We start from the raw sequence: 115,343 nt of genomic DNA, 5'->3' as shown, positions 1-115,343 counted from the left end.
TGTTTAATCCCTAAATCTGCTAAATCTTTTCTATTTAAATCAAGCATTTTTTCTACGGCAAAATTTTTGACTATTTTGAACTTTTCAGCATCGTTCATAGTTAATAATTTATTGCCGTATTCTTTCGCTAAAATTTGCCCGAGCGGAATTAAATACTCTCCCGGATATAACCCGGCAGGGATAGTAATTTGCTTACCTAAAGCCTCTTTATAACGTAATAATACCGTACTAACTAAATCATTTATTTGTGAGCCTGCATCATTAACATAATATTCTTTTGTAACGGAGTAACCTACCTTTTGCAAAATCCTTGCTAGCACATCACCATATACCGCACCCCTAGCATGCCCTATATGCATTGGACCGGTGGGATTTGCCGAAACATACTCGATGTTAATATTTCTGCTTTTATCTATATCAATTTCAAAAAATTTTTCTTCGTGCTGTAAAATATCTTTTATTGATGCCTGCCAACTATCAGCTTTTATAGTGAAATTAATAAAGCCCGGTCCTGCTATTTCTATACTTGCAATATAAGGTAATGTTATAAGGACTTCTTTAAACTTTAAAGCCACTTCCCGAGGAGAAATACTTTCTTTAGCTGCAATAATCATTGCAATATTACTTGATAAATCACCGTTAAAACTATCTTTCGGTGTTTCAATAGTAGCAGTATTTGCTATTTCTTGATTATTATATAATTGCTGACTTGCCGCAATTATATCTTGTTTCAATTGATTAAATATATTCATAATTATTAAATGTTATTAAAATTCAGCGAATAGACTTCTTGCAAACGTCTGCTAATAAGGAGGAATTTGAAGAAAACACGGAACGCAGCACTCACTTTAGTACGTGAGGATGCGAGTACCGGATTGACGTACAAATTACCCTTAGAAGCAAGTTATGTAGGAAGTCGAACAAAGCTGATTATATTCCTGAATGGCAAAACGGTCAGTCATCCCTGCTATATAATCAGCAACAACTCTAGCTTTACTATATGTTTCATTAGAGTCTATTAGCATTTTCCAATTAACCGGCAATAAATTAATATCATCCATATAAACTTTAAACAGACCTTGTACGATTTTAGTACATTTAAGGCTGATGGCCGTAATTTTATTACTTTTATAAACTCGCTTATTGAGAAACTTTTTAGTTTCCTTAATATTTTCATTAGTTTTTTCTGTAAAATCCACTATCTGATAATTCAAGTTACGTATTTTGTCTATATTAGTAATTTTTTCTTTATTTAAATTTTCTTTTGTTTGCCATAATAAATCGGTAATTAACTCATGTATTAGCTTACGTACTACCTCATAAATCAGACATGAGGAACTAATATTTTTAAATTTTGATTTGAGTTCAAAAACATGCTGATCAATATATTTAAGTTCAGCGAGACTATTAAAATCGATAATTTTAGCACCGATACTATCTTCCAAATCATGCGAAATATAGCTAATATCATCGGCAAGAGCTGCTATTTGAGCCTCTGCTGATGCATGAGTACTAAGTTCTAAATCATTTTGCTTATTATACTCTGCTATATATTCATTTATCTCACCTAGTATAGGACCGTTATGTTTTACGATTCCTTCTAAAACTTCCCATGTTAAATTTACTCCATTATAAGCCACATATCTTTTTTCAAGTAATGTTAGTATCTTTAAAGATTGAGCATTATGAGAAAAACCGTTATACTCTTTCATACATTCATTTAAAGCTCTCTCTCCCGCATGACCGAAAGGCGTATGACCAAGATCGTGAGCAAGTGCTATTGTCTCAGCTAAATCACTTGATAAATTTAAAGTATTAGCAACCGAACGTGCAACAGTCGAAACCTCTAGAGAATGAGTTAGCCTATTTCTGTAATGATCTCCCTCGTGATTAATAAAAACTTGAGTTTTATATTGCAAACGCCTAAATGCATTAGTATGTATAATGCGATCACGATCACGTTCAAACTCGTTTCTATAAGAGGTCGGGATTTCCTTATATAATCTTCCCCTACTTTTAAGAGGATCAGAAGCGTATGAAGCAAGCATCGTTATCCTTTATTTTGAAAGACGTTGTTGTGTGAATTTGGTTTTCCGGTTGTCATACCGTGGCTTGACCACGGTATCTAGTTAAAAAATACAAATACAGCAAGTTTTTAAAACTAAAAGCTCGATTTATCTCGCTTTACGCTGGATACCGTGGTCAAGCCACGGTATGACAAATTTGACAATTTCTAAACCACACAACAACGCCGACTTGAAAAATATCAAGATATACTATATAATTTATGAGACTTTTACAAGGTAATTTTAAGTGACGATAACAATTACGGATAGAGCTTTTGAACGGGTTTGCGAGTTAGTAGAGCTAGAAAAAGATAAGAATTTAGTATTGCGAGTTTCGGTTGATAGCGGCGGTTGCTCAGGACTTATGTATAATTACGAACTAGTCTCAAAAGATAATATAGAGCAAGATGATTATGTCATTACTAAACATAATGCTACAATTATTATTGATCCTATCTCTCAAAAATTTATACTGGATTGTACTCTTGATTTTATAGAAGAGCTAGGCAGTTCATATTTCAACGTTAATAATCCGCAAGCTAAAGCAAAATGCGGCTGCGGTAATTCTTTCTCGGTATAAATCCAAGTATTGCGAGTGGCATTGTTATTAGAGTGCCGAGGTCATTCTCGCGAAAGCAGGAATGACCTCTTACGACTTAATCTGACAGAGTTGAGTAATCAGGCAGCTTGATGGGCAATCATCAAATTGTCTGATATTCTCTCTATATTACCAATATTTTTATCTATATTACCAATATTACCAATATTTTTATCTTTAGCAATATAAAGTGAATCTGTAAAAGATTGCATTGGTGTTTTACCAAAGCAATGTTTACCGGAATGAGGTCTTGCATTATTGTAACTCACAAGCCAGTTATCTATATCTGTTTGCAATTCATCAAGTGAATTATAAAATTTTTTGCGGAATAGAATGTGATAGCACTCTTCCTGCATAGTTTTATGGAAACGCTCACAGATACCGTTGGTTTGAGGACTATATGCTTTAGTTTTGGAATGATCGATATTCTCAATGCCAAGATATAGTTGGTAAGCATGGTTTTCTGGTTTTCCACAATATTCCGTACCTCTATCAGTTAATATTCTAAGCAGAGGGATATCATGGTTTGCAAAGAATGGAATAACCTTATCATTTAAGTGGTCTGCAGCTGTAATAGCCGTCTTTTCGGTATAGAGTTTACAAATAGCTACTCCTCAATAGGTATCGACAAAAGTTTGCTGATAAATACGGCCTATGCCTTTAATATTACCAACATAGTAAGTATCTTGTGAACCAAGGTAGCCAGGGTGCATAGTTTCTATTTCACCACTAGCTTCACGTTGGTTTTTAACTTTTTCAAGAACAGCAAGTTGATTATCACTTAAAACAATACCATCATTTGCTACTTTAGTCTCTAGAGCTTTTAGACGTTTTTTGAAACTTTCTAAATCATGACGTAACCACACAGATCTAACTCCGCCACCAGAAATGATTATCCCACTTTTGCGTAATTCATTAGCAGCACGTTCCTGACCAAATGCTGGAAATTCAACAGCTATATTAACTACAGCATCCTCTATATTTGCGGGCACACGATTCTTAATGCAAGCTTTACGTCTAGTCATCTCATATAGAGCTTCCCCCCTCCCCACCTTGATCATGGAGCTCTTTGTAACGATAAAATGTATCCCTGCTATAACCCATTGCTTTGCAAGCTTGTGATACATTCCCTAATTGTTCAGCGAGTTTTAATAAACCGATTCTTGGCTTTATGATTTTTTCTTGATATGTTGTCATCTGACAGTCTCCTTTTTAGTAGGTTGTTAAAACTTGCCAGGTACTATCTTATCTTTTTTCTTCGTACCCAACAATCCTTAACTGTCAGATCAATTCTTTACTTTTACAATTAGGACGTCATTACGAGCGGACTTTGTACGTGGGGATCCCGATCGTAATTGCGAGCAGTCGTAGACTGCGTGGCAATCTCGTCAAGTATCCTGATATTGCTTCGTCAATTACTTCGTAATTTCCTCGCAATGACGAGGTGGTATCCACGTAATAATGCCTATGCAGGGAAGCATTGTAATGACGAAATTTATGATTGTTAATACTCTGCTTTCACAAAATAAAGACCGGAGGCGGGAGCAGTAGGACCGGCGGCTTTTCTATCTTTGGCTTCTAGAACATCTTTAATTTGCTCTGCCTGCCAAACATTCTTACCGACAAGCACTAAACTACCGACAATATTACGTACCATATGATGCAAAAATGACGGGGCTGAAAGATATAATTTTATTTCTTCGTCTTCTTTAATAATATTAAGTTCAGTTAAAGTTTTAATCGGTGATTTTGATTGACATGAGCTAGCTCTAAATGAAGTAAAATCATGTTTGCCTAATAGATAAGCGGCAGCTTTTTGCATAACTAGAATATCTAAAGGTGAACTAATCCACCATGCTCTATTTAAATCAATTACGGATGGATAAGGTCTATTAATAATTCTATATATATAATGACGAGAGGTAGCTGAAAACCTAGCATGAAAATTATTGGGGGCTAATTTACAATTCCATACTCCTACAGTATACGGTCTTGCAAAATAGTTGATAGCCGTAATAATTTTGTGAGGTTCTAAATATTTTGAAAGATCAAAATGTGCTACTTGACCTATAGCATGAACACCGGCATCCGTTCTTCCTGACCCAAACAATATTACCTGTTCACCGGAAAATTTATAAATCGCTTCTTCTAATATCTGCTGTACCGACATTACTCCTGCTTGCCTTTGCCAACCTGCAAGATTCGTACCTAAATATTCAATGGTGATCTTATATCGATACATAAGGGGATTGGATTTTACAATTGTCATCCCGTGGCTTGACCACAGGATCTTGTATAACAGACCGTATCCTGAGATACCGCGATCAAGTCGCGGTATGACAATATAAGTGTTATCACGCTTCTAGTAAATCCGATGGATTACCGTCACCACGCTTTCCTCCGCTTCTAAAGCTATTAAGCTTTTTGGATCTAATAGGATGTTGTAACTTTCTTAAAGCTTTTGACTCGATTTGTCTTATACGTTCTCTAGTTACTTTAAATTGCTGCCCTACTTCTTCTAATGTATGGTCAGTATTCATACCTATACCGAAACGCATTCTAAGCACTCTTTCTTCACGAGGTGTAAGGGTTGCAAGTACTCTAGTGGTAACTTCTCGTAAATTTGACTGAATTGCCGCATCAATCGGTGCTACTGCATTCTTATCTTCGATAAAATCGCCTAATTGACCTCCATCACTATCATCACCTACGGGATTCTCAAGACTTATAGGTTCTTTAGCTATTTTCATGACTTTACGCACTTTATCAAGCGGCATTGAAAGACGGTTAGCAATTTCCGTTGCCGTTGGTTCGTATCCGAGTTCATTAAGCATTTGTCTTGAAATACGCAGTATCTTATTAATTGTTTCAATCATATGCACAGGAATACGTATAGTCCTTGCTTGATCTGCAATAGCTCTTGTTATAGCTTGTCTAATCCACCAAGTAGCATAGGTAGAGAATTTATAACCACGACGATATTCAAATTTATCCACCGCTTTCATAAGTCCTATATTACCTTCTTGAATTAAATCTAAAAACTGCAATCCCCTATTAGCGTATTTTTTAGCGATAGATATAACTAAACGTAAATTCGCCTCTATCATATCTTTTTTTGCTTGTAGCGTTTGTCTCTCACTTTTTTGTATAGTATTCACTAGTTTTTTAAAATCATTAACTAAAAGACCAGTATTAGATTCTATAACCGATAATTCGGCAATCATTTGATCTATATAATCTGATTCTTTAGTAATTAACTCTTTCCAAACGACTTTTTTATTTTTCAGCATTTTTTCTTTCCATGCTGCATTGATAACCGATCCTATATATTCATCGAGGAAATTTTGGCGAGTTACTCCGTATTTTTCAGCAAGTTTTAAAAAGGTTGTTTCTTTATTAATTAAATCACGATTTATTCCATACATCTTACCTAAAATTTCTTCTGTTCTTTTAGAATTAAAATGTATTTCCGAAACTTCATTTATTAATAATTCCAAATTATTATTATATTTTTTGCTATTTTGTAAAACTTTCGGCTCAAAAGATTTCTCATAACATTTTTTAGCTTCAATGAGTAGTTCTTCGCAGATAAAAGAAATCTTCTTCATACGCTCTATGATATTAGGTAATATCTGCGTTTCTACTCTAGACATAGATAAGTGATTATCCTCATGCTCTTCTCCTTCGGTATCACTACTATGTTCTTCATCATTTTCGGGTGTTTCGTCATGTAACATGTTAGCTTCTAAATCTATCAAATCACGTAGTAACATTTTTTCATTAACTAAATCTTCATACCATACTATAAAACAACGCATAGCAATAGGGCTTCTACATAAGGAAGCAGTCATTGTTTTACGTCCTTCCTCAATCCTTTTTGCTATTTCTACTTCATTTTCACGAGTTAAAAGATCGACTCCCCCCATATCCTTAAGATATAATCTTACAGGATCATCGGTAGTACCTATATTTTCTTCTTCTACCTCATCCTCAGGTTCATTATCAACATTGATAGATAGCTTAAATTCTTCATCCATTCCGATATCAAGCTTAATTTCATCATCTTCGTTAGATTCTAAAATATCTACTCCCGCATCGGAAAATTTTAATATAGCTTCCTCTAATTGTCTTATTGAAGGATTTTTATTAAGAGGAAGAGCTTTGTTTATATCATCATAAGTGACCGGTATCTTTTTAGATTTAGCTTTTTTAAGTAAACTATCTATTTTATCTAGATCATTGTCTATATTGCTATTGCTCATTAAATACCTATATGCTTTTTTCTTTTAAAAGAAGTTTGAAATAATTAAGTTATCGTGTGATTAATAAAAGATTCGTTTAAAACTTGAAGTTCATTTGCAATCTTCAGAATTTCTTTTTTATATAATAAAACTTTTTCAAAGTCGTGATTGTCTGTACTGTTTATGGTAATAGCGTATTCTTGTTGTAAATTTATTAGATAATATTTCTTATGTAGCCACTGCCATAATAAATCCAGTCTGATATTATTTTTATTAAATGAGATATCTAAAAACAAATTATCCGTTTTTGATAATAATAAAAAAATATCAAAAAAGCTAGTTTTTTCCACAATTGCAGTAATTTCACTTGCTTCTACGTTATTATCTATAATCTCGTTTAAATACCAATTACGGAATTCTTCAAGCGATTTATTATTAAAATTTAAATTTAAGATGAAATCTTTAATATCTTTTTCTTCAAGTATTATAGGAAATTTAACCAACAAAGCACAAAAAGCATGTTCTAACATCTCAAGCTCTGAATAGCTGTGACTTGAAACTATAGGAGCCAAATTTGAGCTTTTAGTTATAACCTTCTTCTGTTTTGTGACTAAATTTTGCCATATTTGATCTTTAAAAAACCTGTAATAACTCGCTCTTAAATTACTATCCGATATTTTATTGCAGTAATCTTTTAAATTTTTCTCTAAATTAGCTTTTTCTTCCGCAGTTTTAAAACTCTTACCGCTATACTCAATATGCCAAATCATTTCTGATAGACTTATTCTTTTATCTATAAGCTTTGCAAAAAAATCAGCACCGTTTTTATTTACTGCATCATCGGGATCAAGCCCGCTTAGTAACCTAATGAAAGAAATTTTCTTTTCACTATTAATAAGCGGTAATGCTAGGTTAATAGTTCTTATGCTAGCTTTTATGCCTGCATTATCTCCGTCAAGACATAATATAATTTCATCGCCGGCACGCCATAATTTATGTAAGTGATTCTCGGTAACGCTAGTACCGAGACTCGCAACTGCTTCGCTAAAACCTGCTTGATGTAGTGCTATAACATCAAAATAACCTTCTACTAAAATCGAGTGATTTTTTTTATAGCTACTGCTTATCGCTTTATGCTCACCGTATAGAGTTTCACTTTTTTGAAATACTGTAGTTTCAGGTGAATTTAAGTATTTAGGCAGCCCCTCCCCTAGCACTCTACCGCCAAAGCCTACGATTTTATTGTAAATATTTCTAATTGGAATGGTAATACGGTTAGAAAATAAATTATATATTTCACCGTTTTCTCGCTTGCCGATTAGCCCTGCTTTACCAAGCTTTATAATATCTATATTTTTATCGTGAAAAAACTTTTCAAATTTATTATTCTTCGGTGCAAAGCCTATGGAAAATTCTTTTATTGTTGTCTCGGTAATATTTCTTCGGTGTAAATAATTTAATATTTCAGGTGTTAACTGCGTTCTAAAAAATTTATTGGCGAGTTCTAAAATATTTAGAATTTCATCGGATTCTTCATAAAATTCTTTCTGTTTCGCAGTTAATTTCGGTATCTCTATACCGTAATCGGTTGCAAGCTTTATAGCAGACTCATTATAAGATAAACCGCTAATATTAGAAGTAAATTTTATAACGTCACCGGCTGCTTTACAACCAAAACAATAGAAAAATCTCTTACTATCACTAACTGTAAAAGATGGGGTCTTTTCTTGATGGAAAGGACATAAACCTACATAGTTACCGGATTTTCTAGTTAAAGCTACTTTTTGCCGCACTACATCAGATATGTTAATACGGTTTCTTAAGAACTCATAAAATTCCGGTGTAACTCTCATATTTTATAGTATATAAGAAAGAATAGCTGTAGAAAGACAATAAGAAAGCGGTATAGATAAATTATCGTTAATTCTTAAATCTTTTGAATAAAATTCAGCTGCTGTAGCCCCTATACAACTTATAATGATAATAATAAAACTCGTATTGTACCCTAAATAGAAATACCCTAATATACTTATAAAAATTGCAGAAGCTAAGAAAGTAACAGAACCTGATACCGATTTACCGTTACTTAAGCTATTTCCTATTTTAACGCCGACAAGAGCCGCTAAACAATCTGAAATAATTAAAATCAACCACGAACAAATCACTAAATTTTTAGGGAAAAGAAGAGCAGTTAAGAAAAAACCGAGCATCATAAAGCTAATGCCACTTAAAGCAAAAGAACTGTTATTTTCTTCGAGCCTTATAACTTTTGAAAAAAATCTAGTTACAAATTCGCTAATTTTTGCATTATTATGACGTGACACATCTAAATATAATGTAATAACCGTTATTATAAATAATAATAACGTAATAGCGGTTCTTGGAATAAATAAATAAAGCAGCGGAAATATTATAGCCGATAGGTGGAAAATTTTACGCTTTTTCTCAAAGTCAAAATCTTTAATTTCCATAGAATCATTAATATGTTTTTAGATATGTGAAAAACAATGCCTACGTCATTGCGAGAAAGTATTGTTGCGTGGACCTAGTTCTCGTTGTCATCCCGCGACTTGATCGCGGGATCCAGTAAAAAATACTAAAATTATTTAGTTTTAAATTATATTTCTGGACCCCGTGATTAAGTCACGGGGTGACACAGTGGGTTTCACCAATCCACACAACAATGCCCACTCGCAATGACGATATTTAGGCAATGCCAAATAATTAAAAAGGCTTATTTGACAAATTTAACTATTACAAATATACTTACTGAAATCTATATTATTGAAAATAGTATACTAAAATTACTAAATCTATACAATATAATTATGAATACAAAATTTCCTATCACAGCTAAAGGTTTTGAAAAATTAGAACACGAGCTTAAACATTTAAAACATGTAGAGCGTAAAAAAATTAGTGAAGATATAGCCGAAGCACGAGAACACGGCGATTTATCCGAGAATGCGGAATATGAAGCAGCACGTGAGAAACAAGCATTTATAGAAGGGCGTATTAAAGAGCTTGAAGATATGACGGCAAGAGCGGAAATTATTGATATTGGCAAATTATCGGGAGATAACATAAAATTCGGGGCTACGGTTACTTTGATCGACGACGATACTGAAGAAGAAGTAACATATATTATTGTAGGAGAATATGAAGCCGATATAACTAGAAAAAGAGTTTCAATCGCTTCTCCTATAGCAAAAGCTTTGATTGGAAAATCGGTAGGTGATTTTGTAGAAGTTACAACACCGAAAGGGTCGAAATCATACGAAGTAGTTACAGTTGAATATAAAGAAGTAGAACTTTAATTTGATTTTTTTGCCTAATAACTATAGATATTGAAAATTTTGACGAAGCAATCTCGGGAGGCTTGACAAGGTTGACACGTCGCTTCGCTCCTCGCAAAGCATTGTTGCGTGGATCAATTTCACCTCTGTCACCCCCGTGACTTGACCACGGGGGTGACAGAGGTGAAATTGATCCACGCAACAATGCCCACTTGCAATGACGACGTGAGTATAACAATAGTTATTTCTTTTTAAACATCTCGAGCATTCTTTTTGTTACTATAAATCCGCCAAAGATATTTATAGAAGCCAGCAGCGTTGCAAAATACCCCAGTAGACCGGAAAACCCAAAAGCAGAGCTACTTGCGGCAATCATAGAACTAAGAACTATAATACCTGAAATAGCGTTAGTAATAGACATAAGCGGAGTATGGAGTGCAGGCGTTACTTTCCACACAACATAATAGCCCACAAAAGAAGCTAATACAAAAATAGTTATAGCAAATACTAGCGGGTCTATAGTACTTGTGTTTGTTTGCCAACTAGTATCTATTACCAAATCTTTTAATTTGTCTGATAATTCTTGGGTATTATGGGCAATTTCAGCTGCCTGTTTAGCCATTATTGGTAATTGATTCATATTTCTCTCTTATTATGTCATTCCTGCTTTCGCACATGGGTGTCAACTTAAGGATCGATGTCATTCCCGCATAGGTATTGTTGCGTGGATATTGAAGGTCGTAATAGACTGCGTGGCAATCCAGTAAAAAATTCTGTAAATCAGAATTTTTTACTGGATTGCTTCGTCAATTGCTATGCAATTTCCTCGCAATGACGACCTTCAATATCCACGCAACAATACCTATGCGGGAATGACATTAATTTTCTCACTCACAATTTTTCCGTCTTTAGTAATCAACATATCACGTACTAACTCATCATCCATATTAAACTTACCGTCTTGCAATGCATAGGTTAGAAAATTATACAAATTCTTAGCATATAATTTTGAGCTGTCGGTAGCAATTTTAGTAGCAAGATTTGAGAAGCCTATTATGGTAACTCCATGCTTAGTAACGATCTTATCCGGTTCTGACCCTTCCACATTTCCTCCTGTAGAGGTTGCTATATCAACAATCACTGAGCCATGCTTCATAAATTCTAGCATTTTTTCCGTAACAAGCAGAGGTGCTTTTTTTCTGGGAATTTGTGCAGTAGTAATAACTATATCATATCCTTTAATAATTTTTGCTAAAAACTCTTCTTGTTTAGCTTTGTAATCTTCTGAACTCTCGTGAGCATAGCCTGATTTATCTTGTAAATCTTCCTGTAGTTCCGGTGATACAAATTTAGCTCCTAAGCTTTCCACCTGGTCTTTGGTAGCAGCTCTTACATCATATCCTGCAACAATGCTACCAAGTCTTTTTGCCGTTGCAATAGCTTGAAGACCGGCAACACCGATACCAAGTACCAAAGTTTTACATGGTGAAATCGTCCCTGCTGCCGTCATCATCATAGGAAAAGCCCTTGTGTAATGATAGCTTGCTTCAATTACCGCTCTATAACCAACTAAATTACTTTGAGAAGATAAAGCGTCCATATTTTGAGCTTTAGTAATTCTCGGCACAAACTCCATAGCAAAAGTCGTAAGATTTTTTTTAGCTGCCGCTTTTATATATTCATGATTTAAATAAGGCGACAATAATCCTACAATAATTGCTCCTTTTTTTGCAAATTCAAGCTCGCTATATTTATCCGTAACGGATGAAGGTTGCACCTTTAATATAATATCTGCATCAGAAATAATTTCGAGTGGTACCGAAGATATTTTAGCACCTAGAGCGACATATTCTTCATCAAGAAAACCGGCATGAAGCCCTATATCTTTTTCTACCGTAACCGCATAGCCTTTTTTGACTAGCAATCCTGCTACTTCAGGCGTTATAGCGGCTCGTGTCTCATGCTTGGCTTTTTCTTTTAAAGCAACGATTTTCATAAATACTAATTATATTTTGCATTAACTGAATACATAAGGTATTTTAAACATAATTTAAAATATAAAACAACGAAAATGAAAAAAATATTTTTTCTAATCATTACTTATCTTTTTGTGAATTCAAACTTAGCATTTGGGGCAGGTGATAAAACAGCTATTTCGGAGCTAAAAACCTATCTACGTACTATAAAGTCGGTTGTGATAGATTTTACTCAAGAAGATTCGTACGGTAAAATAGTTAAAGGAAAATTACTAATCCACAAACCTTATAATTTTAGATGTAATTATTATCCACCTTTCCCTTTAGTCATAATAGGTACTAAAAATTTCGTATCGATGTATGATTATGATATGGAACAAGTAAGCCGTATTAATAGAAGCAAAAATACATTTAATTTTTTATTAGAAGATAATGAGCATTTTGACAAGGATTTTGTTTTTGAATCGGTAGTTAATGAAGGGAATATTTCTAAAATTACTATCTATCATACTCTAACAGAAAAACGTAGTGAAATTACTTTTAATACAGCTACTAAACAAATTGAAGCATTAAAAATATTTGAAGATAACAATATAGTTACTATTACTTTTGATAAAGTAGCTAAAGTACAAAAATTTTCCGATGATTTGTTTAAATTAAAAAACCCTGAAATATTCGGTCCGCCTGAAAGATTAACAAAATCGGAAATAGAAAAAAAATATATTGTTTCTTGAAAATAAACAGGTTATGTTAATTACGCTAGTAGTGGGCATTGTACCTGTTTAGTCGGTCAGGTCTGAAAGGAAGCAGCCGGAGTGGGATTCGGTGGGTCATTACTAGCATTTACTTCGATTCACTGTCATACCGTGGCTTGACCACGGTATCCAGTAAAAATACTAAAATTACTACTATTATAAGTTATTTTTTTGGATCCCGCGATCAAGTCGCGGGATGACAACGGTGAAATTGATCCACGCAACGATGCCTGAAGAGGTATGACATAAAAAGTCTTATAACAATCGTGACCGATATAAATTCATCTAATCAGTATATTCCTTTTGCAAGGAAATATCGTCCTAGTAACTTTGCCGAGCTTCAGGGCCAAGAGGTATTAGTCAAAGTTTTAAGCTATACTATTTTAAACGATAGGCTCGCCGGAGGCTATCTTTTAACAGGTATTAGAGGAGTCGGTAAAACTACCTCCGCCCGAATTATTGCCAAAGCCGTAAATTGTTCTGCTTTAATTACTGAAAATACGACTATTAAAACATGTGAAGAATGTACAAATTGTATCAGCTTTAATAATCATAATCACCCTGATATAATCGAAATTGATGCGGCAAGTAAAACTAGCGTAGATGACATACGTAGAATTATAGAATCCGCCGAGTATAAACCTCTACAAGGTAAACATAAAATCTTCATCATTGATGAGGTGCATATGCTCTCTAAAGGGGCATTTAATGCACTTCTTAAGACTTTGGAAGAACCGCCGCCTCATATAATATTTATTTTTGCAACGACGGAAGTACAAAAGATACCTGCAACTATTATCTCAAGATGTCAACGTTATGATTTAAGGCGGTTGAGTTTTGAAGAGATTTTTAAGCTACTTGAATATATAACTAAGAAAGAAAATTTAAAAACCGATATAGAAGCACTAAGAATTATAGCTTACAAATCGGAAGGGTCAGCACGTGATGCAGTATCTATTTTAGATCAAGCAGCTAGTATGTCGGCGAAATCTGACAATATAATTAGTCCTCAAGTAATTAATCAAATACTTGGGCTTGTCGATAGTTCGGTTATAATAGAATTTGTCGAATGTATTATCCACAGAGAGACGGAAAAAGCTATAAATTTAATAAATAAACTTTATGGTTCCTCGGTTAATCTTGAGATTTTTATAGAATCGGTAGCAGATTTTATTGCTTATCTTAATAAAGTAAAAATGTTACCTAATTATAGTTTGCCTATATATGAATCATTTAATGATAAAACTAAAAGCATATTAGATAAAACCAGCTTGCCGCACTTATCAATCTTATGGCAAATATATAATAAGGGAGTAGGGGAAATAAAAATTTCCTATAACCAACTAACAGAAACGGAAATGTTAGTTATAAAATCTATATATTCGACGTCGCTACCCTTACTTGCAGATTTCAACGGTAATAATCAAAATTTAAATCAATCAATTAATCCGGAAATAAAAAAAAAATTTGAAATTGTAGATTTTCTTGAATATCTATATAAAAATAATGAGATAGATATATATTATTTCCTGCTCAATCATACGGAACTTAAAAATCTCAGTAATAATAGATTAGAGTTCGTAAGTCTTGAAGTTACAAGCAAAATAAAAAAACAAATAGAAGATTTGTTAGCTGCTTTTACTAGTGAAAAGTTTGAGACAGTAATAATAAAAGAGCAGAACAAGCAAACCTTAAAGAATCAGTTAATCGGTAAGATTGAAGAAAGTAACGATTTTGGTTTAATTAAAAAACATTTCCCAAATATAACAATTTCGGATATTTTACTTAAAAGCTAAAAAATATATAGGATAGAATTATGGTAAATTTTAATCAGTTTTTAAAGCAAGCCCAATCAATGCAAAAGAAAATGCAAGAAGCTCAAGAGCAAATGGCAAATGCAAGATATACCGGTAAAGCCGGCGGTGGACTTGTTGAGGTTATTGCAACCGGTAAAGGCGAAGTTGAAAAGATTTCAATTGATGAATCTTTATTAAAAGCAGAAGAAAAAGAAATGCTTGAGGACTTAATTAAAGTTGCCTTTAACGATATTAAACAAAAATGTGATGAAGATTCTCAAAATTCTTTATCAGGAGCTTTAAACGGTATGAGCTTACCACCAGGCTTTAAAATGCCGTTTTAACACGGCTCTTATGTCATTCCCGCATGGTATTGTTGCATAGATCGGGAAAATCCACTGTGTCATCCCGTGGTCAAGCCACGGGGTGACAGAGGTGAAACTGCTCCACGCAACAACATCTTTAGTTGCTTAGCTCATGACGATTTGGTATCCATAAGTAAAGAATTGATCTGACAGTTAAGGATTGTTGGGTACGAAGAAAAAAGATAAGATAGTACCTGGCAAGTTTTAACAACCTACTAAAAAGGAGACTGTCAGATGACAACATATCAAGAAAAAATCATAAAGCCAAGAATCGGTTTATTAAAACTCGCTGAACAATTAGGGAATGTATCACAAGCTTGCAAAGTAATGGGTTATAGCAGGGATACATTTTATCGTTACAAAGAGCTCCATGATCAAGGTGGGGAGGGGGGAAGCTCTATATGAGATGACTAGACGTAAAGCTTGCATTAAGAATCGTGTGCCCGCAAATATAGAGGATGCTGTAGTTAATATAGCTGTTGAATTTCCAGCATTTGGTCAGGAACGTGCTGCTAATGAATTACGCAAGAGTGGGATAATCATTTCTGGTGGCGGAGTTAGATCTGTGTGGTTACGTCATGATTTAGAAAGTTTCAAAAAACGTCTAAAAGCTCTAGAGACTAAAGTAGCAAATGATGGTATTGTTTTAAGTGATAATCAACTTGCTGTTCTTGAAAAAGTTAAAAACCAACGTGAAGCTAGTGGTGAAATAGAAACTATGCACCCTGGCTACCTTGGTTCACAAGATACTTACTATGTTGGTAATATTAAAGGCATAGGCCGTATTTATCAGCAAACTTTTGTCGATACCTATTGAGGAGTAGCTATTTGTAAACTCTATACCGAAAAGACGGCTATTACAGCTGCAGACCACTTAAATGATAAGGTTATTCCATTCTTTGCAAACCATGATATCCCTCTGCTTAGAATATTAACTGATAGAGGTACGGAATATTGTGGAAAACCAGAAAACCATGCTTACCAACTATATCTTGGCATTGAGAATATCGATCATTCCAAAACTAAAGCATATAGTCCTCAAACCAACGGTATCTGTGAGCGTTTCCATAAAACTATGCAGGAAGAGTGCTATCACATTCTATTCCGCAAAAAATTTTATAATTCACTTGATGAATTGCAAACAGATATAGATAACTGGCTTGTGAGTTACAATAATGCAAGACCTCATTCCGGTAAACATTGCTTTGGTAAAACACCAATGCAATCTTTTACAGATTCACTTTATATTGCTAAAGATAAAAATATTGGTAATATTGGTAATATAGATAAAAATATTGGTAATATAGAGAGAATATCAGACAATTTGATGATTGCCCATCAAGCTGCCTGATTACTCAACTCTGTCAGATTAAGTCGTAACTTGTACACCTAAATTAGTACACTACGACACTGTTAATAAACTATATAATTTTTCATGGATGTTAGTTAGCTTACCTATATCATTCCCACCGGCTTGAGCAAGGCTTGCTTGTCCACCTCCGCCGCTGCCGCCTAAGAATAAAGAAAGTTCTTTTGCAATTATACCTGCATTGTATTTGTCTGTTATAGCTTTACTCACCGCAACCGTAATAGATAATTTACCAATCCCCTCAGCAATATATACCACTATTAAATCTTCTAATTTTTTTGTTAAATTTTCGGCAGCCTGGCGTAATATTTTATTTTCTATATTTCCTACTTTTTTGTGTAATAGTTTTATTCCTGTTATTTGTTTAGCTTGTTTTTCAATTTGTTCTATACTTAAATCTAAACTAGCTAAATGAGTTTTTTCTAACTCTTTCTCAAGTTCTCTGTTACGCTCTAAAATATTATTAACTTTGGTAATAAGCTCATTTTTATTAGTCTTTAAACTGCTTTCTACCGATTTAAGTAAATTATCTTTTTCTCTCATTAATTTAATTACGAATTCACCGCAAACTGCTTCAATTCTGCGAACCCCTGCCGCTATAGCACTTTCGCTTGTGATTTTAAAGCAACCGATGTCACCGGTACGTCTGACATGTGTACCGCCACATAATTCTAAAGAAGTCTCACCCATCTTAACTACTCTTACTTCAGAGTCGTATTTCTCGCCAAACAGTGCCATAGCTCCTTGTTTGACTGCATCTTCAGTTGCCATTAATGTAGTATTTACTTCATGATTATCTCTAATAATCTCATTTACTTTATCTTCGATTAAAGTGATTTCTTCATTAGTCACAGCTTTAGAATGGCTAATATCAAAGCGTAAATAAGTCGGAGCGACTAACGAACCTTTTTGTGTAACATGTTTACCAAGTACCTCGTGCAGTACTGCATGTAATATATGCGTTGCTGAGTGATGAATTCTTAAATTCTGCCTATATCTTATGTCTATACTAAAATTAGCATTCTCGCCTACGTTAATCTGCCCCTTTTTCAAAATACATTTGTGGACTATAATAGAGCCTAAATATTTTAAAGTATCTATTACTTCTACTTCAGAATCTTTTGCAAATATTGTCCCAATGTCACCCATCTGACCGCCGGACTCACCGTAAAAAGGTGTTTGGTTGCTGATTAGCAGAAATTGCGTATCTATCTCTTTTATATCATTAACTAAATTATTATCTTTAATTAATGCAATTATTTTACATTCTGCTTCATTAAGCGTATATCCTAAAAACTCCGTACTACCATGCTGCTCTTTGATATCAAACCATAGTTGATCGGTTTTGGACTCACCGGAGCCAAGCCAAGATTTTCTAGCAAGTTCTTTTTGCATAAGCATTTGCTCTTCAAACCCTTTGTGATCAACGGAAATATCACGGTTTTTTAGAATATCTTCGGTTAAATCAAGCGGAAATCCGTAAGTATCGTATAGTTTAAACGCTACTTCTCCTGATAATTCATTACCTTTTGTTAGCGTTTCTGTTTCTTCGGTAAGAAGCTTTAGACCACGTTCTAATGTGGCTTTAAATCTAATTTCTTCTTGTTCTAAGATACTGCTTATAAAGCTTTCTGCTCTTTTAAGTTCAGGATAAACATTCCCCATTAAATCAACAAGTTTTGGCAGTAATTTATACATTAACGGCTCTTTGCTACCTAGCATATGAGCATGCCTCATGGATCTTCGCATAATGCGGCGAAGTACGTAACTACGCCCCTCATTTGAAGGGATAACGCCGTCAGCTATTAAAAAGCTACTTGCTCGTAAGTGGTCGGCAATAACTCGGTAAGAAAATTTAGCTTCTCCCTCTACTTTCACTTTTACTATATTTTCGGTAAAATTAATTATTTCCTGAAATAAATCTATGTCATAATTATTGTTAACATGCTGTAATACTGCCGTCATACGCTCAAGACCCATACCGGTATCGATAGATTTTTGCGGTAACTCTATTCTAGTATCTTTATCGATTTGTTCATATTGCATAAATACCATATTCCAAATCTCGATAAATCTGTCACCGTCTTCATCCTTAGTGCCAGGTAGCCCGCCGTATATTTGTTCTCCGTGGTCATAAAAAATTTCAGAGCAAGGACCGCAAGGACCAGTATCGCCCATAGACCAAAAATTATTGTTTGTTTTAATCCTTATTATGCGATCATCCCCAAATCCTGCTATTTTTTTCCAGTAAGAAGCTGCTTCGTCATCGGTATGATAAATTGTTGCATAAAGCTTGTCTTTTGGGAGTTCAAATTCTTTAGTCAATAAATTCCAAGCGTAATATATGGCTCGTTCTTTAAAATAGTCACCGAATGAAAAATTACCTAGCATTTCAAAAAATGTGTGATGTCTTGCAGTATAACCGACATTCTCAAGGTCGTTATGTTTACCGCCGGCTCTAAGAGATTTCTGACTAGTTACCGCTTTGTTATAAGGTCTTTTTTCTTGTCCGGTAAAAACATTTTTAAATTGTACCATTCCGGAATTAACAAACATTAAGCTAGGGTCATTGTGTGGAATTAACGAGCTAGCCGGTACATGTGTATGATTATTTGCTTTAAAGTAAGTTATAAATTTACTTCTAACTTCTTCGGTGGTAAATTTAGTCATGGTAAAATATATTATTTAATGTTATGTCATTCCGGGGTGGATCATTTTTCGTCATTGCGAGGAAAATTACGCAGTAATTAACGAAGTAATCTCGTGCCAAAGTCCTGAGATTGCCACGCTCCTTATCAGTCGCTCGCAATGACGGTTCGGTATCCATGCAGAAATGACGTCCAGTATAGTAAAAAATACACTGAATTATGATTAAAATAAATTTATTTATGAAAAATATTTTTGATTCGATCAAATTATATTTTGTTCAATTTGCTACAAAATTAAAAATATTTTCTTTCAAAAGAAAAAAGATTGTGGTGTTACTAGGTAATAAAGGTGTATTTCTTAGTACTTTTCTCGATAATAAATTATTAGATAAATTATTTATCCCTACTCAGGAACAGATAGACTTAAATCCTTATAAAAACTTTTTTAGTAAATTTCCAAAAAGCGATATTTATTTTTTACTTGACGGCAGCGAATGTAAAACACGGCACGATCAAATACCTATATTACAGTCAATAGTTAAACTTGATCCTATTGAACAATTTATTGAGGGTTATTTTGATAAAGAAGACATTATAGCACATTGTGTTTACGAAATTACTACTATCCCAAGTGAAATTTGGTCGACTTTAATTATGTCGTGTCCATTTGAAACACCTTTAAGTGATATAATTTCATGCATTATAGATAAAAGATCGCTTGATTTAAAAGGAATTTACTTTTTAACGTTAGAGCTAAAAGTTATTATAAATAAAATAGTGCAGAATATAGAAAATGATAAATATAACGATTATTTTCAAATTTGTGTATATGCATCACAAGCTAGCGGTATAAAATTTATTATCAAACATAAAAATAATATAATAACAATTAGAAATCTTGAGTATCCATTTGATAAAACAACCGGCTATGTTCAAGGTATTATAGAACAAGAAATTAATGATTGTTTGATATTATTTAAAAACTATATAAGTAATCTTGACCAAAGAGCCTGTATAATTCTTATAGTAGATGAAGAGTTAAAATCTTTATTAGAATCAACAAATTTTGAAGATCGCCCTGTAATCTTTATACCGGTTGATAATATACTAAATAAGCAAACTCTAGAAAAAGAAAGATTTATAGATACGAATATTAGTAGGCTGTTTCTAGAATATAAGAGTTTTCCCGCTTATAATAATAATTTAAAATCAATAAAAAAACTAGTTACTATAAAGGATCTGACATTTAAATTATATAGTGCATTACTTATAATATTAATATTAGTGGTCGGTATTATCAAATATAATACAAAACAGAATTGCAAAGACATAAACTCTATTAATGAAAAATATTATGCAACAAATCAAGAATATGATAGTATAAAATATAAATATCCTTATATTAAAAATACTACTAGCCTAGCTGATTTATATGTAATAGAAAAATTACTAGAAGCACCGGTGCCACTGCCGTTTGATTTACTTAAAAGGCTAATAATTACTTTAAATCCGGCTTTTAAATTAGAAGAAATTAAATGGGAATTAACAAATATAGATGATATTTTGTTAGTTTCTAAGAGGCAATTAATAATCAAATTAATACTTAAATATCATACTAATAATCTATCGGTAGATGAATCTCTAAAGATGCTAGATGATCATATGCAAAACGTAAAAAATAAATTATCTAATTTGCAGATAGATTATGTTATATATAAGGATAAAATACTTGATATATTCGGTAAGGTAGTAATTCCTTTATCGGTTAATATAGTTGATGATAAGACATAACAACTGTGTCATTACTGCAAGGATACCAAGTCGTCATTGCGAGGAAATTACGTAAGTAATTGACGAAGCAATCTCAGGATATTTGATGAGATTGCCACGCTCCTTGCAGTCGCTCGCAATGACGAAAAAACTGCTCTACACTAATAAAATAAGGTAAGCACAAAATGTTTGAAAAATATATTATGTATTTAAAGAATCTTATATTCTTTCAATTTATTATATATTTCTTCTTTATTTCCTTAACTATCTGGATAATAAAAAATTTCCAGCAAGAATACAGTAAATCTATTCTTGATAAACAAGTTTCACAAGAAAATCTAACAGAGGAAGTTTTAAAGCTTTATTCTGTCATTAACTCTAAAGAAAAAATATTAGAATCTTACAAAAAATATGTAGATTTAAGCGTGCCAAGTAGTGTGAGTTGCTTAAATTATCAAGAACTAATTCCTAAAATAAAAAGCTTAAGCAATAAATATGATTTAGTAGAACCTATAGATGTATCTATAAATTCAGTATTTTTTAAAAATAATGTTCAGGTGATTGAAGGAGAAGGTGAATCGATTCATGTAAATAATTATAGCATAAATATAAAATATGCATGTGCAGATTTTTTGACTTTTCTAAAAATATTCTCTGAAATTTATTCTTATATGCCTCCTAATACTCTTATATCTTTTGTACGAGTACGTAATGAAAAAGTGTTAACGCCTAAGAATATCTATAAACTTTCAGTAAATCACACTCCTAATCTTATTTATGCTAAATTGATATTATATATCAGAGAATTAGCCTCAAAATAAATTACTAAAATGAATAATGCAATAGTACTTAATAACGTAAATACTAATTTATTTAAAAAAGATATTGTTAATAATTTTGTCAATAATCTTACAAAATCTACTTGCTCTACTATTGCAAATATGCTTGCTATAGATTATACGCTAAGGCTTAATTCTAAACCAGAAGCTGAAAAATATATTAATAAATGTATTTCTAGACTCAAAAATTATTTAGGTATGTGGGTTATTAACGATGATAATTTTTCCGTAGCATTAGAGTTATTTGCAATAATGATTACTTCTGAAGACGAAAATGAGCAAAATAAGAATAATATTTTAGAGCAATCACAAGATATAATAGCAGAAAATCTTGTAGAAGTTTATTTTGGAGATGAAAAAATAAATAGTACCGAAAAAGAAAAAATTAAAAATATATTTAAAATTCTTTTAAAAGAGAAGAATTTTGACAAAATAATAAATTATGTGGAATCTCACAAAAAATTATTTAAGGCTTCTATAATGTATGCAATGAAGAAATATAATAATATTGATGAAGCAACCATCTATATAAAGAAAGAATTTAATAAAATATTAGAGATGTCTTTAGCATTTACACAAAAAAGTAATATATTTAAACAAGCAACCGGAAAAATCGCCGGTGCTGTTTGTGCTTTATTAGTCGGAGCAATTAGTGTTGCGACTGCGGGAGCGGCTTTTTCTATCATAGTTGTACCGGCATCAATTTTTGCCGTCAGATATGCACCTGAACTTGGTGAAAAAATTGGAGGATTAATTTTAAATAATGATAATGCAATAAAATTAGAACAAAGCAATATAGATAAGTTTATGAAAACATTACAAAATGATAAAGAAAGTCTTCTATCTCAAGAAAAAACAAAAAACATCAAAAAAAATATTAAAGTTTCTCCTTCTCAAATAAATGCTAAATTAACTAAGAAAGTGGTTAATGAAAAACATAGATAGGGTTTTGTTGTATAAATCGATTTTTCCACTGTCACCCCGTGACTTAATCACGGGGTCCAGCTTAAAATACTAATAATTATTAGTATTTTAAATTGCTTTTCTGGATACCGTGGACAAGCCACGGTATGACAGCGAGTGCATTTTCTGAGCCATGCAACAAAGCCATAAAGCTATTTTTTACTTGAGAATATAAAATATTACTCTTATTATTATCTTTTTTAAAATCAATAAAATAACTTAATGAGAAAAGTAATAATATCCGGCATGATCGGCAACGCTTTAGAATGGTATGATTATGCATTATATGCTCAATTTGCTTATATTATAGGGCAGCATTTTTTTCCGGATTCAGAAATGCGAGAGACTTTAACTTTTGTGGTATTTGCTGCAGGCTTTGTAGTACGACCGCTCGGCGGTATTATTTTCGGTAATATCGGTGATAGATTCGGTAGACGTACTGCTTTGGTTATGGGTATTATAACTATGGCAATACCGACTGCCGGAATAGGTCTCTTACCAAGTTATAAAACTATTGGAATTGCCGCTCCTATTATTTTAACTATTATCAGACTCATACAAGGTTTTTCTTTAGGAGGGGAATTTAGCGGTTGTATTTCGTATATTGTAGAACATGCTTCGTTCGAGCAGCGAGGACTTGCGGGGAGTAGCTCATTCGTTAGTATGTGCGGCGGTATGCTGCTTGGACTTGGTACAGCAGCCGGTTTTTCTTATTTTATGCCTGCCGATATGCTATTTGAATGGGGTTGGAGGATACCTTTTATTGCCGGTTTATTTATTAGCTCCGTAGGTTTATATATTAGAAAAAACCTAGCAGAAAGTCCTATTTATAAAAAAGCTAACGAAACAGGACGTTTAGCACGTTTTCCTTTACGAGAAACATTAACAAAATACCCAAAAGAACTAATTATCGCACTTGGTCTTTATATTACCGTAACTGCTCCTTTTTATACTTCTACGGTTTTTATCGGTAATTTTATGCAAACACTCGGTTATACTAATCAGCAAAGCACAATTGTTAGTAGTATAATATTAATCGTAATGATGATAGTATTTCCTATATCTGCGTATGTTTCGGATAAGGTGGGGCGGCGTCCTGTACTAATATGGGGGATTATCTTGTTAATTTTATCAGTCTATCCTATTTTTGTAGCCTTAGGATCGATGAATTTTACTTTAGCTATAATATCTCAAGTAATATTTGCCGGAGTTATTAGCATTTATATGGGACCTATCCCAACGGTTTTAGTAGAGATATTTCCGACTAGCATAAGATTTACCGGTGTTGCACTTTCATACAACCTTGCAGCTGCTATATTTGGCGGTACTGCTCCAATGTTAGCAATGATATTAACGAAAGTTACCGGAGACAATTATGCTATTGCATATTATTTAATTGCACTTGCCTTGTTATCTTCTATAATCCTAAAATTCTATAAAGAAACTTATAAAAAGAATTTGGTAAACTAGGTTCTGTGTATAAAATTTAAAATATTTTTGTGCGAAAATTAATAAGATTTTTGCAGGAATAGCAGTTCCTATTTCAAAAAAATCTTATAATTTGCAGTTAAAAAGAGCTAAAATAGATTAATTTAAATTTAATATACAGAACCTTATATGAGCGAAGTTTTTGAAGTACCAAACGGTGAAAGCAAGGTTTTACTCCATTGTTGTTGTGCTCCTTGTGTTGGCCCTTTAATGGAAAAAATGATCGATACCGGCATTAAGTTTACACTTTTTTTCTACAATCCTAATATTCATCCTAAAAAAGAATATGAGCTTCGTAAAAACGAAAATATTAAGTTTGCCGAGAAACATAATATAGAATTTATCGATGCGGATTACGATCCACAAAATTGGTTTAGAAGAGCTAAAGGGATGGAGTTTGAGCCTGAACGAGGTAAACGCTGCACAATGTGTTTTGATATGCGTTTCGAGCGTACGGCTTTATATGCTTATGAAAACGGCTTTAAGGTTATAACTAGCTCGCTTGGTATTTCTAGATGGAAAGATATGAACCAAATTAATGAATCAGGAACTAGGGCTGCGTCTCATTATGAAGGGGTAACCTATTGTACTTATAATTGGCGTAAAGACGGCGGTGCTAGCAGAATGTACGAAATTGCCAAAGAAGAGAACTTTTATAAACAAGAATTTTGCGGCTGTGTTTATTCTTTCCGTGATACTAACGATTGGCGAGTAGCAAACAATCGCCCTAAGATCGAGATTGGCAAGGAGTATTATTAAGATTTCTGTGTTATGTGTCATACCGCGACTTGATCGCGGTATCCATTTAAATATACAAATAATTTATATTGATTTTATTAGATACTGCGATCAAGTCGCGGTATGACAATGCATTTTTTATGAAAAAACTATCATTTCAGCAAATTATACTAGCTTTGCAAAATTACTGGCAGGATTACGGTTGTGCAATATTGCAGCCTTACGATGCCCATGTCGGAGCCGGTACGTTTCACCCTACAACTGTGCTTCGCTGCCTTGGTACCAAACCTTGGTCTGTTACATATGTTCAGCCATCAAGAAGACCAGGGGATAGCAGGTATGGCATGCATCCTAATAGAATGCAACATTATTATCAATTTCAGGTTATCTTAAAACCCTCACCGGATAATATTCAAGAGCTATATCTTGAAAGTTTAGAATGTTTAGGCATAGATTTAAAAATTCATGATATCAGATTTGTTGAAGATGATTGGGAGTCGCCAACCTTAGGTGCTGCCGGGCTTGGCTGGGAAGTATGGTGTAACGGTATGGAAGTATCGCAATTTACTTATATGCAGCAAATCGGCGGTATTGAATGCCGTCCCGTTGCCGGTGAAATCACTTATGGACTCGAGAGACTTGCTTTATATATTCAAGGTGTTGATGAAGTAAAAGAGCTTGATTGGAACGGGCAAGTAGGCGAAAAAGCTTTAAAATACGGTGAAGTGGATTTCGAAGCTGAACGGCAATTTTCAAAATATAATTTAGAGCTTGCCGATAGTGAAATGTTACTGCGACATTTCAAGGATAGCGAAGAACAGTGTGAGAGATTAATTAAAGCTAATTTACCTATGCCGGCTTATGATGAATGCCTTAAGGCAAGTCATGCATTTAATCAACTAAATGCATTAGGTGTGATTAGTGTAACTGAGCGTGCTTCTTATGTTTTAAGAGTACGTCATTTAGCTAGAATTTGTTGTATAAAATGGTTGGAGTTAAGTGGTGAGTGAATTATTATTAGAGTTATTTAGTGAAGAAATACCTGCATTAATGCAAAAAAATGCTGAAGAGGGTTATTTAAACATATTCACGAAAATTTTTGAAGAAAACGAAATATTTGCAAAAGTACAAGTATTTGCAGGGCCTCGTAGAATAACGTTGCATGCTACTCACTTGCCGAAAGTAACGTTATCAAAAGAACTCGAGATTAAAGGGCCTAGCACGGAAGCACCGGAAGCTGCTATTAACGGCTTTTGTAAAGCTCATAATGTTAGTAAATTAGAGCTTTCTACTAAATTAATTAATAATCAGCTATATTATTTCTTTGTCAAAAAAACAGAAGAAAGAGAAATAAAAGAGATTTTGCCGGAGATTATTATAGAGGCTATTAATAAATATAGCTGGGCAAAATCGATGTTTTGGGGCAATTACAAAATAAAATGGATTAGACCGTTACGAAATATTTTATGTATATTTGACGGTGAAGTACTACCACTGCAATTTGGGCATTTAACCGCTAATAATATTACGTACGGGCATCGTCTTACTGATAATAAAAAATTAGAAGTAACAGATTTTGAAGATTATAGAAATAAGCTTTTAGAAAATCATGTTATTTTAGAGAGAACAAAGAGAGAAAAAGTAATTAAAACCGGTTTACTGGAACTGGCAAATTCTCATAATCTAAACATAAAAGAAGATAATCGTTTAATCGAAGAAGTAGCAGGGCTTAGTGAATTTCCCGTTGTGTTACTTGGAAAAATCCCACAAAAATTTTTAGAGTTACCTAAAGAAGTACTTATTTCTTCGATGCGTACGCATCAGAAATATTTTTGTTTATTTGATAAAACAGGAAATTTCGCACCGTATTTTCTCTTTGTCAGTAATGGTAGATTTGCAAATGCTGACCTCGTTATTAAAGGTAACGAAAAAGTACTATCTGCACGTCTTTCGGATGCTTTATATTTTTATAAGCAGGATATAGCTAAAACTTTAGAATCAAGATTAGGCAAATTAGAAGTTGTAACATTTCATGTAGAACTTGGTAATTTAAGAGAAAAAGTGGAGCGTATAACTAAAATTTGTAAGCATATAGCTCCAAATAATAAAGATTTAATTACGGCAGCGAAACTTTGCAAAAGTGACCTCGTTTCCGAGATGGTCGGAGAATTTCCTGAGTTGCAAGGTATTATGGGTTATTATTATGCAAAGCATGAAGGGTTAAATGAAGAAGTAGCCACAGCAATTAAAGACCATTATAAACCTCAAGGACTTAATGATAATGTACCGAGCAGAAATGCTGCTTTGCTTGCTTTAGCCGATAAGCTAGATAGTTTAGTAGGTTTGATGATAGCAGGCGAAGCTCCGACAGGCTCAGGTGATCCATATGCCTTAAGACGTCAAGCTCTTGGTATAATAAGAATAATACTTGAGAATAAATTAGAATTACATTTAAATAGCTTAATTAATTTTTCTATAAACTTATATAAAGATTCATCTGATAAAAATAAGGATTTAATAATATCTTTCTTTGAAGAAAGAGTAAAATTTTACTTTAAAAATGACTATGATATTGCGTTAATTAATGCAGTTCTTGATTTAAATTTAGTGGATACAAAATTTAAGCTTGATGCGTTAAAAGAATTTTTAATAGAAGACGCAGGAAGGCAATTATTAAATGCTTACAGACGAGCTAGCAATATAATTGATGGTCAGAAAATTACCGGCTTAGTTGATGCAAGTCTCTTTATTACACAACCTGAAAAAGAATTATTTGAAGTAATCCAAAAAATTTCTCCGCAAATTATAGATAGTATAGCTGATAAAGATTATAAGAGAGCCTTAAATTTATTATCATCTCTATTAACTCCGATTACTAGCTTTTTTGATAATGTACTCGTTAATGACTCTGATTCAAAGATCGCTCAAAATCGTTTATCGTTATTACAAAATACTTGTGAATTATTCCATAAAATAGCTAAGTTTAACCGCTTATGATCAAACTTTCCTATGTCATTCCCGCAAAAGCGGGAATGACATAAATAAGCCATGCAACAACGCCGCTTTTAGCTAGGAATGACATCAAGAAGCAGATATATAACAAAACCAAAATAACTAACTTAACCCCGATTATGGATAAGGAATAGAGAGGAAGGAAGGTTGCAAGAGTTATTAAACCTTATATAAATAGGGCACTGAAGGAATAAAATAAAGGTTTAATAACATGTGTAAATATACTACAATATTTTGTATAGTAGATAAATTTTGTAAAATTTATGAGAAATGGGTAAAACATCAATTGCTGAAAAGTAATAAGCAAAGATTTAGAGAAGGTAAGCTTTCCTTAAGTGAAGAACTCTCAATAATGATTTTTACCATTTTAGTGCATATAAACATTTAAAAGCTTATTACCAAAACTTTATTATTAATGGTAATTTGTTCAGGAATCCACCTTGTTATGAGAGATTTGTTCAGCTTATTCCTTCATTATTTCTGCCATTGATTGTGATGTTACATTACTTAAGTGGGAAAAGAACGGGAATTTATTATGCAGATTCCACACATTTTGCAGTATGTAAAAATATCAGAATTAATTCTAACAGAACTTTTAATAATCTTGCAAAAATGGGACGTAGTTCTGTCGATTGGTTTTTTGGATTCAAGCTTCATATGATAATCAATGATAAGGGAGAAATTATTGCTGTTAAAATTACCAAAGGTAATGTTGATGACAGAATTGCATTTGAAGCAATGGTTATCAAAAAGGTCTAAAAGGTAAGTGTTATGATGATAAGGGGTTTATTTCAGAAAAAATGTTTACAAAACTTTATAAGCAAGGTTTAATAAAAATTACCGGAATAAGAAAGGATATGAAAAACTATTTATTACCTCTTTTGGATAAAATCCTTTTAAGGAAGAGATTCATTATCGAAACCATTTTTGGCTACATAAAAGAGAATTTTAATATTACTCCTTCCAGACATCGATCACCTATTAATTTCTTTACTTCTCTATTCTCTGCTCTTATTGCTTACCAACTTAAACCTAATAAACCATGTATTTCTTATCCATAATCGGGGTAGATATAGATAACTGGCTTGTGAGTTACAATAATGCAAGACCTCATTCCGGTAAACATTGCTTTGGTAAAACACCAATGCAATCTTTTACAGATTCACTTTATATTGCTAAAGATAAAAATATTGGTAATATAGAGAGAATATCAGACAATTTGATGATTGCCCATCAAGCTGTCTGATTACTCAACTCTGTCAGATTAAGTCGTAACTTGTACACTTTAAAGTTTACCGTTTTTTTCATTCTTGCAAAAACAGGAATACAGTGCTTTTTTTGTGTCCGTGGCTTGACCACGGGCTCTTGTGTCACAGGCTGTATCCTGAGATCCCGCAATCAAGTTGCGGGATGACATTAAAGATTACTATTAATAATATTAGTTTAAATTGTATTTCTGGATCCCGTGGTCAAGCCACGGTATGACATTGAACGGGTTTTTCGATCCATGCAACTAATACCTAACAGTATTACTTCTGATTTTTTATAGTCTTTAAAGCCAGTTTAACTATTTTATTTACTCCGGTATTAGTGTAGGTAGAGATAGGAAAAACTTCTTTATTAGTAGCTTTCTGTAACTTATTTATTTTTTCTTGTATTTCCTCATCGGTAAGAACATCACATTTATTAAGACATATGATTTCGATTTTATTTTTTAGATAATCGGAATATGATTCAAGCTCAAGACGTACCGTATTATAATCTGCAACTACATCATTACTAGAGCCGTCTATTAAATGTATTAATACATTACATCTTTCTATATGCTTTAAGAATTTATCGCCAAGTCCGTGACCTTGATGAGCTCCTTCGATCAAGCCAGGAATATCGGCTATAACAAACTCTTCGTCATCAACATACACCACTCCAAGATTCGGCACTAAAGTAGTAAAGGGATAATCGGCAATTTTAGGCTTGGCTGCCGTTACAACCGATAAAAAAGTAGATTTACCGGCATTTGGAAGACCCACAAGCCCAACATCAGAGAGAAGTTTTAAGCTTAAATGAATCCACATTTCTTCGGCAATTTCTCCTTCCGTACGCTTTCTTGGAGCTTGATTAACCGACGTTTTGAAATGACTGTTACCAAGACCGCCACTTCCTCCTTTAATTATTTCAAAGCTTTGGTCATCTTCAGTAAATTCATGCAATAATATATTGCCGTCCTCGGAAAAGATTTGAGTACCGATGGGAACATCAAGAACTAACGATTTTCCTGATTTACCACTTCTATTTGAACCTTTACCGTTTTCACCGTTTTCTGCGGTAAAATGCTGTTTATATCGATAATTTACTAGCGTATTAAGATGGTGATTACTCCTGAAAATAACACTACCGCCACGTCCACCGTTACCACCGTCCGGTCCGCCTCTGTCAATAAATTTCTCACGATGGAAACTAACACAACCATTGCCGCCGTTCCCACCTTTTATAAATATTTTAACTTCATCAATAAAATTCATATGATTTATATTTTCAACGTCATTGCGAGGAGCGAAGCGACGTGGCAATCTCATCAAATCTCTTGAGATTGCCACGCTCCTTGCAGTCGCTCGCAATGACGACAATGTTTACCTCTCCCGAATACCCTTATACTCTCTATGTGCATAACCGGTGTAAAGCTGTCTTGGTCTGCTGATTTTTTGTTCAGGGTCTTCGTGCATTTCTTTCCATTGTGCCATCCAGCCTACGGTTCGTGCTATTGCAAAAAGTACCGTGAACATTTGCGACGGTATACCCATAGCTTTATAGATAATACCTGAATAAAAATCAACATTTGGATATAATTTTCTCTCAATAAAATATTCATCTTTAAGAGCGATAGCTTCAAGTTCTATTGCTATTTGTAAAAGTGGATTATTTTCTAACTGTTCGAGTTCCTTTAATACTTCTTTGCACGTTTCTTTAAGTACTGCGGCACGCGGGTCATAGTTTTTATATACACGATGACCAAAACCCATTAACCTAAACGGATCATTTTTATCCTTAGCTTTAGCTATATATTTAGGGATATTCTCAGAACTACCGATTTCTTTAAGCATATTTATTACCGCTTCATTAGCCCCGCCGTGAGCAGGTCCCCAAAGTGAGGCAATACCCGTGCTAATACAAGCAAAAGGGTTAGCTCCGGATGAGCCGGCAATTCGAACTGTTGAGGTAGAAGCATTCTGCTCATGGTCTGCATGTAGGATAAATATCTTATTAAGAGCATTTTTTATTATTGGATTTACTTTATATTTCGTACAATGCGTTGTAAACATCATATGCAGAAAATTTTCGGTAAAATCTAACGAATTATCAGGATAAATAAACGGTTGCCCTATAGAATATTTATAAGACATTGCGGCGATAGTAGGTATCTTAGCAATCATTCTAATAGCGGTAAGTTCGTAGTCTGCTTCCTTAAAATTCAATAAATCAGGATAAAATGCCGAAAGAGAACCGACAGCCGCAAGCATAATAGCCATAGGATGAGAAGAGCTACAAAAGGTTTGAAATAAATAATGTAATCTTTCATTCACTAATGAATGATGAGCAACCTGTTTAGTGAAATTATTATACTGCTCGCTACTTGGTAGTTCCCCATAAATCAGTAAATATGCTACTTCTAAAAAATCACTTTTTTCAGCTAAATCTTTAATATCATATCCTCGATGCCGCAAGATTCCTTTATCACCGTCTATATAGGTGATAGTAGATTGACAAGAAGCAGTAGACATAAAGCCCGGGTCGTAAGTAAAGCAATCGGCTTCTGCAGATACCCTACTTATATCGATTACATCCTCACCGATACTTGCTTTAAGTATCGGTAATTTAAATATTTTTCCTCTGATTTTTAACTCGGCAAATTCTGAATCATTATTATTTTCATTGGTCATATGGATATACCTTATTTTTATACATTAGTAAGTATAACCCTAATTTAATGAAATTAGAAATGAATTATGATTTATTAGGATTTAAAAATTTTCTTTGATATCTTGCTCAACTTGCAAGGTTAATGAAAATTTAAAACGCACATGCTTCTACTTTCAACTGCAAGCCTAAAGCGTTTAATAAAGATCCTATATTGTCGAAACTTGGATTACCTTTGCTAGATAACATTCTATATATATGTTGTCTATTTATATGAGCTTCTTTAGAGATTTTTGCTATACCTCCTTTTGCTATAATGGTTTCTTTTAAAGTAGCCAAAAATAGCTCCTTATTATGACCACAAAATATTGCTCTAACGCTTCATTAATATATCCTACTAATATTTCCTCATTTTGTAATTTTTCTTTTAAATAATCTGTAAACTTTTCCATATAACACCCTCAATTTTGTTTATAAACTTCTTCTATTATTTCTAAGGCTTTTTTAATATCTTTGCCTTGAGTATCTTTATTACCTGCATTTAATAGCAGAATAATTTTATTATCTTTTTCAGTAAAATATATTCTATAACCTTTGCCAAAGAAAAACCTAAGCTCATATAGCCTTCCTTTTATCTGTTTGTAATCACCATAAATTCCATATTCTAAGCGAACTAATCTATTAAGAATTCTACTATGCGTCTCGATATCTAATTTTCTAACCAATCTTTAATATAAGATTTACCATTTTCTGTTATAAAAAATTGTATTTGTTTAGTTTTTTGCATATTAAGCTTAACTAGAGACGATTACATCGTCGCATATATACGACTAATTGTCCAGTAGAAAATTATTTAAACTGTGAGTACGAGATTAATGTACAAGTTATGTAAGAAGTCTATTATTTACTAAATACTCCTTAATCTTGAGTAAATCATACCAAGAGGTTCGTTTTTGCATAGGTTGGCGTAATAGATAGGCAGGGTGGAAGATTGCCGTAGTTTGAATAGGAGCGGATAGATATTTATTGGTATAAAAATAATATTCTTGTCTAATTTTAGTAATACCTGAATTTTTTCCAAGTAAACTAGTTGCAGCCGTGCTACCGACTAGAATAATTAGCTTCGGGTTAATAAGAGCGATATGCTTCTCAACGAAAGGTCTACAAATATCGACTTCTTCGAGTGTCGGTTGTCTATTAGCAGGAGGACGCCAAAATACCGTATTCGTAATATAAGCGTTATTTTTTCGTGAAATTCCGATAGCGTGCAGCATATTATCAAGTAAATTGCCACTTTCACCGCAAAAAGGTATGCCTTTTAAATCTTCGATACTTCCCGGGGCTTCGCCTATTAACATAATTTTAGCTTCCAAATTACCGTCACCGAAAACCGTATTAGTAGCAAATTTCTTAAGTTCACAACCATTAAAATTTAGTAGAGATTCTTTTAGTTCTTCGATATTATTAGCTTTATCGGCAAGAGATCTTGCTAGGGTTATATTATCATGAACTTTATCATTAGAAATCTTCCCAAACTCTACTTCTAGAGGTAATTTATACGTCGATCCGGTACTCGAATCCTCACGTACGCTTGTGTACGCTGTGGTTCTGTGTTCCGTGTCTCCTTTAAATTTGGAAAGATTTCTATTCATATTGAATGCAGTTTCTTTTGTAGGCATAAGTTTTACTTGTGGCTTTTCAGTTAGCTTGGTATTATTACTCACTTTTAATTTCGGTGGATGTTCATGGCAATAATATTCAACACCGATTGCACTTAACCATTTAAGCGTATTATTCATTAATAACATAATGTTAGCATATAATGTACCGAACGAACTAAATAATATAAGACTTGATAAAGCTTTATCACAACTTCTTGAAAATGTTTCTAGAAACCAAATTCAAAAATCTATTAAAAGTTCTTGCGTACAAGTTAATGATGTAATTATTTCTGATCCTGATGTTTTGGTCAAGGAGAATGATGTTATATTATTTTCTTTTAAAGAACCTGAAGAGCTAAAAATTGCAGCAGCAAATATAGCACTTGATATAATTTACGAAGATGATGATTTGATAGTAATTAACAAAGCTGCAGGTATGACGGTACATCCTGGAGCAGGGCATCATGATGATACGCTTGTTAATGCATTACTTTATCATACGAAGAATTTATCGGATATCGGTTCATCAGAAAGACCAGGGATAGTACATCGTTTAGATAAGGACACTACCGGTTTGATGGTAGTTGCTAAAAATAATAAAGCACATATGTTGCTTGCAAATCAGATAGAGCAAAGACAGGTAATACGGAAATATAAAGCGTTAGTGTGGGGAGTAATTAATCCGCTAGAAGGAATCATTAAGAATAATATCGGTCGTAGCAGAAGCGATCGTCAAAAAATGACCATATTAAAATATGGCGGTAAAGAAGCCGTTACGCATTACAAGACTCTAGAATTGTTTTACAGCGGTACTATTAGTATGGTAGAGTGCAAGCTTAGTACGGGCAGAACTCATCAAATTAGAGTACAGCTAAGCCATTTAAAACATTCGGTAGTCGGCGATCAAACTTATGGCAATAACGACCGAAAAATTGCTCATTCTCCCCCTGAACTAAAAGCAAAATTAATTGATTTTAAGCGTCAAGCCCTACATTCTTGGTATTTAAGTTTTACTCATCCGACTAGTAATGAGATTATGGAATTTTCTTGTGAGCTGCCAAGGGATATGGGGAGATTATAACTGATAATAAATCTTCTAACATATTTAGTGAATTTACCGAACTTAAAAAACGAGTACCGTTAGGTAGTGTAGATGAGATTTTAGAAATGAAAAATTTTGGCAGAAAATAAAACTTTCCATGCAATGTTCTATAAAGCAAATTCTTAGTAATGCTACAGATAAATTAAATAAAATCGGTATTAGTTCGCCGCAATTAGAAGCACGAATTTTACTACGGCATGTTATAAATAAACCTATTGAGTATTTGCTTATTAATCTTGATGAGCAGTTAAATGAAGCCGAGATAGAAGCTTTTGAAAAACTGTTAGAGAGAAGATTAAAGCATGAACCGATAGCGTATATTACAGGTGTTAAAGAATTTTACTCACGTGAATTTATTGTTAATAAACATGTATTAATTCCAAGAAGCGATACTGAAGTTTTGGTGAGAATAGTTCTAGGATTACTCAAACCGTCATTGCGAGCGACTGAAAGGAGCGTGGCAATCTCAGGGATTTTGCCTGAGATTGCTTCGTCGACGCCTATGGTGTCTTCTCGCAATGACGAATACACAAAAATCCTAGAACTCGGGACAGGTAGCGGCTGTATTGCTATAAGCCTATTATGTGAGTTACCGAATGCTAATGTAATTGCGACCGATATAAGTCTTGATGCTATAGAAATTATCAAAAGTAATGCGGCAAAATATGAGGTAATGGATCGTTTGCAAGTTATTCATAGTGATTGGTTTGAAAATCTAGGAAAGCAAAAATTTGATCTTATAGTTAGCAACCCACCCTATATATCTCACAGCGAAAAATCAGAGATGGCAATTGAAACAATCAATTATGAACCGTCTATTGCTTTATTTGCTGAAGAAGACGGCTTACAGTGTTATAAAACAATCGCCGGAAATGCCAAACAATTCTTAAAACCAAACGGTAAGATTATATTAGAAATAGGGTTTAAACAGGAAGAAGCGGTAACTCAAATTTTCTTAGATCAGGATTATAATATTGAAAATGTTTACAGGGACCTACAAGGTTACAGTAGGGTAATATTATTTTCTCCTATCAATTTGAATAGGTCATACGCAAGACGCATCGGTAAAAGCTTGTCAGGAGTGCAACAGAATTTATTAGATAACGAACTACCAAAATATTTATTTTCTAAAGAAAAGCTTGTAAATGAAAAACGTAAAGTATTTCTTGAGATAACCCCGATTATGGATAAGGAATAGAGAGGAAGGAAGGTTGCAAGAGTTATTAAACCTTATATAAATAGGGCACTGAAGGAGTAAAATAAAGGTTTAATAACATGTGTAAATATACTACAATATTTTGTATAGTAGATAAATTTTGTAAAATTTATGAGAAATGGGTAAAACATCAATTGCTGAAAAGTAATAAGCAAAGATTTAGAGAAGGTAAGCTTTCCTTAAGTGAAGAACTCTCAATAATGATTTTTACCATTTTAGTGCATATAAACATTTAAAAGCTTATTACCAAAACTTTATTATTAATGGTAATTTGTTCAGGAATCCACCTTGTTATGAGAGATTTGTTCAGCTTATTCCTTCATTATTTCTGCCATTGATTGTGATGTTACATTACTTAAGTGGGAAAAGAACGGGAATTTATTATGCAGATTCCACACATTTTGCAGTATGTAAAAATATCAGAATTAATTCTAACAGAACTTTTAATAATCTTGCAAAAATGGGACGTAGTTCTGTCGATTGGTTTTTTGGATTCAAGCTTCATATGATAATCAATGATAAGGGAGAAATTATTGCTGTTAAAATTACCAAAGGTAATGTTGATGACAGAATTGCATTTGAAGCAATGGTTATCAAAAAAGGTCTAAAAGGTAAGTGTTATGATGATAAGGAGTTTATTTCAGAAAAAATGTTTACAAAACTTTATAAGCAAGGTTTAATAAAAATTACCGGAATAAGAAAGGATATGAAAAACTATTTATTACCTCTTTTGGATAAAATCCTTTTAAGGAAGAGATTCATTATCGAAACCATTTTTGGCTACATAAAAGAGAATTTTAATATTACTCCTTCCAGACATCGATCACCTATTAATTTTTTTACTTCTCTATTCTCTGCTCTTATTGCTTACCAACTTAAACCTAATAAACCATGTATTTCTTATCCATAATCGGGGTTAAATAGCTGGTTGAAAGAAAAAAATTTATATTTAGTAGATACAAAATATGTAGATCCTTTTGGTATTCTACGTCCCATTTTTGCAAGATTATTAAAAGTTCTGTTAGAATTAATTCTGATATTTTTACATACTGCAAAATGTGTGGAATCTGCATAATAAATTCCCGTTCTTTTCCCACTTAAGTAATGTAACATCACAATCAATGGCAGAAATAATGAAGGAATAAGCTGAACAAATCTCTCATAACAAGGTGGATTCCTGAACAAATTACCATTAATAATAAAGTTTTGGTAATAAGCTTTTAAATGTTTATATGCACTAAAATGGTAAAAATCATTATTGAGAGTTCTTCACTTAAGGAAAGCTTACCTTCTCTAAATCTTTGCTTATTACTTTTCAGCAATTGATGTTTTACCCATTTCTCATAAATTTTACAAAATTTATCTACTATACAAAATATTGTAGTATATTTACACATGTTATTAAACCTTTATTTTACTCCTTCAGTGCCCTATTTATATAAGGTTTAATAACTCTTGCAACCTTCCTTCCTCTCTATTCCTTATCCATAATCGGCGTTAACTAAAAATATGTATATGATAAAAATATCACAATTTAGATATTACGATATTTAATATAGTAAAAGATAATTTTTATTGCGTATATGATAAGAATAAGTTTTATTATAAATAAATATTAATAATTACTTAGGTTATGAGAAATAATAAAAACCAAATATATATTATAAAAATTTTTATAGCCCTAGCTATGATTACGGGCATAATATTTTTATGTTTATTTTATTCTTCATTAACTTCGTCTAAGATTAAGATTGGGGCAAAAACTAGTAATATGGACGATTCGCCTAAAATTAAGTTTACTCTTATAGATCAAGAAGGAAAGAAATTTGATAGTACCCATTTGCAAGGTCATTTAAGTTTGATTTATTTTGGTACTACCTATTCCTTGTATGACAATCAAGCACTAAAAAGAGTAGAAGATATTATTAAGATTTTGAAGAAAGAGAATATTTTAGTACAAGTAGTTTTTATTGCTCTAGATCCTGAGCATGATACAAGTGAGGTATTAAAAAAATATTTAGAAAAAATAGATGTTAATTTTATAGGTTTAACGGGGGGAGTACAAGATATTGAACAATTAGCAAACCAATTTAAGGTCTTCTATACATCCAAAATATTTGATGTAAAAACAAACGAATATGAATTACAACATTCTAATTTTGTGTATTTAATTAGCAGCCAAGGAAAATTTTTAAAGCATTATTGCTTAGGCTTACCAAAAAATGGTTAAATAAAAATATCATTCCTGCGAAAGTGGGAATTCAGTGCTTTTCTGTGTCCATCCCGTGGCTTGACCACGGGATGACATAGTGGGTTTTATTGATCCACGCAACAAAACCTCTTCGCAAAATGACACATGAGCCATACCTAATGACGTTATCTAAGCATTCCCTATTTGTGATGAGAAATGTATTTCATCAATGCCTAAGTGTTTTAATGCATTATGCCATTTACTTTCAGGATTATCGGCAAAAATAAATTCTTTATTACAATCCATAACCAGCCATAGATTTTTCTCTAATTCTTCTTCAAGCTGTCCTGGTTTCCATGCTGTATAACCGACAATGAATAAGCTATTTTTAGGTCCTTTACCGAAAGCTATATCTTCTGAAATTTCTAAATTAGAGCTTACTGCTAAATCATTATGGAAATCCAATAACAAATTTTTATTATAATCGCTAGAATGAAGAAAAAACCCTTTTTCATGTTCTACGGGTCCGCCAAGATATATAGGAACCATAACCGGGGTTATTATTTCGTCATTTTTTATTTTAAAAAACGATTTTAAGTCTATATGATTTACTAAGCGGTTAAATATTAATCCTATTGCTCCTTCTTCCGTGTGTGATAACATATAAATTAAGGATTTATGGTAAATGCCTTTTGTAATTACATGTGGTGTAGCAACGAGTGTTTTACCGGATAAGTTATGAAAAATTTTATCGCCCATAAATTAAACTTTAATTATAAAAATTAATATATAAGATTTAAATCCAATTATTCAATAGAAGTTAACAATAATGATCACATTTTTTGATATTACTATTTTTGCTATTATTACTCTTTTCTCATTTTTCGGCTTATATCAAGGTATAATCGGGTTTTTAACTAGAATACTCGGTTTTATTACTTCTATAATGTTAGGATATTTCTTATATCCATATATTTCTGAACTAATCGGGAAATATATGGATAATGAGGTTATAAGAATAATTATTGCCGGTGTTATATCTTATGTTATTTCTTTAATTTTATGTGTTTTTATAGTTTATAAATTTCTTGCTATAATTTCGTTTATGAGAAACGGTTTTATTGACAGATTCTTAGGGCTATTAGCGGGATTTGCCGTAGGTACTACTATCTCATTAGTACTATTTTTTATAACAATGATCTTTACTTCTGAAAACTATTTTAAAAGTAAATCTTTAAAAGATTTTGTAGTAAGTAGCAAACAGAGCAAATATGGAGGAGTGCTGAAAGTTTCCATCACCACTGATTATTTAGATGAATTAAGTAAAAATATTATAGTTATAATTCCAAACAAGACTTTAAAATCTATTGAAATATTTGAAAATAAAGACCTAAATGATTTCAAAAACTCCCTTAAGAAATCAAGTGATTCTAACGATGATAAGGATATATTTTCTCAAGAATTACAAGATGAGCTTTCTAATATAGATGATGAATAGGATGTTATTTTGACGTCATTGCGAGGAAATTACGTAAGTAATTGTACGTACGCAATTTCAGGAGTTTGTTATTATTTCATGAGATTGCCACGCAGCCTACGGCTTGCTCGCAAGGCATTGTTGCGTGGATCAATTTCACCTCTGTCATCCCGCGACTTGATCGCGGGATCCAGTTAAAAATACTAAAATTATTAGTATTTTTATTGTTTTTATGGACCCCGTAGTCAAGCCACGGGATGACAGAGGTGAAATTGATCCACGCAACAATGCCTGCTCGCAATGACGATTACCCACCAAACAAGCACCATAACCCTTCTTCATTAAACCAGCCTATTTCCTTTAAATTTTATAAATCACTCAATCGTAATTAATTAATAAATATTAACTAATAGTAAATTTATTAATTAATTGTTGTGCGTCATAAATAAATAGTGTATAATGACCAATAAGTTAAGTGGGGAAATCATTAAAAACAATAAGTTATAGGGGAAATTATAATAAGAAAAAAACTTTTTTTAATAAACTTTTACTAGCAACCAGTAGTATCGGGCTACTTGCAAGTGCAGAAAGCTTTGCGGTGGATATTGTTGCTGCAAGACCGACTGTTTACACATGAGATGGGAATGATTGGCAGTATAATGGAGCTCATTATAATCCACAAAACAGTGATAATATTATCTTAACGGAGAATAATCAGCGTCTTAATATTGATACTGATATCAATATAGGTAATATTAATCTTTACGGTTATACTTCATGGGGGCTTATAATTCCGACTAATAATCCAACTAGTATTAATAATATAGTTAATGTTAATAAAAATGAAACTCAAGCAGCAGTTCAAAATGCTTTAAGAGTTCCCCTAGGATATGGTGGTAATAAGAATGCAAAAGTGGATATACTACTTCACCATCAGGTAGCAAACACAGGAGCATTAGTTGAGGATAGTAAATTAGTTATTAAGGGAAACGATATTAGTGCAGTCGGTGCAATTCGATTTGGCGGTGCGTCGGTTGAGTTAGTTTTTGAAAATAATAATGTTGATAATAGAATATACTCTAACGGTATAGAGAGAGGTAGATTAACTGTAGCAGGCAATAATGTAGTTTTTACAAAACCTATCGGTCACGATGGAATGAATCTTTTTAGTATTTCTGCATTACAGATAGAAAATAATAAAACAGCTACCTTAAAGTCTGATATTTATTCTAATGATATTGTTTTAGGACAAAATTCAAAATTAATTATAGATTCTTCTAAACAGAATATAGATGTATGGTCCGGAGTTGCTTCCAATAATCCGGGAGATGATCATGGTATAGTTGAAGTAAAAGGAAAAAATGCGGTAATTTTTCGTAAAAGCGTCGGCTTACAGGATTTTAGAGTTGCCGAGATAAAAATTGGAAATGAAAATAAAGCTGAATTCAAACAAAATGTATACGCAAAGAAGATTACAGTAGCAAGTAATGATGTTGAGTTTCAAGAAAAACTTGATATGACTCAGTATAATCAGGATAATAGAGGTAATAGAACTAATTTAATACATACCGGTAATTTAGAATTTACGAATCGCGGCAAAGTAAAGTTTAATAAAGATTTAATCGGTAACATTACTACTAGTAAAGCAGGCCAAGGTGAAGTAACTTTTGTAAATACTTCTAATATTTATGAAGTCAGTGCAGTAAATAAGAGGATTGAGAAGTTAACATTTACGGAATCATGTTCGTAACCTACATAAAAACATTTATGCTACCCAAAGTTAACTTTGAGGCCGGTACTTATAATGTTCACGCTAATCCTGTTACAATTGAGGGAAATGCTAAAATTAACGGTTCAACATTTGACCTTAGACGTGACTTAATTCTTAACGGTAATGTATAATTTTCCGGTAATATTACATTTAACGTAACCGGAGGATATAGTGTATTTTTTCAAAAAAATCTCCCTAGCGTATTAGCCGGTACAAGTATTGAGATTAATGTTAACGGTGCCCATCCCGTAGATGCAGTATCGGCATTATCTATTTTTAGGGTCAATGGCGGTGCATTTGTTCCTGAAGGGCATAATTATAATCCGGTTACGGGAAAAATGAACTTTAGGAACAAGCAGGACAAGCAGCGGTTCAAGAAGTAGCGCACAGCAGCAACCTAGATTACAAGCTGAAATTCAAGGATTACAGCGGCAACAACAGCAAGTTCAGCAACAAGCTCAAGCACAGCAGAACCAGCAAGGACAAGGTCAGCAGAATCAGCAAACAAGCACAGGCTCAAGCTCAGCGTGAAGTTAACGAAAAAGAGCTGAACGGCAAAGACTGCAAGCTCAGCAACAGCAAGAAGAAGAAAGAAGAAATGAAAATTAAAGATTAGCACAACAAGAGGCTAACGAAAGAGCAATAGTCGAAGAAAATAATAGAAGAATGAAGAGCAAAGACTGCAAGCGGAGTATCAGCAACGTCAAGCTAACGAAATAAGAATATGTTAAAAAACCTGAGCTGCAAAAATTAGCTGAGGCAATCAATAATACTATCGTTGTCCATACGGAAAATACTTTTGTAACGGAAGTGCAAAAAGAAGTGATCAGAGAAAAATCTGCACTTGTTATGAAAAATCCTGAAAAACATGCGGTAGAACTTGCTAAGGAGTTAGTAAATAATAAAGCTGAGCTTAAAGAAGTGGCTAAATGTAGCTAATGATGATACTGTTGTAGTGAGTAAAACAAAGCAAGAGCAATCTTTATTATTCGTAGCAAACTTAGCTCAAGTTGCACCTGATAATGCAAAAAAAAAGTAGTAGAGCATTTAACCGAGCAAGGAACAAGATCGGTTAGTGTAGCAAATGTTACGGCTGAAGCAGTAACTGCTAATATTAATAATCACCTATCAGGCGGTAGTATGATAGCCGTTGCAGCAGGTGATGAAGAAACCTCTATAATTACTAAAAAAGGATTATGGGTTGCCGGTACTTTTGGTTCAAGTAATCAAGATGCATATAAAGGTAATCCTAGCTATAAAGGCATGGTATCCGGTGGCACGATCGGCGGTGATCTTTACATCGGGGAAAATAGTCTTGTCGGTATTGCATATAGCCGTATGAACTCTGACTTTAAGTTTAAAGGTTCAAGCACCGGTGATAAATTATCGGCAGAAAGCGATATTATTTCTCTATACGGTCAACAACAATTTAGTAATGGCCTTATATTACAAGAAATATTTTCAGCAAGTAACAGTAAAATCAACAAGAAGGACTTAAGACCGGTCGGACCTAATAGTTATAAAACGGCTAGCGGTAAATATACAAGCAAAGCTTACGGTTTTGAGGGTAATGTCGGTTATCAATTCTCTGCTATGGACGGTATAAATTTAATGCCTAATATCGGTATTAGATATAATACATATAAAGATAATGCTTATACCGAAACCGGTACAGGTGTGAATAATATGTATGTTGCAGGTAAATCCGGTAACTTAACTACAGGGATTGCAGGTATAAAACTAACCGTAAGAGATTATCAAACGATACTCAAATAGTATCCGGACTGCATGCTTCCATAGAAAATAGCTTTAGCAATAAGCAACCTAAGGTGAAAGCTAGATTTATTGGGGCAGACAATTACTTTGAGAACACTACAAGTAGCAGCACACCGAAAGTCGGCTATAATGTAGGTGCAATTTTACTTACGGCTCATAAGAATATTGAGCTACTTGCCGTATAACTGTAATTTACGCAGCAAATATACTAGCCATCAAGGTTCATTAAAGTTAAAGATATTGTTCTAATAATATCTTTCCTGTAGAAACGGGATACTAAATCGTCATTGCGAGCAGCCGTAGGCTGCGTGGCAATCTCATAAAATAATAACACACTCCTGAGATTGCTGAGGGTGTCAGAAAGTTTGTGTAAGTTATAAAAATAGTTAAGAATAAAATTAATTAAAACAACTTACATGAGGCTAATATGAAAAATAAGAGCAAAGTATCAAATCCAAGTATAGAAAAAGTAGTATCAGAAATACTATCACAAAGTGATCCATCTGAGATATTTGGCAAAGAAGAGATATTTCAGGAGATTAAAAAGCAGATAGTAAATAAGATTTTAGAGAAAGAAATGGAATCTCATATAGGTTATGAGAAACATTCTAAAAATGAGAAAGACTCAGATAACAGACGTAATGGCAATTATGAAAAGACTCTAATAAATCCAGAAGGTCGTAAATTGACAGTAGAAGTGCCAATGGATCGGGACGGAGAATTTGAACCTAAACTAATTCCAAAAGGAGTGCGTAAATTTAAAGGATTTGATGATAAAGTAATATCCTTATATGCTCGGGGAATGACCATTAGGGAAATACAATAGCACTTAGAAGAACTATATGCCACCAAGGTATCATCTGAGTTAATATCAAAGGTAACTTATTTTAGAGAAAGTAACTGCCTGGCAGAATAGAGCACTTGATAATGTATATCCTATAATGTACTTAGATTGTATTCATGTTAAGGCAAGAGATAATCATGTAATAATAAATAAAGCAGTTTATATAGCTATTGGAGTGAATATGGAGGGCAAGAAAGAGCTATTAGGAATTTGGATAGGCAAGAATGAAGGGTCTAAATTTTGGATGCAGGTAGTAACAGAACTTAAGAATCGAGGAGTTGAACAATATATTTTGCATGTGTTGATGGCCTTAAGGGTTTTCCAGAGGCGATAAATAGCATTTTTCCAAAAACCATAGTGCAGTTGTGTATTGTTCATATGGTAAGAAATTCTGTAAAATACGTATCAAAACCCCGATTATGGACAAGAAATACATGGTTTATTAGGTTTAAGTTGGTAAGCAATAAGAGCAGAGAATAGAGAAGTAAAGAAATTAATAGGTGATCGATGTCTGGAAGGAGTAATATTAAAATGTAAAAGTAAAGAATTGATCTGACAGTTAAGGATTGTTGGGTACGAAGAAAAAAGATAAGATAGTACCTGGCAAGTTTTAACAACCTACTAAAAAGGAGACTGTCAGATGACAACATATCAAGAAAAAATCATAAAGCCAAGAATCGGTTTATTAAAACTCGCTGAACAATTAGGGAATGTATCACAAGCTTGCAAAGTAATGGGTTATAGCAGGGATACATTTTATCGTTACAAAGAGCTCCATGATCAAGGTGGGGAGGGGGGAAGCTCTATATGAGATGACTAGACGTAAAGCTTGCATTAAGAATCGTGTGCCCGCAAATATAGAGGATGCTGTAGTTAATATAGCTGTTGAATTTCCAGCATTTGGTCAGGAACGTGCTGCTAATGAATTACGCAAGAGTGGGATAATCATTTCTGGTGGCGGAGTTAGATCTGTGTGGTTACGTCATGATTTAGAAAGTTTCAAAAAACGTCTAAAAGCTCTAGAGACTAAAGTAGCAAATGATGGTATTGTTTTAAGTGATAATCAACTTGCTGTTCTTGAAAAAGTTAAAAACCAACGTGAAGCTAGTGGTGAAATAGAAACTATGCACCCTGGCTACCTTGGTTCACAAGATACTTACTATGTTGGTAATATTAAAGGCATAGGCCGTATTTATCAGCAAACTTTTGTCGATACCTATTGAGGAGTAGCTATTTGTAAACTCTATACCGAAAAGACGGCTATTACAGCTGCAGACCACTTAAATGATAAGGTTATTCCATTCTTTGCAAACCATGATATCCCTCTGCTTAGAATATTAACTGATAGAGGTACGGAATATTGTGGAAAACCAGAAAACCATGCTTACCAACTATATCTTGGCATTGAGAATATCGATCATTCCAAAACTAAAGCATATAGTCCTCAAACCAACGGTATCTGTGAGCGTTTCCATAAAACTATGCAGGAAGAGTGCTATCACATTCTATTCCGCAAAAAATTTTATAATTCACTTGATGAATTGCAAACAGATATAGATAACTGGCTTGTGAGTTACAATAATGCAAGACCTCATTCCGGTAAACATTGCTTTGGTAAAACACCAATGCAATCTTTTACAGATTCACTTTATATTGCTAAAGATAAAAATATTGGTAATATTGGTAATATAGATAAAAATATTGGTAATATAGAGAGAATATCAGACAATTTGATGATTGCCCATCAAGCTGCCTGATTACTCAACTCTGTCAGATTAAGTCGTAACTTGTACATTTTAATATTACTCCTTTCATACATCGATCACCTATTAATTTCTTTACTTCTCTATTCTCTGCTCTTATTGCTTACCAACTTAAACCTAATAAACCATGTATTTCTTATCCATAATCGGGGTTTGAGATAGGCTTTGGTATGGGTGAGCATTTCATTAATCAAGCTAAAATAAATCCTAATGCACTTTTTATTGGGGTAGAGGTATATTTAAACGGAGTTGTAAATGTTTTAAAACTTGCGGGCGAACATAATATCACGAATTTTTTATTATTCCCTAATAATTTGGATTTAATATTAAATGAGATACCAAGTAATAGCCTTGATGGAATTTATATTTTATTTCCTGATCCATGGATAAAAAATAAACAAAAAAAGAAACGTATTTTCAATAAAGAACGACTTAAGGTTTCACAAGATAAGTTAAAAGACAACGGTAATTTAGTATTTGCTTCCAATATCGAAAATTATTTTTATGAAGCAATAGAGTTAATACAGCAGAACGGTAATTTTGAAATTATAAATAAAAATGATTATTTAAAACCGCACGATAACTATGTAATAACCAAATATCATAAAAAAGCTATTAAGGCGAATAGAACGCCGAAATTTATGATTTTGCAGCACGTTTTAGGCGATCATTAATTGCAGCCCCTATATTCACTTGAGGTATAGGAGCAACTGCTATACTGCTTACATCATGAGCTGTAGCATAATCGTCAAGAATTCTTAAATAAGCATAAAGATTTGCAGCAGCTTCTATAAGATTACCTTTGGCACTTAAATTTAACGAAAATTTTCCCGTAAGATTACTATTGCCAAAATTTAATCCGATTTCTTTATCCTCTAAATTTATAGCATTTAGCCTAACCGGTACTTTTGGTGAATAGTGTTTAGCAAGCATTCCCGGAGCTTTTATAGTACTTGTCTCTGATGCTTTTAAAACTTTTACCCCTAGTACTTCTTCTAAAATTTCAGCAGTTATAAACCCTTCTCTAAGAATAGTAGGAGTAACAGTTGTTGTATCGATTATCGTTGACTCTAGCCCATATTCAGATTGATAAATTTCAGGTGCTAAAATAAAGATTTCTGCGTTTTCTGAAAAATGTTTTGTAACATGCTCGACGTTAGTCGGACTAATATAGTTTGAGGGGTTAGCACTTGGGGCAGCTATAGGTACGCCTGATTGTCTTATAAGCTCTAATGCTAGTGGATAAGACGGCATTCGAATCGCTATTGTATTAAGCCCTACCGTTACGCTAGGAGCAATATTTGCATTTACTTTTAAAGGGACAACTATAGATAACGGTCCAGGCCAAAATTTTTCTGCTATTTTTGTAGCTAAATCGTTAAACTCCCCTATTTCTTTTGCTTGCTCTATGGATGCGACATGCACGATAAGCGGGTTGATAGCAGGACGATTTTTGAACTGAAAAATCTTTAAACATGCCTCATTATTTGTAGCATCCGCTCCAATCCCATAGACTGTTTCAGTTGGCAAAACAACCACTTTACCTGATTTTATATATTCAACGGCTTTACTGATCATTAATTTAACCCCGATTATGGATAAGAAATACATGGTTTATTAGGTTTAAGTTGGTAAGCAATAAGAGCAGAGAATAGAGAAGTAAAGAAATTAATAGGTGATCGATGTCTGGAAGGAGTAATATTAAAATTCTCTTTTATGTAGCCAAAAATGGTTTCGATAATGAATCTCTTCCTTAAAAGGATTTTATCCAAAAGAGGTAATAAATAGTTTTTCATATCCTTTCTTATTCCGGTAATTTTTATTAAACCTTGCTTATAAAGTTTTGTAAACATTTTTTCTGAAATAAACCCCTTATCATCATAACACTTACCTTTTAGACCTTTTTGATAACCATTGCTTCAAATGCAATTCTGTCATCAACATTACCTTTGGTAATTTTAACAGCAATAATTTCTCCCTTATCATTGATTATCATATGAAGCTTGAATCCAAAAAACCAATCGACAGAACTACGTCCCATTTTTGCAAGATTATTAAAAGTTCTGTTAGAATTAATTCTGATATTTTTACATACTGCAAAATGTGTGGAATCTGCATAATAAATTCCCGTTCTTTTCCCACTTAAGTAATGTAACATCACAATCAATGGCAGAAATAATGAAGGAATAAGCTGAACAAATCTCTCATAACAAGGTGGATTCCTGAACAAATTACCATTAATAATAAAGTTTTGGTAATAAGCTTTTAAATGTTTATATGCACTAAAATGGTAAAAATCATTATTGAGAGTTCTTCACTTAAGGAAAGCTTACCTTCTCTAAATCTTTGCTTATTACTTTTCAGCAATTGATGTTTTACCCATTTCTCATAAATTTTACAAAATTTATCTACTATACAAAATATTGTAGTATATTTACACATGTTATTAAACCTTTATTTTATTCCTTCAGTGCCCTATTTATATAAGGTTTAATAACTCTTGCAACCTTCCTTCCTCTCTATTCCTTATCCATAATCGGGGTTAAGTTAGTCTCTAGAGCTTTTAGACGTTTTTTGAAACTTTCTAAATCATGACGTAACCACACAGATCTAACTCCGCCACCAGAAATGATTATCCCACTCTTGCGTAATTCATTAGCAGCACGTTCCTGACCAAATGCTGGAAATTCAACAGCTATATTAACTACAGCATCCTCTATATTTGCGGGCACACGATTCTTAATGCAAGCTTTACATCTAGTCATCTCATATAGAGCTTCCCCCTCCCCACCTTGATCATGGAGCTCTTTGTAACGATAAAATGTATCCCTGCTATAACCCATTACTTTGCAAGCTTGTGATACATTCCCTAATTGTTCAGCGAGTTTTAATAAACCGATTCTTGGCTTTATGATTTTTTCTTGATATGTTGTCATCTGACAGTCTCCTTTTTAGTAGGTTGTTAAAACTTGCCAGGTACTATCTTATCTTTTTTCTTCGTACCCAACAATCCTTAACTGTCAGATCAATTCTTTACTTTTACAGATGTGTTAATGATGAAGCAATTTTAAATAAATTGCTAGCTAGTGGTTAATGTGGCTATGTAGCTTTATCCTCATCATGAGGAAAATCAGATTTATCCATTAAATTTTTAGCAATGTTGCTTTCTGAAAGCTTAGCTGATTGAAAATATTCGGAAACAAGCTTTATCACTTTATCACAAAATTCATCTTGTAATTCCTTACTTGCGGTTAATTTTTGGTTTTGAATTAACTGTATAGCATCAAATTTTTTATGCTCTAAAAATTCTTCAATTTCTTTAGTTTTTTCTTGAATGATTTTTTTTGTAACTTCATTGCTTTCTTCTATCATTTGAGAGCGTAAAGTTTCTAATTTCTTTATCTGTATATTGGTTTGTTCAAAGAGCAAAGCAGCATCTTCTTTTAACTTTTCAGCTTTTAGAACTTTTTCTTGGACTTCTAAAATCTTAGCATCTAAAGAATTTAAAATGGCTTTTTTTGCCGGTCTATAAATTAAATATACAAAAATTACAAAACTAACGGCAAGCCAAAAGCTCTCATCTAGGAAATTCATTATTTTACTTTTATATTTTGTAGTAAATTCATATCTACTTTAGTTCCTGCTATTTTTTCAATAATATTAACGGCAAGTTTTATGATTGCTTCACTTTTATTAGTTCTAAATTGCTTAGCAGCTAAATTTATATCTTCAATATTTTGATTTATAGAGTTTTTTAAATCTTGCTCTAGATTCTTTTTTTTAATTAAAAATTCTGATTCTAAAGAGTCTATTTTTTCTTTTTTTAGCCTATCTATTTCAGTATTTGTTTTGTCTATTTCCTCGTTATAATATTTATTTAGCTTTTCTACTTCTATGGTCAATGTATCGGCTTGCGTAATATTATCTTGAATATTTGTCTGTCTATTATTAAAAATTTCTTCGGCTTTTGGAGTTATAAATTTATAAACAAAGATATACAATAAGCCGAAAGTAACGATAAGCCAAAAAATTTGTGAATAATAGGTAGCAATATCAAATTGAGGCATCTTATTTAAAAATGAATTTTAAGAAAAAATAAGTAACATAGCAATTACAAAGGAAAAAAGCCCCATTGCTTCAGCAAGACCTGCACCGATCAGAGCCATTCTTTGTAAGTTTTCTGCAGCTGAAGGGTTTCGTGCTATTGAACTAAGTAGAGAGCTAAATATATTACTAACGCCTAGAGCTGCACCGTACATGCCGATAGCCATAAGCCCTATACCAATAAATTTTAAAGAAACCATGTCCATAAAAAACCTAACTTTTAATTAATCAAAATAACAATTAGTGTAAATTAATAACATCATTAAGATACATACAAGATAAAATAGTAAAAATATAAGCTTGAAGTATTGCAACAAAAATTTCAAACCCAATTAGTATCACTATAAGAGAGATTGGCAGAAATTTCAAGTAAATCATTAATGAAACGGTAAAACCGGCTATTACTTTTAATAAAACATGTCCCGCCATCATATTAGCGGCAAGTCGCAATGATAAACTAACCGGTCTTGCTAAATATGTAAATAGTTCAATTACTATCATCAACGGTGCTAACCATAAAGGAGTACCGTGCGGTGAAAAAAGAGTTAAAAAACGTAAGCCGTGTTTTACAAAACCGACTATAGTTACCGTTAAAAATACTAAAATTGCCAAGGTAAAAGTAACGATAATATGACTAGTAGCAGTAAAGCTATAAGGTGTCATACCAAGTAAATTACAGAATAAAATAAAAATAAATAAACTAAAAACTAACGGAATAAATTTACGTCCTTTTACTCCTATATTCTGATTTAACATATCAGCTACAAGATTATAAACTATTTCAGCACTCACTTGTAATCTAGAAGGTACTAATTTCCGGTTATAAAAAGCTAAGTAAAAATAAGTTAGAGCTAGGATGCTAGCAAGTAACATATAGATACTCGAATTAGTAAAGCTGACGTCAAAACCGAACATTTTGATGTCTATTAATTTTTTGATATTAAATTGTGCTAAAGGGCTATGAGTCATTTCCTTACTTTTTATTATTTACTTTTTGCCTTATAATGTTAAAGCCGGCAATCATTCCTATTATTGTAAATATAATAAGAAATAAAGGTTTAGAATTAAAAAACTTATCTGTAAATATTCCAATTACGACACCTACCATTGTACCTGAAACTAAATCTACAGCGATAGTGAACGGGCTAATTTCTTGCCGAATTTTAGGATTAGAAAACTTAGGACTTTTTAAGTCTTTAATTCTTGCTTTGATATCTTTTAGTTTTTCCGTATTCATTAGTTTATCTCCGTCATTGCGAGAAGACGCCATAGGCGTCGACGAAGCAATCTCAGGATATTTGACGAGATTGCCGTGCAGTCTACGACTGCTCGCAATGACGATCTAAATTACAAGCTCATTTCATTTTTTGCTTTTTCTTTCTGCTCCTCTAAAGCTTTATCAACTGCTGTGGAAATATTATCTATACTATAATTTCCGGTTTGTACTCCGTTAACAAAGAAAGAAGGGGTGCCTATAAATTTTGGTGCTTTTGCTACAAAATTAGTATTAGCAATTAGTGTTTCAGTAATTTTATCACTATTTAAACATTGCTTATATTCTTCCGGAGAAACACCTCCGAGCTGACCTATATCGGTTAATAATTCTCTGTATTTATTGCTATAAGCCCATTTATCTTGTTGTTTTAATATGATATTATGAAATTGTACAAAGCTATCTATATCGCCCTTGCAGCGGGCTAAGATTGCAGCATCTAAATCTTGCTTAGTAGCAATAAATTCACGAGTCACATATGCAATTTTGTTAGTATCGATATATTTTTTCTTAAGTTCCGGAAAAATTGTTTGATGATAATAAGCACAATGCGGACAGGTAGGAGAAAAATACTCGACTACTATAACATTTGATTTTTTGTTACCGAGAACCATATCATTATTATCAACTTTAAAAGTGACTTTAACAGGTTTTATTTCAGGATTTTTTTGTTCTTGTGAAGCCTGCGTTGATACTTCATCAGTCTGATTATTATCATTAGCAGGAACTATCGATTCAGCCGTATTTTCAGAATTTACGGCTTCCTGATTCGTTTCTTTAGAAGTTTCGTTATTTTGCAGAGTTTCTTGCTCTATTATTTGTTTTTCCTCATGGTTCTTATCTTGTGCTTTTTCTTCTGAACAGCTACTCAAAAATAATAAAAATATTAGTACAATAAAAATACTTCGCATATTTATTCCTTTAACTATTAATATTATCTATAATAAGATTGTATCAATTTTATTTCAATAAAAATATCTACTTTATAATAGAAGCAAAATGTGCTATGCTATAGAAAATAATAGTCTAACATTAAGTTCTTAGACACTAAAACCACTACGGAGGAATTAATAATGGCAAATACAACACAATCCGAACATAAAACCGAACAAAAATCTGAGTTTAAAATAGGGCAGAGAATTGTCTATCCTGCACATGGAGTTGGTGAAATAACAAATATTGAATATCATACTATTGCAGGTACTGAAATTAAAGTATATGTAATTTCCTTTTCGCAGGATAAAATGACATTAAAAGTGCCTGTTAGTAGAGCTGCGGTTGTTGGGCTTAGAGCGGTTGCAAGCAGAAAAGATTTAGATGTCATATATTCAACTCTTCAAGGTAAACCAAAGCAAGGAAATAGAATGTGGAGTAGAAGAGCACAAGAATATGAAGGCAAAATTAACTCAGGTAATATTGTAGCCATAGCCGAAGTATTACGGGACTTACATAAAAATGTTGATAATGATCGTTCTTACAGTGAAAGAACACTCTACGAATCAGCTTTAAATAGACTTGCAGGTGAGCTTGCTATCCTTGAAAACATCCACCCAACCGAAGCAATTAATAAGTTAGTTGAAGTATTGCGTGAAAAATTAGTAGCGTAAGTTTTGACATTATCTAAAGTGTTGTTGCGTGGCTAAGCTTTCTGTTGTCATCCCGCGACTTGATCGCGGGATCCAGCTAAAAATACTAAAATTATTAATACTTTAAGTGGTTTTTTGGATCCCGTGGCTTGACCACGGGATGATGCCGAGTGCGTTTTTCGACCTGTGCAACAATACCTATTTGCAATCCCTACAAAGCCATACTAACTTACCCTACTAACAGATAGTTCATCCTGAATTTCTCAAGGGATGCAGTCACTACATAGTCAACAAATTCTTTTAACAATTTTGGATCTGTTACTTCCTGTCCTTTATCATCACGAGCAGTTAAAAGTTTTGAATTAATTTTTTCAAGAATGCCTTTCTTAATATCATCAATATTATGTGTACCGTCTAACATTTCTAAAATATATTTTTCATGTATAGGTATACCTACCATATCGTTAAGTCTATTAGTGACGCTAAACACGTTAGTTGTATTATTAAAATGTGCTTGTTTTGCTTGATATCTTGCAAATTCACTAGTTTTAGGTTTTTCGGTGATAGTTGCTATAGCATGCGGTTTGGTCTCAAATATTTTGAGATAACCTTGAAAAATGAATTTGATAAAATGTTGCTCTAGTGCAGCTAAGAAATCTTGTAATTGATATTTACCGAGCTTTTTTAAAGCTTCTTTTGCTACTTGTTCTAAGCTTATCGGATTGCTAATATTTTCAGTATATACATATAAAATAGCTTTCATGATCGGTGAAGTGGTTGAAATAAAAGGATCAGGTAAATTTTCGTAATAGAAGCTAACATTTTCCTGTTGGTTAGTTAAATCAACATCTTTTTCTAGAGTTACCGGTCTAATATTAAGGCTAGTAAAAAACTCTTTTAAATTATTAAATTCAATTTTTCTGTTTATAGGCATGTTTTGATGACATAATAATGTCGAGCGGAACTTTCTATTAGTGATAAAATCCATATATTGCTCAGTACGAACAATATCATTAACGGCTTGTAGCTTTTCTGCTGCCTTAGTAGGTAAATTACCGATAAACATTGCAGTAAGCGACGTATCACCTAAGTAATTTAGATGATTTTTTTGAGCTTTTTCTATGAATTGGTGAAAATATGTACCTGTATTAATTTCGCCTAAATATTCATGTAATACATATGAGTCCGTATATGCAGATAATAATTTTGTTTCATCTCGTAAGAAATTAGAATAAGGCGTTGTGGAGCTTTCTAATGAATCATTGATGAACTTTAAAAGTAATCTAGCTTGCTGTAATTTATCGTGGCTAGTATTAAATAGCTCTGAATGGAACATCATCATTTCACGTATTGTTCTCTGCATATTCCAGCCCGGGAGCGTATTATAGCTTACAAAAGCTATGCCGTTCGGATTTAGCAGTTTATTACAGACTTCGAGTATTTTATCTTGTACTTCTTCAGGTACCCATGAATATACGCCGTGACAAACTATGTAATCAAACTTACCGTATGACTCATCAAGGTCTAATATAGATAATGCCTTTAGTTCGGCATTTTTTATTTTTAAATCACTGGTAATTTTTTTACCTAATTCTATTTGTGTTTTGGATAAGTCAACACCTAGAGATTGTGATTTAGGATATGTTTCAGCAAAGTTAAGCAGATTAACACCAACCCCGCAACCGATATCAAGTACTTTAGCAGTTTCAAGAGGCGGAGGGTTTAGTCCAAATAGCTTACCGATAGTTCTTAAATACGGTGGGGATGTATAACTGAAAGTAAATGGAGAGTAAGGTACTTCATCATAGGATATTTTATTAGCTTGTTTTGTCATAGTATTTACATAAATTAAAAATTAATTTTAAGCAGTTTCAAAAGATTAAGCAATATATTTTATATACAAAAACTTTAAATTTAATTTGATGTTTTTATATTTCATGACTATACTCTAAATACTATATAACATATGTTAATGGTCATGTAGTAATTTAAGGTAAATATTAATTATATGCTACTGAGTTTAAAAAGCATTTCTTAAATCTAGTTGATCAAGTTAAAAGTAAACATAATTCTTTCATTATTACAAAAAGAAAATTGCCGATTGCTAAGGTAGTGCCTCTAGAGATTGATACTAAAGAAAATAAAAAAAGTTATTTTGTCTGTTTAAGAGGTACTGTTAAAATTAATGACGATATAATAAATTCTTCTTGTGAATCTGATTGGGAAGTAAATAATGATTGATATTGAAGCTAGCAACCAAGAGGGGCTGATTTTAGATACTCATATATTAATTTGGTATGTAGAAGGAATTAGATTATCTGAAGCACAAATAAATCTAATAGAGAAAATAAGAGAAAAAAATAAGTTATATATCTCTGCTCTATATGGGAAATAGTAATGCTTGAAAATAAAGGTAAAATAGCATTTTCAATTGAGTTAAATGATTGGATTGATAAATTACTATCTATACCGGGCTTAAATTTAATTGACCTGTCGGTTTCAATTTTAATACAAAGCTGCCTTTTACCTCATTATGAACATAAAGACCCGGCAGATAATAGTGGCTACTAGAACTACTAATGCGTGTTTATTTACTTTTGATCAAAAAATTATAGAGTATGCCAATTTAGGTTATTTGAAAATAATACAAGCTAAATGATCATAATTATAACTTAATCAATTGTGTTTTACCTGCAAAATTTTCTATTCCCTCTAGATCGGTAGCGGTAACCCATAGCTGCATGTTTAAGCCGGTAAAAAATTCGATTAAATATTGACGCCTTTTGTCGTCTAGATGCACAAAGATCTCATCTAAAAGTAAAATCGGTGCTATTTTAGTTAGCTTTATAGCATAATTCATTTCAGCAAGTATTATCGCAATTAATATAGCTTTCTGTTCACCTGTAGAACAGAATTTGGCTAAGATATTTTTCTTTTGATGCTTTACTAAAAAGTTGCTTTTATGAACTCCAAAACTAGTGCGACCGAGTAGTTTATCTTTGCTTCTTGTTTGATAAAGTTCTGCAGTAATAAAACTAACAATATTTTCTTCGCCGTCTAATATTTTTTGTTCAACAATGCCGTCAATCGATAAATCGGCCTTTGGAAACTCATTTTCAAGTTCATCTATTGCTTGCTGCATAAATTCTAAGGTTTTTAAGCGATTATTAGCAATATGGTTAGAAATATCGGCCATCTTTTCTTCAATAATTTTAAGCCAATTATCATCTCTTATATCTTCTGCTAGAATTTTATTTCTCTCATGCATGTAATATTCGTATTTACTAACTAGCTCTGCATGCTTTGGATCAAAATTATAAACTATTCTATCAAGAAATTTTCTTCTATCACTGCTACCGCTTGTAAAGATTCCTTCCATTTGCGGAGTCAGCCATACCATGCTAGTGAATTTACTTAACTCATTATTGGCTATTTTACTTTCGTTATACTCGGTTATTCTTCTATTAGAGCTACGTTTAAATTGTGTGGTAAATTCTGCAAGTCCTAGCTTACTTTGCAATAGAGCTTTTACGGTACAATGATCTTCTGAAGTCTTGCATATATCGGCAAGTTTCGCTGATCTCAGCCCTCTTCCTGGATAAAATAGCGATATAGCTTCTAAAATATTAGTTTTACCGCTACCGTTTTCACCTATTAAAATTATTGGGGTATTATCTGTTTTTAGTTCAAGATTTTTAAAATTACGATAATTTTCAAGACTTAAGGAATGTAGGAAGATATTTTTCATTTTATGAAAGAATAATAGTTAAATTATTGATACGTTGTATTTATACCGTCTAGAAATTGCCATAGTAGTTTTGCACCTTTTATTGCTCCTTGATATACTAATTTTTGTTCTTTTGAGCTTAAATTATTAATCAAATTTGCACATTCTTGTGCATGCCATTGATCAACTTTACTATGAACAATGAAAAATTGTAAAGTTCTGTAATCTGAAATTCCATAAAATTTTTGCAACCCTTGAATTTTAGAGTCAGATACTTCAGGAGTCTGATGTTCATAAGCATAAAGTGCTCCAAGACCTATAGAAAAAGATTTCTCCGTTAATTCAAAATAACCTTGAACAAGTTTTTGAGTTGAGTCTAATTTAGGTTCTGAAGTGAGCTGGTTTCTTAAACATCCAAGTCCTTCAGCAAAACGTTTCCATAGTTCCGGGTGATTTTCTTCACCTTGTTCTTCTTCTATAAGATTACCAAGTAATATTTGCCTAGCTTGTATATCGCTACATTTGGAATGTATTGCACTTATATAACGCGGGAAAGCTGTAACGTGATGATAATATTCTTTTGCGTAAATTTGTAAAGTAGAATGAGTAAGTTTTCCCATATTCCATAATTGATAAAATGGATGATTTAAAAGATTATATCGTTCAAGATCTATATTAAGCTGTTCTAAAAATTTCATCTTACCTCCTTTTAGTAAATTTATAAATCTGATAATTATTTGTTTTATCTATTATTACAGAATGCCATTCTGCTAAAAGATTAAGAGGAAAAAAAGTATCTCCATTATAATTTTTATTTATTTTTGTAAGTAAAAATTCATCAATAAGATTTTGCTCTAGGAAAAGAGTCGCTATTTCTGTCCCCCCAACCATAAAAATTTTCTTATCAGTAAAAGGTTTTATTATCTGCCAAAAATCATCTAAAGATTTAATAAAAAATATAATAGACATCTTTCCAAACTTCGCTTCTAGAGTTAATTTAGACGTCAATCCGGTACTCGCATCTGTGCGATTGTCTATATACGCTGCGGTGCTGCGTTCCGTGTATCCTTTAAATTCCTCTCTATAAGTTGGTTTGGAAAGATGTCTATTATTATAAGATTGTAATGGTGTATTTCTTGAAAAAACAATACAAATACAATTTTTTAAAATCTTTGCAGGTATAGAGTCAAAGGTTTTTCGTCCCATGACTATAATATTATTTTTTACCGTCTGATAAAAATATTCAAACTCCTTAGAATAAGACCAAGGTATCTGACCTTTATTACCTATCACCCCTTGTGGGTCACATGCCATTATACCGATGATTTTTCTATTTTTCATAAGATGAATATTTAATCATATGGTCTGCTACAAAAAATCTTTGATGCTCTATAACATTATGCACTCGTAAATAATCAGCTCCATGTTCTGTTAAATATTTTGATATTGCTATTGTTTCTAAATCTCTTCCCGATGCTTTGGAATTATAAAAAGCAGAAATATAAGATTTTCGTGAGTGTCCTACCAATATCTCACACCCTAGATTTTTAAATTCTTTAATATGTTGTAATATATATAAATTTTGATAAATGGATTTTCCAAAACCAATTCCAGTATCAAGAATGATATTTTTTCTATCAAATCCACATTTTTCTAATTTTGTTATTTCTTGTTCTGCCCATATATTTAAGCTAGCAAGCGGAGATTTATCGAAATCAAGACATTTTTGTTTTTGCGGTGGAACGGTTAATGAGTGCATAGTAATAATTTTACAATTATAATCGGCAATTAATCGTAATGTATAGTCATCTAGATTATTTTTAACCAAGTTGATACAGGAAATAGGATATTTTTTTAAAACACGTTTAATTACTTCAGGAGTGAAACTATCAATACTGACTATAACTTCTTTTTCCTTTATAACTTTCCTAAGCTCTTCAAGAACATTCTCAAGTCTTGCATATTCTTCATCTTCATTAATAATTAAAGCAGAAGGACGTGTTGATTGTGATCCAAACTCAATTATTGTAGCCCCTTCATTTATCAAGCGTACAAAATTTCTAACGGCATCTTCTTTATGAAAACTCAATCCTCCATCAGAAAAAGAATCAGGAGTAATGTTTAAAATACCGACAAATTGAGGATTTAAAACAAGAGAGCGTATAACTCCTTGATTTTCAATTAAATGTGCTATTTCTGCAAAGGTTTTATTGTTGTAAAAATTATTAGTCGGACATGAATAACGACATTCCAAGCTTAAACCTGCAATTAGATGAATAAGAAACGGTCTGTTTAATAATTCAGGATGCGGTATTTTAAAATCAGGCAAATCTATATGGCAATTATTCCAAAGTAGGATATCTAAGTCAATAACTCTTGGAGACCATTTATCGTAAGAGCTTGCTCGACCTAGTTGTTTTTCAATCTTTTTAAGCTCAATTAGAAGTTTACTAGGCGTTAAAGTACTTTTGCCCTGCACCACCATATTTAAATATGATTTATTCCAAGCTTTATCCGCATTAGGTGGTAGAATAACTTGTGTTTCAAAAATAATAGATTGCTTAAGCAATATAAAATCACAGCTTTTTAGTAAATTTAGAGCTTTTTTAATATTTAAAAGTCTATTACCTAAATTACTGCCTATAGAAATATAAATCATAGTGTCTCCTTTCCTGAATAAGAAAAAGAAACTCCGCCATGCACTCCTGAAACTGGTGATTTTAATTTAGTAACGGTTACGTTTAGAAAAATCTTTTCTAATTTAGATTCTATAAAATTTTGATAAATAATATCATATATTTGTGCGGCTAAATGCTCGATAAGATTAAAGTGATTCTCTTGAGAAAGTTTTTGTACTAGCCGTACGATTTCTGCATAACAAACAGTATCGTTTATATTATCCGTTACAGTAGCAAGGGGAGGAGTTGAGAGAAAGAGTTTTATGTTAATTTTTACAGGTTGAGCGTGGTGTTTTTCTTGAGTACTGCAGCCAAGATGTACCCAAGTTATTAGTTCTGAAATATTAAGTTTACATGAATAATTTAAGTTGAAAGCTTTATACCTATCATAATATTAATGTTAGTCTAGTATAAGCTCTTTATAAAAAGATACAATAGTTAAATTGATATACCGCCACTTTTTTTAAAGCCGGCATGAGCTTTTTCAAGTTTTTTAATAAGTTTAGGTGAATATGATTTAATGTCTTTTTCCTTGCCGCCTTCATATTTTTTAGCGAGTTTCATTCCCCCTCTGATCATATTATAGGCGAAGTTCATTAGCTTTGTTTCGCCTGCTATTCTTTTTGGGTTCATAAACATATAAATTTGGTAAACGGCAAAGCTTTTTAATAAAAGTTTTAAGTCTATTCTAGCTTGTTTGGTTAAACCTTGTAATTTGTCTTTTGGGTTTGCAAGGTTTTTATTAGCATCTCTAACTATTTTAGAATGCTGATGCATTAAATAATTACTGACTTCGGCAACATTCTTGTTAATGAGCTTCTCATCCATTTTAAGCATTTTAAGCTTTAAGTTTTTAGTTTTACCTAAATACTTACGGATTAATAAGATAATTCGGCTTTGCAGTTGAGTTAAATCCATAGTTTGCTCGTTTAAGATAGCAAGTATTCGCTCTATCTCATACTCAAATTCTTCATTTTGGCTTAATTCTTCAAAAATTTCCTCTACCTCTTTACTCTCAAGTACAAGATCGTCACTAATACCCATTAATGCATCTTTTATTTGATCGGCGATTTTTTTGGTATCTTCGGAAAATTGATTATTTGTCATAATCTAATTCATCGTTAAATATAGCTATTTTTATACTAGCACTACATTTCTGCTTGTCTATAAAAATTGTATTAAGAGATATTAAATTTTTCTCATTGAGTATACTCTGAGGAATTATGTACAAGTTACGACTTAATCTGACAGAGTTGAGTAATCAGGCAGCTTGATGGGCAATCATCAAATTGTCTGATATTCTCTCTATATTACCAATATTTTTATCTATATTACCAATATTACCAATATTTTTATCTTTAGCAATATAAAGTGAATCTGTAAAAGATTGCATTGGTGTTTTACCAAAGCAATGTTTACCGGAATGAGGTCTTGCATTATTGTAACTCACAAGCCAGTTATCTATATCTGTTTGCAATTCATCAAGTGAATTATAAAATTTTTTGCGGAATAGAATGTGATAGCACTCTTCCTGCATAGTTTTATGGAAACGCTCACAGATACCGTTGGTTTGAGGACTATATGCTTTAGTTTTGGAATGATCGATATTCTCAATGCCAAGATATAGTTGGTAAGCATGGTTTTCTGGTTTTCCACAATATTCCGTACCTCTATCAGTTAATATTCTAAGCAGAGGGATATCATGGTTTGCAAAGAATGGAATAACCTTATCATTTAAGTGGTCTGCAGCTGTAATAGCCGTCTTTTCGGTATAGAGTTTACAAATAGCTACTCCTCAATAGGTATCGACAAAAGTTTGCTGATAAATACGGCCTATGCCTTTAATATTACCAACATAGTAAGTATCTTGTGAACCAAGGTAGCCAGGGTGCATAGTTTCTATTTCACCACTAGCTTCACGTTGGTTTTTAACTTTTTCAAGAACAGCAAGTTGATTATCACTTAAAACAATACCATCATTTGCTACTTTAGTCTCTAGAGCTTTTAGACGTTTTTTGAAACTTTCTAAATCATGACGTAACCACACAGATCTAACTCCGCCACCAGAAATGATTATCCCACTCTTGCGTAATTCATTAGCAGCACGTTCCTGACCAAATGCTGGAAATTCAACAGCTATATTAACTACAGCATCCTCTATATTTGCGGGCACACGATTCTTAATGCAAGCTTTACGTCTAGTCATCTCATATAGAGCTTCCCCCTCCCCACCTTGATCATGGAGCTCTTTGTAACGATAAAATGTATCCCTGCTATAACCCATTGCTTTGCAAGCTTGTGATACATTCCCTAATTGTTCAGCGAGTTTTAATAAACCGATTCTTGGCTTTATGATTTTTTCTTGATATGTTGTCATCTGACAGTCTCCTTTTTAGTAGGTTGTTAAAACTTGCCAGGTACTATCTTATCTTTTTTCTTCGTATCCAACAATCCTTAACTGTCAGATCAATTCTTTACTTTTACATATAAGCACTGCGATCCTCGCCTTGTGGATTCCTTGCTCTTTTTGAAGTTGATCTTCGTATACCTACTCTTCATTCGGAGTATATGCCATGTTATTACTACGAAAGCAGGAATAACATAAGAGCTACGAATATATTTAAGCTTTTGCTGCCTTAGTTTTAGCAATAGGGATATGTCTCTCTTTAATTCTAGCCGACTTACCGCTTCTATTTCTTAAATAATAAAGTTTAGCACGACGAACTACCCCGTATTTTACTACATCAATAGAGTGTACTATCGGCGAGTAAGTCATAAAACGTCTTTCGACACCTTCACCGTGGCTAATTTTACGTACTAAGAAAGATGAAGTAATACCACGATTTCTTTTAGCAATAACTACACCTTCATAAGCTTGGAATCTTTCTGTTAGTTTTTCCTTACCGTCTTTCTCAATCGATCTATCAATAATTTTAACAGTTACTTTAACTGTATCGCCGGCTTCAAAATCAGGAATTTTTTTATTTGCAGTAAGCTTTGAAATATTTTCCTGTTCAAAGCGGTCAATAATATTCATTTTTTTAACTCCTTAACTCTATAAATCTTTAAGTAACTCCGGACGGCGTAATTTAGTAATCATATGTGATTGCTCTTTTTTCCATTCATTAATTAGCCTGTGGTTACCGGATAACAAAACACTCGGTACAGCTCGATCACACCAAATTTCAGGTCTTGTATATAGACCGCATTCAAGCCCACCCTTAAATTCCCCGTCTTCTTCAAAAGACTCGGAAGATAAGGTATTTTGATTCATTAAAACACCTGGCAGTAGTCTAATTAAGCAATCGAGAATGGTAAGGGTAGGTATTTCTCCGCCGGATAAAATGTAGTCGCCTACACTAATTTCTTTAACATTATACTCTTCAATTACACGTTCGTCAATCCCTTCGTAACGTCCACATAAGAATATGAAGTTTTTATTTTTTAACATCTCTTTAGCAAAGCTTTGGGTAAAGACTCTACCGCGAGGTGAAGGATAGTAAATTTCAGCATTAGGATTTAAAGATAAAGCATAATCTATGCTACTGCCTAGAACATCAGAACGCATTATAAGCCCGTCACCACCGCCGTAAGCCTCATCATCAATTTTTTTATGCTTAGTTAAACCGAAATCCCGAATATTAATAACATTATATGACCAAATATTTTTATGCAGTGCTTGCCCTGCTAAAGAATGTCCTAGAGTCCCAGGAAACATTTCAGGAAAAACTGTTAAAATTGTAGCGTGAAGTATAGACATACGCTTAAAATAGTAGCCAGTATCAATTAATGCAATAAAATTATAATTTAATTTTTACCCCACCCACCTGTCCTATAATCTTCTTTTCTTTGTTTTTTAGCAGCAGCTGTTGCACCACTCCTAAATGCTTCAGCTTTTTGTTGATTCGTTTTATGAGCTTGATCACTTTGAAATTTCTGAAATTCTGCTTTCTTAGTAGCTTCTATATAACGACTTTTTATTTTCTCTAAGCGTCTCATAGCATCTTTATCTAAACTAATACCTGCTTCTTTTGCTTGCTGCTCTATTTTTAATGCTGCCTTATAACCTGCTGCTGCGTTTTTAGCTATAACTTGCTTCTGCATAAATTCACTCTAGAATCTTTCTTCATTGCATCATTATATGGATTTATCTTATTGTTTTTAATATCCTTTATTTGTTTTTCTGCTTTCTTTTTATCAAAATCTTCCGGCATAACTTCCCTCAAAATTTAAGTTAAAAATATATCTATAGTTGCATATATTTTTTTTCAAAAAAAGTTAATAAAGAAAAATAGAGGTAGAAGTAATTAAAAATTAACCAATTTGTGTTATAAAAACTTCATCACTTCCTCAGCAATGATTAGCTCTTCGTTTGTCGGCACAGCGAAAACTTTAACCTTACTGCTTTCAGCGCTTATTATATACTCGTTTTTTTGGTTTTTTGTATCATCTATTTTAATGCCTAGCCATAAAAGTTTTTCAGTAATCATTTCACGTATGTACAGCGGAATTCTGTCCGACACCGGCAGTAAAAATTAGACAATCAAGCCCCTCAAGGGCAGCAGTTAACTTACCTATTTCAAGTACAATGCGATACACGAATAAATCTATAGCAAATTTAGCATCAGGTGAGTTACTGGCAAGCAAAGTACGCATATCAGAGCTTTCACCGGACATACCGAGTAACCCCGATTTCTTATATAATAACTCGGTGATTTCTTTCGTAGTCATTTTCTCATGATCGATAAGATATAACACTACTCCGGGATCAAGGTTACCTGTCCTTGTACCCATCATAACACCGTCAAGTACGCTAAAGCCCATGGAACTTGTTAGACTAAGACCATTTTTAATAGCACATAGACTACTACCGCTTCCTAAGTGATCTATAATAGTCTTTGTAGGTAAATCTTCCTTTGTCATTTCTTTAAAATAGCTGCTAACATATTTATATGATAACCCATGAAAACCGTAACGAATTATCCCTTTATCATAATATTTTTTCGGTAAACCGAAAGCTTTTGTAATGGGAGGATTGGTAAAATAAAACGACGTATCAAAACATGCTATATGCGAGATTTCTTTATATTTTTGAAGAAATAAATCCAGTACCTGCAAATTATAAGGTTGATGCAAGGGGCTTAGAGGTATTAATGCTCTTAAATCTTCGCTAACTTTTTCATTAACAATAACCGGTTTATTAAAATTTTCCCCGCCAGAACAATACGGTGACCGGTTGTAATTAAATTGAGATTCTCTTGTTTTTTCCACCAATCTTCAAAAAGATCAATCATCATTTCAATAGCATCATCTTTAATGTCGATAGCAGGTTCCTGTTTTTTATTTATATGAAATAATATTTTATTATCATTTTTTTCTAAAAAAATATTATAAATTTTATCTTTAACTTTTTTATTCTGAATTTCAAAAATAGAAATTTTTAAACTAGATGAGCCGGCATTAGCTATTAAAATAACATCTTTCATATTATTTACCTGCTTGGATATGTAGCTTCGCCTTAGCGTGATTATAAATAAATGAAGCAAGTACACAAGAAATAACACGCATATCCATAGGATCGGCTCTGCTATTTGAAGAATTAATTATCTAATAATCATGATAAAACAGCTAAAGAATTAAGTATTATACTAGGTAATAGATTACAAAGAACTAGAATAAATTACTATAGAAAACTACTAGGCTACACTTATAAAAAAAAGTCATCTTCATCCCAAAAGGGATATTGGTTTAAGGAATGAATTTATAGAAAAGATACAGCAAATTTCTAAAGAAACTCTAGTATTCATTGATGAGTCAGGAATAGAAGATAATGTTTGTAGAGAATATGGATGGAGTATAAAAGGTACTAGATGTTATGGAAACAAAGTGTATCAACATAAATCCAGGATCAGTATGATAGCGGGGCTTCGTAATAATCAAATTATAGCGCCAGTAATATTTGAAGGAAATTGTAATAAAGAAATATTTACAACCTATGTAGAGACTATATTAACTAAAGAATTACATCCTGGACAAACAGTAATTATGGATAATATCAACTTCCATAAGAATAATATAATAAGAGAATTAATCGAGTCGGTTGGGTGCAGAATTTTATTCTTACCTACATATAGCCCAGACTTAAATCCTATAGAACATTATTGGTTTAAGATTAAGAACGAAATAAGAAAAGTTACGGGGCAATTCAAAGATATCAGTATGGCTGTAGAACACGTACTAAAGTTTATTTAACTGTACCTATTTCCTATGGTCTAGCTATACTACTAATATATCGGCATTTCCTGAAACCGAAGAACTAAATACCTTTTGCTTCTGCAGCAAATAAAGATATAGCATTATCAAACGCAAGCAGTCCGTCAACTATAGCATTCGTAATTTGCCCTCTATCTGCCATTTTCGATAAAGCAGCATCAAGGGTTGTAGGGATTGCAGAAGTTACCGTCTCAACTGCCGATAATACCGCAACTCTAACCTGCTTATCTTCTTTGATCATATGCATTAAATCAATAGCATTCTGCACTATATCACGCTTATCTTCTAGAGTAGGACGAATATTAATAGCAGCATCGGTAATAATGAACGGTTTTGGAAAGGTAGCAACAGCCATTAAGAAAGCATGGCTTATACGGCGTTCGGTACGTAACTGCAAAATGTGTGGAATCTGCATAATAAATTCCCGTTCTTTTCCCACTTAAGTAATGTAACATCACAATCAATGGCAGAAATAATGAAGGAATAAGCTGAACAAATCTCTCATAACAAGGTGGATTCCTGAACAAATTACCATTAATAATAAAGTTTTGGTAATAAGCTTTTAAATGTTTATATGCACTAAAATGGTAAAAATCATTATTGAGAGTTCTTCACTTAAGGAAAGCTTACCTTCTCTAAATCTTTGCTTATTACTTTTCAGCAATTGATGTTTTACCCATTTCTCATAAATTTTACAAAATTTATCTACTATACAAAATATTGTAGTATATTTACACATGTTATTAAACCTTTATTTTGCTCCTTCAGTGCCCTATTTATATAAGGTTTAATAACTCTTGTAACCTTCCTTCCTCTCTATTCCTTATCCATAATCGGGGTTACTTTACTATCATTAAGCGGTGATTTACTTGATTCAATGCTAGATAGTTTTGATCCCGAAACAGGTAAGCCTATAAGATATAAAAAAATACTAGATTGGTCATGCATAAAATATGATCCTAAAGATGATACATTAGGTGAGAAAGCAATAGATAAAGTGCTTGATTTTATACCTGGAGTAATACGATTAAAGATTTTGCAAGTAAATTAATACATAGAGGTATCACGGCAACAACATTAGGGAGTTTTTTAGAGGTAATTGATCAATTCATAAGTAGTAATATTACCGCTGAACAGTTTTTAGAGGTTTATAAGCATTTAGAAAACGATCATGCCCAAGGATACCAGCCAAGAAAAGATGTAACATTTGCTAAAGATCAATTTGAACTTTCTTACAAAGGTCATTACCGCTCACAAGAAGTAAATTTGTCTACTGATATAATAAACACGAATAATAAGGGAAGTAGTGATTGGTATCTAGCCCAGTTGAGTAAATTAAGCAATAGATAGAAAAGAAATACCGAATTTAATAAAGCAGCAGTTAAAAGTAATAAAAGAGCAATATACAATAAAGCTTCAAAACAGCAAATATTATATATTTACAAACTTACCTAAAGTTAAAGTAGATGACTTAAGAGAGCAAATTTTAAGGTTAATTGAAGTTAGCCCTGAAGCAAAGGAAGTATTAGAATTTAGTAACAATTATATTTTTATTAAAAATGATAAAAATATAATTAGCAACTTACCGCCTTTATCGGACCATAATCTTATTACTTGTGAAAAAATATTGCAAAAAATAGAAAAAGCTTTAAGCAAAAATTCATTTGTAGCAATCAGTGCTTACGCCGGAACAGGTAAAAGTACAATATAGAATATGGTCGTAAACAAAGAGATGAAGCAAAGAAAATAGTATGTTTTATTAATGCAGATTCCTCAAGCAAAATTAACGGAGCATATAGACAACTTGCTGAGGAGCTTATACAATAGGCGAAAGAGAAGAGCATATAATAAGATTAGTCCATGAGAGGGTTGCTAGTTTAAATTCAAATACATTATTTGTTTTTGATAACGTAGAAGCATATAAAGACATTGAGCCTTATATTAACGGTATAATGAATATGCCTAAGATAAGACGCAAGTTATAATTACTACTAGAAACAATAATTTAAGTGAGGATATAACAAATATTAAATTAAAGCCTTTTAATATAAGAACAGCAATAACATAAGGAAATAGGTTAAGTACAATTTAATAAAAGAACTTGGCAGTAATGATGCTGTATTCCCTTATAAGTTATCTAACGCAGTAACATATTTAAAGGAAAACAAATTATTTAAAGTAAATGATTGTGTTAATTATTTTAAAAATAGCAATGATGATTACATAGAAAGCGTTATATTATTAAAGTTATCAGAAGTATCATTGGCAGCTTGGCAGATACTACAATATTCGGCACATTTAGATCCTGATTTTATCGGCATAGAGATTTTCAAAGAATTATTTTTAATAGATGAAGAAAAGCTACAAGAACCTATAAAAAGGTTAGAAGCATTATCGATAATGAATCTAACATACCAAAATGGACAAGCCGGCTTACAATTACATAGATTAATGCAGTCTACAGTAAAAAGATATGTAGATAAAAGGAACATGCAATAGACAAACAAAAAATTTATACAAAGTCTAGCTGAAGCTTTAGACAGTTTATTTCCTTATTTAACAGCTGTTCCAAACAAAGACTGGGAAATTTCTAAATTATTTTATCCTTATGTAGTAAAAATATTAAACAATAATATTGAAATTGATAAATTTAGAAAGGTAAATTTATATAAAAAGTTAGGATATTATAATGAGAGCGTGTTATATAAACTTAAGGACTCATTAAAATATCACAAAGAAGCATTAAAAATATTTCAAGAATTATATCAAAGCAATCACCCTGATATTGCTGCCTCTCTTAATAATGTCGGTTTAGCTTACCGAACTTAGGTTTAAGTTACGACTTAATCTGACAGAGTTGAGTAATCAAGCAGCTTGATGGGCAATCATCAAATTGTCTGATATTCTCTCTATATTACCAATATTACCAATATTTTTATCTTTAGCAATATAAAGTGAATCTGTAAAAGATTGCATTGGTGTTTTACCAAAGCAATGTTTACCGGAATGAGGTCTTGCATTATTGTAACTCACAAGCCAGTTATCTATATCTGTTTGCAATTCATCAAGTGAATTATAAAATTTTTTGCGGAATAGAATGTGATAGCACTCTTCCTGCATAGTTTTATGGAAACGCTCACAGATACCGTTGGTTTGAGGACTATATGCTTTAGTTTTGGAATGATCGATATTCTCAATGCCAAGATATAGTTGGTAAGCATGGTTTTCTGGTTTTCCACAATATTCCGTACCTCTATCAGTTAATATTCTAAGCAGAGGGATATCATGGTTTGCAAAGAATGGAATAACCTTATCATTTAAGTGGTCTGCAGCTGTAATAGCCGTCTTTTCGGTATAGAGTTTACAAATAGCTACTCCTCAATAGGTATCGACAAAAGTTTGCTGATAAATACGGCCTATGCCTTTAATATTACCAACATAGTAAGTATCTTGTGAACCAAGGTAGCCAGGGTGCATAGTTTCTATTTCACCACTAGCTTCACGTTGGTTTTTAACTTTTTCAAGAACAGCAAGTTGATTATCACTTAAAACAATACCATCATTTGCTACTTTAGTCTCTAGAGCTTTTAGACGTTTTTTGAAACTTTCTAAATCATGACGTAACCACACAGATCTAACTCCGCCACCAGAAATGATTATCCCACTTTTGCGTAATTCATTAGCAGCACGTTCCTGACCAAATGCTGGAAATTCAACAGCTATATTAACTACAGCATCCTCTATATTTGCGGGCACACGATTCTTAATGCAAGCTTTACGTCTAGTCATCTCATATAGAGCTTCCCCCTCCCCACCTTGATCATGGAGCTCTTTGTAACGATAAAATGTATCCCTGCTATAACCCATTGCTTTGCAAGCTTGTGATACATTCCCTAATTGTTCAGCGAGTTTTAATAAACCGATTCTTGGCTTTATGATTTTTTCTTGATATGTTGTCATCTGACAGTCTCCTTTTTAGTAGGTTGTTAAAACTTGCCAGGTACTATCTTATCTTTTTTCTTCGTACCCAACAATCCTTAACTGTCAGATCAATTCTTTACTTTTACAATCTTGTGAATTTGTTATAATGCTACACAAACGTTTGTTTTCGTCTAATACTTCTAGATTTACTTCGATTAAAGGCGGGGATAGTAGGTGCTTAATAATTTCATACCATTCTATTAAAATTAAATTACCGTTTAATGCTTCTTCAAATCCAAGTTCATAAATTTCTTCAGGTGATTTTAGACGATAAAGATCATAATGATAAATATAGTCAATTGATCCACGTTTACTGCTTCGTTGCTCGTCGTCTCGCCTATTAGTATATAGGCTTCGCTCCTCACGCCTTTCATCAAACGAGTCTGAATTGACTATGGTGAAATTAGGAACTTGATATGTTTGCAGTAAGTTAAAAGTCGGGCTTATAATGCTTGTATTTTCACCGCAAAAATATTTAATAATTTCACGACAAAAAAATGTTTTACCTGCTCCAAGGTCACCGTTAAATAAAACTATATCATTTGGTTTTAAGCTTTGTGCTAAAAGCTTTGCAAGTTTTTTTGTCTCTTCTTTGCTATTTAGTGTATGCATTTTTTAACTTGATCAATCATTTGTAAATATTGGTTCTGAAAAGTGCTTGAATTAATATTCTGAACATTCCAGTTTTCGCTATTTAATATTATTATTTTAGCGTTTAATTTATCGTATAATCGTGAATTTTGTTCGTTACTTAAAATAAGACATTTGTTATTAGACTCTTTAATTAAATCTTCTAGCTTGCTTATATATCGGAGGCTTTTTTGACTTTCGCTATATAATTTTGCAGTTTTAATATTAGTCTTAATAAGAAAATACTCGCTACTGTCACTTAATAAAATTACGTCTTTTATCGTTGCAAGCTCGTTATTTTTAATTTCTTGTAGTTTGTTTAATTCTTTAAGTGCTGCAAAAAGGTTATTATTAATATCTTCTTGTAGCTCAGGAAAATTTTCGCTAAATATTCGTGCAAATTCTTGTAGTAAAATCGCGGCATTATTAAGATCAAGCCAAATATGCCAATTATCTTTTATAGTGGTTAAAGATTTAATATCACTGATTTTGATAATGTTTTTGCTATGATTATCAATTAATTTCTCGGCAAAACCGTCAAATTGTTCATTAATATAAATTGCTATATCGGCATTTTTAACTTTTACTAAATCACTAGGTTTTAAATTATAATGATGCGGGCAGTCACTACTAATAGCTAAGCTCTCAATATCCGCTTTATCTTTAACAAGCATCGAAACAATACTACTAATTGGCGTAATACTTACAACTATCTTAGGCTTAGCATAGCTAGTAAGGCTGAAGAATAGTAGATATAGTATGATTAAAATTTTAACTTTTATGTCATTGCGAGGAGGCATTGTTGCGTGGACCGGTAAAACCCACTGTGTCACCCCGTGGCTTGACCACGGGGTCCAGTTAAAAATACTAAAATTATTAGTATTTTTTATTGTTTTTATGGACCCCGTGGTCAAGCCACGGGGTGACACAGTGGGTTTTACCGGTCCACGCAACAATGCCTCCTCGCAATGACGGTTTGACATACTAGCTCTCATAATTTCTCCAACAACTCCAATTTACTAGGTTTGAAATCCTGCTCTATCCAAAAATTTTTTAGATATTCTAGTTTTGCTCCTATCTCTTTTTTTTCTATATTCATATTTAACAAATCATTACCGTTTACTTGGAATTTAGGACGTAATAACGCATCATATTTAAGGATAAATTCTTTTGCTTGTGAATGATTTAATTTACCGATTATGCTAGCTGCTAATAAATATTCCTTATAATTCTTTTTTTCAAACCAAATTTTCTTTATGTTAAATTTAGCTTCATTCAGAAAGTTTGTTATTGATAATATTTGCATTGCTTCATGTCTTGAGAATTTCCAATCTAGAAAGACCTTTAAATTTAAATCTTTTTGACAATATAATAAGAGTGCATATCGAGTAGCTAATTCTAATTTAAAATCATTTGCCTGCTCAAAAAATTTTATTTCATAATTTTGGATAGAGAATATTAGTTCTAATATTCCTATTTCAAACATAGCTTTTAAAATTTGTGCTGCTCTTTTTGAAACAATAATTTTATCCATTTCGCTTTTTATTCGTTCTCGTGATAAAGTTTTTAAGCCGTCTTTTAAAGTTTTACATGCTTTAAAGCTGCCATTATCAAGCTGATTCGCATAATAGCTAGAAAACCGAAAAAAGCGTAGAATTCGCAAATAATCTTCTTTAATTCTATCTAGAGCTTCCCCTATAAATACAACCTTTTCCTGCTGCAAATCCTTAAACCCTTCAAAATAATCATATATCTCGTTCTTAAAGGGACAATAGCTTAAAGCATTAATAGTAAAATCTCGTCTTGCGGCATCTTCAGCAAAATCGTTGGTGAATACTACTTTGGCATGTCTACCGTTACATTCGATATCTTTTCTAAGAGTCGTGATCTCAAATTTTTCATTATTTAAAATAGCTGTAATCGTGCCAAATTTTAAACCGGTCGGAATAGTTTTTATTTTAGCTCCAGATAAAATATTTGTTACTTCACTAGGTATCAAATTAGTAGCTATATCTATATCATAGCTATCTTTCTCAAGTAGATCTCTTGGATATCTTGCTTCTAAAGGTAATTTGTACGTCGATCCAGTACTCGAATCCTCACGTACTTCTATGTACGCTGCGGTTCTGCGTTCCGTGTCTCCTTCAAATTCCTCTTTATTAGCTTCGTTATGCAAGAGATCTAGTAACGCATCACGTACGCAGCCGCCTATAAGTCTTGCTTGTCCTTTTTCATTTAAGAGACTCAAGATTTTTCTGTATCCTTTTGAGGGGATTTTTAATGTTTTATGTATAACTTGCATTACTTGGTTTTACCTATACTATCGGATAGTTTTTAAAAAGACTTTGATGTCATCCTAGCTAAAAGCTGGACCTTGTTGTATGGCTCGTTTATTTCATTCCCGCGGAAGCGGAAATCCAGAAAAAAGTAAAACAATTTCTATATTTCATATTTATCCCTTATTGACTACTGGATTCCCGCTTTCGCGGGAATGACATAGAACAAAAACAGTCCGGTACTAAGATTTTACCGTACATTCCTTTTTATTGCAAAAGATAAGTATAACAGGGCTTTTTTTTTAAAAATCTTTATTAATCGTTATTAAGCTCCCGCGGCATTTAGATTTATAATTGAGATTAATATGAATTTCGGCTTTCTCACAATGATTATTTTTGTTAATGACAATTTTCTGTCCGTGATTAGTTATGAAAATATTATCCTCTAAGGGTAACACCGCACTATCTTTCTGTCCAAACCAATTAGTCCAGTAAGTAAACTGTAAAAATACATTAGAATTTCTAGTAAAAGTTAATATTAGGCAAACACAAAAAATGAAAAAAATTGTTGTAAATGAAAGCTCAAAATCAAGCGAAAAATAAACAATAATACCGTAAATAAAACTAATAAAATACCAAATATTTAAATTATTATACTCTGCTTCCAAAGTTTTTTAAAATATTGTAGTATTTTCTATCAAAAGTTAAAAATACATTATACGTCATATCTGTTATATTTTCAATAATTAGAACAAAATTCTCCTGTAATTATAGTTAAGATAAATTATATTGCTTTTTATTAACTTATTCATTACAATGCCTAACGTTTATGTATATAAAATTTTAATTTAAATTGAGATATTTGTAATGAATAAGTTAACAGAACAAAATTTACTAAAAAAATCAAGATTTTTAAAATATTCTCTGCTTGCCTCTATTTCAGTAGGAGCAATAATCGCAATACCTTTTGAGAGTATGGCGATGAGTAAAGAAGCATTTCGTATCGACCTCGGTAATAAATTGTTGAATAACTTGTCACAATTAAACGGAAACAAAGATACGACAAATACCCCGCAGCAGATAGGAACAGTAATTGTACCGGAACCGAACACATATTCTCCATCTGAAATAAGAGAAATGGAAATATCTAACAAACCTAAGGCATCTAATCCATTAAAAGATGTTCCTGTAGAGGATCATTATAAACAGATAGCACGTAGTAAGTCTGATGTCGGAAAAGCAAGAAAAGTACGACCACCTAATAGAAACAAAACATTTGTAGACAGTGAAAAAACAGAACGAAGTCAAAATACTTATACTCCTGAACTGACAAAGCAAACGCCTCAAAAACCAGAGATTATAATAACAGCATCTTCGCCTACTGTTAGTCCAGCTTCAAATAGCTTTGTCACTGCACCTAATACGCCAAGTACTACGCTGACATCACCGGAACATTATACTACGGTACCTAGTACTCCATCAACACCGGCGACTCCGTATCAGACTACTCCAGATTCTAAACCAAATGATAGTGTAGGAGTTAATACACCACCAAGTACAAGCTCAAAGGTAGTACAAAAACTATCGTTTAGTAGCGAGCCGCAACAGATAGTACAACTTAGTAAACCAACGGTTTATCCGAGACCGATAACACCTGTACCGTTGCCTATAAAAAAAAGCAGTACTGAAATTGCAGCAGGAATGGTAAGTAATATATCACGAGTTAATGAGACGATAGGAATCAAGTTAGCTGAAGTAACACAGGCTATTAAAGATACCAAAGGTAAAAAAAATAAAAAACCATTGCAGAAGTTGCATACGAAGCTAACTTCATCACAAAAAACAGCAAAAAAACTAAAGTCAAAAGCTGGAAGGATAGGACAAAAAATAATAGCATTAGATGAAGCAAATACGAGTCTAAGCGATTGGAACAAAAAGGAAGGAGGAATAAAAAATAAACGTGAATCTGATAAAGATATGATAAAAGTAGGAAAAAATAATAAAGAAATAGAAAAACTTAAAAAAGAGTTAGTAAGTAGAAACAGTGAAGCAGATACGTTATTTCAGAGAATAGAAAAAATAGATATTCCAGTAAATAAAGTTTCGATAAAATCGCAGGGAACAGTTCCGGTTACAACGGCGTCAACCAAAGTTAGCGCGTTTCAAGCACAGCAAGCAAGAATTAATGAGGCTCAGCAAGATGTATTAGGACAAAATCAACAACATATTGCTGCAGGAAAAACAAAAAAGCAGCGGCAAGCAGAGGATAAGCAAAGAACAGAAAGAGAAAAGAAAAGAAAAGAAGAAAATCATCAAAAAGAAAAAGCAAGAGATATAGTAGAAATCAGGGAAGATATTGCAAAAAAAATGCAGTCAATGCAGTCAACAATGAGTGGTTATAGTGAAATACTGCCGAAAAAGTTGGAAGAATTGGAAACAAGAGTAGGAAATATAAAAGATAAAAAGAAAAAACAAGAAGCACAAAAGCAGTTATCAGAAATAAAGAAACAAGAAAAAGCTATAAAAACGGCAGCAGATAAAGCTAAAGAAGTAGCTGCTAGTGCGAAAAAAGAAACAAGTAGAACGGCATTACGAGCTATGCAAGATAAAATGAATGGTTATTCTGAACAATTAAATAAGATAGAGGAAAATCTAAAGTTATTAACTCCTGTTGTTTATAATAGTTCTACCGGTTCTACTTATAAGCAGCCGCCAAAAGCAAAGCCAACCATGCCATTAAGTCGTGGGGTTCAGAGAATTTTAGGTGAACAACTGGAGGATGAAGGTGGATACTTAGTGTCAACAAAAGTTCAGCAGCAACCTTATACAGTAATGTTGTCGAGTCAAGAAATAGAGGACCCTAAAAGTATGGATTCAGGCTTGGGGAGCTTATCAAACGGCACTTTAGGTAAAGAAACAGATGAAGATGCCGGATTTTATTCAGGTTGGGGAAATGAGCATCATAAGGAGTCTAGTTTAAGTGTAGATAGTGGATTAACAAAAAAGGCAGCTCAGCTTATAAGCCTTTTAGATGCAAAGAGAATCGAAATACTGCAAACAACCAGTCCTTCACAACAAAAATCACTTAATTTAGCTTTACAGGAAATAGAAAATGATAAAGATTATGTAGATACCTATATAAGAGTATTAAGCAATAAAATACAAAAAATAGAAGAATTGCCTGGCTCAAGTTCTAGAAGTGAGGAACTTAATAATATTAAAGAAGCAATGGCTTATATAAGTGATCGTATACAGGATGTAGAGGAATTAGATGAAAACATGCTTTTAGCAATAAATGCACTATTACAAGAGCATGATGAAAAAATTTCTTCGTTACTTCTAGAGAAGTATACAAGCGAAGAAGCTGAAGACATTCTTGCTCAGTCATTGTTACAAGAAATGTTAGTGTCGTATGGTAAATCAGAATCTACCTTACCTACAGGAGATGAAGAACAAGAAGACACAGAAGTAACAGACGTAAGTGGAAAATTATCTTTATTACCTGTATCAAGTAATGAGTATGCATTAGCATTAAGTGACGGTAGCGAAGATGAAGAAGATGAGGAAAGTTATGATTCAGGATTTGAAGAGGAAGAAGAAACAATAGAGCAATTATCGGATAACCTTAAAATAACGGAAGTTGATATGGCTGTTCCTCTTGAACAGAAAGCAAAAAAAGAAATGCAAACGCAAATTTCCGAAAACGCTCCTACTTTAAATCAAGCGAAAGTTGTTAATACTATTGTAAATAATATGATTCGTAACAGATTAGATGCATCTATGAATATGTCTAATAATATGGTAGCAGTAGGAGCCGGTGATGAAGAAGAGTCTCGTATAAAAAGAGGTTTGTGGATGCGTGGTATGTACGGCACTAATAATCATGGACGCGTTGACAATATGACCGGTTATAGAGGTACTAACAAAGGTGCTACTATTGGGTTTGACGTTGAAATCGACAATAATATTCTAGGTATAGCTTATAGTAATGTTCATTCAGTATTTAAATTTAAAAATAGTAAAAATAATGATAAAGAACTTATTAATAGCCATGTAGTTTCTATTTACGGACAAAAAGAATTACCGAGGAATTTTGCACTACAAGCTTTAGTATCTGCTTCTAAAAACTTTATTAAAGATAAGACAACTTATTCATATGGTGATACTAAAATTAGAAGTAATGTAAAACATCGCAATCATAGTTATAATGCAGAAGCATTACTGAATTATAATTATCTTTTGCAGAACAAGCTCGTTATTACTCCAAATATCGGCTTAAGATACGGGAAGTCACGAGACGGGGTATATAATGAAACCGGTATTAACGTACAAGAAATAGCTCTTACAATGAAAGAGAATAATATATTGTCCGGAATTGTCGGTACTAAAGTCAAAGTACCTTTAAAAGATGCTCTAAAATTTAATAATTTAGGTCTAACATTCCAAGGAGCGGTAGAACATAATTTTAAAGAGAAAACCCAAAGAATAAATAGAGTTGTTAAAATATTTGATAATACATTCAAACAGGATTATCTAATACCGAAGCAACCGAAAACATCCTATAATTTAGGAACGGGTATTATAGGCAGTATCAAGAATACTACTATTTCTTTGGATTATAATTATTATCTAAATAAACATTATAGAAGTCATCAAGGTAGTGTTAAGCTTAAGGTAAACCTATAATTTTATACTTGCAATATTTACAAAGTTGTTGTATAAAACTTCTAACTTACTGTCATGCCGTGGTCATAGCCACGGTATGACTAATATATCTATTTGCTTACTTTAAGAAGGCCCCTTCGTCTAGCGGTTAGGACACCACCCTTTCACGGTGGGAACACGGGTTCGAGTCCCGTAGGGGTCACCATTCTATATTTTCCTATAAATTCATTATCTTTAAGGAAGAGATTCATTATCGAAACCATTTTTGGCTACATAAAAGAGAATTTTAATATTACTCCTTCCAGACATCGATCACCTATTAATTTCTTTACTTCTCTATTCTCTGCTCTTATTGCTTACCAACTTAAACCTAATAAACCATGTATTTCTTATCCATAATCGGGGTTAACTAATATAGAGAAAATTGAAGAAACGTTTTAATAGGAAATTTATAAGTAGTATTACCGCAACAAATATATATTCGATGTCATTCCGTGGCTTGTCCACAGAATCCAGAAAAAAGCGAGATAAATCGAGCTTTTAATTTTAAAAATTTAGTGTGTTTATACTTTTTAGTAACTGGATTCCCGCTTCCGCGGGGATGACATCGAAGTACTAGGATAACACCCCAATCAATTCTTTTTAGGCAGTACCAACTCTTCTACTTCATATTTCTTAAATGATCTTCTAATTTTCTTAGCTTTCTACCCTCGTTTACTATAGGCTTTACATAGGTTTGCATTTTTGCATTTTCTCTATATTTATTAATCTGATCGATCTGAGCATTGACTTCATCGGTAATGGCTTGCTTTCTATCCTCTATTTTATTTAATACTTCAGTACTATACTCATAATTTTTAACATCAACATTAAAGTTATTAAGCTCTTCCGTAATCTTTTGATCTATTTCAGCTCCCTCGGTGGTATCTTTAACTTTTTGTGCTATTAATGCCGGCATTTCTTCGATCTTGATATCATCTCTTTTGAAATGATCTTTAAGCTCTTTATAAGTTTGCTCTAAATTTTCCTGAGCTTTCTCGTGCATAATATCATAATGCTCTTGACGACTGGTATATCGATCTTCATCTATAAATTGTGCATGTTTTCTATGAGCGTTATCTATCATATCCCGCATCTGAGAATCAGTAGCTTTCTCACGCATAAATCTATCGCCCATCATTACCGGATCACCTTCCTCAAATAACCTACCACGCACCTCATGAATAAGCTTTCTTTGAGCTAATTCTTGATAATATTCTACATCACTCTGTCTACCTGCTTTTTCTAGTCTTGCTAGATATTCCGGTGATAATATATCTGCTTGAGCAGCTAGCGTCTCCTTATTAATATGCATTTGAAGCTCTTCACGTTCCCGTGCTTTTTCATCATCTTTTAATTTTTCGCTATAAGTTCTAAGCCTTGGATCGTTATATTCAAAATCATGCCATTCGGCACTGGTTAGATTACCCTCATAAGCATCGCGTAAATCTTTACCGACTATTGCAGTTAAAGCTCCTCTTTTTATTCCTGTATAACCTGCATATATTTTTTCGCCTATACCTACACGCTTTTCTTCTTTTAATTTACGTTTTGTATCAACACGATGCTCCATCTCTTGCCAGCTTCTAAGCACTCCTATATTCTTACCGAACAAACCAACACCTCGCCCTGACATTTCTTGGTGAGCATTCTTATAAGCATCTTGATAATCTCTAGTAAAGTTCGCATCACTAGCGAGTTCACGTAAGTTAGAATCTTTTAATGACTTATCAAGCTCAGCTTTTTGTTCTTTACTTAAAGTAGCGTAATCTTTCACTCCATATTTATTTGCAGCAATTTTATCTCGAAGCTGAGTAAATTTCATTTGCGATAGTTCTTTTGCTTTTAATTCATTCCCCTTAGGTAAATTCTTTAATAATCCTGAAATACCATTTTCATAATCAGTAATAGCATTCATTTTTACATCTTTAGAATCTATACCGTATTTTCTCTTAACCTCATTTTGTACGGCTTTATTTGCTGAAGAACCGAGAGCTTGCTTTTCAAGCCTTTCCATCATTATACCTTCAAATCCTTTAGCAAAGAACATACTAGTTTCTTCTAACTTCGCGCTTACACGGGTAGTTACAGGTGCACTTACCGTCTTAGCCACATAACTTAGCGGTCTATTCATTTGCTTCGCTGCAGATTCATAAGATTGCTGATTAACTTTTTGTATGTCTGTTAAATTACCTGAAGTACCGGCAATAAATTGTGCCGTCGATATAGCAGTATCGTTAAATTTACTTAGCAAATAAATAGACACAAAAATTAGTAATATCCCATCAAGTTGGACAAATTTCCCGTTTATAAAATTACTAATCCTTTTTGCATCTTTAACTAGATCTAAAAACGGTAATTCAATATAGCGTTCATCTATACACTCGTACGCAGCACAATGCTTACATTTATCAGGGTCATTCTTACAAGAATCATCTACTATTATATGATCTTTGGGAACTAATATCTTTGCTTTGTGGAAATTATTTATACCGCCTTTCATTGGTACGGGGAACCACCAATAAAATATTGAATTACCAAGGCTTGGATCTATATCCTCAAGAAAACTACCGAATATTTCATTTATCGGACCTAAATTAGGAAAATCATGTTTACATACCGCAAAACCAAGCGTTGAATATATTTCGGTTCTGATGATCATTGAAATAAAAGCGATACCGGCAAATAAAATTATAGGCTGTAATGCGTATGATATTAATTGTCTTAACCAATTCTCAAATAATGAACGAGTTATATTAAACAACATGAAACAAATAAATATCGGTCCCATAATTATAATCATACCGATAGTTATAAGAGCGGTTAGATATATAATAGTAGCTTTAAATATAAGAAAGAAAATAAAATACAGAGCTATTAAATATAAAATGATATATATAAAACCAAGCCAATCAACAAATAGTAAAGAAAATAATTTAGATAAAGTTTGAGGAGAAATAAGTAACCCAAGCAAGCTTTGAGAACCGGGGCCGGTAGCCGAAGCTTCATTAATTATTTGCAGTACTTGCTGAACCCCATCAATAAAAAATACGAATAAATAATCATGAAAAAATGTCCAAGCTTTATCCGTACTTAATAATATTGAGACTATACTAACTTTTAATATTCTAACTATAAGTTCGATATGAGTAAGGTTTATATTACCTATTAAAAAGGAAAAGCCCGTAAACATTATATATAGAGTTAAAATAGCCGAGACACTCATCCTATAACCCGACGTATCAATTATTTGTTGATAAGTTTTCTTTATAATCCCATCCTTACCAAATAATACTCCTTTTATTAAATCCGTTAAAAATTGTAGCGGATCGGGTCTAGTATCAGTAACTCCAGACTTTATTACTAATCTATATTGCCCGCTATTATCATCATAAAATTTATCTATAATCTTAAAATAAAGAGGAGATTGAGCATATTTTGACTTATCTTCACCTTTATATTGATAATTTATACCGCCGGCTTTCAAGAATTGTCCTGTACTACTAATACTATAGCCTACACTCGAAGTAAGCGTTCCTAAATGCTGAGTTATACCTTGCGGTTTACGCTGTGAGTCCGGTGAAATATTGGGATCGGTATTTTTAGCGGCAATAAGAAAATAAAGCCCGACACCGTCTGTCATTATACATGGAGCATTACTAATCATTGCATCATTTTGATTTGCGGGATTAGGAGTACACATATCAAGTCTAGCATTATCCCAAAAAGTACACGGTTGTAGCTTAACGCAAAAAGCAGCCAAAGTAGTTGTGTTATTTTTTTGACCATACCATGGACACCATGCAGATAACTGACCTGAAGTATTTTTATCGCCAAGTATATAACTCCACGGTCTTACCATAACTGTTAAAGGATAGCCGTTTACTTTATAAGCACTATCACGCCATGGTGCTACCTGATCACCTTCCTGTCTTGAAGTAATTTCTTCCGGATCATATCTAGAAGAGACATTGAATTTGATAAAACCGAAATCATCAGGGTCAATACAAGTATCGCCGGTACAACCGGAAAGCAGCAATAGCGATATTAATAATGTAATAAAAATATTTTTGTTCATTTATTTTTTATGTGTTATTTCCATATGTCTCAATTTCAACGTCATTGCGAGCGACCGTAGGGAGCGTGGCAATCTCATGAAGCAGTATTAAATTCCTGAGATTGCTTCGTCAATTGCTATGCAATTTCCTCGCAATGACGGTGAAAATATTTACAATTATTCTTTTCTCTCTCCTTCCTCTTTCTTCACATCATTACGCTCAGCAAGGAATTTATTTGTAAATTCACCACCCCCTTCCGGTTTTCTAGCTTTATAATTTTGATCAATTATCTTGTCTTTGAAAACTCTAGCCGGAGCCATTGCAGCCTTTTTAATCGGTTTTGTTACCGAACCTATATCCTGCATAACGGCTCCCACAGGATCAGAACGTTCTTGATAATTTCCTGATATTCGTGCCGGTGTAACATTTGTAAGCATTCCGACTACTACATTTACAAAAGTTACTAAACCATATGACATCAAGCAATATGAATAAAATAATAAAGCCGTAGTAAATAATACTAAGAAAGTATTAGCGTTGTTCGTTAGAATATTAGAGCTACTAATTTCCGGAACATCCGGTACATAGAAAGGTATTCCGGGTAAGAACGGTAATGTAAAAGAGAAATTAATCGGAATACCAAGATTTGTTAAATCAAGCCCTATTTTTATCGGTATAAGAGTATCCCAACAGGCTCTAACTACCACTTTTAAAAGCTGCTCAGATAAAACCTGATCTATCAATAAAAAGAAAATCAATAATATTGTCGGCTGCACTACATAGCTAAGCAATGTCGATATCCAATTATCAAATAAACTTTTAGTTTTTTCAAATAACATTAATATTATGAAAAACGGTGCTAATGAAATCATAACAGTTACCCCTATGAATGCAATAACATAGCCTATTATAACTTCTAAAATAGCTCTAAAATAAGTAATAAGTGAATAAATGGTTATAATAGCGATAAATGCTAAACCATTATGTATTTGTAATAATTCAATAAATAGTAATCCCCAAATCCTACCGTTAGTATATTTATCAAATATAGGATCAATAAAACCAAAAATATTAGATCTAGAGCTTGTAGCACCTACTACGTTAGTTACAAAGAAATCAATACCGTCAGTAAATGCACTAAAGAAGTATGTATTAAAGAAGCTCCAACTTTCTTCTCTAATTAAAAAAGCTACTATAGCTATTTTGCATATACGTGTTATTACTTCTACGGCAGTTAATTTTAATGCTCCTGCAACGAACATTAGCCCAAATATAGTAACATAAAGGGTTAATGCAGCTTTAGCTATATTCTGCACTGCAGAATTTTTAACTAACTTAATATAAAAATTTTGACTAAAAGTTCTAAACTGATCGGTAATAGGTTTAATAGCACCGTTATATACTATATCAGAAAACCAAGTTGTACCAGTATAATTAGCATAATTTACACTAACTACCCCTTGTATATTACTATTAGGATTTACTACCCTTAACCATAAATATCCATCTTGCGGTGCATCAGTCGTAAAGTTATGATATACCGGTGTACCACGAACAGATGAATCAGGTAACGCACCATCAGATGTTATTAAATATTCTAACTTTATATTTTGTTGATCACCCGGATTAATTGAATTTGTCCCGTTACCTATTTCAACAATCATCGAATAACGACCGAAATATAAAAAATTAGCTGACCAATCGCTAGTATTTATATAGTTTACAAAACTATTATAATCAGGAAATCTGCCATTACTCCAATCACTCATTAAAACTGAATTACTAAACATGTTACTAACTTGCCAATCGCTAGTAAAATCCATAGTACCACCGATAGTGGCTTGATAATATATAAAGCTACTTTGAGTGCTGCCTGAATTTACAAAACTCTGATCTCGTCCCTTAATAACCTGCCCGCCTACTTTAATTATCATCCCTCTACCTTGATCATAATAGCAAGCAGGGCTCGCATTTATACCGGCATTAGCAGGACAAGAATTAATTAAGCTCATGAAATTCTGTACCGCTCCCGTTATCATAGGCTTACCGACTATTATTCCATTATCGGTATTTTTATACTTTGTAGCAGTACCCGTGCCGCTACATACACTTTTTCTTTCCTCATCTATCATATTACACACCTGCTCTGCAGAAGAGTAAATTATTCTATTATCAAAATTTCCAAGATTACTTTGAGTATAAAGTGCAGAAGCAGCGAATATCGAACTATCAAGTTCCTGTGTTAAAATATTATCTACGGTATTAGGAAGTTTTGGAGTATTAGGGCTAAAAAAATTATCTTTACCAACTAAACTAATATTTACTACATCGCCGGCCTTAACTTCAATTCTCGAATTACCGTTAGAATAGTTAAAATATTTAACAGAATCAGACATTTTAGTAAATGAAAGTGCATCAAGGTCTTTATCAGGCGGTATAGCCCCCGGTGTTTCACTGTTATTGTCCGTAACAAAACGAGGAAATCCTAAAGCTTCAAATTGTAATTTAGAATAATTATAAGTTTTAATGAAAACTTGCGGCGTACTAAACCTTGGATCAATTCTATATAATACTAGATATTTTCTAGGTTCAGGAGTAATACCTGAAGTAGACCAATTTATTTTTAACAATTTACCTTTCTCAACAGTATTACCTGTTGATTGCCAAGTTCCGGCTGTAGATAAACTAATTCCTATATTACCCTCTTGAAAACTTGTAAATTCAGGCACTTCTAAACAACCGAATAAGCTTTTTAACCCGCCAAAACTGGTTGACATCCATGCAAAAGCATCATCAGCTTTAGCTGGCATCGCCATAAACAAAACTAATAAAACTAAACTCTTAAGAATTTTCATAATTTTAAATTGTTATCCAACACGTCATACCGTAACTTGTCCACGGTATCCAGTAAAAATGTCAAAAAATATACGTTGTAAGCTGGATACCGTGGTCAAGCCACGGTATGACACTTCCAGCCCTCTATTTCGGTGTTTCAGGTTTAGGCGGTTCTTCATTTGTCTTCTCACCCCCTTCTTTTGGCGTATTTTTCCTATTTTTCTCAGCCTGATCTAATGTCTTATTGCGTTGTTTTAATCGTGCTTCCGCTCTGCCGGTAATACCTTTTCTTGTTTTATAATCCATTCCTATTTGACTTAATGCTTTTTGTCCTGCATCATGAGACATTTTACCACCAATTTCAGTAGCCGAAGGTCCAGCAGCACTAGTTAATTTTGCTACCATACGTCCTGAAAATTCGACATAACCATACATACCGTAAGCAATAATAACTAGAGCTACGATATTTTGCATATTTACTCCCATCATACCCGACATATAATCCATTCCCCAAGGGGCAAACCAATTAATACAGAAGATAGGTACATTCAGCAATGCAATAGGTAAAATAGTACCGATAAACGGAATTTTTATCGGTAAAGCACATTTCCAACAAACGCTATAACCTAAAACAAAATCTAGATAAATGGTAAATAGCTGTGTTAGCACTATAATACCTGCCATCATAACTACCGGTTCTATCATATAGCGGATCGTAAACCTCACCCAATTATCAAATAAATACCTAGTAAAATCAAATAATAAGAAACTAATAAATAAAGGGGCTATACCGATTAATATACAAGTTGCCATAAATGCCATAATATAAACGGCAACAGCTCTAAGTGCCGTAATAATTACTATACCAACCGCAATAAAAGTAATTATAAAATATATAATACCGCTAAGCCCAAGAGAAAGAAGTGAAAGTAATTGAGCGATAAAGGTTTGACTAAAAAATATTTTACTCATTACTGCATCTAAAAACATGAAAGGATTAGAAATAGCATTAGTAGAAGTAAACAAACTATATCCACTCATATTAGCAATAATTGCGTCTGAAAAATTGGTAATTGCATCAAAAAGATAGTTATTGAAAAATTCAAAGGTATTACCGTTCATAAGTCCGCTAACTACCCCGATTTTTGCTATTCTAATTACTAGCTCTTTTTGGTTTATCTTAGCAAAACCAAGCAAGAACATTGCTCCGTAAGTCATCACATACAGAATTAAAATTGCTTTAATATAGGTAAAAAAGTTAGTACAGGACGAACTATCATTAGCTTTATAACATACCATATTTTTAAAAATAGAAGTAGCAGCCCCTTGCACTTTAGTTTTAAATAACTGAAGTAACGGATTCATTACTTTAATAGTAAAACTTCCTACTTTTAAGGATGTTGAGAAATGTACTTTATAGCTACCTTCACTATCTTTATAGTCCCTTAAATTATTACCAGGATCATTTAGAATTTTCATCCATATATAACCCGCCTCATTTGCGTTAAAGTTATATTTACCTTCACTATCAACGTTAATTCCTTGAGGTGAATAGGTTTTACCGCTAGTATTCGGGTTTTCCGAAGGCTTTACTATTATGTATTGCACTCGTCCCCGATCATCAAAAGTATCGTTAAAACTATTACCGTTCTCTCTATAACATTTAGTCTGTTTAATATTTAAAACGTATCCTCCCGTATTCTTACTAGCATCTTGTGAGGTAGGAGACCAAAGCCTATATTGTAAATAACTTTTTTCAATATTGCTGTTAAAAGGTATATTATATATAACTTTATATAAATATTTACCGTCTTTATCTTTATAGTCAGACGGTTGATCTGTATCTGCAACAAATTTAGCAAATTCTAGCTTAGAAGGCAGAGCTTGACTTACAGAACCTGCATCATTCATTTGATATATTAATCCGGTTGGTCCTTTGCCTCCTTTACCATCCGCCGTATACCAAAATCTCCGATTCTTTTGAAAATCTCCATCGTTACATATTCCCGAAGTACAATCTACACCTCCAATATAATCTTTATCCTTAGGACTACGATTCTCGACACTATCAGGACATTTACCGTTTGAAGGAATATTAGCATTATTAGAACATTGAAGTCCCGCATAATCAATCAATAAATTACCTGAATTATCTGACCAACTAAAGGTAAAACTACCGTCATCTTTATAAGCTTCCGGCATGTCGCCCTCGTGATTTATCCAAGCAGGTAAGGAGTCACATATAAGACTAATGCAACAATGAGAAACGGCATTAGCAACATCACATACCCACTGAGCAACATCTTCTTGATGAATACATAAAAGACAATAACATTTTTCCCGATGCTTATTACCTTGCCAATAATTTTGCTTCAGTTCGCAAGCATTAACATATTTACCGGAATAAATAGAATATTTTCCACAAATCGGCTCATAAGAAGTTTTGCCTTGTGAACAATCTTTCGTAACCTTAGCACCTTTAAAAGCATCCTCAACTGTCGCATCCGTATTGGCAAAATTAGGAGATACGGAAACTAAAACTCTATCATTGGCGTATAATTCGGCAATATTACGCCATTCATTATTTCTTGCATCTATTATTAGAGAGACAGGCTTATTATTTGCATCGGTAATACGAGGGATCGGAATCATTTTACCACTATCATCTAAATTAGATCCAGCCCCTGTACGTTGTAAATTGTCTTTTGGTACATAAGCTAAACACAAACTAACCTGACCGACCACTTGTAAATTCACCGGTTGACTGTCTTCTACTAGTACCTGAGTATTTAACCATTCACCGTAACGATTAGGATCAGGAATAAGCTGAGTTGTGCCGTCGGGCAACATCTTAGAAGTGTTTACATAATTAGCATTAGCATTAAGGGTTATAGTACCGGTTATTGAATCCGAACCTCCTTTACCGTCCGGAGCATATCTCATGTAACAGCCGTCACCGACTTTTACTGCTCCTATCATACCAAGTGCTGCAAAAATAAAGCAAACTAACGTTGCTACTATAGCAAGTACTCCTAAAACTTTTAATAAGTTACTCTGCATATTCTATCATTTACCTCCACCCGTACCGCTTTCTGAATCCCCGCCTTGCTGCTCTCCCTCTTTACGCTTACCTCCAACATCCGGCTTATCTCCTACCGGCGGCTTACCTTGCGAAGCCATAGCAGCATCCTTAAGGAAAGCTGCTCCTTTCTTTACTAAATCAACGATTTTAGTTGGACTTGCCGTTACTGCATCCATATTAGGACCGTTAGTTAAATCAGCGGCAAAACGCCCTATAGATTTAGAAAAATAATAAAAAATAACCGAGAATACTAATACGCACAAAAGTTCCGCTAAAATAGATACAACATCTCTAACAATTGATTTTATTGGGAAAAGTATTAATAAATGCTCTTCCCAACCTTCACCCGCATAATATTGTAACATTTTATATCCAAAACTTTCCTGACATTTATCTGCCCCACCGACAGGAAGCCTTAACTCAAAAGTACTAAATCTAATATCCCCTTTTTCATAATCATATCTAAGGAATTCACAATTTTTAAATATTACAGAATCATACATAGTTATTAATAAAGCTATAAAACCTGCTATTACTGCCGGCTGCAATGCACATGAGATACATACTTTTAACCACCCGTCAAAATAAGCTTTTGTACGAGTAAATAGAGCCATAGGAATGAATATAGGAGAAATATATGTCATAACGTAAATAGTAATCATGCAAACTAAATAATGCGTAATAAAATATAAAAGTATAGATAAAAATATTACAGAAAATACTAAACCTGCTGCAAGTATAATAACGTTTCCGGCCATAAAGAATCCAAACATAACGGCAAAAAATCTCAGTGCTCCTGCTTTACTTAAATCTTTTGGTCTATCATTTTTGCCATCAGGATCAAAATTAGGTATAGGTGTATTATTACCACCGGGACCATTGCCGATCGAATTCCCTAAAACTCCATTCTTATCTATATTATAAAGTAAATCCAAGCCAAGATAATAACCTATACGGCAATCAATAGCATCCCATAAACCATAAAATTTATAACCGTCTTTATACTTTGAATTATCAAATTGACATAATCCTATAGAACCTGCTGCATTAAAGATCATCTGTGCAAAGTCCGGTGCCGCTCCCGTCAAAAGAGGTAATCCATATTTTAACATACCGTTTTCTTTTGTCGGCTGACCACCACTAAAATCTAAAGGTCCAAGACCGATAGAAAAATAAGCAACGAATAAGAATTTTATTACAAAAAGAGCTATTTTTTCAGTACTTGCATATTCTTTATTTAGAGCCATATTAAAGGCAAAAAACATAGTATAAAGAATTAGTGCCGCACCTATAATTCTCTTTAAATAACCTTGAAACGTAGAAAAAGCAGCAAGATTAGTTATTCTAGAATTTTGATCTTGAGAACTACAACCATTTCCGGCAAAAAATATTTTATTAAGCGTTTCGCTCAAACACTGAACTGCAAGACCGGAAAAATTAATTAACGATTGACTATAATTTGCTCCCGTATAGCAACTTTTTCCTATATTACAATTTTCATCAGGCGGAGTAGGCGGCGAAGTGGCACTTAAAGATTTACATGCTACCGGCATCAGTCCCCTTGACGTAGGCATAACTAAACATAGATCATTATCCCATTTTTTAACCGTTAAAACGATATTCTTTAATACAGGATTTGCTCCAAGATCAAGATTATTATCAGTACTTAAATCACTAATCTTCTTAGAGTCACCTTCATTTAAAGTATACATGGTACAATGGCTACTACTACCTTCTACATTTTTAAAACAAAACGTTATACTAGACGCAACTGAGTTACAATTACCTCTCGGATCTTTCATATCAATATTACGAATTATATAGCCATATGCCGTGTCCTTTTCTAAATACCCATCTGAAGTAGTCGGTAAACTAGAACATGATTCTCCAAAGCCGGCAAAGCTAGCTAAGCTTACAGATGCTATATAAACTATAATAAATATTTTTAAGGTTTTAAGAGTTTTCATTAGAACTATTATCTTTTTTTTCTGTTACTACGCCGCTTTTTACTAACTCATCCCATGCCTTTTCAGCATTTGCATGTCGTTCTGATACTTCTCCTCCTTCTTGTTCCCTTACTCTTCCTCCTCCGCTTGCTACTAGTTCATTCCATGCTTTTTCTACTTTCACACGTTTATCTCGAATCTCTGCATTTTCCCGTATCTGCTTTACTCCTGTCGGATTTTCATGTTCCTTTAAGTTAAAACTATAATCAATTACTCCTGAACCCCTACTTGTACTGTCAACTTTTTCTTGCGGTGACGTAGTAGTATTATCTTCTTTTCTGTCGTTTTCTATATTTTTATTTTCTTCTACCTTTGCTTTTTCTGACTTATTAAGTTCATCAGCTAATTTATCAAATTTATTAGTTACACTATTATCCCTTTCTCTTATCTCAGTTACTACACCGCTATCGACTAATTCATTCCATTTCTTTTCTGCATTCGCACGTCGTTCCGATGTTTCTTCACCTTGCTGATCTCTTATTCTTCCTCCCCCGCTTACTACTAATTCGTTCCATACTTTCTCTACTTCTGTACGTTTATCCCGAATCTCTACATTTTCCCGTATTTGCTTTACTCCTGCCGGATTTTCATGTTCCTTTAAGTTAAAACTATAATCAATTACTCCCGTACCTTTACTTGTATTGTCAACTTTTTCCTGTAAAGGCGGAGTATTATCAATCTCTTTTTTACTTTCTTGATTATTATCTCTTATGATTTTTCCAACACTTTCAGCTTCAATATTACTTTGCGGTGCAGGTGTAGAAATAGAAGTTCTAATACTAGCAGGCGGTGGTGAAACAGCTTCTGTAGGAGGAGGAGTAACAACATCTGATCTTGCTTCACTACTTACAGTTTTTGAGCTAGAAGTTGCTACAGAAGATGAAGCTGTCGGCATTGTTACCGCAGGTGCCGACGTACCCCCGCTTGCAGCAATATTATCATTTGATAGTCCGCCTTTACCTACCTCTAAATCACTTGCTCCTCCACCTTGACCAGCTTTTAAATCACCAACTCCTCCTCTACTTGCTATCTGATCGCCCCCCTTAGTTGCAGCACCCGCAGTAGCAAGTACTGCCATAGCTGCCTTAAATATTGCTTGCGGTTTTATAGCAACATTATTAAGAGCTACTCCTTCCGTCATATCTGCAGCAAATTCAGCTAGCTGACTACTAAAATTATACATCAAATACAATGTAAAACATGCCGTAACTAACGCAAGCAAAATATTTTTAATTTTTTCAAAAAGCACTTTTGGAGACATGAAAAACATTCCGGGACCCAAAACTACTCCCGATAAAAACTGGAATTTAGCAAGAAATTTATCGGTAGGGGTATCACCCGGTTTACTATCGACAATTTCACTTACACTATCTTTTGCAAAGTTAAATGCCGTGGTAATAGGGTTATTTAACATATAACCTAAACTATTTTTACAACTTTCTACGGCATCTTTATCAGGATATTGTAACGTATCATCCCAATCATTATTAATGTAAAATATTAAAACATCCCTCTTAGAGGTAATACCACCTTGAATTTTGTCTTCTATACTATTGTGAATTAACTTGCTCTTATATTGACATTTACCGTAGAAACCATAATCATATACCGAAAACATCGTGATCATAAAAGTAACTACCACCATAGGCTGTAGCAAGAACGAGATCATTAGTTTAACCCAGCTATCAAAATAATTTCTTGTATATGTGAATAAAAACATAGGTACAAAAAGAGGAGCTAAAATACCGAGTATTACTATAGATATCATACACATAATCGTTGCATTAACCATAAAGGCAGCAACCGAAATCACAAGTAACGGATAAGAAAGAGCGAGTGACACCAACATCATATTACCGGAGATTATCGCCGGAATTAGCAAATAAATATATGGTGGAGCACTAAAACTAAAGAAATCAAAATTTAAAAAATCATGGCTTCGATAAGCATTTTCGACAAGTAACGTAGATAATATATCAAGTCCTAAATAATGAGCTACTCTACAATCTAATGCATCCCATAATGCAATATAAGAAACGGTACCGTCATAAGAAAGATTATTAAATTTACATAAACCGGACGGAGCAGCATTCATAACCCAACTTGCTAAACCGTTTATACCGTCAAGTAAGAAAGGAAACGCCCACTGAATCATACCGTCTAACCGGTCATACGGAGAGCCATTACCAGGGGTTATATTAATTCCTATTGAAAAATAAGTTACGAATATCATTTTCAATATAAAATTTATATACTCACTTTTTGGCGGTACTTCACCTGCAAGTAATAGTTTAAAGCCAAAAAACATAACATATAAAGTTAGAAAAGCCGTAACTATTTTATACATTCCTACTTGGAACTGAAATAATGCACTATCTTGCCTTGAAGCCAAATTAACCACTTGGCTTACATTATCAAAACTACAAACATCTTTACTAATTAGTAATCTAGCAATCATTTGCCTCATACATTCTATAAGAGGAGAAGTCATGACTACTGCAGTTTTTGAAGCATTATAAGCTTTTTGATAACACCCGTCGCCTGCCGCACTACAGGAAACTAAGGCTAAAGGATCGGTAGGCGTTTCATTTGGATCTTCAATAAAATCCTTATCTGCTACATCAATAAAGCTATTATACATGGATTTCGGAAACGGCTCTTTCATATATTTACAGCCGACGGGAACGTATCCTGTAAACCCCTTTGTTGAAACACATATTCTATCTTTATCTTGAATAACTTTCCAATATATTACAGGGAAGCCTACATCAAATGCAAAACCGTCATCACCAGGCTTACCGCTATATGGAACATAATAATCTTTCTTATTATTTTTCCACGCTTCTTTTATATCATCCCAAGGATCACTCCCTGTTAATACGGCTTTAGCGATCGCAAGTGCCGATTTTGCTACGGCAGTTGCCCTGGCTACAATTAGTTTAGCATTACTACATAAAGCAAAACGTAATTCCGGATTTTTAGGATCAATTCTATTTTCACGAGTACATTGACCTCCTGGAAAATTTCCAAACTTACTATCGTTAAACAAATCTTTATCATTTATTTTAAGCTTTAAAAACGTATTCATGTATAAAACGGGAGAAACAAGATTCATTACCGCAAAAGTAAAGAACGGAGCAACAATACATGTATGAGAGAATTCACTACGTAATAAATCACCTACGCCTTGAGTTTCGCAAGTTAAACCGCTTAAAACATCTACAATGCTATCAAGAGTATCTTTAGCATGAGTTTTAGTAACTAGCCCTAAATTTAGGATAAAGCTTAGTACTAATGTTATAAGTATACTACGAGGAAATAATTTCATAACTAGTTACTTGCGTCGTATTGTAACAATGTAATCCCGTGGCTTGACCACGTGATCTCAGGATACAGTCTGTGAGACAAGATCCCGCGGTCAAGCCACGGGATGACAGACAGGAATCTATAATGTTTTAACTGCTTCATAAAATATAGGTAACCATTTATCCGGATCATTGCCGTGTTTCTCTCTAATTTGATCGAGCAATATTACAGTCTCAACTCTACCAGATAAAACACTGATTATGTTATCCATGCCATCTAAGCTAACCTTTGCAACTACGGCATCTATTCCTTGTTTTATTAAAAAATAACGTGTAGTAGGGTCGGTAGTTTTAATTAAAATATATTCTCGCTGACTTAACATAAATGCACTACGATAAATATCCGTAGCTTTCAAATTAGGTAAAAAAATCTGCGTAGCTGTTTGTTGAATCAACGTATCACTAATTTTACTTTTTGCGGCATCTTCAACACTCTGCGTAGCAAATATAACAAAAGTATTTAATTTTCTCAACACTTTTAACCAATCTTTGATCTTAGGTGCAAATACCGGATTATCGATTAAAGCCCATGCTTCATCAAGCACTATCATAGTTTTCTGCCCATCTAAAGAGATATTAATACGATGGAAAATATATAACAATACCGGTGCAAGGCTTATAGGATCTTTAAGTAATTCAGTCATATCAAAACCGAATACCCTTGCTTGTTGTAAATCAATATAATCTATTTCATTGTCAAATATCTTAGCGTGTGAACCTTTACCGACCCACATTGCAATCCTACTTGCCAAACTATTTGGTGTATCAATACCAAGAAATGCTATAACATTACTAAGCTTTCTGTCTTTTTTTTCTAATCTAAAATTACCGTTTACCGCTTGAGATAAGATTTTATTATCTTGTGCAGTTAAACTTTCACCGTTAGAAGTTACAAGCACGCGAAGCCACTCTAAAATAAACGTTCTATTCTCACTAGTATCTTCAAGCTGTAAAGGGTTAAAGTTGCATTTTAAACCCGGATCAATTACTGTATAAACTCCGTTTAAAGCACGTATAAATATTTCTGCTCCTCGATCTTTATCAAAAAAGAACATACGAGGTTTGAATTTTTGTGCTTCCGCACATAAGAAATTCATAAGAACTGTTTTACCGGCACCGGTTGGACCGATAATTAGAGTATGTCCAACATCCCTTACATGGAAATTAAAATAAAACGGCGTACCTGAAGTAGTATCAAGTACTGTGACATATTCTCCCCAATGGTTATCTCTAATTTTACCGAGCGGATAATTATGTTGTGAGGCAAAGCTAGCCATATTAAGAGTATTTATAGTGGATTTACGCACTATATAATCCATATTTCCTGGCAACTGTCCCCAATAGCTAGGTTCCATGTTAACTTTTTCTCTAACCGGCTGAATTCCTGAATTAGAAAGCTCAACTGCTGCCATTGACAATATATCTTCCAAAGCTTTAATATTATTTGCGGAACATAAAAGCGATAAATGATGCTCACCGAAACCGATATCACCGCTAGTGGCCATATCAAGGGCCGTATTAATTTCAGCAATTTGTGAAGTAGCCTTATCACCAGATTTTATCATTCTATTTTGCTGTAATTGCATTTTACCGATCGCTATTGTTCTATTAGCAAAGATAAAGCTTTGAGTCATGACAAATTCAAAAGGCATTTGCAGGAATCCGTCAAAAATTCCTGCCGAAGTATTAGGACCGTATTCAAGTATACTGATTATTCCGGCATATTTCTTGCCAAGCGGACTTCTTGCTTCAATAGTACGAGAATCAAAAAATAAGCGATGAGTCGGTAAATATTCGTCAATAGTACCACGCGGTAATGCTATAGGACCTGGTGAATCGCCGCAATTGATTAAAGATGAAAGGAATTCTAAAATTTCACAATAACTACCTGACTGCGTTTGACGAACTCCAAGTAATCTTGCTCCATAACTTCTGAATGTATTAACCACTCTAGTTGACATTTCTTGAAGATTTTCTTTCATCTCTTTCATGTCATTTTCCCAAGCGGTTTTATTAGATTTTTGTCTAAGCTTCTTTAGAAAATACTCAACTATAGCAGCACCGCCGGTATCAGGCTTATATAAAATACTAACATATAATTCATTAAAAAACGACCTAGCACCCGCATGCTTCTTACGCCATTCTGCACCTAAATAAGTAATAAAATCATTAGGGACTTTTACGGTAGGATCATAAGTAAATTCCGTATCGTCAAATATTACTGCTTTACGTCTTCTAATAGTATGGAAATACATAACGATATTTCCCGAAGCCATATTTTTAAGTAAGGCATTTCTGATATTCTTTTTAATGTCTAGATCTTCATCATCAGCAGTTTCAAAAGAAAATCCGTTTATTTTAATAACTTGTAATAAAGAATTATCTTTCGTTAAAATAGTATTACTATCCCAATGACATTTATAAGGAATAAAATGCGAAGTGGGTCTTTCTTGTTTAGACCTTAATTCTTTAGCTACTCTAGTTCTAAATAACTTCATTATCTCACCTGATTTAACTATTTTGATTTATTTTATACCTCTTTTTATGTCATTCCCGCATAGTATTCGTGGATACCAAGTCGTCATTGCGAGCAGCCGTAGGCTGCGTGGCAATCCAGAAAAAATAATAAAAAAATTCTGTAAATCAGAATTTTTAACTGGATTGCTTCGTCAAAACTTGCAGTTTTTCCTCGCAATGACGACTTGGTATCCACGCGGGAATGACATAAAACTCAAATATTATACGAATTTGCTCCGTAGTAAAATTTATTAGGACATTGGCTAGTTTTTGACATTTTATTTAAATATAGCTCTATGAATCTCGGTTCTTTAAAACATATAATATAAGCTACCAAATGCAAAGCAGCTGCAACGAACAAAATCATAATACCGTTATTCCAAATAAATACTATCATCGTCATTATCATATTTAATGCAGCAAACTTAATACTTACTCCAAATATCATCGGCGGTCTAGTTAACCCTACAAATAAAAGATCGGATGCTAATGCTCCTGCCATAAAAAACCTCTATTAATTTATATTAATATCAAACATAGTTGACAATATTGAATTCGGTGCTTCACTATTCACAAAATGTACGTAACCGTTATTATTTTCAAGTGCATTAACTGCTATCTTAATTAATTCTTCTTCGATGAAATTATTACTATCATCTAACATTGATTTCAACAAGTTAATATCTCGTATTTTTATATTATACGGTAACGTCTCGGATACCTGCAATATCTCAATATGGCAATATTAAATTTCCGCACTTAATGCAGAAGCAATTGTTGCTACCGTTAAGTTAACATTTAATAAATGTGTTTTCTCCTGATCGTCGCTCGCAAACGGTGCTATCACGGGTATAATATTATTATCTTCAAAATTTAATAAAATTTCCGGATGAATCATAATAGGCTCACTCAAAAAACCAATATTTATAACATCATGATTTACAATTTTTCGGTGAGATAATTTTGATTTTTTTGCTTGCAGTAAATTAGCATCCTTACCTGAAATACCAACTGCATAACAACCTATACTACTTAACTTTGTTACTATAATTAACGTAACTGGATAAAATTTCCATAATAATAGGATCATTTAGAGAACTATAGTCGCTTATTTTACTAATTTTTTGACTAAAATTTTCATCTATTTGTGATATTAAAGACGAACTTCGTAAATCAATATGATCATGTACTATATATATTTAGCACCGCACATCTCAAGCAATCTAACAGATTCAATAAAAGCCGTAAATAATTTATCGTCAATAATAATAGTAGCAGGTAATTTTAGAACTATTGCTTGACTCTTCAGTTCACTACTACACTTTATTATATTCTTAATTATAGCAATGTTATTTAATGAAGAAATACTATCTACCTCTTTATTTTTGAGGTTTGATGCATTTTGCCAAACTAGCTTTAAGTTCTCTTGCACCTTCTTTACTCCTACTACTTACATACATAACATTACATGAGTAGTTTAAAGTTGCAAGAAAATTCTGTGCTTCATCGTTAAGGTTTTTATGATCCGTAACTTTATCCGATTTTGTGAAAATAATTTGAAATTCTCTTTTATTTGCAAGTAATAGCTCAGCTACTTTCTTATCGTTTTCTTTTATACCCCTTCTTGAATCAATCAATAAGTTAACTAACCATAAATTATGACTATTTCGTAAATAATAACTAATTAACACTTCCCACTGCTCTTTGACTGATATAGGAACATTAGCAAAACCATAGCCGGGAAGATCAACTATAATAAGTTTATCTGCAAGGTTAAAGAAATTGATTTGCCTAGTACGCCCCGGAGTATTAGAAACTTTAGCAAGATTTTTATTATTACATATCGTGTTTATTAGGCTTGATTTGCCGACATTTGACTTACCGACAAAAGCAATTTCCGGCAATGAAAAATTGGGGATTTGATTTATATTCATAACACCGGCTACAAATTTAGCTTGATGACGAAAAAGCTTACTGCCATCAGTCGATTTTGTAGGCACTATTTTCTGAGTAGTCATAATTTGCTTTCGTATTGGATGTAATTAGGCATTGCCCGCGTGAATACCGAGTCGTCATTGCGAGCGGGCATTGTTGCGTGGTTCAATTTCACCTCTGATCATCCCGTGGTCAAGCCACGGGGGGTGGACACAGTGGGTTTTACCGGTTCACGCAACAATGCCTTGCGAGCGACTAAAAGGATTGTGGCAATCCAGTAAAATAATAAAAAAAATTCTGTAAATCAGAATTTTTGACTAAATTGCTTCGTCGAATTACTACGTAATTCTTCTCGCAATGACAGGAAAACCAAACCATGCAACAACACTGAGTTAGGAATGGCATCAGCAGACTTCAATAACGCTATAAGTGAGCTAGAATGACATTAAAATATGGTAGCGGGGGCTGGATTTGAACCAACGACCTTCAGGTTATGAGCCTGACGAGCTACCGAGCTGCTCCACCCCGCAATAATTGAGAATTGACGATTTATCTGTGTTATATTTTGACTTAGTCCAATACTATGTGAATATTGTTAGTGTCATTCTTGCGTAGATACCGAGTAGTCGTAGACTGCACGGCAATCCAGAAAAAAATAATAAAAAAAATTCTGATTTACAGAATTTTTTACTGGATTGCTTCGTCGAATTACTACGTAATTCTTCTCGCAATAACGATTTGTTATCCACAAACAAAGCCTAGCTAGCTTCTTTCTTACTACCGAAAGAAAGACCTGAGAATCTTTTATTGAAATCACTAACACTTTTGTTCGATTGATTTACTACATTTCCGGAATCTTTATTCCATGCCGGATGCTTTCTAAAATCAACATCCATTAAAATTTCACCTGTAGGATGAGTAGACATTGTTTCAAAAACATCGATTCCTACTTTAATCAAAAACTTTTTATATTCTGGATGTATACCGCTTTTCATAATGATTTTGCCGTTTTAGTCTGAATTATTTTTTTCTTAATAGCTCTAGCGTTACTTGATAAAACATTATCATCGGCTTTTAGAATATATGCATCAAAACCGCCAGCTTTTTCCACTGAACTAATACATCTAGCATTAACCGATAATCTATATTCCCCGGCTGTTATATAACTTGTAAACTTAACTGACCTTAAATTAGGCTCAAAACGTCTTCTAGTTTTACGTTGAGAATGTGATACGTTATTGCCGTATAAAACACCCACACCTGTGAGTTCGCACTTACGAGACATAAGCTAAATACCTTAAAACTTATAAATATACAATAGATAAAAAATATAAAGTAATACTCCCCTAGTGTCAAGAGATAATTATGGTCCATTTAGTGAAGAAATAAAGATAGGTACGATATATTTATATGTAAAATAGGCACAAGCCAAGCCTAACATAGTACCGATAACGATTATACGGAATTTTGCAGGACTAAAAATTAAAATAACTATTCCAAGAATAATTACTATTTTTATTATATCGTCTGTCGTATAAGAGCTAGAATTTATAGCATAAACATTTAGGTTTATACCTAGAAATATTACTATACATAATAAGTTCTTAAACATTTTATACCTCTATAGGACCGGTAGTTAATCCATTTATAAATTGTTTTAAATAAGGATTATCACTATTACGCATTTCATCTTTACTACCGTACCATTTAATTTTTCCTTGATAAATCATAGCTACTTCTTTAGCTATTTTTTCGGCACTAATCATATCATGAGTTATAGTAATCGTAGTTGCCCCTAACTCTTCTTGGATTTTTATAATTAATTCGTTGATAACATTTGCCATTATAGGATCAAGCCCTGTGGTCGGTTCATCAAGGAATAAAATCGACGGTGTACTACAAATAGCCCTAGCAAGGGCTACTCTTTTTTGCATTCCTCCCGATAATTCGGAAGGGTAAAGATCGAGTATTCTAGGAGACAAACCGACAGAATTAAGCTTTGCACCGGCAAGGTCGTTTTTTTCTTTCTTAGATAATTTTTTAGTCTCAAAAGTAATATTATCACGTATATTTAAGGAGTCAAATAATGCTCCACCTTGGAATAAAAAACCTATACCGTCCATAATCTCAAATTTTTGTTTACTTGAGATGTCTTGGATTTCTACATTATCAATAAAAATTTTACCTTTATCAGGTTTAATCAGTCCTACTATATTTTTAATTAGAACGGATTTGCCGCTACCGGAACCACCTAAAATAACTAATGAACTGCCCTTTTTTACATCCAAATCTATTCCGTCTAACACCTTATGATTAGCAAATGATTTATATAATGACCGAATTTTAATTTTAAATTCTTCTTTTTCACCCATATTTATACTTTAAAAAATAATTCGGTTATTAAATAATTACTGATTAAGATAAGGATAGAAGAATTTACTACTGCCGAGGTAGTAGCTCTTCCAACTCCCTTAGCCCCTTTACCTGAATAATAGCCGCTATAGCAACTTATTATAGAAATAATAAATCCAAAAACTCCCGCTTTAACAAGACCGGAAATTACGTCAATCGGCTCCAAATACTGAAAAGTACTGGTTAAATAAGCTGCACTATTAAAATCAAGTTTATATACCCCTACCAAATAACCGCCCATAACACCAATTATATCCCCGATTAAAACAAGACAAGGCATTGTAATAATAGCTGCTATTACTCTTGGAAAAACTAAATATTTAATAGGATCGGTAGATAAAGTATATAAAGCATCTACCTGCTCTGTTACTCTCATTGTTGCTATTTCGGCGGCGATTGATGCCCCGACTCTTCCCGCTACCATTAGTCCGGCTAAGACAGGTCCAAGCTCTCTAGTCAGCGACAATACTACTACCGTTGCAATGGAACTTTCAGCTGAGAAACGGGAAAAACCAGTATAGCTCTGTAATGCAAGTACCGCCCCTGAGAAGAAAGTTGTCATCGCAACAACCGAAAGCGAGTGAAAACCGATAAATAATAATTGTCTGATGATTAAACTCAAATATAAAGGCGGTCTTATGATACTGCTAACGGCAGCAAAACTAAATAGAGAAAAACTGCCTACACTTTGTGCAAACTTTATAGTACGTTTACCGACCGAATTAGCTATATTTAATAACATTTGTGTATATTTATAATTATTATCTAAATCGTCATTGCGAGCAGCCGTAGGCGTTGTTGCATGGATCGAAAAACCTACTCGATGTCATCCCCGCATAGGCGGGGATCCAGAAAAATAACTTCAAATATTGATATAGAAGTTACATATTTGATAAAATAAACATATAAAAACAAGTTTTTTATATGTTTTATTGGATTCCCGCCTACGCGGGAATGACATAAAACGATCCATGCAACAAAGCCGCAACCGTAGGATGCGTGTCAACCTCATGAAATAATAACAAATTCCTGAGATTGCTTCGTCAATTACTTCGTAATTTCCGTAGCTCATGATGCTTACTTATAAATTCTCTTATATCTATTACCAAGACTAGTTAATACCTCATACCCGATAGTACCTATAATACTCGCTATTTTATCGGGCGTGCAATGATTTCCGATAATTTCCGCTTCCTGCCCTAGAAAAATATCGGACGGTGGTAGATCGGTAACATCGATATTTATCAAATCCATCGATATTCGCCCTACTATAGGAACGCTGCAACCGTTAATAAACACCTCGCCTTGATTACTAAAGTTACAGCTATATCCGTCGGCATAACCAAGCGGTAACGTTGCAATGACACTATCACGCTTAGTTGTAAAAGTCATATTATAACCGATATGGCTATCTAGTGTCAAATTCTGTAAGTGGATTATAGGAGCTTTTAAGTTTACAGGATTTTTCATTACAGGGTTAAGACCGTATAAGGCTGCCCCCGGTCTTGCTAAATCAAAATGGTAATCCTGTCCTAAAAATATGCCGCCGGAATTAGCAAGGCTTGCTTTGACGTTTGGAAAATATCGTAAATAAGCTTTAAATCTGTTTAATTGTTCTAGATTATAAGAATTATCTATTTCCTCGGATATAGCTAGATGGCTTATAATATATTGTAAATCTAGCCCTTTTAATAAATCACGATTATTAATTAACTGCTCTATTTCATCATGAGTTAATCCAAGGCGATTAATCCCTGTGTTAAAATGTAAATAACAAGGCAATAATCGGTTTTTCAAATTACTAAATTTTTGCCAAATTTCTATTTGTTTTAAGTTATTTAGAACAGGTGTTAAATTATATTCTATCAGCTCTAAAGCATCATGTTCAAAAACGCCGTTAAGCACTAAAATATTAACATCTACTCCTAAAGCTTTGCGTAAATTCACTCCCTCTTCACTTGAGGCTACAAAAAAATGCCTACAATTTTCTTCTATTAAAGCTTTAGAAATTTGTACTGCTCCAAGACCGTAACCGTTAGCTTTAACGGCAGCACCGACTAATGAGGTTTTGCAAATATCTTGTAATAAAAGGTAATTATTTTTTATTGCAGATAGATTTATTTCTAGAGTACATAAACTCATAATATATTTCTTAACTCTTTTACGATGATAGACAACACAGGTATTATATGAAATTTTGTAGATAAGTCACTTGTTTCTATAGTATCCGTGATAAAAATATTGTCTAAACGAAGCTAATAGAGAGGAATTTGTACGTCAATCCGGTACTCGCATCCTCACGTACTAAAGTGTACGCTGCGGTGCTGCGTTCCGTGTTTCCTACAAATTCCTCTCTATTAGCTTCGTTATGCAAGAGGTCTATTATCGAATTTTTAGAACCAGCAGAAAGCACTGCATGAGTTATAAAAGCACTAACCGATAAAGCCGAATGTTCTTTTAAAAATCTCGCTGCTTTTACTATTGTTTCACCGCTATCTATAAATATCATCCTGTTATTGATATCATCTCGCAATTATATATTTATATCCCTTTCTTTGTTTATATAAGCTGAATCTATATTTAGTAAATTACTAATTTTTTGAACTCGATTGATACTTCCTTTATCAGGTGCAACTATAACGAAATTGCTATAAGTTCTTAAAAACGGGATATATAAATTTATAGGTTCAAGATTAGAAACAGGAATATTAAAAAATTTCTCTATTTTATCGGAATGTAAATCAATAGTAATTATATGGTTTACTCCGAGCTTCTCTAAAAAATCTGCTATTAACTTAGCAGGAATTATATTTTGAGAATTTATATTATCTTGCCTTACATAACCGAAATAAGGCATTGATTTGTTCCCGCTTTTTTTTTGCCGCATCTACTACTAGCAAGAACAGCTCAATTAAACGATCATTAACGGGTTTTGATGTGGATTGTACTATGATTACATCTTCATTATGAAACGATTCTTGAATTTCTACAGGTAATTCTCGGCTTAATATATTTAACATTTAATGCTCTTAAAAGGATTTTATCCAAAAGAGGTAATAAATAGTTTTTCATATCCTTTCTTATTCCGGTAATTTTTATTAAACCTTGCTTATAAAGTTTTGTAAACATTTTTTCTGAAATAAACTCCTTATCATCATAACACTTACCTTTTAGACCTTTTTTGATAACCATTGCTTCAAATGCAATTCTGTCATCAACATTACCTTTGGTAATTTTAACAGCAATAATTTCTCCCTTATCATTGATTATCATATGAAGCTTGAATCCAAAAAACCAATCGACAGAACTACGTCCCATTTTTGCAAGATTATTAAAAGTTCTGTTAGAATTAATTCTGATATTTTTACATACTGCAAAATGTGTGGAATCTGCATAATAAATTCCCGTTCTTTTCCCACTTAAGTAATGTAACATCACAATCAATGGCAGAAATAATGAAGGAATAAGCTGAACAAATCTCTCATAACAAGGTGGATTCCTGAACAAATTACCATTAATAATAAAGTTTTGGTAATAAGCTTTTAAATGTTTATATGCACTAAAATGGTAAAAATCATTATTGAGAGTTCTTCACTTAAGGAAAGCTTACCTTCTCTAAATCTTTGCTTATTACTTTTCAGCAATTGATGTTTTACCCATTTCTCATAAATTTTACAAAATTTATCTACTATACAAAATATTGTAGTATATTTACACATGTTATTAAACCTTTATTTTACTCCTTCAGTGCCCTATTTATATAAGGTTTAATAACTCTTGCAACCTTCCTTCCTCTCTATTCCTTATCCATAATCGGGGTTAAATAAATTTGGTATAAGATTTGTGGCATTGTTAACCAAAGATGGATATCGTCATGAGCTAAACGACTGAAAGCATTGTTACGTGGATATTATGTCATTCCTAGCTAGAAGCGGGAATCCAGAGAAATAACCTTAATATTGCTAAACATTATTGATAAAATAAACCTAAAAAAACAAGTTTTTTATAGGTTTTTACTTCCTTCCCGCTTCCGTGGGAATGACGTTAAGAGAATTTTTTACTAGACTGCTTCATCAATTACTTCGTAATTTTCCTCGCAATGACATTAAGCAATAAGGTTCAAACGTACTTCTTCGTTAAGTTCTTTAGCAGAAGATAATTCTATATCAAGTTCGGCAAATATCTGCACTAAGGCTATAGATAAATCATGGATCATTTTATCGGTATGGGCAGGGGTTGGGATGATTCGGAGGCGTTCCGTACCTCTCGGTACGGTTGGAAAATTGATATGTTGAACGTAAATACCATATTCATTAAGGAGCATATTTGAGGTTTTCGCCGCTTTAATCGGATCACCAATAATTATCGGCACTATATGACTTTCATTTTTCAAATAAGGTATATTAAAACGTTCAAAAGAATTTTTAAGTTTTGTAACTACTTCTTGATGTTTTATTCGTTCTTCATTTGATTCTTTGAGGTGTCTAATACTATGCGTTGCAGCGGTAGAAATTACCGGTGGCAATGAAGTAGTGAAAATAAACCCTGGAGCGGTTAGTCTTATAGCGTCGACTAAATTATGGTTGCTAGTGATATAACCGCCGATAGTGCCGTATGCTTTGGCAAGTGTACCTTGAATAATATCGATTTGATCACTACAATTAAGAAGTTCGGCAATACCGCCACCCTGTTTACCGTATAAACCGACCGTATGAACTTCATCGATAAAGGTTAAAGCATTATATTTTTTGGCTAAGTTGATTATATCTTTGATAGGTGAGAAGAAACCGTCCATAGAGTAAGCCGATTCAAAAACAATAATTTTCGGTCTATTAATATCGACTGATTGTAAAAGCTCTTCTAGATGCTTAACGTCTAAATGTCTATATATATATTTCTCGGCTCTTGAACTTGTAATCCCTGCAATTATTGATGCATGATTTAGCTCATCGGAGAAAAATACTATATCTGGCATGATGTTAGCAAGACTTGCAAGCGTTGTATCATTTGCAACAAAACCGGATGTAAAAACTAAAGCTGCTTGCTTTTTGTGTAAATTTGCAAGTTCTTTTTCAAGCTCAAGAATGGCGATATTATTACCGCCGATATTGCGAGTTCCGCCTGATCCAACACCGTATTTTAGCAAGGCATCTATAGAAGTTTGCATTACTTTTGCATGTTTACTCATACCCAAATAGTCATTAATACACCACATAACTATTTGTTTATTAGCGTGTTCTGCAAAAGGAAAATTATCGGCTTGTCTTTTTAAGGCCTTAAATTCTCGATATCTTCCTTCGCTTTTGATCTTATCTATATGTTTGCTAAATATAGTATTGTAATAAAGCATTAGAACTATTGATTGTTAGAACTTTTTTATGTGAATTGTAAAACGTACTGTATCATCCCGTGGCTCGACCACGGGATCCATAAAAACAATAAAAAATACTAGTATTTCTACTGGATCCCGCGATCAAGTCGCGGGATGACAACGGATTGCAACCATTCTACATTAAAATTAAAAAAGTTTAAAGTTATAATATGGCTTTTTGTACAATATTGTTTAATCTCTTTGAAAATGCCCCTGTATCAGCAACCGGTTCACCCTCTAAAATACAGGCTTGATCAAATATTAGATTAACCAATTCTTCATTATTTTTATTATTTGCTTTTAGGTCATTAAAGATTTTCTCTATGATTTTATTTTTAGGGTTTAGCTCTAAATTTTTAGCTGAGGCATTAGCTATTTGTTTCTGCTCAATCAAAAATCTCTCCATACGAATATCCATAGCAGCGTCGCTAACGGCAAGACAAGCAGGGCTTGAAGTAAGTTTTTTAGAGATCTTAACTTCTTTTACTAATTTCCCGAGTGTCTCTTTAAAATAATCGGTTAGCAATTTATATTCATCATCAGATTTTTTACTATCTGTATTTTTCTTCTCAGATTGTGAAGTGGTTTGCTCTACATCGATATCGCTTCTAGTAGCAGATTTAATAGCATGTCCTTTATATTCGCTATTAACATTTACCCAAAAATCATCCACTGTATCAGTAAAAAGTAATACATCGATATTTTTACTTAACAACCCTTCGATTTGTGGGCTTGAAAGTAATTTATCGGGGTTATCACCGCTTAAATAATATATAGTATTCTGCTCTTCTTTAAAATTCGCTATATATTCGTCAAGGCTGATCATTTTATTATGCAAGGCACTTCTGAATATACATACCTCTAATAATTTTTCATGATCGGTAATGGCCTCACATAAACCCTCTTTTAAAGCACCGCCGAAATTAGCCCAAAACTTATTATATTCTTCAGGTGATTCCTCTTTCTTTTTTCTAAGCTCGCCAAGCACTCTTTTTGTAATAGCATTTTTGATTTTCTCAAGCACGCTATTATGCTGCAGTGATTCACGGCTAATATTTAGTGGTAAATCTTCTGAATCAACTACACCTCGTAAAAACCTCAAATATGACGGGATTAAATCTATATTTTCATCAGATATAAATACTCTTTTTATATATAATTTTACTCGCCTTTTGCGATCAGGGTGAAATAAGTCAAATGTTTTGCTCGATGGGATGAAAAGTAGGTTAGTAAATTCTATAGCTCCCTCGTTTTTATTATGCATCGTTATCCAAGGGTCATCAACGGCATAAGATAAGCTTTTGTAGAATTCTTTATATTGTTCTTCCGTAATTTCTGATTTCGGTCTTGTCCATAATGCAGAAGCTGAATTAAGCTGGATTTCATTATTACCGGCTTCATCAAAGAAATATATCGGTACTGCTATGTGATCGGAATAGCTTTTAACGATGTGTTTTAATCTAAAATGATCAAGGAATGTATCTTCTTCCTTTTTGATATGTAAAACGATTTCCGTGCCTCTTGTGAACTCTTTATCTGAATCTGAGACAATATATTCACCAAGCCCGTCTGATTTCCAAACATGAACTTTATCCTCACCAGCTTTTCTTGAGGTTACAGTCACTTTATCGGCTACCATAAAGCTTGAATAAAATCCAACACCAAATTGACCGATTAGCATATTATCCTTTTTAGAATCACCGGAGAGGCTTTTAAGAAAATTTGCCGTACCCGATCTTGCAATAGTACCGAGATTTTCGATTAAATCCTCTTTATTCATGCCTATGCCGTTATCACGGATAATGATTTGTCTGTTATCTTTATCGACTTTAACCGTAATTTTAAAATTGCTATCACCTGCTACTAATGCACTATTACTTTGAGATAAATAACGTAATTTATCGCAAGCATCCGAAGCATTGGAAATTAACTCCCTCATAAAAATCTCTTTATTACTATAAAGAGAGTGAATCATTAAATTTAAAATCTTGCCAACCTCGGCATCAAACTTTTTCTTTTCTTGTGTCATACTAAACCAATTTATAAATTCTTGTTTTTAGCTTTGTTACTAGGTCAGTTTTTTTTGTCATTGCGAGGAAAAACTGTAAGTTTTGACGAAGCAATCTCGTGCTATAGTCCTGAGATTGCTACGCTCCTTTTAGTCGCTCGCAATGACGATTTTGGTATCTTGTAACAAAACTTTATTTATTTAATATAGGAATTAATAATCAAATTTAAATAGTCTTCATTAATATTTTTTATCAATATCGTTTTTAAGCTATGAGTATGACCTTTAATAATTTCGATATTACTACGTGATAATTTCCATTCTTTTGCTAAATAATTTATAATTTCTTCATTAGCTTTACCTTGCTCCGGTAATGCTTTTATAGATAATTTTAGATATGGGATATTATTAATAGTTATAAAATCGCTAATTAGATTCCGGTTAGAATTAGGTTTTACTTTAAGACTAAGTAAAGCCTGATTTGAAGAAGAATTGTAATTGTAGAATTTATCCATGAATATCTTTTATCACATTTGCTTATTATTTTTAATAAAAAAAATCCTTGAAAAACTTTGCTTAAACTGATATACAGTTTACTGTAAATGTTTAGCACCCTTAGCTCAGCTGGATAGAGCAACAGATTTCTAATCTGTGGGTCAGAGGTTCGAATCCTTTAGGGTGCGCCCCATTCTTCGATTTCCGACACTTTTATAAAGCTATCAAACGGCGGATACAGCATAAAATCAAGCTTTTTGCCGTTTAGCTGGAATATTAAGTGTCTTTCACCAAATCTCTAAACTAAGCAGCTTTTCTCTTTCTTTTAAATAGTAAATTTATCACCTTATAAAAAGAAATATTAATAATTTAATTAAAAATATTTCTCAAGTTTATTAATATAAGCTTTAATTTCTTTTGTGTTAACTAATATAGGATTATCAAAATGCCAAATTCTTCAACTCAAGGTAAATTTGGACAACATGAAATTAACAGTAAACTAGAAAAGTTTTTTAAAGAACATAAATTAACATTAAAGAACCCAGATATACTAAAAGACTTTAGTGTTCTTATAGCCGATTCATCTAATAACCATGATATTACAAGTATAGCTCCATATGTAGACACAATGGAGAATTTGCTAAACTCAATACCGAATCATTACCACAAAACAGAATTCTTAGATTATGTAACGAATATAGTACCAGATCATAAATATGAAAATTTGCTTAATGGAGCTAATAATGGATTAAAAGAAGAAATAATTATTAATATCCTCAAAGAACTATCATCAGACCACTCTGATGTAATGCTTAATTTAAAACTGAGTAATAACGAAAAAGAGTTTAAAGAAAAATTAGACAAGATTATTAATACTTATGAAAAAGGGAAGGAAAATCCTGAAAACAAAAAAGCAATTTCTCAAGAAATCAAAAAAGAATTAGAGAATCTAGATACATGGTGCAAAGAAACAGCTAAAAAAGATAATTCGCATGTTTTTAAAAATATTGGACAAGTTATAAAACATAGTTTTAAAGCTTTGGCTAACATAGGAAATAAAGAAGCTTTCAAAAAAGAACAGAAAGAAGTTAGGTATTTATATGGAGGCTATAATACATGCTAATAAAAATACTAAACAAACACTAGAACACATAAGGGATACTATTAACAAACATAAATCTCCCCTTCCTCATTCTATTACTACTCCCAAGAATATATTGCGGGAAAGCAAGCGAGGATCTGTAGGAAGGTAAATAATAATTACTCGAAGCTGGTAAATGTGTCTATAATCGTCCACTAGGGTGTGTGTCATTAACCGAAAACCAACAAGCCGCCTTAATCTCATTTATCTTTAATTTTGGTAGCGGGAAGTTTCAAGCATCAACCTTGCCGCAGAAGCTTAACCGAGTTGAATATTTAGCGGCTGTCGATGAACTGCCAAGATGGATATACGCTAAAGGCGGTGTTAAGCTGCAAGGTTTAGCGACACGTCGGCAACATTATTATTTCCCTCTAATCCTCTATATATTAATAGATTCCCTGAATCAATCCTAATTTATTTATTCATACTTTTAGTTAAATTTCGATTGCTTTCTTAAAGCTCCTTATTATGATTCTGTCTATAAGCTCATTTTTAACAAAATATTAAGATTTATAGAATTTGATAAGGATAAAGATATGAAAGAACTAATAGAATTTCTAGAAAAACGAGGTTTGAAATGGGAAGCCGATAGTTTAAGAAAGGGTGACACAACTCTTTCTCTTTCTTATAACAACATAGGCGATACAACATTAAAGACAATTAACGGATATCTGCAAAGAAATAAAACTATAGCCGAGAAAAAAGCAGAAAGCTTAAATGCAGAGGGTAATAATTTATGCAGTCAAGAAAAGTATGATGAAGCTATAGAAAAATATAAAGCAGCAATAAAAATCAAGAAAGGACTTGATGGATACTCATATAGGGCAGACAATTTATATGAAAAAAATAAAACAAATGCAGAAAAGGAATATAAAGAACAACAAAAACAAGTACTTTCTGCAAAAAATATTAATATTGTAGACGATAATTTAACTAAATGGAAAAAATTAGTAATAGATATAAAAGAAAAAAATCAAGTAGACACGCAAAACCTAATAAAACATATAAATCAGGATGAATTAAATAATTTTGATGAATAAATTGTAAAAGTAAAGAATTGATCTGACAGTTAAGGATTGTTGGGTACGAAGAAAAAAGATAAGATAGTACCTGGCAAGTTTTAACAACCTACTAAAAAGGAGACTGTCAGATGACAACATATCAAGAAAAAATCATAAAGCCAAGAATCGGTTTATTAAAACTCGCTGAACAATTAGGGAATGTATCACAAGCTTGCAAAGTAATGGGTTATAGCAGGGATACATTTTATCGTTACAAAGAGCTCCATGATCAAGGTGGGGAGGGGGGAAGCTCTATATGAGATGACTAGACGTAAAGCTTGCATTAAGAATCGTGTGCCCGCAAATATAGAGGATGCTGTAGTTAATATAGCTGTTGAATTTCCAGCATTTGGTCAGGAACGTGCTGCTAATGAATTACGCAAGAGTGGGATAATCATTTCTGGTGGCGGAGTTAGATCTGTGTGGTTACGTCATGATTTAGAAAGTTTCAAAAAACGTCTAAAAGCTCTAGAGACTAAAGTAGCAAATGATGGTATTGTTTTAAGTGATAATCAACTTGCTGTTCTTGAAAAAGTTAAAAACCAACGTGAAGCTAGTGGTGAAATAGAAACTATGCACCCTGGCTACCTTGGTTCACAAGATACTTACTATGTTGGTAATATTAAAGGCATAGGCCGTATTTATCAGCAAACTTTTGTCGATACCTATTGAGGAGTAGCTATTTGTAAACTCTATACCGAAAAGACGGCTATTACAGCTGCAGACCACTTAAATGATAAGGTTATTCCATTCTTTGCAAACCATGATATCCCTCTGCTTAGAATATTAACTGATAGAGGTACGGAATATTGTGGAAAACCAGAAAACCATGCTTACCAACTATATCTTGGCATTGAGAATATCGATCATTCCAAAACTAAAGCATATAGTCCTCAAACCAACGGTATCTGTGAGCGTTTCCATAAAACTATGCAGGAAGAGTGCTATCACATTCTATTCCGCAAAAAATTTTATAATTCACTTGATGAATTGCAAACAGATATAGATAACTGGCTTGTGAGTTACAATAATGCAAGACCTCATTCCGGTAAACATTGCTTTGGTAAAACACCAATGCAATCTTTTACAGATTCACTTTATATTGCTAAAGATAAAAATATTGGTAATATTGGTAATATAGATAAAAATATTGGTAATATAGAGAGAATATCAGACAATTTGATGATTGCCCATCAAGCTGCCTGATTACTCAACTCTGTCAGATTAAGTCGTAACTTGTACAAATAAAGGTAATACTATATTAATTTCTGCTTTAGAAAAGGGCTTAGAAGTAGTTTATGAGCTGCTTATTAATACGTCCAACATAGCTATTAATAATAGAGAGATATTAGAAACCGCCCGTGGTGGCTTAGAAAAAGTTTGTGAATTACTTATTAATAGAATGTCCATTACAGCTATTAATCATGTTAATAATAACGGCTATACGGCTTTGACTTGGGCTGTTGCTAATGGTTATGAAAGGGTTTGCGAATTGCTTATAATGAGGCTATTAATCAAGTTACTAATAATGGTAAAACAGCTTTAAGTATAGCTACAAATAAAGGTTTTAAAAATGTATGTGACTTATTGCATAAAATAGATGGTTTTCAAAAGTTGGTTGATGGGATAAATGATAAAGTAGATAACCCCGATTATGGATAAGGAATAGAGAGGAAGGAAGGTTGCAAGAGTTATTAAACCTTATATAAATAGGGCACTGAAGGAGTAAAATAGGTTTAATAACATGTGTAAATATACTACAATATTTTGTATAGTAGATAAATTTTGTAAAATTTATGAGAAATGGGTAAAACATCAATTGCTGAAAAGTAATAAGCAAAGATTTAGAGAAGGTAAGCTTTCCTTAAGTGAAGAACTCTCAATAATGATTTTTACCATTTTAGTGCATATAAACATTTAAAAGCTTATTACCAAAACTTTATTATTAATGGTAATTTGTTCAGGAATCCACCTTGTTATGAGAGATTTGTTCAGCTTATTCCTTCATTATTTCTGCCATTGATTGTGATGTTACATTACTTAAGTGGGAAAAGAACGGGAATTTATTATGCAGATTCCACACATTTTGCAGTATGTAAAAATATCAGAATTAATTCTAACAGAACTTTTAATAATCTTGCAAAAATGGGACGTATTAATATTACTCCTTCCAGACATCGATCACCTATTAATTTTTTTACTTCTCTATTCTCTGCTCTTATTGCTTACCAACTTAAACCTAATAAACCATGTATTTCTTATCCATAATCGGGGTTATCTTTAGCAATTTCTTTCATTTCACTCCAAGGCAATTCATCAGGCAAAGCTTTTGTTCCTATGATAGAAATTATTACTACCGGCAATAAATCCCTATGTTTCATACCTTTCTTAATTTGATTAATGTAGGTATAACAACTGTAAAGCTGCGTTCTATTAAGATAATCTTTCTCCATTTTCGCTGCATCTCGATTATATAACATCTACCAGTTTCATCTTTAACTTTTAGATCGAATAAACTTCTTTTCCCTTCAAGAAATAAAGGCAATTTGTTCAGTAGTTATATAGCTTAAATCTATGATTCTATCTCCTTTCGATAACCTAAGAAGAGAGTTCAGTAAATTTATTAATTTTACTTTATCGCTAAATAATTTTTTAAATGCGACATCATTTGTACCGTCTAAATATCTTTGCATAAATAATTATATCTTTAGTAAGTTTTTATATATAGTAAATTAATACCTATCATTATCATCATATACTCCCCAAATTACTTTCTTGGAAATCCAACCTGTGTAATCCTTACATGTAATTTGGCAAAATTGTTCTTTACATTTTTTTAAACCGCAGCGAACCTTGGGCATTAATTTTGCTATAACTCGGCTTTTAGGGTCTGCGGATTTGGTAAGTTCTGTTTTCTTATTAGAAGTAATAACTACTGATCTTTTACCTGATAAGACGCTTGAATGTATCCAACCGCCTTCGCCGTTAATGTCACGTACTTGTCGCCATTGCTCGTACTCTGCAGTTATTTCTACCGGTTCGCCTTTTTTAACAAAAACCCATTCTACGGCAGATTTAGTAGTTGGTCCGCTTCTTGCATTTACTTCATTAGATTTTATTGAAACAAATCTCGGAATAGGCAATTTTTTATTATCGGCGTTAATTGTTGTTGATAATATTACAATAATTAAAGTAATAAGAATTTTAATCATTATCTTCCGCTTCAGATAAAGCATCTTCTTTTTTTGCTATTATATAATTACCAAGCCTAAATTGTACTTTTATTCTATTAATTTCCTGCTCGCTAATACCTATATTTTTTAGGACTATTCCACCGATTTGTAATCCAGTCTCATAACTTTCCGGAATAATAGTTGTGGCGCCTAAATCATAAAACTCTCTAGCATTTTTTAAATTTTTTAACTTAACGACAACCGGTATATCCTGATAATTACCGCTAATTGTTTTAAGCGATTTCTTAATAGTTACTTGATTATTCATAGTAAGTATTATAGCGAATGCTCTTTCCGTACCTAATGCCTTTAGAGTATCGGCTTGCGATACATCACCTTTAAAAACCGGTAAACCGTTTGATAGCTCTTCTTTGACTCTATCATCATCTAAATCAAGTATTACGTAACTTATACCTTCTGCTTCCAAAACTCTTGCTACCATTTTACCGGTATTACCGAGTCCGGCAATAATAATATGGTTTGTTAAATCTCTTGCACCAAGCTCAATCATTTGAGTCGGAGTTTTATCTAGTCCTTTATCAACTTTCTCGGCAATCTTTTTCCCTAAAGCTGCGAGTAATGGAGTAAGTGCCATAGTAAAAGTAACTACGAGTAATAATATATCGGCAGTACTTTCTTCTAATATTCCGCTATCTTTACCTAAACTGAATAATATAAAACCAAACTCTCCACCTTGCGATAATAATAAGCCTGAATAAAAAGCAACTCCTTTATTAAAACCGAATAAAATACAAAAAGCCGTTATGATTAAGGTTTTTATACCTATTAAAGCAATAGATAAAGTAAGAATATGAGATACTTTTTCATACATTTCTAGGGCATCGATATTCATACCGACGGTCATGAAAAACAATCCTAAAAATAAACTTTTAAAAGGATAAATACTTTCTTCTGCCTGCAATCTAAATTCAGTTTCCGCAACTAATACTCCGGCAACAAATGCTCCTAGAGCTAAAGACAAACCAAATGTTTCGGTAGCCCAAGCAGCAGAAAGTACTATTAACAAAGTCATCGAAATAGGTAACTCGCTTGCATTATTACTTTCTGATGAAATGAATGAAAATACAGGACGAAGAAAAACACGACCGACAATAAATATTGTAAGTAAGGCCGTTACGGCTTTTAAGAGTGCAATACCAAGAGCCGCTGCAAGCGAGGCTTTATTGTTACCGGCAAGTAACGGAACTATCACAAGCAATGGAACTACGGCCAAATCTTGCAGTAATAGAATAGCTAAAGAAACTCTTCCTATTTGCGTTGATTGACTACGATTTTCCTCAATAACCTGCATAACAAGTGCCGTAGATGAAAGGGCAAGACCACCGCCGGTAATGATAGCCGCACTACTATTACCGTCTATAAGTACCATTGCACCGGCAATTACTATAGCAGTCGTTAAAACTTGCAAACTACCGAGACCAAAGACATATCGTCTCATAGCTTTTAATCGCTCGAAGGATAACTCAAGACCTATTGCAAATAATAGAAATACTACACCAAGTTCACCTAGTAACTTAGTTTGGTCATATGTTACGATTTTTAAACCGTGATCACCTATTGCAGCTCCCGCAATTAAGTAACCAAGTACTGGACTTAATCTAAGACGCTTAAGTATAGCCACGATAAAAACCGCAGTACCGAGTAAAATTATAACGTTAATAAGAATATGATCGTTCATCTTTTCCAAATTTCTTCTAGCTTAAAATGCTCCCGTGCTTCAGGATAAAAAATATTAATTAAAATAGTACCTGCATCTATTAGTACCCACTCTGATTTACCAAGCCCCTCAATATTACTATTTACACCGGCATTATTTTTTAATTCTAAAGCTACATATTCGGCAATTGCTCCAACATTTTTAGTCGAACAACCGCTAGCAAATATAATATAATCGGCTAATTTATGTTTTCCTGTTAAATCAATTACCTCAATATCTTCTGCTTTTTTCTCACTCAAACATTCTAAGATAAATAATTTTAATTCTTCAGCTTCTTTTTTCATAATAATTAATAAATGACATAATAATATTAATTATTATATGCATAAGAGTAGAGTTTATCAATGAATGTTTAAAATTCTATAATAAAAATTCATATAAAGCTTTACTTTAACAAAAAAAACTTTAATTAATATTTATAGGCTTTTATATCTAAAAAGTGATAAAATAATGGCAATATCTGCAGAAGAGCTAGAAAAAATACTTAAGGAATCCTTTCCAAACAGTATAATAAAAATTACTGATTTAGTAGGAGATCAAGACCATTATGCATTAGAAATATCAGATGTTCAATTTAATGGACTTTCTTTAATTAATCAACATAAATTAGTAAAAAATGCCTTATCTGAAATATTAAATACAAAACTACATGCAATTACCATAAAAACTATCGCAGTTCCTGAAAAATAATTACAAACACTAATATAATAAATCTTACACAAATTCAACTTATTTTTAATTAAGTTTTATACTTACTTAGCATTAAGATTATAATTTTTCTGATAAAACCAAATTTTAAATTAACTTTTGCATTGGTCAACAATATGTTGACTTCTATTCTTACATAGAGTATATTATAATAATCTATTCTCATCTCTAAATGCAATATAAACTCAGCTTTTCTAAAACAGCTTTAAAAAATTTACTCAAAATTTCTACAAACAAAAGAAAAGAAAAATTAGAACAACTAAAGCTAAATCCTTATAAGGAAAATAATAATATCAAGAAATTAATAGGACACGATGGTTATAGATTAAGGATTGGGGACTATAGAATTATATATAGAATAAATAAAGGAAAGTTAGAAATTCTAGTAATTAATGTTGATGTTAGAGGAGAGGTATATAAATGAGTAATAAACATATAATAGAATATCAAGGAAAGCCTGCTTTTGTTGTTATACCTTTTAATGAATATCAGGAACTTATCAATAAAAAA

At 32.9% G+C, this 115,343-nt stretch carries 107 protein-coding genes, 3 tRNA genes, 1 other RNA gene and 22 pseudogenes (2 of these 133 only partly in view); 55 read left to right on the top strand and 78 right to left on the bottom strand.

All coding sequences use genetic code 11. From position 1 onward, the window contains the following. On the bottom strand, positions 1-752 hold the 5' portion of the coding sequence (gene argS / locus RMONA_RS01730; RefSeq protein ID WP_023507365.1) for an arginine--tRNA ligase. Its footprint begins 979 nt before the window's first position; only the first 752 of its 1,731 coding nucleotides appear in the window; its start codon is at positions 750-752; its stop codon lies off the left edge, out of view. A gap of 20 nt (positions 753-772) precedes the next feature. Here argS and RMONA_RS11365 point away from each other — a divergent pair. Then, positions 773-980, top strand: a pseudogene (locus RMONA_RS11365) (palindromic element RPE1 domain-containing protein); the annotation flags it as partial. Here RMONA_RS11365 and RMONA_RS01725 read toward each other — a convergent pair. Beyond that, positions 894-2,048 carry a deoxyguanosinetriphosphate triphosphohydrolase gene (locus RMONA_RS01725; RefSeq protein ID WP_023507364.1) on the bottom strand — a complete coding sequence of 385 codons (1,155 nt, stop codon included), beginning with the start codon at positions 2,046-2,048 and terminating at the stop codon, positions 894-896. The pseudogene RMONA_RS11365 and the gene RMONA_RS01725 overlap by 87 nt on opposite strands. 265 nt (positions 2,049-2,313) lie before the next feature. Here RMONA_RS01725 and RMONA_RS01720 point away from each other — a divergent pair, with 265 nt between their 5' ends. Continuing rightward, positions 2,314-2,646 (top strand): HesB/IscA family protein, encoded by a 333-nt coding sequence (locus tag RMONA_RS01720; protein ID WP_023507363.1) that lies wholly within the window; start codon positions 2,314-2,316, stop codon positions 2,644-2,646. Between the two features lie 98 nt (positions 2,647-2,744). On the opposite strand, the pseudogene RMONA_RS07835 reads toward RMONA_RS01720, so the two are convergent. From RMONA_RS07835 to RMONA_RS01685, 5 genes and pseudogenes are all read right to left on the bottom strand, one after another. Beyond that, positions 2,745-3,861: pseudogene (locus RMONA_RS07835) on the bottom strand (IS481 family transposase). Positions 3,862-4,168: 307 nt separating this feature from the next. Next, positions 4,169-4,906, bottom strand: coding sequence for a tRNA pseudouridine(38-40) synthase TruA (gene truA, locus RMONA_RS01700; RefSeq protein ID WP_023507360.1), 738 nt, complete (start codon positions 4,904-4,906; stop codon positions 4,169-4,171). Between the two features lie 112 nt (positions 4,907-5,018). After that, positions 5,019-6,926 carry an RNA polymerase sigma factor RpoD gene (gene rpoD, locus RMONA_RS01695; RefSeq protein WP_023507359.1) on the bottom strand — a complete coding sequence of 636 codons (1,908 nt, stop codon included), beginning with the start codon at positions 6,924-6,926 and terminating at the stop codon, positions 5,019-5,021. 44 nt (positions 6,927-6,970) lie between these two features. Beyond that, the gene (gene dnaG, locus RMONA_RS01690) at positions 6,971-8,758 is read right to left on the bottom strand and encodes a DNA primase (protein WP_023507358.1); all 1,788 of its coding nucleotides are present in this window, start codon (positions 8,756-8,758) and stop codon (positions 6,971-6,973) included. A 3-nt stretch (positions 8,759-8,761) separates the two neighbouring features. Then, positions 8,762-9,376, bottom strand: coding sequence for a diacylglycerol/polyprenol kinase family protein (locus tag RMONA_RS01685; RefSeq protein WP_023507357.1), 615 nt, complete (start codon positions 9,374-9,376; stop codon positions 8,762-8,764). 357 nt (positions 9,377-9,733) lie between these two features. On the opposite strand from RMONA_RS01685, the gene greA reads away from it, so the two are divergent. Then, positions 9,734-10,222, top strand: a complete 489-nt coding sequence (gene greA / locus RMONA_RS01680) for a transcription elongation factor GreA (protein ID WP_037231004.1) — start codon at positions 9,734-9,736, stop codon at positions 10,220-10,222. 220 nt (positions 10,223-10,442) lie between these two features. Here the strand turns inward: greA and RMONA_RS01675 are convergent, their stop codons facing one another. Further along, positions 10,443-10,841, bottom strand: coding sequence for an NAD(P) transhydrogenase subunit alpha part 2 (locus tag RMONA_RS01675; RefSeq protein ID WP_023507355.1), 399 nt, complete (start codon positions 10,839-10,841; stop codon positions 10,443-10,445). Between the two features lie 222 nt (positions 10,842-11,063). Then, entirely contained in the window at positions 11,064-12,197 is a 1,134-nt protein-coding gene (locus RMONA_RS01670; RefSeq protein WP_023507354.1) for an NAD(P) transhydrogenase subunit alpha, read from the bottom strand. Between the two features lie 75 nt (positions 12,198-12,272). Between RMONA_RS01670 and RMONA_RS01665 the strand changes: the two genes are divergently transcribed. The 5 genes and pseudogenes from RMONA_RS01665 (at position 12,273) to RMONA_RS01650 (ending at position 16,444) form a co-directional block, all read left to right on the top strand. Then, positions 12,273-12,911, top strand: coding sequence for an outer-membrane lipoprotein carrier protein LolA (locus tag RMONA_RS01665; RefSeq protein WP_023507353.1), 639 nt, complete (start codon positions 12,273-12,275; stop codon positions 12,909-12,911). 21 nt (positions 12,912-12,932) lie between these two features. After that, an RNA gene (gene ffs, locus RMONA_RS07830) (signal recognition particle sRNA small type) lies at positions 12,933-13,024 on the top strand. Between the two features lie 174 nt (positions 13,025-13,198). Then, positions 13,199-14,728: a DNA polymerase III subunit gamma/tau gene (dnaX, locus tag RMONA_RS01660; RefSeq protein WP_023507352.1), complete on the top strand. Its 1,530-nt coding sequence runs from the start codon at positions 13,199-13,201 to the stop codon at positions 14,726-14,728. A gap of 20 nt (positions 14,729-14,748) precedes the next feature. Beyond that, positions 14,749-15,072 carry a YbaB/EbfC family nucleoid-associated protein gene (locus RMONA_RS01655; RefSeq protein ID WP_023507351.1) on the top strand — a complete coding sequence of 108 codons (324 nt, stop codon included), beginning with the start codon at positions 14,749-14,751 and terminating at the stop codon, positions 15,070-15,072. A gap of 255 nt (positions 15,073-15,327) precedes the next feature. Then, positions 15,328-16,444 (top strand): annotated as a pseudogene (locus tag RMONA_RS01650) (IS481 family transposase). 51 nt (positions 16,445-16,495) lie between these two features. On the opposite strand, the gene alaS reads toward RMONA_RS01650, so the two are convergent. After that, a complete protein-coding gene (gene alaS, locus RMONA_RS01645) occupies positions 16,496-19,132 on the bottom strand; it encodes an alanine--tRNA ligase (protein WP_023507350.1) in 2,637 nt (878 codons plus the stop codon). Between the two features lie 197 nt (positions 19,133-19,329). On the opposite strand from alaS, the gene RMONA_RS01640 reads away from it, so the two are divergent. The 10 genes and pseudogenes from RMONA_RS01640 to RMONA_RS01595 form a co-directional block, all read left to right on the top strand. Then, positions 19,330-20,901, top strand: a complete 1,572-nt coding sequence (locus RMONA_RS01640) for a hypothetical protein (protein WP_023507349.1) — start codon at positions 19,330-19,332, stop codon at positions 20,899-20,901. A 164-nt stretch (positions 20,902-21,065) separates the two neighbouring features. Next, the gene (locus tag RMONA_RS01635; protein WP_023507348.1) at positions 21,066-21,701 is read left to right on the top strand and encodes a hypothetical protein; all 636 of its coding nucleotides are present in this window, start codon (positions 21,066-21,068) and stop codon (positions 21,699-21,701) included. Between the two features lie 9 nt (positions 21,702-21,710). After that, on the top strand, positions 21,711-22,664 hold the full coding sequence (locus RMONA_RS01630; protein ID WP_023507347.1) for an RP853 family protein: 954 nt from the start codon (positions 21,711-21,713) through the stop codon (positions 22,662-22,664). A gap of 240 nt (positions 22,665-22,904) precedes the next feature. Further along, positions 22,905-24,152 carry a metabolite/H+ symporter gene (locus RMONA_RS01625; protein WP_023507346.1) on the top strand — a complete coding sequence of 416 codons (1,248 nt, stop codon included), beginning with the start codon at positions 22,905-22,907 and terminating at the stop codon, positions 24,150-24,152. Positions 24,153-24,299: 147 nt separating this feature from the next. Further along, complete coding sequence (locus RMONA_RS01620) at positions 24,300-24,929, top strand: epoxyqueuosine reductase QueH (protein WP_023507345.1); 630 nt, start codon at positions 24,300-24,302, stop codon at positions 24,927-24,929. Positions 24,930-25,048: 119 nt separating this feature from the next. Then, positions 25,049-25,918, top strand: a complete 870-nt coding sequence (locus RMONA_RS01615; protein ID WP_023507344.1) for a glycine--tRNA ligase subunit alpha — start codon at positions 25,049-25,051, stop codon at positions 25,916-25,918. Continuing rightward, positions 25,911-27,905, top strand: a complete 1,995-nt coding sequence (gene glyS / locus RMONA_RS01610) for a glycine--tRNA ligase subunit beta (protein ID WP_023507343.1) — start codon at positions 25,911-25,913, stop codon at positions 27,903-27,905. The genes RMONA_RS01615 and glyS overlap by 8 nt, the downstream gene beginning before the upstream one ends. 510 nt (positions 27,906-28,415) lie before the next feature. Continuing rightward, positions 28,416-28,679 (top strand): transposase, encoded by a 264-nt coding sequence (locus tag RMONA_RS10805; RefSeq protein WP_023507103.1) that lies wholly within the window; start codon positions 28,416-28,418, stop codon positions 28,677-28,679. Positions 28,680-28,720: 41 nt separating this feature from the next. Beyond that, positions 28,721-28,981 carry a transposase gene (locus RMONA_RS10800; RefSeq protein WP_023507102.1) on the top strand — a complete coding sequence of 87 codons (261 nt, stop codon included), beginning with the start codon at positions 28,721-28,723 and terminating at the stop codon, positions 28,979-28,981. An 8-nt stretch (positions 28,982-28,989) separates the two neighbouring features. Next, positions 28,990-29,166, top strand: a pseudogene (locus RMONA_RS01595) (IS481 family transposase); the annotation flags it as partial. Positions 29,167-29,449: 283 nt separating this feature from the next. Here RMONA_RS01595 and obgE read toward each other — a convergent pair. From obgE to RMONA_RS11145, 7 genes and pseudogenes are all read right to left on the bottom strand, one after another. Then, positions 29,450-30,442: a GTPase ObgE gene (obgE, locus tag RMONA_RS01590; protein ID WP_037230993.1), complete on the bottom strand. Its 993-nt coding sequence runs from the start codon at positions 30,440-30,442 to the stop codon at positions 29,450-29,452. Between the two features lie 108 nt (positions 30,443-30,550). Next, positions 30,551-31,858 carry a citrate synthase gene (locus tag RMONA_RS01585; protein ID WP_023507340.1) on the bottom strand — a complete coding sequence of 436 codons (1,308 nt, stop codon included), beginning with the start codon at positions 31,856-31,858 and terminating at the stop codon, positions 30,551-30,553. Positions 31,859-31,988: 130 nt separating this feature from the next. Then, entirely contained in the window at positions 31,989-32,174 is a 186-nt protein-coding gene (locus tag RMONA_RS01580) for a helix-turn-helix domain-containing transcriptional regulator (RefSeq protein WP_023507339.1), read from the bottom strand. Next, complete coding sequence (locus RMONA_RS10795; RefSeq protein WP_023507338.1) at positions 32,162-32,287, bottom strand: hypothetical protein; 126 nt, start codon at positions 32,285-32,287, stop codon at positions 32,162-32,164. Before RMONA_RS10795 ends, RMONA_RS01580 begins: the two co-directional genes overlap by 13 nt. A 9-nt stretch (positions 32,288-32,296) precedes the next feature. Next, positions 32,297-32,560, bottom strand: coding sequence for a type II toxin-antitoxin system RelE/ParE family toxin (locus RMONA_RS01570; protein ID WP_023507337.1), 264 nt, complete (start codon positions 32,558-32,560; stop codon positions 32,297-32,299). Between the two features lie 159 nt (positions 32,561-32,719). Then, a pseudogene (locus RMONA_RS01565) lies at positions 32,720-33,355 on the bottom strand (uracil-DNA glycosylase family protein); the annotation flags it as partial. Positions 33,356-33,484: 129 nt separating this feature from the next. Continuing rightward, positions 33,485-33,634, bottom strand: a pseudogene (locus tag RMONA_RS11145) (uracil-DNA glycosylase); the annotation flags it as partial. Positions 33,635-33,644: 10 nt separating this feature from the next. Between RMONA_RS11145 and RMONA_RS01560 the strand changes: the two are divergent. From RMONA_RS01560 to RMONA_RS01550, 4 genes and pseudogenes are all read left to right on the top strand, one after another. Further along, positions 33,645-34,577: an RluA family pseudouridine synthase gene (locus RMONA_RS01560; protein WP_023507335.1), complete on the top strand. Its 933-nt coding sequence runs from the start codon at positions 33,645-33,647 to the stop codon at positions 34,575-34,577. A 14-nt stretch (positions 34,578-34,591) separates the two neighbouring features. Continuing rightward, a pseudogene (locus RMONA_RS11140) lies at positions 34,592-34,687 on the top strand (type II toxin-antitoxin system Phd/YefM family antitoxin); the annotation flags it as partial. 8 nt (positions 34,688-34,695) lie between these two features. After that, positions 34,696-35,748: pseudogene (gene trmB / locus RMONA_RS01555) on the top strand (bifunctional peptide chain release factor N(5)-glutamine methyltransferase PrmC/tRNA (guanosine(46)-N7)-methyltransferase TrmB); the annotation flags it as partial. Between the two features lie 322 nt (positions 35,749-36,070). Then, complete coding sequence (locus RMONA_RS01550) at positions 36,071-36,724, top strand: IS982 family transposase (protein WP_339325421.1); 654 nt, start codon at positions 36,071-36,073, stop codon at positions 36,722-36,724. On the opposite strand, the gene RMONA_RS01545 is transcribed toward RMONA_RS01550, so the two are convergent. After that, positions 36,715-36,927 (bottom strand): transposase, encoded by a 213-nt coding sequence (locus RMONA_RS01545; protein WP_046058381.1) that lies wholly within the window; start codon positions 36,925-36,927, stop codon positions 36,715-36,717. The two genes, RMONA_RS01550 and RMONA_RS01545, sit on opposite strands and share 10 nt — an antisense overlap. A gap of 520 nt (positions 36,928-37,447) precedes the next feature. Here RMONA_RS01545 and RMONA_RS01540 point away from each other — a divergent pair. Beyond that, complete coding sequence (locus RMONA_RS01540; protein ID WP_023507333.1) at positions 37,448-38,044, top strand: SCO family protein; 597 nt, start codon at positions 37,448-37,450, stop codon at positions 38,042-38,044. 150 nt (positions 38,045-38,194) lie between these two features. On the opposite strand, the gene RMONA_RS01535 is transcribed toward RMONA_RS01540, so the two are convergent. After that, entirely contained in the window at positions 38,195-38,764 is a 570-nt protein-coding gene (locus tag RMONA_RS01535; RefSeq protein ID WP_023507332.1) for a YqgE/AlgH family protein, read from the bottom strand. Between the two features lie 70 nt (positions 38,765-38,834). Between RMONA_RS01535 and RMONA_RS01530 the strand changes: the two genes are divergently transcribed. Beyond that, complete coding sequence (locus tag RMONA_RS01530; protein ID WP_023507331.1) at positions 38,835-39,503, top strand: CvpA family protein; 669 nt, start codon at positions 38,835-38,837, stop codon at positions 39,501-39,503. Positions 39,504-39,579: 76 nt separating this feature from the next. Here RMONA_RS01530 and RMONA_RS10070 read toward each other — a convergent pair whose 3' ends face one another. Further along, positions 39,580-39,783 carry a hypothetical protein gene (locus tag RMONA_RS10070; RefSeq protein WP_242402827.1) on the bottom strand — a complete coding sequence of 68 codons (204 nt, stop codon included), beginning with the start codon at positions 39,781-39,783 and terminating at the stop codon, positions 39,580-39,582. A 174-nt stretch (positions 39,784-39,957) separates the two neighbouring features. On the opposite strand from RMONA_RS10070, the gene RMONA_RS09555 reads away from it, so the two are divergent. From RMONA_RS09555 to RMONA_RS10790, 3 genes are all read left to right on the top strand, one after another. Continuing rightward, a complete protein-coding gene (locus tag RMONA_RS09555) occupies positions 39,958-40,119 on the top strand; it encodes a hypothetical protein (RefSeq protein ID WP_172643940.1) in 162 nt (53 codons plus the stop codon). Between the two features lie 276 nt (positions 40,120-40,395). Further along, positions 40,396-41,232 (top strand): hypothetical protein, encoded by an 837-nt coding sequence (locus RMONA_RS10065; RefSeq protein WP_023507330.1) that lies wholly within the window; start codon positions 40,396-40,398, stop codon positions 41,230-41,232. Positions 41,233-41,249: 17 nt separating this feature from the next. Next, on the top strand, positions 41,250-41,384 hold the full coding sequence (locus RMONA_RS10790) for a hypothetical protein (protein WP_277914371.1): 135 nt from the start codon (positions 41,250-41,252) through the stop codon (positions 41,382-41,384). 266 nt (positions 41,385-41,650) lie between these two features. Here RMONA_RS10790 and RMONA_RS01520 read toward each other — a convergent pair whose 3' ends face one another. Further along, complete coding sequence (locus RMONA_RS01520) at positions 41,651-41,872, bottom strand: hypothetical protein (protein WP_037230977.1); 222 nt, start codon at positions 41,870-41,872, stop codon at positions 41,651-41,653. 191 nt (positions 41,873-42,063) lie between these two features. On the opposite strand from RMONA_RS01520, the gene RMONA_RS10785 reads away from it, so the two are divergent. The 6 genes and pseudogenes from RMONA_RS10785 to trmB (RMONA_RS01490) all read left to right on the top strand — a co-directional run. Continuing rightward, on the top strand, positions 42,064-42,192 hold the full coding sequence (locus RMONA_RS10785; protein ID WP_023507328.1) for a hypothetical protein: 129 nt from the start codon (positions 42,064-42,066) through the stop codon (positions 42,190-42,192). 174 nt (positions 42,193-42,366) lie between these two features. Beyond that, positions 42,367-43,278, top strand: a pseudogene (locus RMONA_RS10060) (autotransporter outer membrane beta-barrel domain-containing protein). A gap of 178 nt (positions 43,279-43,456) precedes the next feature. After that, positions 43,457-43,855 carry an IS256 family transposase gene (locus RMONA_RS10775; RefSeq protein WP_023507326.1) on the top strand — a complete coding sequence of 133 codons (399 nt, stop codon included), beginning with the start codon at positions 43,457-43,459 and terminating at the stop codon, positions 43,853-43,855. Between the two features lie 115 nt (positions 43,856-43,970). After that, positions 43,971-44,353 (top strand): annotated as a pseudogene (locus tag RMONA_RS11360) (transposase). Between the two features lie 160 nt (positions 44,354-44,513). Continuing rightward, positions 44,514-45,630 (top strand): annotated as a pseudogene (locus RMONA_RS01495) (IS481 family transposase). 161 nt (positions 45,631-45,791) lie between these two features. Next, positions 45,792-46,310: pseudogene (trmB, locus tag RMONA_RS01490) on the top strand (tRNA (guanosine(46)-N7)-methyltransferase TrmB); the annotation flags it as partial. Here trmB (RMONA_RS01490) and RMONA_RS01485 read toward each other — a convergent pair. From RMONA_RS01485 to RMONA_RS01440, 10 genes and pseudogenes are all read right to left on the bottom strand, one after another. Next, entirely contained in the window at positions 46,276-47,214 is a 939-nt protein-coding gene (locus RMONA_RS01485; protein WP_023507322.1) for an L-threonylcarbamoyladenylate synthase, read from the bottom strand. The pseudogene trmB (RMONA_RS01490) and the gene RMONA_RS01485 overlap by 35 nt on opposite strands. 14 nt (positions 47,215-47,228) lie before the next feature. Further along, on the bottom strand, positions 47,229-47,501 hold the full coding sequence (locus RMONA_RS01480) for a transposase (RefSeq protein ID WP_046058373.1): 273 nt from the start codon (positions 47,499-47,501) through the stop codon (positions 47,229-47,231). 29 nt (positions 47,502-47,530) lie between these two features. Continuing rightward, a complete protein-coding gene (locus tag RMONA_RS01475) occupies positions 47,531-47,794 on the bottom strand; it encodes a transposase (protein ID WP_023507103.1) in 264 nt (87 codons plus the stop codon). 385 nt (positions 47,795-48,179) lie between these two features. Further along, a pseudogene (locus tag RMONA_RS01470) lies at positions 48,180-48,572 on the bottom strand (helix-turn-helix domain-containing protein); the annotation flags it as partial. A gap of 163 nt (positions 48,573-48,735) precedes the next feature. Beyond that, a complete protein-coding gene (locus RMONA_RS01465) occupies positions 48,736-49,230 on the bottom strand; it encodes a F0F1 ATP synthase subunit B (protein ID WP_023507319.1) in 495 nt (164 codons plus the stop codon). Continuing rightward, positions 49,230-49,703: a F0F1 ATP synthase subunit B family protein gene (locus RMONA_RS01460; RefSeq protein ID WP_023507318.1), complete on the bottom strand. Its 474-nt coding sequence runs from the start codon at positions 49,701-49,703 to the stop codon at positions 49,230-49,232. The genes RMONA_RS01465 and RMONA_RS01460 overlap by 1 nt, the downstream gene beginning before the upstream one ends. Positions 49,704-49,721: 18 nt before the next feature. Next, positions 49,722-49,946 (bottom strand): F0F1 ATP synthase subunit C, encoded by a 225-nt coding sequence (locus tag RMONA_RS01455; RefSeq protein ID WP_010420727.1) that lies wholly within the window; start codon positions 49,944-49,946, stop codon positions 49,722-49,724. Between the two features lie 34 nt (positions 49,947-49,980). Then, entirely contained in the window at positions 49,981-50,709 is a 729-nt protein-coding gene (locus RMONA_RS01450; protein ID WP_023507317.1) for a F0F1 ATP synthase subunit A, read from the bottom strand. Between the two features lie 4 nt (positions 50,710-50,713). Then, positions 50,714-50,977, bottom strand: coding sequence for an AtpZ/AtpI family protein (locus tag RMONA_RS01445; protein WP_037230960.1), 264 nt, complete (start codon positions 50,975-50,977; stop codon positions 50,714-50,716). Between the two features lie 110 nt (positions 50,978-51,087). After that, positions 51,088-51,924 (bottom strand): DsbA family protein, encoded by an 837-nt coding sequence (locus RMONA_RS01440; protein WP_023507315.1) that lies wholly within the window; start codon positions 51,922-51,924, stop codon positions 51,088-51,090. A gap of 162 nt (positions 51,925-52,086) precedes the next feature. On the opposite strand from RMONA_RS01440, the gene RMONA_RS01435 reads away from it, so the two are divergent. Continuing rightward, the gene (locus RMONA_RS01435) at positions 52,087-52,620 is read left to right on the top strand and encodes a CarD family transcriptional regulator (RefSeq protein WP_008581156.1); all 534 of its coding nucleotides are present in this window, start codon (positions 52,087-52,089) and stop codon (positions 52,618-52,620) included. A 208-nt stretch (positions 52,621-52,828) separates the two neighbouring features. Here RMONA_RS01435 and RMONA_RS01430 read toward each other — a convergent pair whose 3' ends face one another. Beyond that, complete coding sequence (locus RMONA_RS01430) at positions 52,829-54,433, bottom strand: methyltransferase regulatory domain-containing protein (RefSeq protein ID WP_023507314.1); 1,605 nt, start codon at positions 54,431-54,433, stop codon at positions 52,829-52,831. Between the two features lie 260 nt (positions 54,434-54,693). Between RMONA_RS01430 and RMONA_RS10045 the strand changes: the two genes are divergently transcribed. Genes RMONA_RS10045 through RMONA_RS09075 form a run of 3 tightly spaced genes read left to right on the top strand, consistent with a single transcriptional unit; the run spans position 54,694 to position 55,170 of the window. Further along, positions 54,694-54,840 (top strand): hypothetical protein, encoded by a 147-nt coding sequence (locus RMONA_RS10045; protein WP_242402826.1) that lies wholly within the window; start codon positions 54,694-54,696, stop codon positions 54,838-54,840. After that, entirely contained in the window at positions 54,833-54,994 is a 162-nt protein-coding gene (locus RMONA_RS09080) for a PIN domain-containing protein (protein ID WP_023507313.1), read from the top strand. Before RMONA_RS10045 ends, RMONA_RS09080 begins: the two co-directional genes overlap by 8 nt. A 2-nt stretch (positions 54,995-54,996) precedes the next feature. Further along, entirely contained in the window at positions 54,997-55,170 is a 174-nt protein-coding gene (locus tag RMONA_RS09075) for a PIN domain-containing protein (protein ID WP_023507312.1), read from the top strand. A 94-nt stretch (positions 55,171-55,264) separates the two neighbouring features. Here RMONA_RS09075 and recF read toward each other — a convergent pair whose 3' ends face one another. The 12 genes and pseudogenes from recF to RMONA_RS01360 form a co-directional block, all read right to left on the bottom strand. After that, complete coding sequence (recF, locus tag RMONA_RS01415) at positions 55,265-56,347, bottom strand: DNA replication/repair protein RecF (RefSeq protein WP_023507311.1); 1,083 nt, start codon at positions 56,345-56,347, stop codon at positions 55,265-55,267. Between the two features lie 23 nt (positions 56,348-56,370). Next, positions 56,371-57,024, bottom strand: a complete 654-nt coding sequence (locus RMONA_RS01410) for a CADD family putative folate metabolism protein (RefSeq protein WP_023507310.1) — start codon at positions 57,022-57,024, stop codon at positions 56,371-56,373. 1 nt (position 57,025) lies between these two features. Further along, positions 57,026-57,667: a dihydrofolate reductase gene (locus tag RMONA_RS10770; protein WP_023507309.1), complete on the bottom strand. Its 642-nt coding sequence runs from the start codon at positions 57,665-57,667 to the stop codon at positions 57,026-57,028. After that, the gene (gene folP / locus RMONA_RS01395; RefSeq protein ID WP_023507308.1) at positions 57,657-58,985 is read right to left on the bottom strand and encodes a dihydropteroate synthase; all 1,329 of its coding nucleotides are present in this window, start codon (positions 58,983-58,985) and stop codon (positions 57,657-57,659) included. The genes RMONA_RS10770 and folP overlap by 11 nt, the downstream gene beginning before the upstream one ends. Then, positions 58,982-59,335 (bottom strand): dihydroneopterin aldolase, encoded by a 354-nt coding sequence (locus RMONA_RS07800; protein WP_242402839.1) that lies wholly within the window; start codon positions 59,333-59,335, stop codon positions 58,982-58,984. Before RMONA_RS07800 ends, folP begins: the two co-directional genes overlap by 4 nt. 107 nt (positions 59,336-59,442) lie before the next feature. After that, positions 59,443-60,111, bottom strand: coding sequence for a DUF5394 family protein (locus tag RMONA_RS01390; RefSeq protein ID WP_023507307.1), 669 nt, complete (start codon positions 60,109-60,111; stop codon positions 59,443-59,445). A gap of 154 nt (positions 60,112-60,265) precedes the next feature. After that, positions 60,266-61,381 (bottom strand): annotated as a pseudogene (locus RMONA_RS01385) (IS481 family transposase). A gap of 243 nt (positions 61,382-61,624) precedes the next feature. Next, complete coding sequence (gene rplS, locus RMONA_RS01380; RefSeq protein ID WP_008581025.1) at positions 61,625-62,041, bottom strand: 50S ribosomal protein L19; 417 nt, start codon at positions 62,039-62,041, stop codon at positions 61,625-61,627. A gap of 18 nt (positions 62,042-62,059) precedes the next feature. Further along, positions 62,060-62,764, bottom strand: coding sequence for a tRNA (guanosine(37)-N1)-methyltransferase TrmD (gene trmD, locus RMONA_RS01375; protein ID WP_023507304.1), 705 nt, complete (start codon positions 62,762-62,764; stop codon positions 62,060-62,062). Between the two features lie 47 nt (positions 62,765-62,811). Then, entirely contained in the window at positions 62,812-63,108 is a 297-nt protein-coding gene (locus RMONA_RS01370; RefSeq protein ID WP_023507303.1) for a hypothetical protein, read from the bottom strand. Further along, complete coding sequence (locus RMONA_RS10765) at positions 63,090-63,218, bottom strand: hypothetical protein (protein WP_023507302.1); 129 nt, start codon at positions 63,216-63,218, stop codon at positions 63,090-63,092. The genes RMONA_RS01370 and RMONA_RS10765 overlap by 19 nt, the downstream gene beginning before the upstream one ends. A 114-nt stretch (positions 63,219-63,332) precedes the next feature. Further along, a pseudogene (locus tag RMONA_RS01360) lies at positions 63,333-64,490 on the bottom strand (acetate/propionate family kinase). Positions 64,491-64,594: 104 nt separating this feature from the next. Between RMONA_RS01360 and RMONA_RS01355 the strand changes: the two are divergent. Then, positions 64,595-65,256: pseudogene (locus RMONA_RS01355) on the top strand (IS630 family transposase); the annotation flags it as partial. Positions 65,257-65,283: 27 nt separating this feature from the next. On the opposite strand, the pseudogene RMONA_RS01350 reads toward RMONA_RS01355, so the two are convergent. Next, positions 65,284-65,668, bottom strand: a pseudogene (locus tag RMONA_RS01350) (phosphate acyltransferase); the annotation flags it as partial. A 486-nt stretch (positions 65,669-66,154) separates the two neighbouring features. On the opposite strand from RMONA_RS01350, the gene RMONA_RS09070 reads away from it, so the two are divergent. The 3 genes from RMONA_RS09070 to RMONA_RS01340 all read left to right on the top strand — a co-directional run bounded on the left by RMONA_RS09070 (position 66,155) and on the right by RMONA_RS01340 (position 68,106). Further along, positions 66,155-66,328, top strand: coding sequence for a hypothetical protein (locus RMONA_RS09070; RefSeq protein WP_023507297.1), 174 nt, complete (start codon positions 66,155-66,157; stop codon positions 66,326-66,328). Between the two features lie 1,211 nt (positions 66,329-67,539). After that, entirely contained in the window at positions 67,540-67,776 is a 237-nt protein-coding gene (locus tag RMONA_RS01345) for a hypothetical protein (RefSeq protein WP_023507296.1), read from the top strand. A gap of 198 nt (positions 67,777-67,974) precedes the next feature. Continuing rightward, positions 67,975-68,106, top strand: a complete 132-nt coding sequence (locus RMONA_RS01340; RefSeq protein WP_410526355.1) for a tetratricopeptide repeat protein — start codon at positions 67,975-67,977, stop codon at positions 68,104-68,106. 36 nt (positions 68,107-68,142) lie between these two features. Here RMONA_RS01340 and RMONA_RS01335 read toward each other — a convergent pair. The 5 genes and pseudogenes from RMONA_RS01335 to RMONA_RS10020 all read right to left on the bottom strand — a co-directional run bounded on the left by RMONA_RS01335 (position 68,143) and on the right by RMONA_RS10020 (position 72,832). Beyond that, a pseudogene (locus RMONA_RS01335) lies at positions 68,143-69,237 on the bottom strand (IS481 family transposase). A gap of 84 nt (positions 69,238-69,321) precedes the next feature. Continuing rightward, complete coding sequence (gene tsaE / locus RMONA_RS01330; protein ID WP_023507294.1) at positions 69,322-69,870, bottom strand: tRNA (adenosine(37)-N6)-threonylcarbamoyltransferase complex ATPase subunit type 1 TsaE; 549 nt, start codon at positions 69,868-69,870, stop codon at positions 69,322-69,324. Next, a complete protein-coding gene (locus RMONA_RS01325) occupies positions 69,858-70,688 on the bottom strand; it encodes a metal ABC transporter solute-binding protein, Zn/Mn family (protein WP_037230947.1) in 831 nt (276 codons plus the stop codon). The genes tsaE and RMONA_RS01325 overlap by 13 nt, the downstream gene beginning before the upstream one ends. 191 nt (positions 70,689-70,879) lie before the next feature. After that, the gene (locus RMONA_RS01320; protein WP_023507292.1) at positions 70,880-72,190 is read right to left on the bottom strand and encodes a palindromic element RPE1 domain-containing protein; all 1,311 of its coding nucleotides are present in this window, start codon (positions 72,188-72,190) and stop codon (positions 70,880-70,882) included. 276 nt (positions 72,191-72,466) lie between these two features. Next, positions 72,467-72,832 (bottom strand): hypothetical protein, encoded by a 366-nt coding sequence (locus RMONA_RS10020; RefSeq protein WP_023507291.1) that lies wholly within the window; start codon positions 72,830-72,832, stop codon positions 72,467-72,469. A gap of 1,309 nt (positions 72,833-74,141) precedes the next feature. Here RMONA_RS10020 and RMONA_RS01310 point away from each other — a divergent pair. From RMONA_RS01310 to RMONA_RS11615, 3 genes and pseudogenes are all read left to right on the top strand, one after another. Continuing rightward, positions 74,142-76,850 (top strand): annotated as a pseudogene (locus RMONA_RS01310) (autotransporter domain-containing protein); the annotation flags it as partial. Between the two features lie 109 nt (positions 76,851-76,959). Further along, positions 76,960-77,034 (top strand) — tRNA-Glu (locus RMONA_RS01305). A gap of 29 nt (positions 77,035-77,063) precedes the next feature. Then, positions 77,064-77,228, top strand: a pseudogene (locus RMONA_RS11615) (transposase); the annotation flags it as partial. A gap of 262 nt (positions 77,229-77,490) precedes the next feature. On the opposite strand, the gene RMONA_RS01300 reads toward RMONA_RS11615, so the two are convergent. The 23 genes and pseudogenes from RMONA_RS01300 to RMONA_RS01190 form a co-directional block, all read right to left on the bottom strand. Beyond that, on the bottom strand, positions 77,491-80,946 hold the full coding sequence (locus RMONA_RS01300; protein ID WP_023507289.1) for a TrbL/VirB6 family protein: 3,456 nt from the start codon (positions 80,944-80,946) through the stop codon (positions 77,491-77,493). Between the two features lie 156 nt (positions 80,947-81,102). Next, a complete protein-coding gene (locus RMONA_RS01295) occupies positions 81,103-83,781 on the bottom strand; it encodes a TrbL/VirB6 family protein (RefSeq protein ID WP_023507288.1) in 2,679 nt (892 codons plus the stop codon). Positions 83,782-83,905: 124 nt separating this feature from the next. Continuing rightward, positions 83,906-86,821, bottom strand: coding sequence for a TrbL/VirB6 family protein (locus RMONA_RS01290; protein WP_023507287.1), 2,916 nt, complete (start codon positions 86,819-86,821; stop codon positions 83,906-83,908). Between the two features lie 6 nt (positions 86,822-86,827). Beyond that, entirely contained in the window at positions 86,828-88,810 is a 1,983-nt protein-coding gene (locus RMONA_RS01285) for a TrbL/VirB6 family protein (protein ID WP_023507286.1), read from the bottom strand. Beyond that, positions 88,797-92,177, bottom strand: coding sequence for a TrbL/VirB6 family protein (locus tag RMONA_RS01280; RefSeq protein ID WP_023507285.1), 3,381 nt, complete (start codon positions 92,175-92,177; stop codon positions 88,797-88,799). Before RMONA_RS01280 ends, RMONA_RS01285 begins: the two co-directional genes overlap by 14 nt. A gap of 117 nt (positions 92,178-92,294) precedes the next feature. Then, on the bottom strand, positions 92,295-94,712 hold the full coding sequence (locus RMONA_RS01275; protein WP_046058379.1) for a VirB4 family type IV secretion/conjugal transfer ATPase: 2,418 nt from the start codon (positions 94,710-94,712) through the stop codon (positions 92,295-92,297). A 233-nt stretch (positions 94,713-94,945) separates the two neighbouring features. Continuing rightward, the gene (locus RMONA_RS01270) at positions 94,946-95,233 is read right to left on the bottom strand and encodes a type IV secretion system protein VirB3 (RefSeq protein ID WP_023507283.1); all 288 of its coding nucleotides are present in this window, start codon (positions 95,231-95,233) and stop codon (positions 94,946-94,948) included. A 12-nt stretch (positions 95,234-95,245) separates the two neighbouring features. Further along, positions 95,246-96,163: pseudogene (locus RMONA_RS01265) on the bottom strand (amino acid kinase family protein). Continuing rightward, a complete protein-coding gene (yihA, locus tag RMONA_RS01260; RefSeq protein ID WP_023507279.1) occupies positions 96,111-96,749 on the bottom strand; it encodes a ribosome biogenesis GTP-binding protein YihA/YsxC in 639 nt (212 codons plus the stop codon). The pseudogene RMONA_RS01265 and the gene yihA overlap by 53 nt, the downstream one beginning before the upstream one ends. A gap of 370 nt (positions 96,750-97,119) precedes the next feature. After that, a tRNA-Met gene (locus tag RMONA_RS01255) sits at positions 97,120-97,196 on the bottom strand. A 228-nt stretch (positions 97,197-97,424) separates the two neighbouring features. After that, positions 97,425-97,661 (bottom strand): 50S ribosomal protein L31, encoded by a 237-nt coding sequence (gene rpmE / locus RMONA_RS01250; protein WP_023507278.1) that lies wholly within the window; start codon positions 97,659-97,661, stop codon positions 97,425-97,427. Continuing rightward, positions 97,658-97,951: a 50S ribosomal protein L28 gene (gene rpmB / locus RMONA_RS01245; RefSeq protein WP_023507277.1), complete on the bottom strand. Its 294-nt coding sequence runs from the start codon at positions 97,949-97,951 to the stop codon at positions 97,658-97,660. Before rpmB ends, rpmE begins: the two co-directional genes overlap by 4 nt. Positions 97,952-98,029: 78 nt before the next feature. After that, positions 98,030-98,278, bottom strand: a complete 249-nt coding sequence (locus tag RMONA_RS01240; protein WP_008579686.1) for a DUF5510 family protein — start codon at positions 98,276-98,278, stop codon at positions 98,030-98,032. 1 nt (position 98,279) lies between these two features. Continuing rightward, the gene (locus RMONA_RS01235; RefSeq protein ID WP_023507276.1) at positions 98,280-99,038 is read right to left on the bottom strand and encodes an ABC transporter ATP-binding protein; all 759 of its coding nucleotides are present in this window, start codon (positions 99,036-99,038) and stop codon (positions 98,280-98,282) included. 2 nt (positions 99,039-99,040) lie between these two features. Continuing rightward, on the bottom strand, positions 99,041-99,820 hold the full coding sequence (locus tag RMONA_RS01230) for an MlaE family ABC transporter permease (RefSeq protein WP_023507275.1): 780 nt from the start codon (positions 99,818-99,820) through the stop codon (positions 99,041-99,043). Positions 99,821-100,155: 335 nt separating this feature from the next. After that, a complete protein-coding gene (locus RMONA_RS01225; RefSeq protein WP_023507274.1) occupies positions 100,156-101,220 on the bottom strand; it encodes an alanine racemase in 1,065 nt (354 codons plus the stop codon). A gap of 103 nt (positions 101,221-101,323) precedes the next feature. Further along, positions 101,324-101,587, bottom strand: coding sequence for a palindromic element RPE1 domain-containing protein (locus RMONA_RS01220; protein ID WP_023507273.1), 264 nt, complete (start codon positions 101,585-101,587; stop codon positions 101,324-101,326). A gap of 24 nt (positions 101,588-101,611) precedes the next feature. Beyond that, positions 101,612-101,965 (bottom strand): ribose-phosphate pyrophosphokinase, encoded by a 354-nt coding sequence (locus RMONA_RS01210; RefSeq protein WP_172643937.1) that lies wholly within the window; start codon positions 101,963-101,965, stop codon positions 101,612-101,614. After that, a complete protein-coding gene (locus tag RMONA_RS07780) occupies positions 101,904-102,098 on the bottom strand; it encodes a ribose-phosphate pyrophosphokinase-like domain-containing protein (protein WP_096001003.1) in 195 nt (64 codons plus the stop codon). The genes RMONA_RS01210 and RMONA_RS07780 overlap by 62 nt, the downstream gene beginning before the upstream one ends. Continuing rightward, positions 102,043-102,597, bottom strand: a complete 555-nt coding sequence (locus RMONA_RS07265) for a transposase (protein WP_242402838.1) — start codon at positions 102,595-102,597, stop codon at positions 102,043-102,045. The genes RMONA_RS07780 and RMONA_RS07265 overlap by 56 nt, the downstream gene beginning before the upstream one ends. Before the next feature lie 586 nt (positions 102,598-103,183). After that, positions 103,184-104,428 (bottom strand): 5-aminolevulinate synthase, encoded by a 1,245-nt coding sequence (gene hemA / locus RMONA_RS01200; protein ID WP_023507271.1) that lies wholly within the window; start codon positions 104,426-104,428, stop codon positions 103,184-103,186. A gap of 184 nt (positions 104,429-104,612) precedes the next feature. After that, on the bottom strand, positions 104,613-106,478 hold the full coding sequence (gene htpG, locus RMONA_RS01195; RefSeq protein WP_023507270.1) for a molecular chaperone HtpG: 1,866 nt from the start codon (positions 106,476-106,478) through the stop codon (positions 104,613-104,615). Positions 106,479-106,654: 176 nt separating this feature from the next. After that, positions 106,655-106,972: an A1G_07140 family DUF167 domain protein gene (locus tag RMONA_RS01190; protein WP_023507269.1), complete on the bottom strand. Its 318-nt coding sequence runs from the start codon at positions 106,970-106,972 to the stop codon at positions 106,655-106,657. A gap of 94 nt (positions 106,973-107,066) precedes the next feature. Between RMONA_RS01190 and RMONA_RS01185 the strand changes: the two genes are divergently transcribed. The 8 genes and pseudogenes from RMONA_RS01185 to RMONA_RS01155 all read left to right on the top strand — a co-directional run bounded on the left by RMONA_RS01185 (position 107,067) and on the right by RMONA_RS01155 (position 111,422). Further along, positions 107,067-107,140 (top strand) — tRNA-Arg (locus RMONA_RS01185). Positions 107,141-107,397: 257 nt separating this feature from the next. Continuing rightward, positions 107,398-108,075, top strand: a complete 678-nt coding sequence (locus RMONA_RS10010; protein WP_023507268.1) for a hypothetical protein — start codon at positions 107,398-107,400, stop codon at positions 108,073-108,075. A gap of 182 nt (positions 108,076-108,257) precedes the next feature. Next, entirely contained in the window at positions 108,258-108,506 is a 249-nt protein-coding gene (locus tag RMONA_RS07775) for a lysozyme (protein ID WP_046058378.1), read from the top strand. 123 nt (positions 108,507-108,629) lie between these two features. Beyond that, positions 108,630-109,133, top strand: coding sequence for a hypothetical protein (locus RMONA_RS01165; RefSeq protein ID WP_023507266.1), 504 nt, complete (start codon positions 108,630-108,632; stop codon positions 109,131-109,133). Positions 109,134-109,243: 110 nt separating this feature from the next. Further along, positions 109,244-110,360 (top strand): annotated as a pseudogene (locus tag RMONA_RS01160) (IS481 family transposase). A 196-nt stretch (positions 110,361-110,556) separates the two neighbouring features. Beyond that, on the top strand, positions 110,557-110,700 hold the full coding sequence (locus RMONA_RS11355; RefSeq protein WP_172643952.1) for an ankyrin repeat domain-containing protein: 144 nt from the start codon (positions 110,557-110,559) through the stop codon (positions 110,698-110,700). Next, positions 110,640-110,816: a hypothetical protein gene (locus RMONA_RS09050; RefSeq protein WP_157699812.1), complete on the top strand. Its 177-nt coding sequence runs from the start codon at positions 110,640-110,642 to the stop codon at positions 110,814-110,816. Before RMONA_RS11355 ends, RMONA_RS09050 begins: the two co-directional genes overlap by 61 nt. 366 nt (positions 110,817-111,182) lie before the next feature. Further along, positions 111,183-111,422 carry a transposase gene (locus RMONA_RS01155; protein WP_023507265.1) on the top strand — a complete coding sequence of 80 codons (240 nt, stop codon included), beginning with the start codon at positions 111,183-111,185 and terminating at the stop codon, positions 111,420-111,422. Here the strand turns inward: RMONA_RS01155 and RMONA_RS10005 are convergent. From RMONA_RS10005 to rsfS, 5 genes are read right to left on the bottom strand one after another with little or no spacing between them, the layout of a single operon-like run. Then, a complete protein-coding gene (locus tag RMONA_RS10005; protein ID WP_023507264.1) occupies positions 111,413-111,634 on the bottom strand; it encodes a hypothetical protein in 222 nt (73 codons plus the stop codon). The two genes, RMONA_RS01155 and RMONA_RS10005, sit on opposite strands and share 10 nt — an antisense overlap. A gap of 48 nt (positions 111,635-111,682) precedes the next feature. Continuing rightward, positions 111,683-111,847 (bottom strand): hypothetical protein, encoded by a 165-nt coding sequence (locus RMONA_RS10000; protein ID WP_008579365.1) that lies wholly within the window; start codon positions 111,845-111,847, stop codon positions 111,683-111,685. A 39-nt stretch (positions 111,848-111,886) separates the two neighbouring features. After that, the gene (locus RMONA_RS01145; protein ID WP_023507263.1) at positions 111,887-112,366 is read right to left on the bottom strand and encodes an SH3 domain-containing protein; all 480 of its coding nucleotides are present in this window, start codon (positions 112,364-112,366) and stop codon (positions 111,887-111,889) included. Beyond that, the gene (locus RMONA_RS01140) at positions 112,359-114,086 is read right to left on the bottom strand and encodes a monovalent cation:proton antiporter-2 (CPA2) family protein (RefSeq protein ID WP_023507262.1); all 1,728 of its coding nucleotides are present in this window, start codon (positions 114,084-114,086) and stop codon (positions 112,359-112,361) included. The genes RMONA_RS01145 and RMONA_RS01140 overlap by 8 nt, the downstream gene beginning before the upstream one ends. Next, positions 114,083-114,409: a ribosome silencing factor gene (gene rsfS / locus RMONA_RS01135; protein WP_023507261.1), complete on the bottom strand. Its 327-nt coding sequence runs from the start codon at positions 114,407-114,409 to the stop codon at positions 114,083-114,085. Before rsfS ends, RMONA_RS01140 begins: the two co-directional genes overlap by 4 nt. A 166-nt stretch (positions 114,410-114,575) precedes the next feature. Here rsfS and RMONA_RS01130 point away from each other — a divergent pair, with 166 nt between their 5' ends. The 3 genes from RMONA_RS01130 to RMONA_RS01120 form a co-directional block, all read left to right on the top strand. Continuing rightward, positions 114,576-114,815, top strand: coding sequence for a BolA/IbaG family iron-sulfur metabolism protein (locus RMONA_RS01130; protein ID WP_023507260.1), 240 nt, complete (start codon positions 114,576-114,578; stop codon positions 114,813-114,815). Between the two features lie 190 nt (positions 114,816-115,005). Continuing rightward, positions 115,006-115,257: a type II toxin-antitoxin system RelE family toxin gene (locus tag RMONA_RS01125; protein ID WP_023507259.1), complete on the top strand. Its 252-nt coding sequence runs from the start codon at positions 115,006-115,008 to the stop codon at positions 115,255-115,257. Next, positions 115,254-115,343, top strand: partial view of a helix-turn-helix domain-containing protein gene (locus RMONA_RS01120; RefSeq protein ID WP_023507258.1) — the 5' portion only. It continues 267 nt past the right edge of the window; 90 of the gene's 357 nt are visible here — the first part of the coding sequence; the start codon lies at positions 115,254-115,256; its stop codon lies off the right edge, out of view. Before RMONA_RS01125 ends, RMONA_RS01120 begins: the two co-directional genes overlap by 4 nt.

The organism is Rickettsia monacensis, assembly GCF_000499665.2.
Classification (GTDB): Bacteria; Pseudomonadota; Alphaproteobacteria; order Rickettsiales; family Rickettsiaceae; genus Rickettsia; species Rickettsia tamurae.
Note: the sequence above shows the minus strand (reverse complement) of the source record. Positions and strands in the feature narration are given on the sequence as shown.

Coding starts and splice junctions, on each gene's coding strand:
- RMONA_RS01725 (WP_023507364.1), bottom strand. CDS start 2,048: ATGCTTGCTTCATACGCTTCTGATCCTCTTAAAAGTAGGGGAAGATTA.
- truA (WP_023507360.1), bottom strand. CDS start 4,906: ATGTATCGATATAAGATCACCATTGAATATTTAGGTACGAATCTTGCA.
- rpoD (WP_023507359.1), bottom strand. CDS start 6,926: ATGAGCAATAGCAATATAGACAATGATCTAGATAAAATAGATAGTTTA.
- dnaG (WP_023507358.1), bottom strand. CDS start 8,758: ATGAGAGTTACACCGGAATTTTATGAGTTCTTAAGAAACCGTATTAAC.
- RMONA_RS01685 (WP_023507357.1), bottom strand. CDS start 9,376: ATGGAAATTAAAGATTTTGACTTTGAGAAAAAGCGTAAAATTTTCCAC.
- greA (WP_037231004.1), top strand. CDS start 9,734: ATGAATACAAAATTTCCTATCACAGCTAAAGGTTTTGAAAAATTAGAA.
- RMONA_RS01675 (WP_023507355.1), bottom strand. CDS start 10,841: ATGAATCAATTACCAATAATGGCTAAACAGGCAGCTGAAATTGCCCAT.
- RMONA_RS01670 (WP_023507354.1), bottom strand. CDS start 12,197: ATGAAAATCGTTGCTTTAAAAGAAAAAGCCAAGCATGAGACACGAGCC.
- RMONA_RS01665 (WP_023507353.1), top strand. CDS start 12,273: ATGAAAAAAATATTTTTTCTAATCATTACTTATCTTTTTGTGAATTCA.
- RMONA_RS01655 (WP_023507351.1), top strand. CDS start 14,749: ATGGTAAATTTTAATCAGTTTTTAAAGCAAGCCCAATCAATGCAAAAG.
- alaS (WP_023507350.1), bottom strand. CDS start 19,132: ATGACTAAATTTACCACCGAAGAAGTTAGAAGTAAATTTATAACTTAC.
- RMONA_RS01640 (WP_023507349.1), top strand. CDS start 19,330: ATGATTAAAATAAATTTATTTATGAAAAATATTTTTGATTCGATCAAA.
- RMONA_RS01635 (WP_023507348.1), top strand. CDS start 21,066: ATGTTTGAAAAATATATTATGTATTTAAAGAATCTTATATTCTTTCAA.
- RMONA_RS01630 (WP_023507347.1), top strand. CDS start 21,711: ATGAATAATGCAATAGTACTTAATAACGTAAATACTAATTTATTTAAA.
- RMONA_RS01625 (WP_023507346.1), top strand. CDS start 22,905: ATGAGAAAAGTAATAATATCCGGCATGATCGGCAACGCTTTAGAATGG.
- RMONA_RS01620 (WP_023507345.1), top strand. CDS start 24,300: ATGAGCGAAGTTTTTGAAGTACCAAACGGTGAAAGCAAGGTTTTACTC.
- RMONA_RS01615 (WP_023507344.1), top strand. CDS start 25,049: ATGAAAAAACTATCATTTCAGCAAATTATACTAGCTTTGCAAAATTAC.
- RMONA_RS10805 (WP_023507103.1), top strand. CDS start 28,416: ATGTTACATTACTTAAGTGGGAAAAGAACGGGAATTTATTATGCAGAT.
- RMONA_RS10800 (WP_023507102.1), top strand. CDS start 28,721: ATGTTTACAAAACTTTATAAGCAAGGTTTAATAAAAATTACCGGAATA.
- obgE (WP_037230993.1), bottom strand. CDS start 30,442: ATGAATTTTATTGATGAAGTTAAAATATTTATAAAAGGTGGGAACGGC.
- RMONA_RS01585 (WP_023507340.1), bottom strand. CDS start 31,858: ATGACCAATGAAAATAATAATGATTCAGAATTTGCCGAGTTAAAAATC.
- RMONA_RS10795 (WP_023507338.1), bottom strand. CDS start 32,287: ATGGAAAAGTTTACAGATTATTTAAAAGAAAAATTACAAAATGAGGAA.
- RMONA_RS01560 (WP_023507335.1), top strand. CDS start 33,645: ATGTTAGCATATAATGTACCGAACGAACTAAATAATATAAGACTTGAT.
- RMONA_RS01545 (WP_046058381.1), bottom strand. CDS start 36,927: ATGTTACATTACTTAAGTGGGAAAAGAACGGGAATTTATTATGCAGAT.
- RMONA_RS01540 (WP_023507333.1), top strand. CDS start 37,448: ATGAGAAATAATAAAAACCAAATATATATTATAAAAATTTTTATAGCC.
- RMONA_RS01535 (WP_023507332.1), bottom strand. CDS start 38,764: ATGGGCGATAAAATTTTTCATAACTTATCCGGTAAAACACTCGTTGCT.
- RMONA_RS01530 (WP_023507331.1), top strand. CDS start 38,835: ATGATCACATTTTTTGATATTACTATTTTTGCTATTATTACTCTTTTC.
- RMONA_RS10790 (WP_277914371.1), top strand. CDS start 41,250: ATGCTACCCAAAGTTAACTTTGAGGCCGGTACTTATAATGTTCACGCT.
- RMONA_RS10775 (WP_023507326.1), top strand. CDS start 43,457: ATGAAAAATAAGAGCAAAGTATCAAATCCAAGTATAGAAAAAGTAGTA.
- RMONA_RS01485 (WP_023507322.1), bottom strand. CDS start 47,214: ATGATCAGTAAAGCCGTTGAATATATAAAATCAGGTAAAGTGGTTGTT.
- RMONA_RS01475 (WP_023507103.1), bottom strand. CDS start 47,794: ATGTTACATTACTTAAGTGGGAAAAGAACGGGAATTTATTATGCAGAT.
- RMONA_RS01465 (WP_023507319.1), bottom strand. CDS start 49,230: ATGAATTTCCTAGATGAGAGCTTTTGGCTTGCCGTTAGTTTTGTAATT.
- RMONA_RS01460 (WP_023507318.1), bottom strand. CDS start 49,703: ATGCCTCAATTTGATATTGCTACCTATTATTCACAAATTTTTTGGCTT.
- RMONA_RS01455 (WP_010420727.1), bottom strand. CDS start 49,946: ATGGACATGGTTTCTTTAAAATTTATTGGTATAGGGCTTATGGCTATC.
- RMONA_RS01450 (WP_023507317.1), bottom strand. CDS start 50,709: ATGACTCATAGCCCTTTAGCACAATTTAATATCAAAAAATTAATAGAC.
- RMONA_RS01445 (WP_037230960.1), bottom strand. CDS start 50,977: ATGAATACGGAAAAACTAAAAGATATCAAAGCAAGAATTAAAGACTTA.
- RMONA_RS01440 (WP_023507315.1), bottom strand. CDS start 51,924: ATGCGAAGTATTTTTATTGTACTAATATTTTTATTATTTTTGAGTAGC.
- RMONA_RS01435 (WP_008581156.1), top strand. CDS start 52,087: ATGGCAAATACAACACAATCCGAACATAAAACCGAACAAAAATCTGAG.
- RMONA_RS01430 (WP_023507314.1), bottom strand. CDS start 54,433: ATGACAAAACAAGCTAATAAAATATCCTATGATGAAGTACCTTACTCT.
- RMONA_RS09080 (WP_023507313.1), top strand. CDS start 54,833: ATGATTGATATTGAAGCTAGCAACCAAGAGGGGCTGATTTTAGATACT.
- RMONA_RS09075 (WP_023507312.1), top strand. CDS start 54,997: ATGCTTGAAAATAAAGGTAAAATAGCATTTTCAATTGAGTTAAATGAT.
- recF (WP_023507311.1), bottom strand. CDS start 56,347: ATGAAAAATATCTTCCTACATTCCTTAAGTCTTGAAAATTATCGTAAT.
- RMONA_RS01410 (WP_023507310.1), bottom strand. CDS start 57,024: ATGAAATTTTTAGAACAGCTTAATATAGATCTTGAACGATATAATCTT.
- RMONA_RS10770 (WP_023507309.1), bottom strand. CDS start 57,667: ATGAAAAATAGAAAAATCATCGGTATAATGGCATGTGACCCACAAGGG.
- folP (WP_023507308.1), bottom strand. CDS start 58,985: ATGATTTATATTTCTATAGGCAGTAATTTAGGTAATAGACTTTTAAAT.
- RMONA_RS01390 (WP_023507307.1), bottom strand. CDS start 60,111: ATGACAAATAATCAATTTTCCGAAGATACCAAAAAAATCGCCGATCAA.
- rplS (WP_008581025.1), bottom strand. CDS start 62,041: ATGAATATTATTGACCGCTTTGAACAGGAAAATATTTCAAAGCTTACT.
- trmD (WP_023507304.1), bottom strand. CDS start 62,764: ATGTCTATACTTCACGCTACAATTTTAACAGTTTTTCCTGAAATGTTT.
- RMONA_RS01370 (WP_023507303.1), bottom strand. CDS start 63,108: ATGCAGAAGCAAGTTATAGCTAAAAACGCAGCAGCAGGTTATAAGGCA.
- RMONA_RS10765 (WP_023507302.1), bottom strand. CDS start 63,218: ATGCCGGAAGATTTTGATAAAAAGAAAGCAGAAAAACAAATAAAGGAT.
- RMONA_RS09070 (WP_023507297.1), top strand. CDS start 66,155: ATGCTAGATAGTTTTGATCCCGAAACAGGTAAGCCTATAAGATATAAA.
- tsaE (WP_023507294.1), bottom strand. CDS start 69,870: ATGCATACACTAAATAGCAAAGAAGAGACAAAAAAACTTGCAAAGCTT.
- RMONA_RS01325 (WP_037230947.1), bottom strand. CDS start 70,688: ATGCCTCCTCGCAATGACATAAAAGTTAAAATTTTAATCATACTATAT.
- RMONA_RS01320 (WP_023507292.1), bottom strand. CDS start 72,190: ATGCAAGTTATACATAAAACATTAAAAATCCCCTCAAAAGGATACAGA.
- RMONA_RS01300 (WP_023507289.1), bottom strand. CDS start 80,946: ATGAACAAAAATATTTTTATTACATTATTAATATCGCTATTGCTGCTT.
- RMONA_RS01295 (WP_023507288.1), bottom strand. CDS start 83,781: ATGAAAATTCTTAAGAGTTTAGTTTTATTAGTTTTGTTTATGGCGATG.
- RMONA_RS01290 (WP_023507287.1), bottom strand. CDS start 86,821: ATGCAGAGTAACTTATTAAAAGTTTTAGGAGTACTTGCTATAGTAGCA.
- RMONA_RS01285 (WP_023507286.1), bottom strand. CDS start 88,810: ATGAAAACTCTTAAAACCTTAAAAATATTTATTATAGTTTATATAGCA.
- RMONA_RS01280 (WP_023507285.1), bottom strand. CDS start 92,177: ATGAAATTATTTCCTCGTAGTATACTTATAACATTAGTACTAAGCTTT.
- RMONA_RS01275 (WP_046058379.1), bottom strand. CDS start 94,712: ATGAAGTTATTTAGAACTAGAGTAGCTAAAGAATTAAGGTCTAAACAA.
- RMONA_RS01270 (WP_023507283.1), bottom strand. CDS start 95,233: ATGGCAGGAGCATTAGCATCCGATCTTTTATTTGTAGGGTTAACTAGA.
- yihA (WP_023507279.1), bottom strand. CDS start 96,749: ATGACTACTCAGAAAATAGTGCCTACAAAATCGACTGATGGCAGTAAG.
- rpmE (WP_023507278.1), bottom strand. CDS start 97,661: ATGAAAAGCGGTATACATCCAGAATATAAAAAGTTTTTGATTAAAGTA.
- rpmB (WP_023507277.1), bottom strand. CDS start 97,951: ATGTCTCGTAAGTGCGAACTCACAGGTGTGGGTGTTTTATACGGCAAT.
- RMONA_RS01240 (WP_008579686.1), bottom strand. CDS start 98,278: ATGTTTAAGAACTTATTATGTATAGTAATATTTCTAGGTATAAACCTA.
- RMONA_RS01235 (WP_023507276.1), bottom strand. CDS start 99,038: ATGGGTGAAAAAGAAGAATTTAAAATTAAAATTCGGTCATTATATAAA.
- RMONA_RS01230 (WP_023507275.1), bottom strand. CDS start 99,820: ATGTTATTAAATATAGCTAATTCGGTCGGTAAACGTACTATAAAGTTT.
- RMONA_RS01225 (WP_023507274.1), bottom strand. CDS start 101,220: ATGAGTTTATGTACTCTAGAAATAAATCTATCTGCAATAAAAAATAAT.
- RMONA_RS01220 (WP_023507273.1), bottom strand. CDS start 101,587: ATGATATTTATAGATAGCGGTGAAACAATAGTAAAAGCAGCGAGATTT.
- RMONA_RS01210 (WP_172643937.1), bottom strand. CDS start 101,965: ATGCGGCAAAAAAAAAGCGGGAACAAATCAATGCCTTATTTCGGTTAT.
- RMONA_RS07780 (WP_096001003.1), bottom strand. CDS start 102,098: ATGTTAAATATATTAAGCCGAGAATTACCTGTAGAAATTCAAGAATCG.
- hemA (WP_023507271.1), bottom strand. CDS start 104,428: ATGCTTTATTACAATACTATATTTAGCAAACATATAGATAAGATCAAA.
- htpG (WP_023507270.1), bottom strand. CDS start 106,478: ATGACACAAGAAAAGAAAAAGTTTGATGCCGAGGTTGGCAAGATTTTA.
- RMONA_RS01190 (WP_023507269.1), bottom strand. CDS start 106,972: ATGGATAAATTCTACAATTACAATTCTTCTTCAAATCAGGCTTTACTT.
- RMONA_RS10010 (WP_023507268.1), top strand. CDS start 107,398: ATGCCAAATTCTTCAACTCAAGGTAAATTTGGACAACATGAAATTAAC.
- RMONA_RS01165 (WP_023507266.1), top strand. CDS start 108,630: ATGAAAGAACTAATAGAATTTCTAGAAAAACGAGGTTTGAAATGGGAA.
- RMONA_RS11355 (WP_172643952.1), top strand. CDS start 110,557: ATGTCCATTACAGCTATTAATCATGTTAATAATAACGGCTATACGGCT.
- RMONA_RS01155 (WP_023507265.1), top strand. CDS start 111,183: ATGTTACATTACTTAAGTGGGAAAAGAACGGGAATTTATTATGCAGAT.
- RMONA_RS10005 (WP_023507264.1), bottom strand. CDS start 111,634: ATGTTATATAATCGAGATGCAGCGAAAATGGAGAAAGATTATCTTAAT.
- RMONA_RS10000 (WP_008579365.1), bottom strand. CDS start 111,847: ATGCAAAGATATTTAGACGGTACAAATGATGTCGCATTTAAAAAATTA.
- RMONA_RS01145 (WP_023507263.1), bottom strand. CDS start 112,366: ATGATTAAAATTCTTATTACTTTAATTATTGTAATATTATCAACAACA.
- RMONA_RS01140 (WP_023507262.1), bottom strand. CDS start 114,086: ATGAACGATCATATTCTTATTAACGTTATAATTTTACTCGGTACTGCG.
- rsfS (WP_023507261.1), bottom strand. CDS start 114,409: ATGAAAAAAGAAGCTGAAGAATTAAAATTATTTATCTTAGAATGTTTG.
- RMONA_RS01130 (WP_023507260.1), top strand. CDS start 114,576: ATGGCAATATCTGCAGAAGAGCTAGAAAAAATACTTAAGGAATCCTTT.
- RMONA_RS01125 (WP_023507259.1), top strand. CDS start 115,006: ATGCAATATAAACTCAGCTTTTCTAAAACAGCTTTAAAAAATTTACTC.